This window comes from Nocardia sp. NPDC051900 (genome assembly GCF_044452545.1).
GTDB classification, from domain to species: Bacteria; Actinomycetota; Actinomycetes; order Mycobacteriales; family Mycobacteriaceae; genus Nocardia; species Nocardia sichangensis.
The window spans coordinates 169679-277173 of the sequence record NZ_JBITBU010000007.1 but is presented as its reverse complement, the minus strand read 5'-3'; the positions used below and the strand labels follow the sequence as shown (position 1 = coordinate 277173).

The following is a 107495-nucleotide window of genomic DNA, read 5'->3' as shown; positions in this document are numbered from 1 at the left end:
TACGCCCAGGCGCGGGCCTTTGTCAGCGTCGAGGTCGAGACCGACAATGTCATCACGTGGGTGACGTTGTGGGGGCAGCCTTTCAGCCTCGGCTGAGCGCGGGATACTCATACGAACGGGCCCGTCGCCGACGGGCCCGTTTCGCATGCGGCACAGTCGAACTCAGAATTCGTGCCGCCCGCCCGAGCTGGTCTGGCCTTCGGCGAGCAGGTCGCGAATCTGGATCAGCACCTCGGAATCGGTGAGTGTGGTGTCGTCGGGCCGGAAGCGCTTCTTCAATCGCGCAGCGGGCAGCACCAGCACGAAGAACAGCACCGCGGCGATGATCAGGAAATTGATCACGGCCGTGATGATGGGACCGACCTGGACAAAGGTCGCCGGCTTGTCGGCCACCAACCGGAAACCGAGGCCGATATCGCCGGGGCCGCCGATGACGGCGAGCAGCGGATTGATGATTCCGTTGCTGATCGCGGTGATGATCGCGACGAACGCCGTACCGATGACCACGGCGACCGCCAGGTCGATCACATTCCCGCGGAACAGAAAATCTCTGAACTCTTTGAGCATGGCCGGTGTCTCCTCTTTTCCGTGGAGCTGGGCAGTCCTGCTCGGCGGTACCCGCGCGCCGGTAGGCCCGATGCTAATGAGCCATCGGCGAATATTCGGCGAAGCATGATCGGCGGGTCAGTGAAAGACGACGGTGAGTGCGGTGCGCAGGGACGCGCCCGCGACGGCGGTGGCGTGCTCGGCGTCCATCGCGACCAAGACCACGCGTTCGGCGGCTCCCCTCCCCGCACCGGCGCCCGAGACGAGCACTACGGCGGCATCGGTGGCGAGCGTGCGGGCGGGACGGGCGCCTGGCCCACCCGCGTCTTCGGCGCCGATCACGTCGACGCGATCGCCCGCGCGCAAGATGTCGGCGACCGCCGTATCGGCGAGGCGGACGGGCACGATCCGCGCCTCGCGGGAACCGGCCGCCGCCGCGGCCAAGCGCGGGCCGACCACGCGCAGGTCGGTGAATACCTCGCCTCGGCGCATGGCGCCGGTCAGCGTCGCGCCGACGAGCGCGCCGAGATCGGTGACCGCGCCCGCCGGTAGCGTGCCCGCCTCGCGCGGGACGGCGCGCAGATCATCTGCCTCGAGAAGTCGTCCTGGCGCGAGGTCCCGGCCCGCGACGAGCACCGTGGTGCGTTCGGCGTCGGGATCACCACGAAGGAAGAGGAACGCCGCGAGCGCGGCGAGAACGGCGGCCAGCAATCGTCGGGCGAGGACGGCGTCGGCCCAGGGCGGGCGCTGCCACCCGGAGACATTCCAGCCGCGGCCGAGATCGGCGAGTGCGCGAGTCATGGCCGGATCCTATGGCCGGACGTGCGCTCGCCCGGCCAGGATCAAGGTCGGCTGTGGATAGGTGACCGGCTGTGGAAAACCGCCGAATCAGCTGGCTACGGCCGTGCTGGTGGACGCGGTCGACCCGCTCGCCGAGCCGGAGTCGGAAGAAGTGGAAGAGGAACTCGAGCTGCTGTCGGACTTGGCGGGCTCGCTGGCAGTGGAGGAGCCACCGCGGCTGTCGGTGCGGTAGAAGCCGCTGCCCTTGAAGACGATGCCGACCGAGTTGAACAGCTTGCGCAGCTTCCCGGAGCACTCCGAGCACACGGTCAGCGCTTCGTCCGTGAACGACTGAACGATGTCGAAGCGGTTGTCACACTGGGTGCACGCATACGAGTAAGTAGGCACAGGATCCTCCGCGGTGTTCGTCGATCTGGCACTCTACAGCCGACAGTGCCAACACCGCCAATCGGTGTTTCATTCCCCAGGGTAATCGTCGCCCAGCCGGCGCAAGCCACCGCGCGGCGTGAGCGCCCAGCCCATGCGCAGGTCGTGCGGTTCCTCCGGCAATCGGTCGACCAGTTCGTCGTCCCGGACCACCGCGACCAGGCGCGCGTCCGGCCGTGCGGCGGGTAGCGTGCGGTCGTAGTAACCGGCGCCGCGGCCGAGCCGCACGCCGCGCAGGTCCACGGCGAGAGCGGGGACGAGGATCAGTTCGGCGCGGGTGACGGTCTCCGGCGGCAGCACGGCGCCGGTGGGTTCCAGCAATCCGTAGCGGGCGCGGCGCATGGCGCTCGCTCCGGTGTATTCGGCCCAGCTCAGCGGTCCCGGTGGCCCGGTGACCGGCAGCAGTACCCGCGCACCACCGGCCAGCAGCGCGTCCAGCATCGCGGTCGATCCCGGTTCGCCCGCCACCGGTACATACGCGCAGACCCACCCGCGAGCGCTGACCGCTTCGACCGCTGCGGCCAGGGCGAACGCTTCCTTTTCGCGTTCCGTGGCAGGTATCACAGCTCGGCGGGCGAGGAGTTCGGTGCGCCATGCATGTTTGTCGCGCTCGCCGGGCATCTTCACAGTGATCACCATAGGCTCACCCCGGGACCGGTCGGCGCGACGCCGATCCGGCGGCGTGATGGATGGATAGGGTATGCGTATGACAGCAAAGGCCGGACAGCCCGGTGACGCCGCAGTGGTGTCGTGCTTCCGCACGGCCGTGGTGCCCGCTGCCGGGCTCGGAACGCGGTTCCTGCCCGCGACCAAGACGGTGCCCAAGGAACTTCTTCCTGTGGTGGACACACCCGGCATCGAGTTGGTCGCCGCCGAGGCGGCGGGTTCCGGCGCGGAGCGGCTGGTGATCGTCACGTCTCCGGGCAAGGACGGCGTCGTCGCGCACTTCGTCGAGGACCTGGTGCTGGAGAGCACGCTGGAGGAGCGCGGCAAGTTCAAGCTGCTGGAGAAGGTGCGCAAAGCGCCGGGACTGCTCGATGTCACCTCGGTGGTGCAGGAGGAGCCGCTCGGGCTCGGGCACGCCGTGGCCCAGGCCGAGCGGGCCCTCGACGACGACGAGGACGTCATCGCCGTCCTGCTGCCCGACGACCTCGTGCTGCCCCGCGGCGTGCTGGATGTGATGTGCCGGGTGCGCCGCAAGCGCGGTGGAACGGTGCTGTGCGCCATCGACGTCCCCAAGGACGAGGTCAGCGCCTACGGTGTCTTCGACGTCGCGCCCGTGCCCGACGCGGTGAACCCGAATGTGCTGCGCGTCAAGGGCATGGTGGAGAAGCCCGCGCTCGCCGACGCGCCGTCGACGTTCGCCGCCGCGGGCCGGTACCTGCTCGATCGCGCGATCTTCGACGCGCTGCGCCGCATCGAGCCCGGCGCTGGCGGCGAACTGCAACTCACCGACGCCATCGCACTGTTGATCGCCGAGGGGCATCCGGTTCATGTGGTGGTGCACCGTGGGTCGCGCCACGATTTGGGCAACCCGGGCGGTTATCTTCGTGCTGCGGTCGATTTCGCACTGGAACGAGAGGAATACGGCCCCGCTCTGCGGGAGTGGCTGCAGCACCGCCTCGGTCCGGACTGGGATCCGCAGCTGACGACCGACGACTGACGGACCCGGCCGGGGGTTTCGCCGAGAGTGGACCGTCGGGTACGAATGATGGTCACCGCGGTGCGCGCGAATGCGCTTGCGCCGCGGCGGGATCGCGCGTGCGGGCGAGATCGGATGGAGTGCGGAGAGGATCAGGAAGGGCTGGATGCGCTCGGTTGAGGATCAGCAGATCAAGGTGACCGCCGCGGCGGTCGCGCCCCGGCCGGTCCGGGTCGCGATCTCCGAGGCCCAGGGCCTGCTGTGTGCCGAGGACGTCGTCACCGAACGGCCGTTGCCGGGCTTCGACCAGGCGGCCATCGACGGTTATGCCGTGCGCAGTGTGGACGTGGCCTCCGCGGGGGCCGACATTCGGGACGAAGAAGGCGAACTCGTCGACCTGACCCTTCCGGTGGTCGGCGAGGTGGTCGCCGGTTCACGTCAGCCGATCCGCTTGCAGCCTCGCCAGACCGTCCGGGTGGACACCGGCGCGCCGATGCCGACGCTCGCCGATGCCGTGCTCCCGCTGGATTTCACCGATGGCGGGCGGGCCAGGATCAAGGTGTACGAGCCGGTGCGCTCCGGCGACTACGTGCGGCGGATCGGTGACGACGTCCAGCCGGGCGATGTGGCGGTGCGTGCGGGAACCATCATCGGTGCCGCGCAGGTCGGGCTGCTCGCCGCGGTCGGTCAAGACAAAGTGCTGGTGCACCCGCGTCCGCGACTATCGGTGCTCTCCGTGGGCGGCGAGCTGATCGATATCGACCGAACCCCGGGCCCCGGCCAGGTCTACGACGTGAACTCCTACGCGCTGGCCGCGGCCGCGCGGGATGCGGGCGCGGACGTCAACCGTGTGGGCATCGTGAGTTCCGATCCGCGCAGGCTGCGCGACGTGGTCGAGGGGCAGCTGGTGCGCTCCGAGGTGGTCGTCATCGCGGGCGCGGTCGGCGGCTGGGCTTCCGAACAGGTCCGAGAGGCGCTGGAAGGCCTCGGCGAGCTCGAAATCACCCGCGTGGCCATGCATCCCGGCTCGGTGCAGGGCTTCGGGCGGCTCGGCCGCGACGAGGTGCCGACGTTCCTGCTGCCCTCCAACCCGGTGGGCGCGCTGGTGGTGTTCGAGGTGATGGTGCGGCCTTTGATCCGAATCGCGTTGGGGCGCAGGCATCCCATGCGCCGGATCATCAGCGCGCGAACCATCACGCCGATCAGTTCCATGGAGGGGCGCAAGGGGTACCTGCGCGCGCAGCTCATGCGGGACGAAGCCACCGGCGAATACCTCGTGCAGCCGCTCGGCAACGGGAACTCGTCCTCGCACCTGCTCGCCACGCTCGCCGAAGCGAACAGCCTGATCGTGATAGACCCGGACGACACCGACATCCGCACCGGTGACGAAGTCCAGGTCGCCTTTCTCGCACAGCGCGGCTGAGACGTGGAAGCTATGAACGTTTTCCGGGCCACGCAGCATCCGGGTTGGCCCGCGCGACTCGGCCCGGTTCGGGTGGCGGCGGGGCAGGTGACCTTGCGTCCGGTGCGGCTGCGCGACGCGGCGGCCTGGAGCCGGATCCGGTTGCGGGACAGAGCGCATCTCGAGCCGTGGGAGCCCACCGGCCGCGGAGCGTGGGAGGCGCGCAACCACGCCTCCAACTGGCCGTCGCTGTGGTCGAGCCTGAAGGCGGAGGCCAGGCGCGGCGCGATGATCCCGTTGGTGATCGAAGTCGACGGCGCGTTCGGCGGGCAGCTGACCGTTGGCAATATCGTGCGCGGCGCACTGCGCTCGGCCTGGATCGGCTATTGGGTGGCCAAGGATCTCAGTGGGCAAGGCGTCGCGACGGCGGCGCTGGCGCTCGGTCTCGACCACTGCTTCGGGCCGGTCGGCCTGCATCGGGTGGAGGCGACCGTCCGACCCGAGAATCTGGCCAGTCAGGCGGTGTTGCGCAATGTCGGTTTCCGGGAAGAGGGGCTGCTGCGGCGCTACCTCGACGTGGACGGCGCCTGGCGGGATCACCTGCTGGTCGGCATGACCGTCGAGGAACTCGCCGGAACGGTCCTGGACCGGCTGGTGCGAGAGGGGCGCGTCACCCTGCTGTAGAACCGGCCACCGGATCGCGGTGACATTGGTGGGAATGTGACAGGTGTGGCGGATGTGCACGGCGCGCCTGCCGGAACTTGGTGCTACCCGGAATTAGCCTACGGACGTCGATGGTGCGTCTTGTGCCATCGGCAGTGAGCCTGCGAGGGGATCGGCGTCCGCGCCGTCGCGTCGGACGGGGGCCGGCCGAGCGCGGGGCGTGTGACGCGCCGCTGGCGGGCCGAGCCGGAGGAAATCCAGGCGGGACGGAGGTGTTGACGCGATGCCGAATTCGATCCTGTGGATCGGTCTGGTCGTGCTCTGGGTCTTCGTCCTGTTCCCGATCCTCGCCGACCGTCACCCCAGAATCCGCCGGACCACCGACGCCGCGCTGGCAACCAGGGTCCTGCACCGCGGCGGCGGCAAACGACGTCTCAAGAAAGGCCCGGCCGCCGGGCACGAAACCGATCCGAACTGGCGGCCCCGTGGGCGACACGATGGACGCCGCGTACCGAGAGAGTATCCCCACAGCGATGATGCGGAGGACCGGATGACGACACCGGCCGACGAGCCCGTCACCGAGACCGACGAGGAGAACACACCCGCGGCCGGCGAGGCCGTGGCATCCGACATCGCTGCCGCCGAAACGGACGACATCGAGATCGACGACTTCGCCTCCGCCACACCGGAGGAGGACGAAGCGGAGGACCGCGAGACGCGTTACGACGAGCCGGACGACGACGAAGCCGCCGAAGTCGCTGCGAAGATCGACGCGGGGACCGATGATGACCGCGTGGGCGCACACCACCCCGAGCCGGTCGCGGCCAGAATCCCGCCTGCGCGCTCCACCGCGCCCGCCGTCGTGGACTACGACGAGTACGACGACTACGACGACGCGGGCGCGGACGAGCCGGATTTCGTCCCCAGCCGCCGTGGTCGTGGCGGCTACGATCCCGAGGCCGACGCCATCGCCCGCGCGGCCCGCTACACCTTCCGGCAGCGCGCCGTGCTCGGCCTGCTGCTCACCGCCATCCTCTTCGGCGCCCTCGCGTTCGTGTTCACGCCCATGCTGTGGTGGGGTTGCGGACTCGCCCTCACGGTGTTGGCGACCTATCTGGCCTACCTTCGCAAGCAGGTGCGGATGGAGGAGGAGATCCGCCGTAACCGGGCTGCCCGCCTCAACCGCGGCCACCAAGACGAAGCCGATCCACGCGCGCGCCGGGGCCGCGCCGGGCGCGGCACCATGGACCGCGACACCGCCCGCGCGATCCGTCGCCGCTCCACCCTTATCGAGCCCGACGACGAAGACCCCATGTTCGCCCACCTCGACCCCTTCGACCCGGCCACCGCCCGCGCCCTGCGCACCCGCACCAGCGGCGACATCCGCCGCGCGGCGGGCGCGTAGGGCACCGCATTTCCGCAGGTCAGGCTACCGATTCGGAGTCTAGGGGGCTGGCCTGATACAGTGTCACAGCGCGGTTCCCCGGAACCGCACGGGGCTATAGCGCAGTTGGTAGCGCGTCTCGTTCGCATCGAGAAGGTCAGGGGTTCGATTCCCCTTAGCTCCACAGTTGAAAAACACCGCCCGACCTGCGCAAAGGTCGGGCGGTGTTTTCGTTAGGGCGTGAGCGCGGCTAGCTCGCTGCCCACTTTTTGCCCACACTTGCGCGCGCCGCCCTGTCCAAAGCATCCGATACGGCTTCAGATCATCCGGGAAGAGATCGGCGTAGGTGTCGAGCGTCATCGCGGCCGACTGGTGGCCGAGCATGGTCTGAACTGCCTTCACATTCGCCCCGGCACTGATCGAGAGCGACGCCGCCGTGTGGCGCAAGTCGTGCGGCATGATCGTCGAGAACTCCGGGGTCTTCAACTTCGCCCGCTGCGCTTCCTTCGTCCGCTGGCGCAGCGCCGCACCCTTGCGTCGAGTCACGGCCATAGCGAACACGCGCGGCCGATAGTTGCTCACTCGTAGTCGGCCCCGGCGGCGCAGCGGCCAAGCGCCGCGCGATCGGAGGCGTATCGCTGCGCGTCACCGTCAAGGATGCGTTTACCCCTGGTAAGGGCGGTTCGGCATGGTTGATGGTGAACAAGGACCGCCACGGCGGACTACGCCAGCACTGCCCCACCGGCGGCAAGGAGCCGCTGCGGGATTGTTTCGCCTCGAACCCGGCTCACGCGGCGATGGCGTCCTCGAGGCCGTCATCCGTGCCCCTCAAGCCGGTGACCGCCCACCAACCGACTTCTCCATCACAGGTACCGATCCCGACCGAATCGCCGCCGACACAACCGAACTCAATCGGCTCGACCCACCACCAAAGTCCAGACGTGAAGTGCAAGACCGGCTCGGCTGGGGCAGTGACCATGCGACGAGGGCGCTGCGCAGCTGGCGCGCACAACGCGAGGACTCATGACGCCGCGCATCATCCGCCCTAAGGGGGTTGAAATCTCTGCGTTATGCGCAGCGGACCACGTCGCGGTGTCGAAAGTTCTCCACGCTCAACTCGAAACACAGGGGGTATCCCACAATGACTGTTGCACAGAACCTGCAACAAGCAAAGAGACGACGGGAGTCGAGACTACCTGAGGCCAGCGCTCATTCGTCAGCGCGCAGCGCACGACGGAAACGTGCTCGGATGGGGTTGATGCGTTGGCCTGGGTCGGACTGGCCAAGTCGGTGCATCTCGGTGTTCGCCACCTGCGCAAATTGCTCGGGTAGTTTCGCCATCGTGTCCAAATAGCCATCGAGCTCACCCCACAGCTTGCCTCGGCTGCTATCTTCCGCCAGGTTTCGGGCGGTGTAGTACATGTCGATCACTATGGACTGCATCTCTTTGCATTGCTCAGCTGTTTTACGGGCATTGAGCATATTGAGCACTGCGATGTTCGCGCCGAGTTTGCGTATGTACTCATCAGTCGCCGCTACGAGTTCACCGGCTGCCGCGCTGACCTCGCCACGCCCAGCTTTGATACCGAGCAAGTACAAGTTGTGATACTCGTCATGCGCAAGTAGAGCAGTCTCGGTCGCCTCAGCGCACTGACGGAGCACCGTTTCCCGCTGCCACTTTCGGTACTCACGCTCGTCGGCAGCGGCAATTGCAGCTCGGTTCGTGCGATTGTTGATCCGGACGCCGACGAGCGTCACGGAGGCGATGACGAGCGAGCTGATCAGCGGGAGCCACGGAGTCACCCGCACAGCATCGCACCGGGAGCCGACACTCCCGCAAGAAGATCCGGATCCCTAGGGCCTGACTCGTTGGCGGCAGTCAAGAAGCATTTTTTGTACGGTCTCGAAAAGCTGGGCGTGCCTGCATCGATGAGCTCGGCAGCTATGCCCAAAGCGCTTCAGCCAGGGGAGAGGGAAGTTCCTTGGCTGCCGCCCCCGAGACAGGGTCGGGGTGCACTTTCCGGCTAAGAAGAGGTCACCAGCGCCGACCGAATGCGACGCATAGCCGCTTGCGCTTCGCTGGTCAGCTCGTGCATGCCGGACTTGACGGTCGCGCGGATGACTCGCTGGATCTGGTGCGGCAGGCGGTGGTGCTCAGCCGATCGTATGGCGTCGACGAATGCGTCTGTGGCGCTGTCGGTCTCATTGACTGCGGTAAGCACTTCGCCGGTCGTGACGCGTTCGATAATCCGCCACTGTGGAGCTGAGGGGGTGCCGACAGGAGTGCCTACGAGGCGGCCTGCTTCTGCTGTTCGGCCGGTCCCAAGTAGGCCGCGTATCTCTATTTCGTGCAGTGTGAACGGCTGGAACAACAAGCCGCTGTGTGCGTTTCGCTCTAGTAGGTGCTGGTACTGCTGTAGGGCAAGGTCGAAGTGTGCGCCGTCGCCGAGTTCTCCTATAGCGCGACATAGGAACGCAAGAGCCGCACCTCGGTCAGCCGGATCGGCCGAAAGTGCAAGCGACTGTATCAACCTCGCCACACCCGCACCGATATATCCGGCCTTACGCAACTCGTTGCCGTGCATCCGGAGCGTGTGAGCCTGGAAGGCAGGGTCGTTGAGGCGAGAGGCTATCCTGACCGCTTGTCCTGTCCAGCGTGCGGCCGATGCCAAGCGCTCCTCGGGTAGGACCGTACCCAGTGACACACCAAGTGCTACCCGCGCTTGCGCGAGCAGGATGAGGCTGTCTCGCTCCATTCGGCCTTCAGCCGCTCTGGCTTCCAGCCGTGCGACCAGTGGCCAGAGTTCGTTGACGGCCTCGACAGCATGTCCGGACTGACGCGCGATTTCGGCGAGTCTGATCGTGCTGTCGCCGAATTGGAGCATCGCACGGTATTCGGCGTCATCCACTCCGGTGACCCCGAGGACATGCGTGGGCAACGCCAGCCGAGCGGCGATATGGCGGCGCGATGCCACATCGGTTATCGCCCGGCGGCCGGTCTCGAGCATTGACACGTAGGACTTGTCGTAGCCGAGCAATTCCGCCAGTGCGATTTGGTTGAGCCCGTTTATCCGCCGGTAAGTGCGCAGGATTGTCGGTAGGTCGCGAGTCGCTATCGCCGTCGCTGCCTCCGGCGCGGCCCATAGCCAGACGGCAGAGACGATCGGTACGGCACGAACCGGCGGTGAGGGTGGACCGTTGTTCGCGGCGCAGGTGGGGCACACAGATTCGGCCGCGTAGCGGCTTATCGTGACGCCGCACGCCTGACATCTGCTGCCGTCCACAGTGTCTCCCTAGACGTTCTCCGCCGCGCGGAGCTGAGCGAACCAGGTCATGATGGACCGCTTGTAGCCATCGGGCATGTTCAATCCGGCGATTTCGTCCTCTCCGAACAACCCGACTTCCTTGTGCTCGTGCGACAGCACCGGATCGGCGTCGGTATCCGGGTAGCACCCGTACGTCACGATGAAGACGTGTTTCTCGGCCTCGTTGATGTAGTAGACCCACGAGTCGAGAATCGGCCCGGTGGTGACCGGCCACTGCGTCTCCTCGGTGATCTCACGGGCCACGCATTCCTCGGGCGTCTCGTCCGGCTCGATCCGGCCGCCCGGCAGTTCCCACTCCTCGCGCTCGTTCTTAAGCAGCAGCACCCGACCATCACGAACGACAACGCCCTTGATGGAGATCGAGTACATGTGCGGCACGTATCCGGAGGCAGTCATAGCGGCGACGCTAGCACCGGCGCAGGGCCGATACAGCCGGTTGCGCGGTGACAGTCTGTCAGTGGACGAGCCCGCGGAGCTGAGCGCACGGTTGATCCATGTTCGTGGACTTACAGCATGAGTGGGCAGCAGGGGTAGCCGCAAAGCTGGCTGCGGATGGCTTGGCCCGGTTCGACGGAATTCGCACGCGGGCGCAATTGGTCGCCCTGGGGGCGTCTCTCGGTCGCGTTGTCCCGCACAGGGATAGCGGACCCGACGGCGTGACAACGTTGACGCACCGCGGAAAGCTCGGCAGCCGTGTCGGTTTCGAGGGTTTCGGCAACGGAGCTCTCCTTCCGCACACAGACCGATCGGGGTTATCGGAACCACCGGCGCTATTGATGGTGGTGTGCGGACGCAAGGGCGAGGGCGGCAACTGCATCGTCATCGACGGGCGGAGGGTGTACCTCGACCTCGTGGCAACCAATCGAGACGCTGCACAGGTACTTTCGCAACCGAGGACGGTCCTCTTCGGAGGCGCAACGGGCTATCTGGGTTCGATATTCGAGCACGCCGTCGACGCGCGGATTCGGATTCGATATCGGCGGGACGAACTAGCCACGTTCTCCCCTGAAATCGTCCGATGGCTGCCCACTCTGAGCGATGCCGTGGAACGCCACACAATTCAGTTCGGGTTGGAGCCCGGTCAGGGATATGTGCTGCACAACCACCGCTGGTTGCACGGGCGTGCGCGGTTCACCGGCGACCGAGTCATATACCGGCTCAGTCTGAATCCACACGAAGAGTTCGCGATTCCGTCAGGCTTTGCGGCACCGAACAACGTGGGGGGGTAAGGCAATGAACGTGGATTACGACACCGTGCGGATGTCGATTCGGTTCGAGAATGGCTCGGACAATCCGAACGATTATCCCTATTACGATCATTGCGCGTTCGACCCTGGCCCGCTCACCACGGAGCAGGCGCACCGGCTGTTGCAGACCCACTTGCACAACGACTCAGTGCAGTGCAGGCAGAAGCGTGCGGCGCTGAGCACCCTGGAGGCTGCCGGACGCTTGCATCGCGCAACCCGATCGGTAGCCGGATCGTGAGCGACGCAAGGTGGCTTCCCCGGCGCGGCAAGCTCGACGCTCAGCAGCTCGCGGAGGCCGAAGCGATCCTGCGTGAGGCCAGCCGAGCGGATCTGGAGACTCTGTCGCGCGTGGCCGCCGAACTACGTGAGCAGACGGAGAAACCTCGTCTCCAAACCGAGATCGACGGAGTAGTTGCCCAGTACTGGGCAACGCATCCGGAACGCCGGAGAGGGGGTGAGAGTGCCGGAGAGTCGAACGCCGGACGGTAGTCGACTCGGATACGTCATCGAACGCCCCGCCTCGGTGCCCCTCGGCGGGGCGTTCATCTGCCCATGTGTTGCCCACAATTGCCTACGAATCAGCGCGATTCAGCGTGAATCACAGTGATGCGATTTCGCAGGTAGACAGCTACTTTCGATACTGGCCAGCGGCTCCCCGTCTCGTTCGCATCGAGAAGGTCAGGGGTTCGATTCCCCTTAGCTCCACCAAAGGCGAGTGCTCGGGTAGAGCACTCGCCTTTTTGTTTCTGTGTGGTGTCTGGCCGGGCTCGTGTCCACCACCGAGCGGCAGCGGTGCTGCGCCGACCCCGGAGATTCTGTGCGAACCCGCGGGGACCTACGCGGCGATGGTGGTGACGCGGAGGTGCGCCGCGATATCGGTGGGGGAGCCGGTGTAGTGGAGGGTGCGTAGGCCGAGGCTTGCGGCGGCTTGGCAGTTGTCGGCGCGGTCGTCGACGAACAGGACGCGACTGGGGTCGTGAACTCCGGTCGCGGCGAGGGCGTTTCGGTAGGTGTCGGGGTGGGGTTTGTTCATGCCGAGGCGGGCCGAGTAGAGGGCGTCGGTCATCAGGGTACGCCAGTCGGAGGCGTCGAGGGCATCGCCGACCGGGTGGGGTGCGTTGGAGAGCAGCACCATCGGGAGATCTGCCCGACGGGCATGGTGGAGGAGGGCTACGACGCGGTCGTCGGTCCGGGTCCACAGCGCGGTGTCGACGGCGCGCAACTGGGTGAGCAGTTCCGGGTCCGGGCGATGGCCGAGCACGGTGGTCCAGAAGTCCGCGTCGTCGAAGTCGCCGGAATCGTAGGGTTCGCGGGCGCTCCAGAAGACATTTTGGAAGAGCTCGAGCTGGTCTGCGTGCCATCCGGCGAGTTCGGCGAGCTCGCTCCACATGGGAACAGTGGGCTGCAGGCCGATGACGCCGTTGTAGTCGAAGATGACCGCGTCGAGTTCCACGGACTGGTGCGGTAGTGCAGTAATCACCGGTGCTCCAAGGCTTGATGGGACGGACGGCCACGCCTGCGAGGACAGGGTGGCAGGCATGAGGGGATGCCGTGGGTATGACGATTCCCGCCTCCTTCCATGACGGAAGAGGCGTGCGAACTGTGGATCGAAGGAAGGTTCCGCGAGTCAAAGGCTGGAGGTGGTGCGCGACGCTGCGCGAACAAGCCGAAACCTACCAAGGGGTACGTCGGGGTACCACTCGAGACGGGCCTTGGTGATCCGCTCCACAAAGTGCCGTCCGCAGGTCTCACCGGCGTCGGAATCGAGATCACTCACCGAGGTCGGCCGACAGTCTGCGCACGAATAACGTTCGGCGCTTGTCGTTCTCGGAGATGCGCAGTGCGTCGGGAGCCGCCGTCGGGCCCCATGGGCGGCAGGTCGAAACGCGATCGAACCGGGGCGGCTCGCTGACCGTCGGTCGAACGATGGATACCGGAACAACGTTGTGAGCTGCGACGATTCGTGCCGGAGTCGCCCCGGAGCGGGTGCCGTGTCGATTCGTGATGGAGGTGCTCGGGATGGCCGACGGGCAGGGGGCTGGGGACCTGGTTCCGGCAGGGCGGCGGGCGGCGGCTTGGGGGGTGGATTTCGGTCTCGTGCTGGGGTTGGCGGTGTTGTTGGGAGCGGTGACGCACTATCGGATCGCCGATTACCTTTCGGGCTGGGCGGATCTCGCTGGGACCGGCGTCTGGGATGTGATTCAGTCGAATGGGAACTGGGGTGGGGCAGGCAAGACGTTCGGTATGGAAGTCGTGCATACGGTGCTCGTCTTCATCATCGAAGCATTCGGCGCGTTGATCGCGGCGACGTTCGCATATCAGTTCGCTGGATTGGCTTGGCAAGGACGGACTTTGGGCAAAGCCCTGCTCGATCTCCGAGTGGGGTCGGTGCGCGGCGGCGAGGACCGACTGGGGCGGGGGCAGGCGGCGCGGCGCGCTTTCGTGGGCACGATGACCGACGTCGGGCTGTACTCGTGCGCGTGCATCGCGCTATTGGCGGGCCGGTTCCTTCTGTCCTTCGTGCTGTGGCTGATCGCGATCGTGGTCTTGGTGATCAACGCGGTGTGCGTCTTCGGTTCGAGTCGCCGCTCCCTGGTCGATCGCGTCGCGGGAACCGTTGTCGTGCAGGCCGGAGTGTTGCGGAAGTCGTTGGAAACGGCCAGGGACCACGTGGTTGTGCAGCGCGGAATTCAGGGCGCGCAGGATGGGATCGAGCACATCCAAACGGCGACACGGCAGATAGCACAGCTTGCCACCCCCGAGCAGATGCGGCAGCTGCGCGATTCCGAACGGGCCGCGCAACTGCGCGAACTCGGGCAAGACGTCGGGCGTCGGACCGCGGAGTCGGCTCGGCGGGCGATCGCATCGGAACGTGGTCAGCAGGCGCAGCGTGTGGCCAAGCGGGCTGGTGCGGGGCTGCGGGGAGCATACGAGCGGCGTCGTGGCACTGGGAACCGTGAGGGATGACGATGGACTACTTGTCCGAGGACGATTACTCCGCCACGATCGGCGCCGACCGCCTCACCGTTATGTTGCGCAAGGCGGAAGGGGCCGCGAAAAGCTTGCGGGCGAGCAACTGCGCGCCGGAGATCTGGAAGCTGCGCGAGTGGAATCCGGTCAACCTGTCGGCCGTGTTCACCGGATGGAAGCTGCGGACCTATCGTGGCAACGATTGGGAGGACGGTGGCGGGCGGTATCGCCACATCGTCAGCGAGTTGATCGTCAGTTTGCTCGACGAATCCGGTGCGGTCTACCGGGGTGTATTGGAGCAGCGCAAATACACCGCGGATCTACCTGCCGCTTCCGCACGCAGCTGGGAATTCACGGTGTGGAACGAAGGCATGCTGACCTCGTGCAACAGAGTCGAGTCCGTCGATCAGGTGGTGGCGATGGAACGGGGTCATCGCGGGTATGACCCGGTCGCGCCCGGCGGCTTCTGCGACTCGATCAGCGCCGACTTGGACCAGTTGGTGACCCGCCGCCCGCCGCGCGAACGACCTTCCGCCGTGAGTCGGCCGAGGGAAGCGCCCAAGAAGGCGCGCTCATGGTCGAGGTGGTTCTGATACCGGGCAGCCCGCTCGCGTAGGCGAAGGCGCCGAGGAATCCCGCGCCTGCCTGCCCTCTCAGGCGGTGGCGGTTCGCAGTGCGAACCATCCCGTGCCGGGGTCGGCGTAACCGTGGTACATCAGGCGCACTCGCTGATCGACTTCGAAGAGGCGATAGACCGCGAGCATGGCGCGGGCGGTCGCTTCCTGCTGGAAGTCGTCGATGCGGCGGTAACCGATCGGGTGCTCGGGTAGCAGCTCCAGGCGGGCGAGTTCGGTGGGATCGGTGACTTCCAGGCCCATCGGTGCGGCGTCGGTGATGTGGTGGTCGTGCAGGATGTCGTGGATCCGGTGCGGGTCGGGGCGGCCGGAGCGGAATCGGTGGACTTCGGCGCGCAGCGCTGGACCGGCGGGCTCGTTCTCGACCACGTCGATCAGCTCGGGATCGACGCTCGGTGTTCCGGTGTCCTCGGCGATCGGGGTTTGCTCGAGCAGGTGCAGCATGTTGCCGCCGGGAATCAGTGGCTCCGGGGCGAGGAACAGGGTGACCGTCGGGCAGACGCAGCCCTGGCCGAGCAGACAGACGCGCATGTGGAACGAATCGGGCATGCGGCCCTCCTCCATCGGGACGGGCCGTGGGTAGGCGGCCCTTGCTGGATCGGGACTTCGTGTTGTGCCGATCGCGGAATCGCCTTGGCGCTTCGACGGTCGACCGTGCCGCAGTTTCCCAGTCTAGGAGCCGAGCACTGCCCGCGCATCGGCATCTTCCGCCTCGGTTCGCGGAAACATGGAGCCAGGAAAAGCAGGCGCGGGATGATGATCAGCCGGGCAGCTGGCAGAGTCCGAGGGTCTTGCTGCGCAGGGCTCCGAGGCTGATCTTGTCGCCGCCCGCGCCGGTGGCGCGAAGGGATTCGATGTCGGCGAATCCCGCATGGGAGGCGTTGTCGTTCTAGGCGTAGACGGTGCCGTCCGGGGCGATGAACACGGCGACATCGCCGGGGCGGCATTCCAGGGTGCCGTGGTCGACGGTGAGCGGCCACAGATAACCCATGTTCTCGCTGCCTATCGCTTGGCTGCTGGAGGTGGGTGGCGGAAGGGGTGACGGCGTGGGGTGCGCGGGATGCTTCGGGCCTGATCCGCTGCCGCATGCCGAGGTCGCCAACGCACCGGCGATGGCGCAGGCGACCAGTATTCGCGCGCGATACCTTGCCCCTGTATCGAGAGCAGCGGTTTCCTTTGCCACGGTCATCTGTATTCCCCCCCTTTTACAGCGCGCCTTCCCCAGGCGCTCTACAAGCAGCCTACTGGCCGAATCCGCCTCGGCGCCAGCGATATCGGATGCGGCGGTGGAGGGGCGCAACCGCCGCTCAGCTGATCCGTATCTCGACCGGCGGAGCCGCTACGTGCGGATAGTCGGTGGTCACGTCGACCCGCACTCGACCCGGGCCGGTGGGCAAGGCGGCGAAGACGGTCGCGGCCGGCTGATTCCGAGCGGTCTTGTCGCTGACGGGCACGGCCACCGTGCCTGCCGCGCCGGTGTCGAGGTTGCGCCAATTGGCGAACGCCGTGAAGGTGCACGGCATGCCCATCGGCGTGTCGCTGACGAAGCTGATGCCGAAACGGGCCGCCCCGGGCATTCCGGCGGGCGAGGAGACGCCTGCTCTGCCTTCGCCGTAGCAGGTGTCGCCGAAGGTGCGGATGACTCCGATGTTCACGAATGCGGGTTCGTCCGCGGTCGCCGGACCCGCCGACGCCGCGAACCCGCCGACGCACAGCGCCGCGATCAGGGCGCTTCGCCCGACCAACTGCCTGTTTCGCACTGCCGATCACGCTCCTTCTTCGTCGAATCGAGCACTCTCGGACGGTCATTGTGCCCCGTTCGTCGCCGTTCGCGGTTCGATCGCGCGGCACGTCGTCGCGTGTCGACCCGGCACGCGAGCGGCGCACCCACGCATAGCATCGGAGTGTGGAGCGAGGATCGTTGCTGAAGGCTCGGGCCGGCGGGAAACTGCACGGCGGCAATCACGGGATCGCGCCGGAAGAGGTGGTGGCCGCGCAGCGGGCCCGCATGCTGGTGGCGATGATCGAGGCGGCCGCGGACAAGGGCTACGCGGCGGCGACGGTGGCGGACGTGCTGAAGCGGGCCGAGGTGTCCAGGATGACCTTCTACCAGCACTTCGCGAACAAGGAGGCGTGCTTCCTCGCCGCCTACGACATGGCCGTGGAGATCGTGATGACCAGGATCACGGGCGCGCTCGCCGCTGACGGCACGCCGCTCGAGCGGATCGATCGGGCACTCGACGCCTACTTCTCCACCCTCGCGCAAGAACCACAGGTGGCGAAGGTCTTCCTGGTGGAGGTGTACGCGGCGGGAAGGCCGGTGCTGGAGCGGCGGTTGGCGACCCAGGCAGCTTTGGTGGACGGTTTCGCCGAGGCGCTCGGCGCGACGCGCCCGCATCAGCAGCTGGCGGGCGAGGCGGTGATCGGCGCGGTCGTCTCGCTGGCGACCAACCGCGTCGTCGCAGGGGACTTCGCCGCGCTGGCCGGGTTGCGCGAGCCGCTGATGTCGTCGCTGATCAGGAATCTGGTGTGAGGCCGGACAGTCGTCCGGCGACCGCGGGCAGCCGATCCAGCATCGCCACGGTGAAATCGGCCAGCAGCGTGATCAGCCCGTCGCGGTCGACGTCGAGCCCCCCGTCCAGCCAGACGAGAACCAGTTCCGCCGCGCCGCCGGTGATCAGCTGGGAAGTCGCGGCGATCGCGGTGTCCTGCCCTTCGGGCAGCTCGAGCACCAGGCGGGTCTGCTCGATGATGACGTCGGCGACCTGACGCATGCCCGCGAACCGGCTGCGCATGAGCGCCTCGTCGCCGTAGGTCTGGGCGAACGCCACTTTCGCGCGTCGCGGATCGTCGGTGAGTTCGACGATGAGGGCCGCCACTCCGGCGCGGATCCGGTCGGCGGGCGTGCCCGTGGTCTCGGCGATGGCGGCCTTCGCCCGGTCCAGCGCCGCCTGCTGGATCTCCACCAGCACCCCGGAGGCCAGCGCATCGCGGTCGGGGAACGCCTCGTAGAAGAAGCGCGGGCCGACCTTGGCTTGTTCGCATACCCCGCGCACGGTCAACGCCGACAGTCCCTGTGTGCCGATGATGTCGAGGGCGGCGTCGAGCAACCGCCTGCGCCGGTCCTCGCGGCGCTCGGCCGTGGAGGCTCCGCGGTAGGTGCCGCTGACGGTACGGGTCACCACGCCAGCTTGGCACAGCCAAAATTGGGAAACAACCGTTTACGGAAACGATGGTTTCCTCTATCGTCGGACTATCGCAGTGTCGCGAAGGGAAGACGGTCATGAGTCTGCTTGTGCCCCAGTCGTTCGATGAGATCTCCGGCACGATCCGCCAGGCGCGGACCACCTGGGCGTGGCACGCGCAGCGCGCGGCCGCGCGCGCGGTCGCGCATTACCCGGCGCAGGTGCGGCCGCTGGCCGATCCGCCGCCGGGCAGCGGACTGAAACCGGTGCTCGGTGACTTCGGGCTCCCCGGAATCGGATACACCTTGCACGCGTTGGCCGACCCGATCCAATTCGCGCGGAAGCGTTTCGACCGCTTCGGCCCGGTGCAGTGGTTCGGCATGCTCGGTCGGCGCATGGTCACCTTCGGCAGTCCGGAGGGCTACGAGGCGGTGATGCTGGACCGCGACAAGGTGTTGTCGGCGCAGCGCGGCTGGGAGTGGCTGATCGGCCCGTTCTTCCGCGGAGGTCTGCTACTGCGCGATTTCGACGACCACCTCTTCCATCGGCGCGTGATGCAGCAGGCCTTCACGCGGCCGCGGTTGATCGGATACCTCGACCTGACCACGCCTCGGATCACCCGCGGCATCGCGCAGTGGGAGCCCGCCGACGATTTCCCGGTCTACCGGTCGATCAAGAAACTGCTGCTCCAGCAGGCCACCGAAGTCTTCGCGGGCGCCGAATCCGGCGCGGGCTCGGCACGATTGGAGCGCGCTTTCGAGGACGCGGTGCGCGGCGGGGCCGCCTTGATCCGGGCGAACGTGCCGGGCGGTGTGTGGGCCCGCGGCGTGCGCGGCCGCCGGGTGCTCGAGGAGCACTTCCGCCGCGAGTTGCCCGCGAAGCGCGCGGGCGGCGGCAGCGATCTGTTCAGCGTGCTGTGCCGGGCCCGCACCGCCGACGGCGATACCTTCACCGACGCCGAGGTGATCGAGCACATGATCTTCGTGATGATGGCGGCCCACGACACCAGCACCATCGCCGCGTCCATGCTGGTCTACGAACTCGGCAGGCACCCCGAATGGCAGGAGCGGCTGCGCGCCGAATCCGTCGCGCTGGGCAAACCGGCGCTGGACTACGACGATCTCGACCGCCTGCCCTCGCTCGATCTCGCGTTCAAGGAAGCGCTGCGGGTCTACTCGCCGGTGGCCCAGCAGGTCCGCGAGACCATCGCCGACGCCGACATCCTCGGCTACTACCTGCCGAAGGGGACGTTCATCCTCTGTGGCACGTACGGGCTGATGCGCAACGAGGAGTACTGGCACGATCCCGATACCTTCGACCCGGAACGTTTCGCCGAGCACCGTCGGGAGGACAGATCGCACCGCTTCGCCTGGGCGCCTTTCGGTGGCGGGGCGCACAAGTGCATCGGCCTCTACTTCGGCGGCATGACCGTGAAAGCCGTAGTGCATCAAATGCCTGTTGCGGTATCGCTGGAGCGTGCCGGACGGCTACCAGCTGCCACTGGTCGCCGGAACCGGACCGGTGCCCGCCGATGGTCTGCCCATCCGGCTGGAGCGGATCGTCCGATGAGGATCATCGCCGACCGAATCGTCTGCGCGGGGCACGGCATGTGCGAAGCGCTGGCGCCGGATCTGTTCCGGGTCGGCGCGGACGGGATCGTCGTGCCGCCCGACACCGTCACGAGCGATCGGGAGCTGCTCGAGCTCGTCGTCGACAGCTGCCCGGTCGCGGCGCTGCGGCTGAGCTGAGGTCTCCCGGCTCGTTTCGCGTCCTCGGCGCTGGGTACCGCGAACTGCGATATTCGAGCCCATCGACGCGAGAGGACCACATCTCATGGCCACCTGCGATACGTGCGGAAACGAGTACGACAAGACGTTCACCATCACCCGCGACGGCCAGTCCGCCACCTTCGACAGCTTCGAATGCGCGATCACCGCCATGGCCCCGACCTGCACGCACTGTTCCTGCCGGATCGTCGGGCACGGTGTGGAGGCGCGTGGAGACTACTTCTGCTGCGCGCATTGCGCCCACGAAGCGGGTCATCCGGCCCTGGTCGATCACGTCTGAACCCGCTGCCGAGCGGCGATGGGCGACCGATCACCCGCGCGGCGCGTGGCTTCGCCGCACCTCGAGCCCCGCGACCCGCGCCGCTTCGGCCAGCACCGCTTCGAGCATCGCCGGAGTGAGTCGTCCGGTGAAGGTGTTCTGCTGGCTGACGTGGTAGCAGCCGAACAAGTGCAGCGGACCGCGGCCCGCCTCGGCGGCGGCCAGTTCGACGTGTGTGCCGTGGCCGAATTTCGGTCGCGGTCGCGGCACGGTCCAGCCCGCTTCGGCCAGCACCGGAAGCAGCGCCTGCCAGCCGAACGCGCCGAGCACAACCACCGAGCGGACGGTGGGCGTCAGCAGCCGCAGTTCGGTCGCCAGCCAGTGTCCGCAGCGATCTCGCTCCTCCGGCGTCGGCTTGTTGTCCGGCGGCGCGCAGTGCACGGGAGCGGTGACCCGCACGCCGTGCAGCCGCAGGCCGTCGTCGACGCTGATCGCGGTCGGCTGGTTGGCCAGACCGACCGCGTGCAGCGCCGCGAAGAGCACGTCGCCGCTGCGGTCGCCGGTGAACATGCGGCCGGTCCGGTTGCCGCCGTGCGCCGCGGGCGCGAGTCCGACGAGCAGCATCCGCGCGTCCGCCGGACCGAAGCCGGGCACGGGACGGCCCCAATACGTCTGGTCGCGGAAGGCGGCGCGTTTCTGTCGCGCGACGAGCTCGCGCCAGGCGACCAGACGCGGGCAGGCGAAGCAGTCGGCGACCGCAGCGTCGAGTTCGGCGATGGTCCGGCACACGTCAGCACCGGCCGTACGAGGCGGTGGCGTAGTCCCATACCGTGCGGCGCCCGAGGGCGTAGCAGTGTCGGTCGGAGATCGGTGTCTCGTGCATCAGAACTCCCTTCGGTGGTGCAAGGGGAGGGACGAACCGGGCGATCGTGCCCACGGTGCGCCGACGCGACCGGCCGGTGCCGTCGATCGTTGATCGGTCCCGTCCGGACGGTACCGCTTCGGACATCTGTCCAGTTCAGCGGGGTGATCGAGCGGCCGCCGGGCGCGATATGTGATCGGTACCACCCGGTCGGGGTTGGTAGCATGGCGGTTCCGACCGACCGGATGCGGTGGTTCACCTCCGGCTTCTTTCGAAAGAGTCTTTCCATGCAGTTTGAGATCGTCGAGCGGGACGAGACGTGGGTTGCCGGGCTGCCGGTACGCAGCCCCAAACGTGCGCTCGGGGAACTGCGTGACCGGGATCTGGAGGCCGCCTGGGCGGCGGTGTTGCACCAGGAACTCGGCGGCCCGTTGGCCAGCGCCTACACCGACTACACCGGTGAGCTGGGCACGTACAACACCCAGATCGTCGGCTATCAGTGCGCGTCCTTCGCCGACGTCACCCGCGGTCACCTGGTCGCCCGGCTGCCGCGCGGCGCCTACGCACGGTTCTCCTCGGTCGGTAACTTCCCGCAGGTGATGACCGACCTGTGGACGCAGATCGCCTACGCCGAGGAACACAACCAGATCAAGCGGACCTACACCGGCGATTTCGAGTGCTACCCGCACGCCTACAAGATCGATCTGTACCTGGCGGTCGACGCGCGATGAGTTATGCGATCGTGGTGCGTGCCGAGGCGGTCTACGGCGGGCTGGTCGTCCCGCGCGTGCGCCCGAGCTTCAAGGTCAGCAACAGCGACCTCATCGAGTTCCTCAAGGACCGCCTGCGGGACCGGGACGGCGTGGACCGTCCGATGTACACGGTGTACGTGCCGGATCCGGCCGGAAACTACAACGCTGTGGTCTGTTTCGAGTACCCCGCGCCGGACGCGGTGCCGGTGGGTGACGTCTTGGTGCGTGTCCCGAAAGGCGTCTATGCCCGGTTCGCGCCGAACGGCGACTATCACGATCCGGTAGAGGACGTCTGGGCGCAGGTCGACGACGCGACGGCGTCCGCCGAGATCACCCGGGCCTACCGTGAAGAGATCGAGATCTGGCACGCCCCGGAATCGGTCGAGTTGTTCATTTCTATCCTCGTTTAAATTGCTAATCGGTAACTGACCTCGAACCGACTGGTCTCCATGTTATTTCCGATTTCGAATACGCCTGTTCTGACCTGCGGAAATATGGCGTGTACCACAGAGTTTTCGGAAGATTAACCGGACGGCTGGTCAATTCCTGTCCGATGACGGATACTGCCCTGGGCAACTTCGTCTCGGCTCGGGGCCGCGGAGGGCTGCATCGGGCTGGACTATCGCGCATGGCAGCGCGGCGATGGAGTAGGAACAACATGACTGTGGATCTGATTGCAGTCGTGCCGAGGAACTCCCGTGGGCGGGGAGTGCGACGGTATTACGACGCGCAATCCGAGTGTGCGTTCTTTGTCTCCGAACCGGGCGTGCAGCCGGAACTCTGGGACCGGTATCTGCACGGGGCGCGTGACGTTTACCGGCATTTCGGAGTCGAACACGCGCTCGAATACGAAACGGTCGCCGACGGTGCGTCCTCGGCGCTGTTCTTCGCCGCGCTCGACGCCGACGGCGACATGGTCGCCGGGGTGCGGATGCAAGGTCCGTACACCGACGCGCGGCAGGCGCACGCGCTGGTCGAATGGGCCGGTCAGCCGGGCGCGGACGACTTGCGGCAGATGATCGCCGACCGGATACCGCAGGGCGTGATCGAGGCCAAAGGCGCGTGGGTCGCTCGCGATGCCGCCAACCGGGGCGAACTCGGCGCGGCGATCTCGCGCACCGTGCTGCACGGCGCGCGCCTGCTCGGCGCCCGCTACGGCTTCGCGACGGTGGCCTCCTTCACCGTGGCCCGCCACGAGGCGTGCGGTGCGGTTGCGGCCGAGCGCATTCCCGCGGTGCCGTATCCGGACGAGCGCTACCGAACCGTTCCGCTGTGGTGGGATACCCGGAGCTATGCCGCCTGGGCTGAGGAAGCGCAGCGATCCCTGACCCAGCGCGAACAGGACGCGCTCGGCCTGTCGACCGCGCGTACGCCCGATGTGCGATGCGGGATCGGGCGGCCGACGGAGGGCCGGCGCGGACATGGGCGATGACCGGAGCCGAGCGGCGGACCACCGGCCGCTGATCATCGACCCCGCCGATCCGGAGGACGCGCGGATACTCGCCGCGCTGCGCGCCGACCCGCGCATCGAAATCCTCGATCTGCGTGCGTCGTTGCGCGCCGAATACGGCAGAATGGTTGCCGCGCCCGATATTCCGGAGGGGCCCGAAGCGGATCGCTGGATCTACTATCCGTGGCGCGCCGCGGTGGTCGGATTGCCGGGGCCGCGTACTTTCCGGATGATCCGGCTGGATCGTAATCGGAACAAACTGACCAGAGCCGAACAGGACCTTCTGGCCGAACGCACGATCGGGATCGTGGGACAAAGCGCCGGGCACGCGATCGCGCATCTGCTCGCCATGGAGGGCGTTTGCGGCGGATTGCGCTTGGCGGACCTGGACGATATCGAGTTGTCGAATCTCAACCGGGTCGCAGGGACGCTGTTCGACATCGGCGTCAACAAAGCGGTGGTAACCGCACGCCGTATCGCCGAGTTGGACCCTTATCTCCCGGTGCAGATCTTCGCGGCCGGGGTCGACGAGAATTCGGTGGACGAATTCCTGGACGGACTCGCGATCGTGGTCGAGGAATGCGATTCGCTCGATATGAAACTCGTGATTCGCGAGGCGGCGGCCCGGCATCGCATTCCCGTACTGATGGAAACCAGTGACCGTGGTTTGCTGGACGTCGAGCGTTTCGATCTCGAAGCCCGCCGTCCCGCGTTCCACGGATTGCTCGGCGAGGTCAGCGCCCGGGATTTGCGGGGGCTGACCTCGCGGGAGAAGGCGCCGTACGTGGTGAAGCTGCTCGGCGCCTCCGGGCTGTCGCCGCGGCTGGGCGCGAGCCTGGTCGAAGTCGGCGAGACGGTGAACAGCTGGCCGCAGCTGGCCGGTGACGTCGGCCTCGGCGCCGCGAGCGTGGCCGCCGCCGTGCGGCGCATCGGACTGGGGCTGAAGCTGGATTCCGGTCGCGTCCGGATCGATGTGGAACGGCATCTCGACGAGCTGGCCGACCCGCCGCCGAACGACGAGCCGGTGTGGGCCGATGCGCCGCCCGAGCCCGCTACCGGGCCCATCGAAAGCGTCCTCGCCTGCGCGCAACGGGCTCCATCCGGGGGAAACATGCAGCCTTGGTCGTTGCGGGCCGGCGCGGAGCACATCGCCATCGAGCTGGCGCCCGAGTGCAGCACGGCAATGGACATCGGCTATCGCGGCAGCGCCGTCGCACTCGGCGCGGCCGTCTACAACGCGCGGGTCGCCGCGGCCGCGCACGGAATCCTCGGCCCGCACGAGTTCGTCGAAGGAGCGCCGGGGTCCGGTCGTCTCGTCGCCAGCTTGCGGCTGGGGAACGATCGCAGTGCCGAGCTGGCGGCCGACTATCCCGCCGTCCTGCGACGCGAGACCAACCGCAGGGTCGGCACCGGGGCCCCGCTGGCAGACGGCGTACTCGCCGCGCTCACGGCGGCCGCCGAATCGGCCGGTGCGCATGTGCGCGCCGTCGTGGAACGGGAGGACATTGAGGAAGCTGCGAGGTTGCTGGGGGATTCCGATCGGGTCCGCTATCTCACGCCCCGCTTATACGAGGAAATGCTCGCCGAAGTCCGTTGGGCGGACGACACGCCGGAGACCGGAATCGATGCGCGCAGCCTGGAACTGACCGACGACGAATGGGCGGCATTCCAGATCACCACCCGCGCCGACGTCATGGCGCAGTTGCGGTCCTGGTCGGGTGGAGCGGCGCTGGGGAAATACACCGGTGACCGGGTGCGGTCCAGCTCCGCCATTCTGGCCGTGACATTCGACGCGGCCGACCCTCGATTGACCGACTACGCGGCGGCGGGCGCGGCGGTCGCGCGGGTTTGGGTGCGGGCCGAGCGCCTCGGATTGTGCGTGCAGCCGATTTCCCCGGTATACCTCTACGCCCGACGCCATGCGGAACTTGCAGCGATTTCCCCCGACTTCACGGATACACTAACGTCACTTCAGGGCCGTTTCCTGGACCTGCTGGAAGTGCCTGAGCATGAGACCATGGCGTTGGTGCTTCGCCTGAGCTACGCCTCCGCCGCCACCGTACGCAGCAGGCGGCGTCCGGTGCTCGGTGTGGACACCAGTAGTTAGCGCGATCGGAGACAATGTGCCACGGCGGACACTCGACTCGTTGGTGACCCAGGTCGCCTCTGAGCTCATGGGTGTGGACGCCACGACCATGGTCGCCGCCACCGAACGCGTGCTCGCGCAACTGGTCGAGTACTTCGACGTGGATTTCAGCTACGTGCGGCACACCGACCGCGAACGCCGGGCAACCGTGCTCATCGCCGAGTGGCCGCACCGGCAGAACATTCCGGATCCCGATCCGCTCGGCGTGATCTACTTCGACGGCGCCGACCCGGTGTTCCGCGCACTGGAGAACGCGACCGAGCCGATGGTCGCGCGCCCGACCCCGGAATTCGCCGACTACCAGGAGACCGTGCGCCGTGGTTCCGGCATCGTCGGGGTGACCTCGGCGGCGGTACCGCTGATGTCGCGTGGCGAGCCGACCGGTGTGCTCGGGTTCGTCAAGTCGGGCGATCGAGAGTGGAGCAATCGCGAACTCAACGTGCTCAAAGCCATCGCGGCGCTGTTCGCGCAACTGCAAGCGCGGGTGGTCGCGGAGGAACGTCTCCGATACATCGCGCTGCACGACGACTTGACCGGTCTGGCCAACCGGCGCGCGCTGCTCGAGCACATGGAGGAGCGATTACGCGCGGGAAGCCCCGGCCCGGTGGCCGCTTTCTTCCTCGACCTGGACCGCTTGAAAGCACTCAACGATTTCCTCGGTCACACCGCAGGGGACAACTTCATCCGCACCTTGTCGACGCGCCTGCGGGAGAACCTGGACCCGAACGACATGATCGCCCGACTGGGCGGCGACGAATTCGTCATCGTTCCCGCCAAGCCGATGGACGCGGTGGCCGCCGAGTACGAGGCGAACCGCATCCAGCAGTTGATCGCGCGGCGCGTCACCGTCGGCGGCGAGTCGGTCAGCCGGGGCGCCAGCGTCGGCGTCGCGCTCGGCTTCCCCGGTGAGACGACGGTCGCCGACGTGCTGCGCCGCGCCGATCACGCGTTGTTGTCGGCGAAATCGGGCGGCGGCAACGGCGTCGCGGTGTTCACCGACACCATGCGCGCGCAATTCGAACTCCAGGACGACGTGGAGCTCAACCTGCGCGGCGCGGTGTCGGACGGCTCGCTGCTGCTGCACTACCAACCCGAGGTGGATCTGCGCACCGGCCGCATCGTCGCGTTGGAGGCGCTGGTTCGCTGGCTGCACCCGACCAGGGGATTGCTGCCGCCCGCCGCGTTCGTCACCGTCGCCGAGGCCACCAACCTGGCCGGCGAACTGGGCCGCTGGGTGATCCGGTCGGCGTGCGCGCAATTCGCCGAATGGCGCAGGCGCGGTCTGGCGGGCAACGTCGTGATGCGGATCAACGTGTCGCCGGTGCAGTTGGTGAGCCTCGATTTCGTCGAGCGCATCGAGGACATCCTGCGCCTGTTCGGCATCGACGGCAGCTCGGTGTGCCTGGAGATCACCGAGCACGTCGTGGTCCAGGACCTGGCCCGGACCCAGGTCACGCTGCGCGGACTCAAGCGGATGGGCGTGCAGATCGCCATCGACGATTTCGGCACCGGCTACAGCTCGCTGTCGCATCTGAAGGCGCTGCCGGTGGACGCGGTGAAGATCGATCGGGGTTTCGTGCAGCGGCTCGGCGCCAGCACCGACGATCTGGCCATCGTGAAATCCATCATCGGCCTGGCAGGCTCGTTCGGCCTGGGCGTCGTCGGGGAAGGCGTCGAGACGGCGGTCGCCGCGCGCACCTTGGTCGGCCTCGGCTGCTACCGCGCGCAAGGCTTTCTGATCGCGAAGCCGATGCCCGCCGAGCAGGTCGAGACGCACCTCACCGCGGGCCGGATCCCGCTTGATCTCGATCTTCCGCGGGCCGGGCGCGGGCTGCCCGCGCACTGAGATCACCGCGACAGCCGCCGGTTATCCGGTTCTTTCACGGCCGTTCACGCACCGTTGGGCACGGGTAACCCGATCCGCTGCACGATCGGCCACGTGCGCATAGTTCAGCTTGCGAACTTCTACGGCCCGCGGTCGGGTGGGCTGCGCACGGCGCTGCACCATCTGGGCGAGGGTTACGTCGCCGCGGGACACGACGTGGTGCTGATCGTGCCGGGCCCGCGCCGGTCCGAGGAGATCCTGCCCACCGGCGTCGTACGGATCACACTGCCCGCGTTGGCCATTCCGTGGACCGGGGGTTACCGTGCCGCGGATCCACGCCGGGTGGCCGACGTCCTGGACGGATTGCGGCCCGACGTGCTGGAAGTCTCCGACCGGCTGACGCTGCGCGGATTCGGCCGCTGGGCGCGGCGGCGCGACGTGGCAGGCGTGATGATCTCGCACGAGCGGCTCGACCGGCTGCTGGGGCAGGTGCTGCCCGGCCCGGTGGCGCGGCGCTGCGCCGACGTGGCCAACCGGCACACCGCCACCGACTACGACATCGTCGTGTGCACCACCAGCTTCGCTCGCGAGGAGTTCCTGCGCATCGACGCGCGGAACGTGGAGCTGGTACCGCTCGGCGTCGATCTCGATCTGTTCAACCCGCACCGGCGCGATCGCAGGCTGCGCGCCGATCTGGGGGTGCCGGGTCATCCGCTGCTGGTGCACTGCGGCCGGTTGTCGGTCGAGAAGCGGGTGGATCGCAGCATCGAGGCGGTCGGCGCGTTGCGGGAGGCGGGTATCGAGGCGCGATTGGTCGTCGCCGGGGACGGCCCGCGCCGCGACGCGTTGCAGCGGCGGGCCCGCACGCTGGCCCCGCTGCCTGGCGGGGTGCCCGCCGTGCACTTCACCGGCTTCATCGCCGAGCGCGCGATGGTCGCCAAACTGCTCGCCACGGCGGATGTCTCGCTGGCGCCCGGTCCACACGAGACTTTCGGCCTCGCGGCGCTGGAAGCGCTCGCGGCGGGCACGCCCGTGGTGGCGAGTCGATCCTCCGCGCTGGCCGACATCGTGACCGCCGACTGCGGCGCGGTGGCCGCCGACCATCCGTCCGCGTTCGCGCGGGCGGTCAGCGACGTGCTGGCCATGCCGCAGGCCCGCAGGCGCAGCGCCGCGCGCAGCCGGGCCGAGCAATTCACCTGGCCGCGAGCCGTCGCGGGCATGCTCGCGGTTCTGGGTCGTTAGCGGCGTCCCGGTCGGCGGCCGCCGACTGGACTACCCTGCGGGGAACCGATTCGGCGACTCGAGATGGGATGCGCAGTGCTGGGTAGAGGTCGCGGGCGAGCGGGTCGAACGACGGTGCGCGATGCGAAGGTTCTGGTCACGGGCGCGGCGAGCGGTATCGGCCGGTCCACCGCGCTGGCCGCCGCCGCGGACGGCGCCGAACTGGTGCTCACCGACATCAATGCCAAGGGCCTGGACGCCACGGTGACGGACATCCGAGCCGCGGGCGGACGTGTGGCTCTGGCGCAAGCGCTGGACATCACCGACTACGACGCGGTGCGCGCCTTCGCCGACCGGGCGCACGCCGAACTCGGCAGCCTGGACGTCGTCATGAACATCGCGGGCACGTCGGTCTGGGGGACCGTGGAGAACCTGGAGCATCAGCACTGGCGGCGCATGGTGGAGGTCAACCTGATGGGGCCGATCCACGTCATCGAGACCTTCGTGCCGCCCATGGTGCGCGCGGGCAAGGGCGGTGCGCTGGTGAACGTGTCGTCGGCGGCGGGCCTGCTCGCGCTGCCCTGGCACGCGGCTTACAGCGCGGGCAAATTCGGCATCCGCGGCGTATCCGAGGTGTTGCGGGTGGATCTGGCGCAACACGGCATCACGGTGCATTTGGTGGCGCCCGGCGCGGTGAACACGCCGCTGGTGCGCAGCGTCGAGCTGGTCGGAGTGAACAAAGAGGACCCGAAGATCAAGCGGCTCACCGCCGCGTTCACCGAGCACGCGGTGCCGCCGGAGCGGGTGGCGAGGGCGATCCTGCGCGGGATCGAACGCAACCGGTTCCTGATCTACAGCTCGTTCGACATCCGCTTCGGTTATTGGTGGAAGCGCAAGTTCGCCTTTCCCTACGAGTTCGCGATGCGGCGCACCAGCGCCCGGTTCAGCAGGCTGCTGGCTTCGACGGGCAATTGAGCTGCACGTCGAGCACGCGCGCGCCGGGACCTTCGGCGCCGAGCCGGTCGTGCTCGTTGACCAAGCGGCAGGTGCCGAGGGACAGGCAGCCGCAGCCGATGCAGCCGGTGAGGCTGTCGCGCAATCGGATCAGCTGGGTGATCCGGTCGTCCAGGTCGGCGCGCCACGTGGTGGACAAGGTCTCCCAATCGCGCCGGGTGGGCGTGCGGCCTTCTGGTAGTTGATCGAGGGCCGCCCTGATCTCGCTCAGCGGTATGCCGACGCGCTGGGAGATGCGGATGAACGCGACGCGGCGCAAGGTCTCGCGGGCATATCTGCGCTGATTCCCGCTGGTGCGTCTGCTCGTGATGAGCCCTTCGCGTTCGTAGAAGTGCAACGCGGAGACCGCGACTCCACTACGCTCGGAGAGCTGCCCGGGGGTCAGCTCCTTTGCCCGCCAATCGGCTGCTGTCGACATGCACGCTCCTCCCAATCACCTCAACAATACTTGAGGTTAGGGTGTGCTGGGACCGGATTCGGCGATCGCGCACCGATCCGCACGCCGAAGCCGGGATTTCCGTGCTCTTCCGGCCGCGGCGCACTACGGTTCGATCATGGGAGCAGATGCTGTGTCCGCGCGGGAGGGTGCGCGTTTGGCCGTGACGTCCGAAGTCGGCACGCTGCGTACGGTGCTGCTGCACCGGCCGGGCAACGAGCTGCGCAGGCTGACCCCGCGCAACAACGATCAGCTGTTGTTCGACGGCATCCCGTGGGTGGAGCGCGCGCAGCAGGAGCACGACGCGTTCGCCGAAGTCTTGCGTGACCGCGGCACCGAGGTGCTGCTGCTGTCGGACCTGCTCGCCGAGACCATCCAGGTCAGCGGCGCCGCCCGGATCCAGGGCATCTCGGCCGCCGTCGACGCGCGCAGGCTCGGACACACGCTGGCCGACGAACTGGCCGCCTTCCTGCGCGGCGTGCCCGCCGGGGAACTGGCCGACATCCTCATGGCGGGGATGACCTTCGACGAGTTGCCGTTCGGGCCCGACGCCACCTCGCTGGTGCGCCGCATGCACCACGGCGGCGACTTCGTCATCGATCCGCTGCCCAATCTGCTGTTCACCAGGGATTCCTCGTTCTGGGTCGGTCCGCGCGTGGCGATCACCTCCCTCGCGCTGCCCGCCCGCAGCCGGGAGACCTCGCTGACCGATCTCATCTACGCGTTCCATCCGCGTTTCCTCGGGGTGCGCCGGGCGTACGAATCGCACACCGCGCCGATCGAAGGGGGCGACGTGCTGCTGCTTTCGGAGGGCGTGGTCGCGGTGGGCGTCGGCGAGCGCACCTCGCCCGCCGGCGCGGAAGCCTTGGCGCGCAGCCTGTTCGACGATGACCTCGCTCATACCGTGCTCGTTGTGCCGATCGCGCAAACCCGCGCGACGATGCACCTGGACACGGTGTGCACCATGGTCGACGCGGACGCCGTCGTGATGTATCCGGCGGTGCGCGAATCGCTGTGCGCCTTCACCATCCGCAAGGCCGACGACTACGGCGGACGGCTCGGCAGCGGCCGGGTCGGCATCAGCGGTCCCGACCCGTTCCTGCCCGCGGCCGCCGAGGCGATGGGCATCGGCAAGCTGCGGGTGATCGACACGGGACTGGACGGTGTCACCGCCGAACGAGAACAGTGGGACGACGGCAACAACACCCTCGCGCTCGCGCCCGGCGTGGTGGTCGCCTACGAGCGCAACGAGATGACCAACGCCAGGCTGGAGGACGAAGGCATCGAGGTGCTGCGCATCCCCGGCTCCGAACTCGGCTCCGGCCGCGGCGGTCCGCGTTGTCTGTCCTGCCCGTTGTCCCGCGACGAGTTGTGAGCGCGGGCATGTTCACCATCACCGTCTCGCACGACTCGACTGTGCCGCCCTACGAGCAGCTACGCCTCGGCGTCATCGCCCAGGTGCGTTCCGGCGAACTGACCGCCGGAACCAAGATTCCGACCGTCCGCGCCCTTGCGGCTCAACTCGGCCTCGCCCCCAACACGGTGGCACGCGCCTACCGCGAGCTGGAGGCGGACGGCGTGGTCGAAACCCGGGGCAGGCAGGGCTCGTTCATCGCCTCCTCGGGAGACCCGACCCGCGACGTGGCAGGCCGCGCGGCAACCGCCTACGTCGCGACGGTGCGCAGATTGGGCTTGGACGACGCCACCGCCCTGCGCTATGTGCAGGCGGCACTCGAGGCCTGACCTCTTATCTCCAGCTGGGGAGCCAGAGGTGGTCGTGCCAGTTGCCCGGGGTGATCGGTAGCGCGGTGAGAATCGGCCACAGCCAGATGAAGTTGGCGATCACCAGGCCCAGGTAGAGGCAGACCGCGAGTAGTCCGAGGCTGCGCCGTTCGTTCGGCGGGGTGGGCAGGTAGATCCCGGCGGGGCTGCGCGGGATGGTGCTGGGGTGCGCGGGGCCCAGCACGTCGCCGAGCACCAGCGCCACGCCCATCACCAGGAACGGGGCCATCGGGACGGCGTAGAAGTAGTACATCTGCCGGTCGAGGGTGGCGAACCAGGGCAGCAGCGCGGCGCCGTAGCCCACCAGCACCGCGCCGTGGCGCCAGTCGCGACGGACCACCGCGCGCCACAGCATCCAGGCCAGCACCGGAAAAGCCACCCACCAAATGGCGGGCGTGCCGATCAGCATCACGGCCTTCACGCACTGGGTCTGCCCGCAACCGGTGACGCCGCTGTCGGCGTAGTAGTACAGCATCGGGCGCAGGCCCATGGGCCAGGTCCACGGCTTGGATTCCCAAGGGTGATGGTTGCCCGCCGAATTGGTCAGTTCGGTGTGGAATTCCAGCGACCTGGCGTTGAAGTACCAGAGCGAACGCAGCGCGCCCGGCACCACATGCGACCAGAATCCTCCGGTGCCGATCGGGTCCGTCGGCGCGGACGGATTGCCGGGCATGTACCGGTACACGCCGGTCTCGCTCGCGAACCAGGCCCAGTAACTGGCCAGATAGATGCCGAGCGGCACGAGCACCAGCGCGTACAGCGCGGGCCCGATGTCCCGCAGCGCGACCCCGAGCCACGGACGGCGTACCCCGTAGAGCCGCCGCGCCGAGAGGTCGAAGTAGACGCTCATCACGCCGAAGGCGGCGATGAAATAGATGCCGGACCATTTGGTTCCGCAGGCCAGCCCGAGCAGCAGGCCCGCGCCGAAGCGCCACCAGCGCACCCCGAGGCGCGGTCCCCAGTCGGTCACGCCGATCCGGCCCTCCGCGTCGGCGCGCGCGCACCGAGCGCGCACCTCGTCGCGGTCGACGATCAGGCAGCCGAAGGCGGCGGTGACGAACAACGCCATGAAGATGTCGAGCATGCCGATGCGCGAGGAGACGAAGGTCAGCCCGTCGGCGATCAGCAGGATGCCCGCGATCGCGCCGATCAGGGTGGAGCGTGTCATCCGCCGGGTGATCCGGATCACCAGCAGCACCAGCACCGTTCCGGCGAGCGCGGCGGTGAAACGCCAGCCCCAGCCGTTGTAGCCGAACATCGCCTCGCCGATCGCGATGAACTGCTTGCCGACCGGGGGATGCACCACCAGCCCGTAGCCGGGGTTGTCCTCCACCCAGCCGCCGGTGAGCATCTGCCAAGCCTGCGGGGCGTAGTGCTTCTCGTCGAATACGGGGGTGCCCGCGTCGGTCGGGTAGTTGAGCATGGTGAAGCGCGTCACCGCCGCGATCGCGGTGAGGAACGCGGTCACCAGCCAGCCGCGCGCGCGGTCGGTCGGCCCGAAGTCGCGTGGCGGCCGCAGCGGCCCCGGGCTCGACCAGGATGGCACGGTTCCGAACCGTGCGGTCGCGCGCTGGTCGGTCACCTGGGTCACGCCCCGATCGTATGCTTTCCCGCCTCTCCGGGTCTTCAGGCCGTACTAGTTGGGTGGTTCGGGATTCGCGTTCAGGTCCTGCGTGAGTGCCGCTGTAGTTTGGGCGTACCCGGTGAGTTACCCATGTGCTCACGAGATCGGCTGTACGTGTCGAGAACGGGCCCGGCGGATTCGCGGTCGGCTCCCGGCGTGAGTGAGATTTGTCTCGAAGGCGTGCGGGATTGCTTCTGCCGGGCGGCCGAACGTGGTTGCCGCCGGTATCTGCTGGGGCCGGTGGCGTCGGTGGATAGGCTGCGGGTTGGCGGTTGTCGCCGGATACGTGATGCGGACAGGAGTGCGGTGGCTTACGAGACGGCGGGCGGGCTGGTGCTCGCGGCGACGCCGATGGGTGATGTCGGTGATGCCTCGCAGCGCCTGCGCGAAGCGCTGGCGACGGCCGATGTCGTCGCCGCCGAAGACACCCGCCGCACCAGGGCCCTGGCCAAGGCGCTCGGCGTCGAGATCTCCGGCCGGGTGGTCAGTTTCTACGATCACGTCGAGACCGCCCGGATTCCGATGCTGCTCGACGAGATCGCCGACGGCCGTACGGTGCTGCTGGTGACCGACGCGGGCATGCCGTCGGTGAGCGATCCCGGCTACCGCATGGTGGCGGCGTGCGTCGAGCGGGATCTGCCGGTGACCTGCCTGCCCGGTCCCTCGGCGGTGACCACGGCGCTGGCACTGTCGGCCCTGCCGGTGGAACGGTTCTGCTTCGACGGATTCCCGCCGCGCAAATCCGGCCAGCGCCGGGAATGGTTGCGCACCTTGGCCACCGAACCACGCGCCTGCGTCTTCTTCGAGGCCCCGCATCGGCTCGCCGACTGCCTGGCCGACGCGGTCGAGATCCTCGGCCCGGACCGCCGCGCCGCCGTCTGCCGGGAGCTGACCAAGACCTACGAGGAAGTGATCCGGGGGACCCTGGCCGAACTGGCCGAGTGGGCCGTCGATGGCGCACGCGGCGAGATCACCGTGGTGCTCGCGGGCGCCCAGCCCGCCGCCGCCGATCCAGCGGACCTGGTGGACGCCGTGGAATCCCGAACCGCGGCGGGCCTGCGCCTCAAAGACGCCTGCGCCGAGGTCGCCGCCGCCCACGCCGTGTCGCGTCGCGAGCTCTACGACGCGGTTCTCGCCGCGCGCCGCACTTCCTAGCCGACCGCGGCTTCGGCTGTGCGGTTCGCTCCGCGCGGGTGGTCGACCCGAAGCTGGGTGGCGGGCATGATCATCGGTATGACTTCTCTGGAGAGCAAGGCCACGACGTTTCTCGGGTTGCACGTGCCGGGTGACCCGGGCGTCTTCCCGACGGTGTGGGATGCCTGGTCCGCGAAAGTCGCCGTGGCGGCGGGCTTTCCGGCCTTGACGGTGGGCAGTCATCCGCTGGCCGATTCGATCGGCCGCTCGGACGGGGAAGGGATGACGTTCGACGAGTCGCTGACCCGGGTACGGCAGATCACGGCGGCGGTGGACGTCCCGGTGTCGGTCGACATCGAGTCCGGCTACGGACAGGAGCCCGCGCGGCTGGTCGAGGGCCTGCTCGAGGCAGGGGCGATCGGACTGAACATCGAGGACACCGTGCACAGCGAGGGCAAGCGCCTGCGCACGGGCCAGGAACACGCCGACCTCGTGCACGGACTGCGCAAGGCCGCCGACGCGACGGGTGTGCACCTGGTGATCAACGCGCGCACCGACCTGCTCCTGCGCCAGGACGGAGACGAGGCCGACCGGGTGGACCGCGCCATCGAGCGGCTGCGGCTGGCCGCCGAGGCGGGTGCGGACGTGCTGTTCCCGGTGGGCCGCCACGCCGACGCCGACATGCGCCGCCTGACCGGCGAGCTGCCGCTGCCGATCAGCGCGACCGTCCTCCCGGATCAGGCCGACAACGCCGCCCTCGCCGACCAGGGCGTCGCGCGGATCACCTTCGGTCCGTTCCTGCAGGCCGCGCTGACCAAGGAGATCAATACCCTGCTCGACCGCTGGAAGTGACACGGCGGAACAGCTGTGTGAGCGGTATCCGTTCGCCGCGACGACGGCGCCCGAGCCCCACCGGGTGACCGGTGGGGCGGCGGTGCGTCGGGTAGCGCGAAGACGCCATCCCGGTGACGGTCGCCGTGCCGTCAGGAGGGAACCGGAAGCCCCAGGGCGCTCATGACGAACTGGACGAACAGCGGCGCCAGATCCGGCACGCGCGCGGGTCCGTCCGAGACGATGACCCGCCGCGTGCGCTCGCCGATCGCGTCCGGGATCAGGGCGATCAGCCCGTCGGACAGTTCGGGGAGCGTCGGGTCCGCCGCCCGCGCCTGGTCGTAGAACACCCGGTACAGCTGGGCGAACCGGTCGACGGCCAAGTCGCGGTAGCCGACGGCCTCCTGGTTCACCTTGAACGACTCCACGAGCACCAATCGGGCGAAATCGGGCTCGGTGGCGACGGTCTGGCAGAAGGTGACCACGATGGACTCGATCTTCGCGTAGGCGTCGGCGTCCGGCGGCAACTGGGCGAGTTCGTCCACGATCCGGGTCGCCATGATGTCGACGCCGGTGTGCACCGCCTCGGCGAAGCACTCCTCTTTGTTCGCGAAGTGGTCGTAGAAGGTCGTCCGCGAAACCCTGGCCCTGGCAACGATGTCGGTGAGGGTGGTGGCCGGGTATCCCTTGTTGTCGACGGACTCCACCATCGCCTCGACCAGCCTGCCGCGCTGCGACGTGAGCACGGCTTCGCGTGCCGCCCGATGCCGCTCGGCGAAACCGGACCGGTGAACGGATGCCGTCGCGTGCTGCTGGCCCATGTGTGCCCTCTCTGTGCCGGAACCGATTCCGAACGGAACGTCGTCGTACCGATCGCACACGGTCCGGGGCGTCGCCAGGCCGCGAACCGGTGTTTCATTATCCGACAACGCATTCCACGGCGGGAAGGCAGGTGGATCCACTCGTGGGCATGTCGCCGTGGAACACCGCTAAAGTGTTGTGCGCCTTACCGTTACGGCAGGCCGGAGGCGGTCAGTCCTTCGGTTCGACGTACTTCGGGAACACCGGTTCCGGCGCGGGCAACGCCAACCCGGGCTCGATCGGCGTCGCGATGTCCGCGAACGTCCGGCTCCGCTGCCCCAGCTGGTCGAGGATGCGGCCCGCCGACCCCGGCAGCACCGGCTGGACCAGGATCGCGACGATGCGCAGCACCTCCAACGTCACGTACAGCACGGTGGCCTCGCGAGCGAGATCCTCCGGGGTGCCCGACTTCGCCAGCGCCCACGGCGCCTGCGCGGAGAAGTACCGGTTCGTCTCGCCCAGGGTCAGCCAGATCGCCTCCAGCGCCAGATGCATCTGCTGGGCGTCGAATTCGGCCCGGCAGCGCTCCAGCAGACCGCCCGCCAGATCCAGCAGGGCGCGGTCGTCGTCGGTGAACTCGCCGGGTGTCGGCACCACGCCGCCGCAGTCGCGCGCGACCAGTTTGGTGCTGCGCTGCACCAGGTTGCCGAACTCGTTGGCCAGGTCGCTGTTGATCCGGCTCACGATGGCCTCGTGGCTGTAGCTGCCGTCTTGGCCGTAGGAGATCTCACGCAGCAGGAAGAACCGCACCGCGTCCAAGCCGTAGTTGTCGACCAGCTCCAGCGGGTCGACCACGTTGCCGACCGACTTGGACATCTTCTCGCCCTTGTTGTACAGGAACCCGTGCACGAATACGCGTTTCGGCAGCTCCACTCCGGCCGAGAGCAGGAACGCGGGCCAGTACACGGTGTGGAAGCGCGTGATGTCCTTGCCGATGATGTGCACGTCGGCGGGCCAATACTTGCCGAAGGCGGCGGAGGAGGTGTCCGGGAAGCCGACGCCGGTGAGGTAGTTGGTGAGCGCGTCCACCCACACGTACATGACGTGGTCGGGATGGTCGGGCACCGGCACGCCCCAGTCGAAGGTGGTGCGCGAGATGGACAGGTCCTTCAGACCCGCCTTGACGTAGCTGACGATCTCGTTGCGCCGGGTCGCCGGCGCGATGAACTCCGGATGCTCGTCGTAGAGCGCCAGCAACTTGTCCTGGTAGGCCGACAGCCGGAAGAAGTAGTTCGACTCCTCGGTCCAGGTGACCGGCGTCTTGGAGTCGCTGGAGATGCGGGTGCCGTCCTCCAGCACCGTGGTCTCCTCGTCGGTGTAGAACGCCTCGTCCCGCACCGAGTACCAACCGGAGTAGTTGCCGAGGTAGATGTCGCCGTTGGCCAGCATCCGCTCCCAGATGGCGACGCTGGCGGCCTGGTGGTCGGCGTCGGTGGTGCGGATGAACCGGTCGAAGGAGATGTCGAGCGTCTTGTCCAGCGCCTCGAACACGTCGGAGTTGCGGGCCGCGAGCTCTTCCACCGGGATGCCCTCGGCGGCCGCGGCCTGCTGCATCTTCTGGCCGTGCTCGTCGGTGCCGGTCATGAAGAAGACGTCGTAGCCGTCGAGGCGCTTGAAGCGGGCGATGGCGTCGGCCGAGATGTACTCGTACGCATGCCCGATATGCGGCGCGCCGTTCGGATAGGCGATGGCCGTGGTGATGTAGAAGGCGGGGCGGTCGACTTCGCTCATGGTGTGTCTACTGTAATGCGCGTGCATTCTTCCGCTCGCGTGAATATGCCCCTCGCCGATTCGCGGGTCCCCGCGTCCGCGCCGCGGGGTGGCCGCCGATGAGCGCGAAGCGTTCCGCGCCGGAGCTGCCCGAGCCGCTGTCGCCGATCGTGGACGCGCACACCCACCTGGACGCCTGCGGCGCGACCGACGCGGCGTCGACCGTCGCGATCGTCGACCGGGCCGCCTCGGTCGGGGTCGGCCGGGTGGTCACCGTCGCCGACGATCTGGACGCCGCGCGGTGGGCGGTGCGGGCCGCGCACTGGGACGATCGTGTGTTCGCCGCCGTCGCGCTGCATCCGACCAGGGCGAACGCGCTCGACGACGAGGCGAAGGCCGAGCTGGAGCGCTTGGCCGACGACCCGAGGGTGGTCGCTGTCGGCGAGACCGGCCTGGACTACTACTGGCCGGGCAAGCTGGACGGCTGCGCCGACGTCGAGACCCAGATCGAGGGCTTCCGCTGGCACATCGACCTGGCCAAGCGGGTGCGCAAGCCGCTGATGATCCACAACCGCGAGGCCGACCACGACCTGCTGACCGTGCTGCTGGACGAGGGTCCGCCGGAGCGGGTGATCTTCCACTGCTTCTCCTCGGACACGAACATGGCCCTGTCGTGCGTGGCCGAGGGCTACATCCTGAGCTTCTCCGGGACGGTGAGCTTCAAGAACGCGCACGAACTGCGCGAGGCGGCGAAGGTGGTGCCCGACGACCAGATCCTGGTCGAGACGGACGCGCCGTATCTGACCCCGCATCCGTTCCGCGGAGCGCCGAACGAGCCGTATTGCCTGCCGTACACCGTGCGGGCACTGGCCGAGGTGCGCGAGCAGGATCCGCTGGAACTGGCCGAGATCACCACCGCCAACGCGCGTCGCGTCTACCGGATCTGAGCGGGGCGCCCGCCAAGGGGCGCGTACCCGAGGGCGTCACGGATGCCCGGAATGCATCGCCGTATGCGAAATGTGTCCTATGTCACTTTCGGCGTTCCGTTTTGTGATTTACCTGCGGGGTCGATATTCGATCGTGATATTGAAAAGGCCCTGTTCCGGAGCTTGCTGTTGTCGGCGCCCTGCCCCCTCGTTATCGTGCTGTGACCATGTCCCCCTTCATGCGGATCAACCAGTCGCGTTCGCCGCTGCTGTACATCGCGGTCGGCGCGCTGCTGCTGACGCTGATCGTCGGCGCCGGTCTCGCGATCGTGAATCGCAAGACGGTGACCGTCGTCGTGGACGGCGAGAAGCTCTTCCAGACCACGATGTCGCGTGACGTGCGCGGCGTGTTGAAGGCCGCGGGCTTCGCGGTGACCGACCGGGACAAGGTGGCGCCCGCACTGGCCGCGCACATCGCCGACGGCGCGACCATCACGCTCAACCGCGCGAAAGAGGTCGACCTGTCGGTCGACGGTATGACGCAGAAGGTCTGGACCACAGGGGTGACCGCGGGGGAGGCGCTCGAACAGCTGAAGATCCCGAAAGAGGTGTACGTCTCGCCCGCCCGCGACGAGCGGCTCCCGCTGCAGGGCGGGACGCTGACCATCGCGACTCCGCGCGTGGTCTCGTTGGTCGACGGCATCGGCAATCCGGTGGACGTGCGCGCCGCCGCGCCCACCGTCGGCAAATTCCTCGAGGTCGCCGGCATCCCGCTGCTCGAGCAGGACTCCGTCGAACCGGCCGCGGCCACGCCCCTGACGAACGGCTTGCACGTCACCGTGACGCGCAAGCGGGTCGAACAGCAGACCGAGACGATGCCGCTGGACCCGCCGGAGAACGTCATCGAAGACCCGGAGATGAACATGAGCCGCACGGTGGTTGAGTCGCCCGGCGCTCCCGGCGTGCAGAACGTCACCTTCGCGGTCACCATGGTCAACGGCCAGGAAGTGGACCGTAAACCGGTCGCTTCGACCGTCACCGTGGCGGCGAAGCCGAAGACCGTCCGCAAGGGCGCCAAGCCTGGCACCGAGGTGCCCCCGGTGCGCGACGGCGCGATCTGGGACGCGCTGGCCCGCTGTGAGTCGACCGGCAACTGGTCGATCAACACCGGCAACGGCTACTTCGGCGGTGTGCAGTTCGACCAAGGCACTTGGGAGCGGCAGGGCGGGCTGCGGTACGCCCCCCGCGCGGACCTGGCCACCAGGGAAGAACAGATCGCCATCGCGGAGATCACCCGGCAGCGGCAGGGTTGGGGCGCCTGGCCCGCTTGCACCGGTCGCCTCGGCATCAGCTGACGCGGGGGAGACGTCGCGGCCGGCCGGGTATGCCGGTTGATAGATTCTCGAGGTGTCCGAACCTGATATTTCCGCCCGCGGGAGTGCGGCGCTGCTCGGGCCCGCCGAAGTGCGGGTGCTCGCCGAGCGGTTCGGGGTGCGGCCGACCAAGCAGCTCGGACAGAACTTCGTGCACGACGCGAACACGGTGCGGCGGATCGTCGCGGCCGCCGGGGTGGGGCGCGGGGACGTGGTGCTCGAGGTCGGGCCCGGTCTCGGTTCGCTGACCCTCGCGCTGCTGGACGTGGTGGACTCGGTGGTCGCCGTCGAAATCGATCCCGTGCTGGCGCGCCATCTTCCGGTGACCGTCGCGGACCGGGCTCCGGAACTCGCGGAGCGCCTGTCGGTGGTGGAGGCGGACGCGCTGCGCGTCACCGCGGCGGACCTGCCCGCCGCGCCGACCGCGCTGGTAGCCAATCTCCCGTACAACGTGGCCGTCCCGGTGCTGTTGCATCTGCTCGCCGAACTGCCCGGCATCGCGGTCGCTCTGGTGATGGTGCAGGCCGAGGTGGCCGACCGCTTGGCCGCCGAGCCCGGCGGCCGCATCTATGGCGTGCCCAGCGTGAAAGCGGGCTTCTTCGGGACCGTCCGGCGTGCGGGGGCGGTGGGCACGCAAGTGTTCTGGCCGGTGCCGCGGGTCGAGTCGGGCCTGGTCCGGATCGACCGCTTCGCCGAGCCGCCGTGGCCGATGGACGACGAGCACCGCCGCCGCGTCTTCGAAGTCGTCGACGCCGCATTCGCGCAGCGGCGCAAAACGCTGCGCGCCGCGCTCGCCGCCTGGGCCGGTTCGCCTGCCGAAGCCGAGCGCCGTCTGCTCGCCGCGGGCATCGCTCCCGCCGCTCGCGGCGAAACCCTCGACACCGCCGCCTTCGTCCGGCTGGCGGCCCAGGCGTAGCGCGTCGCACAGAACAGTGGCTCCGCTACCGGCGTCGGCCGGTGCGCGGAGCCACTGGTGGCGACCGGTCAGACGGCGACTTCGTAGCCCGCTTCGTCCACGGCGGCGACGATGTCGGCGTCGGCGATCTGCGCGGTGCTGTCGACGCGGACGGCGCCGCTGGCGAGATCCACATCGACGCCGGTCACGCCGTCGATCTTGCCGATCTCGGTCTTGACGGAGCTGACGCAGTGCCCGCAGGTCATCCCGGTGACGGTGTAGGTGGTGGTGGGCATGTCCGACTCCTTCGCATCCATATCATTCATACGGGCGGGGGGTACCCCGACACTCGAAAGATACCCCCTCAGGGTATGAGCCCGCAAGGGGCGGCCTGGCCTCACACGCCTTCGGCCAGTTCCATCCAGCGCTCTTCGGCCGTTTCCTTCTCCGCGAGCACCTGCTTGAGCTCCGCGCCCAGGTTGACCAGCTTGTCCGGGTCGGTGGCGGCGTCGGCCAGCGCGACGTGCAAGCGCTGCTCGCGCTCGGACAGCTTGTCGATGGCGCGTTCCAACCGGGTCAGCTCCTTGCGGGCCGCGCGGTAGGCCGCGGAATCGGTGGCCGGGGCGTCGGCGGGCTTGGCATCCGGTGTGGCGGTGCGGGTCTGGTTCGCCGCGAGGGCCGCGCGCTTGGTCAGGTACTCCTCGATGCCGCCCGGAAGGTTGGTGAGCTTTCCGTCGCCGAACAACGCCCAGGTCGAGTCGCAGATCCGTTCGATGAGGTACCGGTCGTGGCTGATCACGACCAGCGTGCCGGCCCAGTTGTCGAGCAGGTCCTCCAGCTGTTGCAGGGTGTCGATATCCAGGTCGTTGGTCGGCTCGTCGAGCAGCAGCACGTTCGGTTCGGACATGAGGATGCGGGTCAGCTGTAGGCGTCGCCGCTCGCCGCCGGACAGGTCGCCGACCGGCGTGCGCTGGCGGGCGGGGGTGAAACCGAGGCGCTCGGCCAGCTGTCCCGCCGAGATCTCCTTGTCGCCCAGCATGATTCGCTGCGCCACCTGCTGCACCGCCTCCAGCACGCGTAGGTCGGTGGGCAGGTCGTCGAGTTCCTGTCGCAGCCAGCCGATCTGGACGGTCTGGCCTTGGATGCGCTTGCCCGCGGCCAAGGTCGCGTCGGTGTCGCCCGCAAGGGCGCGCAGCAGCGTCGTCTTGCCCGAGCCGTTGACGCCGACCAGGCCGACGCGCTCGCCCGGCGCCAGCCGCCAGGTCAGGTCGCGCACCAATTCCCGGTCGTCCGGCGTGGTGAGCGTGACGTCCTCCAGCTCGACGACCACGCGGCCGAGGCGTTTGCGCGCGAAGGCGGCCAGCGAGACGCTGTCGCGCGGCGGCGGCACGTCGGCGATCAGGGCTTCGGCGGCCTCGACCCGGTAGCGCGGCTTGGACGTGCGCGCCTGCGGGCCGCGCCGCAGCCACGCCAGTTCCTTGCGGGCCAGATTGCGCCGCCTGGCCTCGGAGGCATCGGCCTGGCGGGCGCGCTCGGCGCGGGCGAAGATCCAGTCGCCGTAACCGCCCTCGTAGCTTTCGACCTTGCCGCCGACCACTTCCCAGGTGTTGGTGGCGACGGTGTCGAGGAACCAGCGATCGTGGGTCACCACGACCAGCGCGCTGCGGCGGCCGAGCAGGTGCGCGGCCAGCCACTGCACACCCTCGACATCCAGGTGGTTGGTCGGCTCGTCGAGCACGAGCAGGTCGAGTTCGCGCACCAGCGCGGCGGCGAGCGCGACCCGGCGGCGCTCGCCGCCGGAGAGGTTGTCCACCGGGGTGTCCATGCCGAGGCCGGCGATGCCGATGCCGTCCATCACCGAGCGGATGCGCGGGTCGGCGGCCCATTCGTGTTCGGCGACCTCGTCGGTCATGGCGTCATCGGCCAGCCCGGCAAGCACCACCGATCCGACCGTCGCGCCCGCGGGCAGCACACCGCGCTGCGTCACCACAGCCATGCGCAGGCCGCCGAGTCTGCTGACCCGGCCGCTGTCGGGTTCCTCGATGCCGGTGAGCACCTCGAGCAGGGTGGTCTTGCCGCCGCCGTTGAGGCCGACGACTCCGATCCGTTCGCCCGCGTGCACGCCGAGCGAGACGTTGTCCAGCAGCGGCTTGATCCCGAAGCTCTTGTGGACCTGTTCGAGATTGATCAGGTTGGACATGGATCCTTCCGTGTCTTGCGGGGGCGGTCCGATGAGACCTACCTGTCGCGGCCCTGGGGCCCCGGGCCAGCGTACCGATGTGGGCGGACCGCCTGTCGTCCCGGCGAACGGCGGCGAGCTTGCGGTACGAACAATGTTCGTTTAGATTGATCGCGAACGAACGCTGTTCGTTCTCATGCAACCGAATCGGCGCTCCCCAGAAGTACAGCCGCAGAGTGGGACGCCCGCCTCCTATCCGAAGGCGTCGGCGGGCGGCACTATTCCCATTCCGCATGCTCTCTGGAGGATTCTCATGCACGTCGGCCTCGGCCTGCCCATCTCCGATCCCGCCGCGTTGCTCGACTGGGCTCGGCGCGCCGACGCGGGCCCGTTCCGCACGCTCGGCCTGCTCGACCGGCTGGTCTACGACAATCCCGAACCGCTGATCGCGCTGGCCGCGATCGCCGGCGCGACCAGCCGCGTCCGAGTGCAAACCGAAGTGCTGCTCGCGCCGTTGCGCGACCCGGTGCTGCTCGCCAAACAGGCCGCCACGCTGGACCGGATGTCCGGCGGGCGGCTGGTGCTCGGCCTCGGCGTCGGCGGCCGCGCCGACGACCACCTCGCCTCGGGCACCGACCTGCGCACCCGGGGCCGCCGCCTCGACGAGCAAGTCGCGCTCATGCGCCGCCTGTGGGCCGGTGAGCCCTACGGCGAGGAGTGCGGGCCGATCGGCCCCGCGCCACTGCGCCCGGAAGGGCCCGAGATCCTGTTCGGCGGCTTCCAGCCCGCCGCACTCGAGCGCGTCGGCCGTTGGGGCGGTGGCTTTCTCGCCGCCGCACCGCCGTCGTGGGCGGGCGGGCTGTTCGACACCGTTCGCCGTTCCTGGACCGACCACGGCCGACCGGGCGCGCCGCGGATCGTCGCCCAGGTCAACGTCGCCCTCGGTCCGGACGACGTCATCGAAGACGCACGCGCGTCGATGGGCGCCTACTACGCGTTCACCGGCCGCGCCGAAGGCATGCTCGAAGGCATGCTCACCACGCCCGCGCGGATCCGCTCCGCCATGGCGCAATTCGGCGATCTCGGCGCGGACGAGGTGATGTTCTATTGCTACGGTCGCGACGCCGATCAGGTCGATCGGCTCGCCGACCTGCTGCCCTGAGCGAGGCCGCGCATCGGTCGCACGGGATGCGGCGATGTCGAGCGTTCCCACTCGATCGGCTCGCCGACCGGCGTACCGCAACGATCGCGCGCAGGGCCGTCATGCCGAGCGTTTCCCGCACATCGGCAGGCCACATAGGGTTTCGTGCTCGCCGCAGTGTCGTCGGCATCACCACCGCGCAGTGGACACCCCGCCGGAGCTACGGACGGTTCGGCAGGGACCGTGCCTGAAGTGCCCGCTCGGCGGCTTGCGGCGTCGGCCGCAAGCCGCCGCGTCCGGTCGCGGCCAGTGGCGGTCAGTGCTTACCGGGTGCGTCGCCGCTGAGGACGCGCGCGCCCGGCACGGGTCCGCTGGCCGTCCGCACGCTGCGGCAGACGCCCGCGCCCGCGAGTTCGGCGGCCACCGAGATCGCCGACTCCTCGCTCTCGCAGAGGAACGCGCAGGTGGGCCCGGAACCGGAGACCAATCCGGCCAGCGCACCCGCGGTGATGCCCGCGCGCAACGTGCGGCGCAGTTCCGGCTTCAGCGACACCGCCGCCGCCTGGAGATCGTTGCCGAGCAGGGGTGCGAGCTGCCGCGCATCGCCGGAGGCCAACGCCTGCATCAGTTGCTGCGGCTCGCCGAGCCGGGGCGGTTCGCCGTGCTCGCGCAACCGGTCGAGTTCGGCGAACACCGCGGGAGTGGACAAGCCGCCTTTGGCGAACGCGAGCACCCAGTGAAACGTGTTGCGGGACAGCACCGGCAACAGGCGCTCGCCGCGGCCGGTGCCCAGCGCGGTGCCGCCGTGCAGGGCGAACGGCACGTCGCTGCCGAGTTCGGCCGCCACCGCGGTGAGTTCCTCTCTGGACAGTCCCAGGTCCCACAGTTCGTTCAGCCCGACCAGCGCGGCGGCGGCATCGGCGCTGCCGCCCGCCATGCCCCCTGCCACCGGAATGCCTTTGGTGATGGCGATTTCCACCAGGGGAGCGCGGCCGCCGAGGTGCGCCAGCCGGACGGCGGCTTTCCATACCAGATTCGTCCGGTCGGTCGGCACCTCCGCGGCGCCCTCACCTGTGACCCGGACGGCCAGCGAAGCCGACGGCGCGATCTCCAGATCGTCGCTCAGGGACAGTGCTTGGAACACCGTGGTCAGGTCGTGGTAGCCATCGGCCCGCAGGTCGCCCACTCCGAGATGGAGGTTCACCTTCGACGGCGCCCGCACGGTGACGGGACTCGGCACAACTGACAGCACGGTGCTAAAGCCTAATAGCTGCAGCCGGACGGAGTCCGTCCTCAGCCTGCGCATGGCCGCAGCGAAGGCGGAGGTACGCCTAATAGGTGCAGTCGGGCGGAGTCCGTCCTCAGCCTGCGCATGGCCGCAGCGAAGGCGGAGGTACGCATAATCGGCGCAGTCGGACGGAGTCCGTCCTCAGTTCGCGCATGGCCGCAGCGAAGGCGGAGGTACGCCTGATGGGAGCGGCCGGGCGATGCGGGTCCGTAGCTCGCGCGCGAGAAGGCGCTTACAGCAGCGCGCCGCCGGTGGCATCGATCCACTGCCCGGTCACCCACCGGGCGTCGTCGGAGGCGAGGAACCCGACGACGTCGGCGACGTCGTCGGCCTGCGCCACGCGGTGGAGCGGGGACATCGTCGCCACCGACGCCTGGGCTTCGGCGTTGCGCAGCCAGTTCGCGTTCATGTCGGTGTCGATGATCCCCGGCCCGACCGCGTTCACGGTGATGCCGCGCGCGCCGACCTCCTTCGCGAGCACGCTGGTGAAACTGTCGAGCGCGGCCTTGGTCATGGTGTAGGCGATCAGTTGCGGCATGTACGCGCCGTGGGTCAGTCCGGTGGAGATGTTGACGATCCGCCCGCCTGTGCGCAACCGGTCCAGGCCGAGGCGGGTGATGAAGAAGGGGGCCTTGGCGTTGATCGCGAAGACCCGGTCGAACGCCGCCTCGTCGGTTCCGGCGATCGGCTCCCTGAGCCCGTCGGTGCCCGCGTTGTTCACCAGGATGTCCAGCCCGTCGGCGTGCGCGTCGAAGGCCGCCCACAGCGTCTCGGCGTCGCCGGACACGCCCAGTTCGGCGCGGATCGCGAACGCCGCGCCGCCCGAAGCCTCGATCGCGGCCACGGTCGCCTTCGCCGCCTGTTCGTCGCGGTTGTAGTGGACCGCGACGCGTGCGCCGTCACGCGCCAGTCGTTCGGCGATCGCTCGCCCGATGCCCCGGCTGCTCCCGGTGACCAGTGCCGTCTTGCCTGTCAGTGCGCCCATGGCGCGCCCCTTTCTCTAGCGACCGCTACAGAAAGAAAGGTAGCACATTCTCTAGTGATCGCTATAAAATTGCGCCATGAGCACGACGACCCGAGGGCGGCCGCGATCCTTCGATCGGGACGCGGCGCTGGACAAGGCCATGCGGCTGTTCTGGGCCCGTGGGTACGAGGCCACCTCGATCGGGGACCTGACCGCGGCCATGGGCATCGGCGCACCCAGCCTGTACGCGGCGTTCGGGGACAAGAAGACGTTGTTCGGCGAGGTCGTCGCGAAATTCGGCGACCGCTACGGCGGATTCGTCGCGCGGGCGCTGGCCGAGGAGGACACCGCGGAGGCGGCGGTACGGCGGATTCTGCGCGAGGCGGCGACGGAATACACCCGCCCGGAATGCCCGCACGGCTGTCTGGTGATCAGCGCGGGCGTCAACACCACCAGCGCCGAGATCGCCGATCTCCTGCGCGATATGCGCAATCGGAACATCGACACGTTCGCCGCGCGCATCCAGGCCGACATCGACGCGGGCGTCCTGCCGGGCCACCTCGACGCGCGCACGCTGGCCCGCTACGTCGGCACGGTGATGCAGGGCATGTCCCAGGCGGCGCGCGACGGAGCAGGCCGGGCCGAATTGGAGCGGGTGGCCGAGATGGCGCTGCGCGGCTGGGGCCCCTAGTGGCCCGAGGCGCGTCCGTCCTGCACGACCACCGGCAGGCAGGTGCGCACGAAGTCCGCGCCGAAGTCGGTGAGCACCACGCTGCGGTAGATCACCTTGGTGCCGAAGCCGGAGCGCTTCAGCATCTCCCGCACCGGTGACTGCGCCTCCAGCAGCTGGTACCGGTTCGGATTGCCGACCGGCTCGCGCGCGTGCTCGATCAAACCGAGCCTGCGCAGGTTGGTCAGGTACTGCTGGATCCGGTTCGGAAAGCGCAGGCCCGCGTGCTCGCCGATCAGCGTGAGCATCGAGCCCAGGCGTTCGGAGCCGAGCGCGCGCGGGCGGCCGGTGCGGATGTCGATCGAGGGCTGTGGCCCGTCCAGATGCAGGAAGCGCAGGATGCGCGCTTCGTCCGGAGTCAGCTCGGCGAGCATGCCCGCGAAGGCCGGATGGTTGTCGTCCTCGCCGTGCGGGCTGGCCGACAATCGCAACAGCGCGGCTCCCTGCTCACGCAGCGTCGGCACCGCTTCCTGCGTGGACGGTTCCGTGGCGGCGGGCATCCCGAGCGCCTTGCGCATCGCGTCACGGACCTCGGACTCGGCCTCGGCCAGCACTTCTCGCGGCGGCGCTCCCTCGATGCTGCGCCGTACGACGGTCGAGGTGACGCCGACCGCGGTGCCGACGCTCCAGGACGTCACCCCGGTGACCGCGGTCCACGCGACCCGCGCGACGCCCGTCGCCGCACGCACGGTGGCGAGGGGAACCGTTACCCGTCTGGGTAATTCGTCGGTGTGCGTGATGTCCGAAGCCGGCCGCCGGGCGATCTCCTGCGATGGCTCGGCATTCGCCGCCGCCGCGTCGAGGTGCTCGACGGCCTGGATATCGCCGTCGTCCGGACCCGCTACAGCCATGATGTCGCCACTCCCGTTCCGAAGATCAGGATATGAGCGTATCCGGCGAACAGCCCCAACACGCCGCCATGGACGAAAAGGAGCCATTCATCCTGCTTGATGGCCGCGCGCAGCATGTCCACGAAGTCCGGCGGCGACAACATCGCCATCTGCCTCGCGATGTATTCGTTGATCTGCCTGCCCTGGCGGACGTTGAATTCCGGGTCGGCGAACGCGATCGGCGCGATGGCCATGGCTTCGCTGGTGAACGTCGATTGCAGCGAGTCGTATTCGCGGCTGCCGAGCACGAACTTGACCGCGGGACGCGCGGGACCGAGCGCGCGGTCGGCGGCCGGGCGCAGCGTGTCCTCCAGCATCTGCATGGTGCGGTCCGAGCGGGGGCCGTTGAGCAACTCGTCGCCGATATTCGCCACCGTGATCACCTGGCTGGAAACCAATTCCGCGTATCCGTCGGTGATTTCGGACTTGCGTTTGATCAGCAGGCCCTGCCGCCACGGGACCCACCACTTCGGATACGCGGGCGCGAAGATCATATTGATGCCGATCCAGTTGACCACCCAGCCGATGATTACGCCGCCGATCGGCAGCACGATCAGGCTGGACCAGCCGGTCAGATGCAGGATGGCGACCAGCAGCACACCCATCGGCGCGCCGAAGTAGAAACCGAAGTTCTGCATGAAACGCAGTTCCTTCGCGCCGAGCACCTGGAACAGCGTGTTGAGCAGATGCGGCCGGGCCTGGAAGTAGCGGATCACCATCTGCTTCACATCGAGCAGCTGATCGATATTCGCGCCCAATTCCTCGGTCAGCTCGCGCAGGATCTCCGGCAGTTGCTGGCGCACCCTGGCGTGCACCATGTCGCGCACCTGGGCGGGCAGGTTGTACCAGAGCTGCGGATGCTCGCGGCGCAGGATGTCCTCGACGATGTCCTTGATCTGCGCGTCGGCGATGCTCGCGAGGTGCTCGGCCAGCTTGTCCGGCTCGAGTTCCCGATAGAAGTCCGCGACGCTGCCGAGTTTGGCCAGGCCCTTGTCGACCGCGATGCTGGCCATCTTGTCCGCGCGCGACGGGACGATGCCCTGCCAGCCGAACCGGCCGTCGTAGCTCAGTAGCGGGAGAACTTGAATTCGCTTGGGAAGGAACGGATACAGCGCGCGCAGACCGGGAACTCGGATGCCGTGGAAGGCGACCGGCTTGAACAGCATGAGCACGCCGGTCCAGTTGGTGATGTAGCCGATCACGCCGGTGAAAAGCGGTATGGTCACGAGCTCGAGGAGGATCGTCGGGTGGATTCCGAAAACGCTCTCTAACACGACACCCTCCTGCCGATACACCGGTGATCGCCGCCTCACCGGCAACCAAAACTAGCACCCCCTCGGCTAAGAAACCTTATTGCGCGCCGCGTGCCGGTCGCACTGTCCGAGTCAGGCGGTGCGAATGCCCCGCGACACAAGGGGAAGTAATCTGTGGGACGGATTCGTTCCCCCCCGGCGATATCGGAGAAAACGTGGCAGACGACAGGACCGGACAGGACGTGGTAAGGCCAGGTCCCCGCGCCGTCGAGCGCAGTTCGGATGTCGAACAGCGGCAGATCAGCAATGAGGCACGGCTGATCCGCGGTGTGTTCCGCGCGGCCGGAGTGGCCGCGGGCACCGTCGTGCGCGGAAGCCAATGGGCGGTCGGCACGACCTACGAGGTCACCAGGGAGATCACCCAGGCCGCGCTGGACGGGGAGTCCTCGGCCGAGATCGCCGAGCGGACCGGAAACGCGTTGCGCTCCATCGCTCGCAGCGCGCTCGGCGTCACCGAGGGGTCGGTCCGGGAGATCGTCAGCTATGTCCCGACCTCCAACGGACCCACCTCGCAGCAAGCGCTGGCCGTCGGGCCGTACCTGCGCTCGGCGAGCACGGAGGAGTTGCGCCGCCGCGGCGACGCGCTGCTGGCCAGGTCCGCCGACGTCTACTTCACCGAGGACGTGCACCCGGCCTACGACCGCATCCTCGATGAGCTCGCTCCCGACGAGGCGCGCATCCTGCGCTTCATGGCGCTCAACGGCCCGCAGCCGTCGGTCGACGTGCGCACCAACCGTCCGCTGGGGATCGGCTCGGAACTGGTGCAGGGCGACCTCACCTCGGTGCCCGAGCAGGCCGGGGTGCGCTACCCGGACCGGTCGCGGTCCTACCTGATCAACCTCAACCGCCTCGGGCTGACGCTGACCTCGGACGATCCGGTGGTCCTGAGCCGCTACATGGTGCTGGAGGTGCAGCCCGTGGTGGAGGCGGCGCTGAAGAAGGCGGGCCGGGCGCCGAAGATCGTCCGCAAGAGTCTCCGGCTGACCGAGTTCGGTGAGGACTTCTGCCGCACCTGCTTCACGATCGGAAGCTGACACCCCGAAGTTGATCTTCGTAGGAATGTTCTCTCTCGTCGCGATAGCAATCTGATACAACTCTCCCAATCCGGCACTCGGGATGGGATTGTTGAGGGTATGGATCAGCGAACCGGCGGGCAGGGGCGCGGCGACCCAGGTTTGGGAATCGCTGGGCAAACGCGTAACGACCGGGGCAAGGGTCCCGGTAATCAGCAGCGCGACGACCCGGGTTTTCCCCCGGGCCGGCAGGAGCGCGGCGGGGTGGACATAGATTCGAGCGGACCGGAGCCCGAGGAGCGAGATATCGGCACGGCCGGTCCCGCGCCGAGCCGTGGTCAGCGGGCGGCGAGCACCGGCGAACGAGATCCCGGCGACCTGCGCGCCGACGAGCGGCTGCCCTTCGACGCGGGGCCGATCGACTTCGGGCGGGTGCGCGACGACCCACGCCAGACTCGCGGCGAGGAGCGGGAGCCGGACGACGTGTCGGCGATCTCGCGGTTGAAATACCGGTACCTGCGCACTCTCGACACCAAGTCGTGGGATGATTTCGCCGACACCATGATCCCCGAGGCGACCGCGACCTACAGCGAATATCTCCAGTTCGAATCGCGCGAGGCTTTCATCGCGTTCATGCGCAACACGCTCGGGCCGCACGTGATCACCGAACACCGCTGTGATCACCCCGAGATCGATGTCGAAGGCGACACCGCCACCGGCACCTGGTACCTCGCCGACACGGTGCTCATTCCGGGCCACAACATGCTGCTGCGCGGCGCGGCCTTCTACACCGACCGCTACGTGCGCTGCGACGACGGGCGGTGGCGGATCTCGCACACCGGCTACGAACGCACCTACGAAGTGGTGCTCTCCCTCAGCGACCTGCCCAGCCTGCGCCTGACCTCCAGCCGCTGGGGCCTGATCGCCAAGGAGGACGGCATCTCATCGATCGAACGCGACCCCGGCGCCGCGCCGCTGCGGCCGGAGTCCGAGGCCGGCTGACTCAGTCGGCCGTAGCGACCAGGGGCTCCAGGGTGAGCGCCGGGTGCTCCTTCTCGATGTATTGCAGCCGCCACTTGTCGCTGAACAACGCGAGCAGCGCACCGTCTGAGCGGGTGAACACCTCCACCCCGCGCTGCCGCCCGAGTTCGTCCGCCGACGCGGCGTCGGTGCGCCGGGCCAGCGTGTAGGCGAGGTGTTCCATCGTGGTCTCGACGTTGAACTCCGCGAGCATGCGCGCGGTCACCACTTCGAACTGCATCGGGCCGACCGCGGCCAGCACGGGAGACGCGTCGCCGCGGATGTCGTTGCGCAGCACCTGCACGACGCCCTCGGAATCGAGCTGGTCCACGGCCTTGCGGAACTGCTTGTATTTGCCCGCGCTGCGCGCCCGCAGCACCGCGAAATGTTCCGGTGCGAACGAGGGGATCGGCGGGAACTCCACCTTCTTGTCCACGAACAGCGTGTGCCCCGGTGCCAGCGCCGTCGCGTTGACCAGGCCGACGACGTCACCCGGGTACGCGGTGTCGACGGTGGCGCGCTCGCGGCCGAACACGGTCAGCGCGTACTTGGTGGCGAACGGCCGACCGGTCTGCGCGTGGGTGACCACCATGCCGCGTTCGAATTCGCCGGATACGATCCGCATGAACGCGAGGCGATCGCGGTGGGCGGCGTCCATGCCCGCCTGCACCTTGAACACCACCGCGCTGAACGGGTCGCCGGTCTCGCGCGGCTTGCCGTCGACGTCACGACGCGAACCAGGCGCAGGCGCGAGCGCGACCAAGGTCTCCAGCAGTTGCCGCACGCCGAAGTTCAACATCGCCGAGGCGTAGATGACCGGCGAGGTCTGCCCGGCGAGGAACAGTTCCTGGTCGTGGTCCTGGCCGGTGGCCGAGAGCAGTTCGCTCTCCTCCGCGGCGGTGCTCCACGGCTCGCCTTCGCGCGCCTCCGCGGCCTCCGGGGTGATCGACTCCTCGGGCGCGATGGTCGCGCCACCCGCCGTGCGCGTGAAGTGGATGTATTCGAGCGGGACGCCGTCCGGGCCGCGGCGCAGCAGGCCGCGGAAGTCCCCCGCGATGCCGACCGGAAGGAACAGCGGGGTGGGGGTGAGTCCGATCCGCTCGTTGATCTCGTCGAGCAGTTCCAGCGGCGCCCGCCCCGGCCGGTCCCACTTGTTGATCACGGTGATCACCGGGATGCCACGGTGGCGGCAGACCTGGAACAGTTTCAGCGTCTGCGGCTCCAAGCCCTTGGCCGCGTCGATCAGCATCACCGCGGCGTCGACAGCGGTGAGCACCCGGTAGGTGTCCTCGGAGAAATCGGAGTGGCCGGGGGTGTCGACCAGGTTGATGACGCTGTCCACATCGGAGTCCCTGGCCCGGTAGTTGAACTGCAGCGCGGTCGAGCTGACCGAGATGCCGCGCGCCTTCTCCATCTCCATCCAGTCCGAGACGGTCGACTTGCGCCCGGCCTTACCGTGGATCGCGCCCGCCTCGGAGATCATCCTGGCGTGCAGGGCCAGCGCCTCGGTGAGCGTGGACTTGCCCGCGTCGGGATGGGAGATCACCGCGAACGTGCGCCGGCGGGCTACCTCGGCGGATAACCCACGGGGTGCGGGCGCGACAACGCCCTCAGGGGAGGCGCTCAACGCAAGACAACCTTTCGCAGACGACCGATCGGCAACCCCGCCAGCGTACGCGACTCGCTCGAGCGCGGGCCGAACCGCCGGTGACCACCCGATTCAAAGAGCGCCTCTGCACTGGGGTATGGTGTTCGGGTTGTCTCGGCGAGGGTGACCGCAGACCAGTTTTGCGACACCGTGATCGACGCGGCGCGGCTTCCGGCCGTCCCTGTTCGGTCTTCGCCCCGACGAATAGACCATCCGTCAGGTGTGCAGCACCCCTGACGTGTAACTGACAGCCCGGAAGAGCCGTAGGAGTAGATCCAGTCATGTCCGACGTCAACCTTCTCGAAGCATCCGTACGCACCGAGTTCGGTAAGGGCGCAGCGCGCCGCACCCGTCGTGCGGGCAACGTCCCGGCCGTACTGTACGGCCACCAGGCCGACCCGCAGCATCTGTCGGTGAACGCCCAGGCCTTCGCCGCCATCCTGCGTGAGCACGGCACCAACGCGGTGCTGAACCTCGTCATCGACGGCAAGAAGCAGCTCGCGCTGACCAAGTCCGTCGTGGTGCACCCGATCCGCCGCTACATCGAGCACGCGGACCTGCTGATCATCAAGCGCGGCGAGAAGGTCACCGCCGACGTGAACGTCACCGTCACCGGCGACGCCGCCCCCGGCACCCTGGTCACCCAGGAAGCCACCACCGTCTCCGTCGAGGCCGACGCGCTGAAGCTGCCCGAGGCCATCGAGGTCGCCGTCGAGGGCGTCGAGGCCGGCACCCAGATCACCGCGGGCGAGCTGCAGCTGCCCGAGGGCGTCGACCTGGCCGCCGATGCCGAGACCCTGATCGTCAACGTCATCGCCGCCCCGGCCGCCGAGCCCGTCGAGGGCGAGGGTGCGGGCGAGGCCGAGGGCGAGAGCGCTGAGTAGTACCGAATCGTCCGCCGGGCCCGCGCTCGTCGTCGGACTGGGCAACCCAGGTCCCGAATACGAGCGCACCCGGCACAATGTCGGTTTCCTGGTCGCCGACGTGCTCGCCGAGCGCGTCGGCGGCCGTTTCGGTGTGCACAAGAAATCCGGCGCCGACCTGCTGCAGGCGCGGCTGGACGGGCGCCAGGTGCTGATCGCCAAGCCGCGTTCGTTCATGAACCTGTCCGGCAGGCCGGTGGCCGCGCTGGCGAAATTCTTCTCCGTGCCGCCGACCGAGGTGATCGTCGTGCACGACGAACTCGACCTGCCGTTCGGCTCCATCCGGCTCAAGCGCGGCGGCGGTGAGGGCGGGCACAACGGTCTTCGTTCCGTCTCCAGCGCCCTGACCACCAAGGACTACTTGCGCACCCGCATCGGCATCGGCCGTCCGCCGGGCCGCCAGGACCCGGCCGATTACGTGTTGAAGCCGTTCTCCACGCCGGAGCGCAAAGAGGTCCCGGTGATCATCGAGCAGGCCGCCGACGCGGTGGAACTGCTGCTGCGCGTCGGGCTGGAGACCGCGCAGAACCAATTGCACTGAGCCGCAAGCGCTGTCCGCCCAGAACGGGTCGGTCTTCGCCAGAACTCGGCCGCATCATCACGGCAGGGGCGCGGTCGTCCTCCGACGTCCCCGGCTCGCGGGCTTCCTTGCCGACCTCGGCGACGAAGGCCGCTAATACTTCGCGATAAATCCACTGTTCGGGACGCCGATATGACGGCGGCTTCGGTGACCGCGAGTGGCGGCTGCGCGGACCTTCCGGCTCTACCAGGGATCGCGAACGCGTCGATCGCACCCATGGCGTCCACCGCATTCGATCGGGAGACATGTATCCGCTAATGCATGTCATGTCATTAAATTATGCGACATTGAATAGCATTGGACGCATGAGGTGTGACGCTGCGCACATAGTAGATTACACGACATGTATGTCGTGTAATCTAATGGCATGAGTAACCCAACGCTTGTTTTCGTTCCTTGCTTCTCCGGCGCACCGTGGGAGCTCGAACAGCTCGTCCCGCTGGCCGACCGGCCCATGCGCACGATGCGACTGCCCGAGGCCGTGGCGGACATGGAAACCTATGCCGACGCGGTCGCCGCCGAAGTGGCGGATCTGGATGAGTACGTGCTGGTCGGCGACTCATTCGGGGCGAATGTCGCCTTGGCGCTCGCGGTGCGCCGACCCCGGGGCCTGCGGGGTCTGGTCCTGTCCGGTGGATTCGCGGCCAATCCCATTTCCTCGCCGGTGCTCAAGGCGGCCATGCGTGTGATGGGGAAGATGCGCGGCCCTCTCTATCGGCAGGTGGCGCTTCGCGCCCACGCTCACAATCTGGCCTCGCCGCATGACAACGAAGGTCAGATTCCCTGGAGTAAAAGCGATAGTCGCCAGTTCTTCCTGGAGAACACGCCCGCGGCCTCGTTCGGCGCCCGCGCGGTCGCCGCACTGAACGCCGACTACACCGCTGGTCTCGGTCGGGTCCAGGTGCCGACGCTGATTTTGACTCCTTCGCACGACGTGCTGATCGGTCCGGAAGCCGCGACAGTTCTGCGCGAAGGAATCCCGGACGCCCGCGAGGTCGTCTTGGACCGCACCGGACACATGTTCCGCTTCTCTCATCCGCGAACCTACGCGCAGACAGTCGAGAAGTTCCTCCAGGAGGTCGGCCTGACCCGGCCGAGTTTCACACCCGCATGAGTCGTAAGGATCCGGCGCCGGGTAGTGCCGCAGCCGCGGTACTACCCGGACTGTCGCTGAGGGAGGGTGTTCGTGGCTCGGCCGCTGTCCGCCGTCGCGAGGGGCCGGTCTCAGGCGGTGAGTGCCGTGTGATCCGATTACACGGCATCAATACATCGAGTCACGTGGTGAGGAGGCCTTTCGATGCGGCAGGCCGAAGAGTTGCGCTACCTTGTATTGGCTGTCCAGCGGGAAGGTAATCGAATGCTCGCGGCCGAACTGCGGCCGTTGGGGTTGACTCCCTCTCAGGCCGAGGTTCTGCGGGTGCTGGCCGACCATCAACCCCTGACTCTGGCCGGACTCGGGGAACTTCTGGTCTGCGAGACCGGTGGAAGTCCCAGCAGGCTGGTCGATCGCCTCGTCGCCATGGACCTCATCGAGCGAGAATCCGCGACGGACGATCGTCGGCGAGTCACGCTCTCGCTGACGCCTGCCGGAGAGCAGCTCTCCTCCCGTGTCGCCGAGGTCGAAGAGCGGTTGTACCGAACAATAGACGAGCTCACGGTCGGGAAACCCATGACCGGCGCACTCGAGCTACTGCGCGGTTTCGCCGAACGTTTCCCGGCGGTCCAAGCCGTCGGACGTCGTGCCGATCGGCGGGGCAACCGCTGAAAAGCCGTTCGATGTGACCGTCCCTCCGGACGTATTCAGCCGCGCGGCAGATGCATGGCGGTCGCGGCCCTGCGCAGTTTGCCGGAAGAGGTCTTCGGTAGTGCGCCGGGACCGAGCACGGTGACGGTGCGTGGCCGCGCGCCGACCTCCGCGAACACCGAGTGCACGATCTCGCGCTCGATGCGCTTGACCTCGTCGGGATCCTGGTGGCTGCCGCTCTCCACCACCACGGCGAAACTCTCCCGCTTCTGGCCCGCGTCCAGGCGCACCGCCACCGCGTTGCCCGGCCGGACGCCTGCCACCCTGGCCGCCGCGCGCTCGATGTCGGTGGGGTAGATGTTGCGGCCGCCCATGATGATGACGTCTTTGATCCGGCCGCACACCACGATCAGTCCCTCGTCGGTGAAGTAGCCGATGTCGCCGGTGTCCAGCCAGCCCTCGTCGTCCCGGGCCGATTGGAATCCGTCCACCGTCACATAGCCGGAAGTGACCGCGGGACCGCGCAATTCGATCACGCCCACCGAGCGGGCGGGCAACGGTTGACGTTCGCTGTCGACGATCCGGCCCTCCAGGTTGTCGACCAGATAGCCGAGGGTGGGCAATCGCCGGATGTTGGCCGGTTGGCCGTGCTCCACCGGCACGGGCACCGCCTTGCCGATCGCCTCGAGCAGGTCGGCGTCGATCACGTCGAGCACCTGTCCGTGCCCTGGGTCGGGGATCGACACGGCGAGCGTGGTCTCGGCCATGCCGTAGACCGGGGTGAGCGCCATCGGGTTGAGGCCGAAGCGCTTTCCGGCCGCGGCCAGGGCCTCCATGGTGTCCGGGTCCACCGGTTCGGCCCCGTTCCACATGTACCGCACGCTGCTGAGGTCGAACGCGCCTTCGTCGGCCTGCCGCAGCCGCCGGGCGAGCAGCGAGTACGCGAAATTCGGTGCGGCGGTGACAGTTCCACGGTACTTGCTGATCAGCTCGGCCCACAGCAGCGGCTTGGTGAGGAAGTCCAGCGGCGTCACGCACACCACTTCGGCGCCGAATTGCATAGGAACACTGAGGAATCCGACCATGCCCATGTCGTGGAACAGCGGCAGCCAGCTGACCATCACATCGTCGGCGAGCTGGAATTTCACCCGGTCGAACATGGCGTAGGCGTTGACGAAGAAATTCTCGTGCGTGATCCGCACCGCCTTGGGCGAGCCGGTCGAGCCGGAAGTCAACTGCTGCAACGCGATATCGCCCTCGGCGGTGGGCACCGGATCGATGTCGGGGCCGCCGGGCAGCTGGTCGATGCGCACGACGGTGATGCCGCGTTCGCGCAACAGCGGCTCGGCCGCCTCGAACGGCGCGCCGAGCACGACCGCGCGCGCCCGGATCATGGTCAGCACGGTTTCGGTGTCGCGCGCCCAGACCACCAGATCGGTGCGCGGAGTCGGCTGGTGCAGCATGGTGATCGACGCGCCGCGCATCCAGATGGCCTGGCAAGCCGGGGCGATGTCGACCGGCATGCCCGCGAGCACGCCGACCGCGTCACCGTGCCCGATACCGGCTTCGGCCAGCCCGCCCGCCATGCGCCGGGCGAGCCGGTGGATCTCCGACCACGTGCGCCGCAGCGGGGCGCCGGGCTCGCCGGTCACCAGGCCGCGCTCGGAGGTCTGTGCGGTCGCATACATCTCGTCGGTGAATCTGCTCAAAGTCCCAACTCCTCCATCACCAACCGTTGCCGGGAACCGGCCTCCCCCGACTATCACGCCATAGTGGCCCAGCGTTAACCCCATTTCCAGGGGCGCAGGTCAGGGGCGCGAAACAGCGGCCGGAAAGGTTGCGGCGTAACGATCGACGTAGCACCGGCCGGAGCGGGCGGCCAGTTCGCGCATCAACTCGTCGGTCGCGGCGCGCACCGTCTGGCGCTGCTCGGCGGGCGGATAGCGACGCGGCGCGCCGAACGCGATACGCACCTTGCCGAAACGCAGCAGACGGCTGCCGCGCGGGTTCACCCGATCGGTGCCGGAGAGGGTCACGGGAACGACCGGCGCGCCGGTGGCCATGGCGACCCGCAAGGTGCCGGTGCGTCCGCGATAGATCCGGCCGTCGGGGGAACGGGTGCCTTCGGGATGGATCGCCCAGACCCCGCCGTCCGTCAGGATGCGGGTGGCGGCGGCCAGCGCCGCGGCGGCCGCGTCACCGCCGGTCCGATCGACCGGCACCTGTCCGGAGACCGAGTAGAACCAGCGGTTGATCCGGCCGCGCACGCCTTTTCCGGTGAAGTACTCCTGCTTCGCCAGGAACGTCACGCGCCGTGGCACGACCAGTGCGAGGTAGAGGGAGTCGATCACCGCGAGATGATTGGCCGCGATGATCACCGGTCCGGTTCGCGGAATGTTGTCCAGTCCTTCGACCGTCGGCCTGCCCAGCAGCCGCAGCAGCGGACCGAGCAGGACGTACTTGAACATCGGGTACCACACGTAAACCTCCCGGGACATTGAGCGTAGACATTGTCTACCCGATCGCGTAGACACTGTCTACACCCGGTGTGCGGTCACACGGCGACAGGCGTAGACAATGTCCGCATGGCCGAGAGCGAGTCGCTACGAGATCGACTGGTCGACGCCGGTGTCGACCTGCTCGAAGAGGTCGGCGCCGCGGGACTGGGATTGCGGGTCATCACCCGGGCCGCGGGCGTCTCGCACGGCGCGCCGCGGCGGTATTTCCCGACCCACCGCGCACTGCTCGCCGCCATCGCGGCGCGCGGTTTCGCCGATCTCGCGGACCGGTTCGCCGCGGTGGACGCCGGGGCCGCGCGCGATCGTCTCACCCGGATGAGCGCCGAGTACATCGAATTCGCCGCGCGGCGGCCGGAGATGTTCACCCTGATGTTCCGGCACGACCTGCTCGAAGGCTCCGGCGAGAATCTGCGGTCGGTCAGCCTGCCGCTGTTCGCGCGGTTCGCCGAGCTGGTCGGCGCGGCGGCGGAATCGGGCGCGATCGACCCGCGCCACCGTGCGATCGCCCTGTGGACCAATGTGCACGGCATCGCCACCGCACAGGCCAATCGAAGCTTGCGCCTGGTCGACCCGGGAGCGGACGCGGCGGCTCTGGTGGCCAGGGCACTGGCCGTGCACCTGACCTGACCGTTCCGTGGCGCTCGCGGCTCAGGCGCGCAGCTGCGCCACCGCGGCGACGAAGCGATCGAGCTCGTCGAAACCGACGAAGCAGTGCGGCGAAGCGCGCACGACGGAGGCCAGGCCGCGGCCGGTCATGTCCAGCAGGGTCGAGCCCGCGTGGCTGACCGTGACGGTGATGTCCTGCGCCAGCAGCCGGTCGCGCACCTCGACGGACTCGACGCCGTCGACGGTGAACGACACGATGCCGCTGTGCCGGATGCCGAGATCGCGCACGGTGACGCCGGGAATCTCCGGCAGCGCCTTACGCAGGTGCTCGGCGCGGGCCGCGATCGCGGCGTAGACGTTCTCCGGGCCCAGTTCGAGCAGATACCGCACGGCGGCGCCCAGGCCGAGGCGGCCCGCGACGTCGTTCTCCCAGAACTCGAAACGGCCTGCGTCGGGCGCGAGCCGGTAGTCGTGCGGGCCGGTCCATTCCGCGCTGTGCAGGTCGAGCCGTCCTGGTTCCATGGAGCGCGCCAACTCGGGCCGCAGATATAGGAATCCGGTGCCGCGCGGGCCGCGCAGCCACTTGCGTCCGGTGGCCGACAAGGCGTCGACGCCGAGCTCGGCCACGTCCAAGGGCAGCTGCCCGGCGGACTGACAGGCGTCCAGCAGCACCAGCGCGCCGACCGAGTGCGCGATCCTGGTCGCCTCCGCGGCCGGGTTCACCAACCCGCCGTTGGTCGGCGCGTGCAGGATCGAAACCAGCTTGACCCGTTCGTCGACCAGCGCGGTGAGCGCGTCGAGGTCGATCTGCCCGCTGCCGTCGCTCGGAATCCGCTCCACCGTGGCGCCCGTGGCGCGGGCGCGCTGCAAGGCGGCGATGGCATTGCTGGCGTAGTCCGCCTCGGAGATCAGGATGCGGTCGCCCGCCGCGAGCGGGACCGAGTAGAAGAAGTCCGCCCAGGATCGGGTGGCGCTGTCGCTGAGCGCGATGCTCTCGGGTTCGGCGTTGATCAACGCCCCGATCGCGGTCTTGACGTCGGCGAGATCGTCGAGCCGCTCATTCGCGGCGCGATAACCTCCGATCTCCGCTTCCCGCAGCAGATGCGCGACAACGGTGTCGGTGACGACCCGCGGCGGTAGCGACGAGCCGGCGCTGTCGAGGAAAACGGGTCCGGGTTCCGGCCCGGACACGCATCCGGGAGTGTCGGCTCGTACGCGAGCGTCATCCAGCATGGAGCCGACCTTATCGGGTCGATTGTTCGGCTTCATGTCGGTTTCTTGTCGGTCCGCATGGCTACGCTGGATGGATCGCCGCACGCGAATTTCGGCCCGTGAGTGGAATACCACCGGGCCGAATGGCGATAACCGAAGAACAGCGGACAACGTCCCGACGCCCACTGGAGGTTGGCCATGGCGGTCACGCTCGAGAGTCCTGAGTCGGCCGGTTGTGCCACCGAGCAGGGAGAACTGTCCTCCCGCGCGGCGGCGGAGGCCTATATCGGCGGGGTGTGCTTCAAGCTCGGACCACCCACACTGATCGGCGCCGAACTCGAATGGCTCACGGTGCAGGGTGAGTGTTCGGCGTCCGGACCTTCGGCCGCTCCGCGCCCCCAACTGTCCGCCTTGGCGGACGCTCTCGGACCGTACGCACCACGGTCCATCGCCCCTGATTCGCCGGCGCTCGCGCTGCCGGGGGGCAGCCGGGTCACTCTCGAACCCGGTGGTCAGATCGAACTCTCCAGCGCTCCCTACGAAGCTGCCGCGCAGCTGTGTGATCGACTGCGCGATGATGCCCGCCTGTTGCGGGAACTTCTCGAATCCCGGTCCATCCGCCCCGTTTCCGTCGCCGCCGACGCGGACCGCCGCCCCAAACGCTTGCTTCAACTGCCGCGCTATCGCGCGATGGAGCGCTCCTTCGGCGGCATCGGGCCGTTCGGCAAGCTGATGATGTGCAACACCGCGGCCGCCCAGGTCAGCGTCGACGCGGGCGCCGACCGTGCGGACGTCACCGCGCGGTGGACTGCCCTGTATGCCGTCGGCCCGGCCTTGCTTGCCGCCTTCGCCTGTTCACCCGTCCTGCGTGGCGCGCCGCCCGGAGCGTGGGCCTCCCAGCGCATGCGGGCCTGGCTGCGGCTGGACAACACGCGCACCCGTCCGCCGGTGCTGGACTGGACCGATCCGGTGGCCGCCTACGGCAGATGGGCGCTGGACGTGCCGCTGCTGTGCGTGCGCCGACCCGACGGCGCGGCGGAATGCGGCGACGCCGACGGATGGTCCGCGCCGCCCGGGGCCACCTTCGCCGACTGGCTGTCCGGCGCGCTGGACGACGAGGTGGGCCGCCGCCCCGACACCGGCGATCTCGACTATCACCTCACCACGCTGTTCCCGCCGGTACGCGCGTCCGGCCACCTGGAGGTCCGCTACATCGACGCGCAGCCCGGTGACGCGTGGACCATTCCCGTGCACGTGTTCGACGCGCTCATGTCCAGCCCGTCGGTGGTCGCTGAGGCGAGCTCGATCGCGGCGCCGCTGGCGGGCCGCTGGGTCGATGCCGCCCGCTACGGATTGGCTGATCCGGACATCCGGGCGGGCGCGGTCGCCCTGCTGCGTCTCGCGGCCGAGCACACCGCGACCGACGAGGCGGCCCGCGCCGTCGAGTCCGCCGCCGAACGATGTCACCGCGGTCGCACCCCGACCGAGGACGACATCGAGCACGCCCCGAGCCCGCGGCTTCCGGGAGTCGCCACGTGAACCAGCCGCGCTGCCCTGGCGCCACGCAGGCCCACCGGGCCGCCGCCAGCCGAATCGCCGCCGCCGACCCCCATGAATCCCGGAGATGTTTTTCGTGACCACTTTCCAACCCGCCCCGACCGACAACTTCGGCACCGAACAGCTCAGGGACCGGATCGCCGACGTTCTCACGCGCGCCCGCCTGCGCACCCACACGCTCACCGACTGCGTCGACGAAGCCGAACTCGTGGCCCAGCATTCCCGGCTGATGAGCCCGCTGGTCTGGGATCTGGCGCACATCGGCAATCAGGAAGAACTCTGGCTCGTGCGCGACGTCGGCGGACGCGACCCGGTGCGCGCCGACATCGACGAACTCTACGACGCCTTCAAACACGCCCGCGCGAACCGGCCCACGCTGCCGTTGCTCGATCCCGCCCAGGCGCGCGACTATGTCGGCACCGTACGCGACAAGGTGTTGGACGTGCTGGAGCGCAGCGATCTGCGCGGCCGTCCACTGATCGACGACGGATTCGCCTTCGGCATGATCGCCCAGCACGAGCAGCAGCACGACGAGACCATGCTGGCCACCCACCAGTTGCGCACCGGCGCCGCCGTGCTCTCGGCGGCGGACGCCCCGGCCGCGACGGCGGCGGTCGGCGCGGAAGTCGTGATCCCCGCCGGGGAATTCCTCATGGGCACCTCCACCGACCCGTGGGCGCTGGACAACGAGCGCCCCGCCCATCCGGTGCGAGTGGCCGGCTTCGCGATCGACGCCGCGCCGGTCACCAATGAGCAGTACCTGGCCTTCGTCGACGACGGCGGCTACGAACGCCCCGAACTCTGGTCCGAGCGCGGCTGGGCGCATCGCGTCGAGGCGGGCCTGGTCGCGCCGCAGTTCTGGGAGCGTGATCCGTCCGGGCATTGGTGGCGGCGGGTGTTCGGCGTGATGACCCCGCTGCGGCCGCGGCAGCCGGTCGTGCACGTGTGTTGGTTCGAGGCCGAGGCCTACGCGAACTGGGCGGGCAAGCGCCTGCCCACCGAAGCGGAATGGGAGAAGGCGGCCCGGTTCGATCCGGCCACCGGCGCCTCGCGTCGATTCCCTTGGGGCGACGCCGATCCCGACGTCGCCACCGCGAACCTCGGGCAGCGGCATCTGGAACCCGCCGAGGTGGGCGCGTATCCGGCCGGCGCGTCCCCCGCGGGCGTGCACCAGTTGATCGGGGACGTGTGGGAATGGACCGCTTCGGGTTTCGAGGCGTACCCGGGGTTCCGGGCGTTCCCGTACCGGGAGTACTCCGAGGTGTTCTTCGGCGGTGATTACCGTGTGCTGCGCGGCGGTTCCTTCGGCACCGATCCGGTGGCCTGCCGCGGCACCTTCCGCAACTGGGACCATCCCATCCGTCGCCAGATCTTCGCCGGGTTCCGCCTGGCGCGGGATCTGCGGCCCGGAGAAGGGGAGTGAGCGCCGCCCGTCGTGCCGGGCGATGGTGCGGCCGCGGTCCCGCGGCGAGCGGCCCGCGCCCCGCGACGTCGGCCCCGGCGGGTGCGGATGTGTAGACACTTGGGTTACGTCGGCCCGCCGGTGCGGGTGGGCGACATGTTGACCCTCGGCTCCCATTCGCTGCGCACCCAGGCGTGGGCGCCGCGCGACATGCGTCACGGCGGCACCATCAACGCCGACGGTTTCGGCGTCGCCTGGTGGAGCGTCACGCCGGACGACACGGTCACCGCCAGCCGTTACCGCAACGCCGAGCCGATCTGGACCGACCCGGCCGTGGACGAGGTGCTGCCGCAACTGGAGTCCGCCGCGGTGCTCGGGGCGGTGCGCTCGGCGACGGTCGGCATGCCGGTCGAACGGTCCGCGTGCGCGCCGTTCACCCGCGACCGCTGGGCGTTCAGCCACAACGGCGTGGTGCCGGACTGGCGCCGCACCCTGACCGGCGTGGCGGCCGAATTCGCGGTCGTCGCGGCCGGGCTCGGCGCCGAGGACCTGTTCTCTCCGGCGCGGCTGCTGGAGGCCGAATCTGCCACCGACGCGGCGACGCTGTGGGTGCTGCTGTGCGATCTGCTGTCGACCGGCGCACCGGACGGCGAGTGGTCGGCGGCTCCGGCGGCACTGCGGCTGCTCGTCTCCGCGATCCTCGACCGGGCGCCGGAAGCACGCCTGAACCTCCTGCTCTCCGACGGTGCGCAACTGTGGGCGACCACCTGCCACCACTCGCTGTCGGTGCTGGTCACCGACGATTTCGCACTCGTGTCCTCCGAACCGTTCGACGACGACCCCCGCTGGCAGTCGATCCCGGACCGCAGCCTGGTGAGCGCCAGGCCCGGCGCGCTGTCCGTCGACCCCCTCCTCTGACCCGAAAGGCCGGTGCCATGACCGCAGTCACGCTGGACATCCACCTGACCGAAGACGACCTGAACACCGCGCTCCGCTCGGACGCCGGGCTGGGCCTGACCGCGAACCCGAAATGGTTGCCGCCCAAATGGTTCTACGACGCCAAGGGCAGCGAGCTGTTCGAGCGGATCACCGAGCTGCCCGAGTACTACCCGACACGCACCGAGCGCGCGCTGCTCGAACGGGTGGTCGACGAGATCGCCGACGCCGCCCAAGCGGAGGTACTGGTCGAACTCGGCGCCGGATCGGCGGCGAAGACGCGCCTGTTGCTCACCGCTCTGAGCGCGCGCGGGCCGTTGAAGAAGTATGTACCGCAAGATGTTTCGTCGGCAGCGCTGCGGGCGGCCGCCGACGAGGTCGCGGTCGAGTTCCCTGGGCTCGCCGTGCACGGCGTGGTCAGCGACTTCACCGACACGCTGGCCAACCTCCCCCGCGGCGGACGCCGGATGATCGCATTCCTCGGCGGCACCATCGGCAACCTCGTCCCCGCGGAACGGGCGGAGTTCCTCGCCAGGATCCACGACTTGCTCGAGCCGGGGGAGCAACTGCTGCTCGGGGCCGGGCTGGTCACCGACCCGGCGGTACTCGTTCCCGCCTACGACGACGCGGCGGGCGTCACCGCCGAGTTCAACCGGAACGTCCTCCACGTGCTGAACTCTCGCCTGCGCGCCGATTTCGCGCCGGAGAAATTCCGGCACGTCGCGGTCTGGGACGCCGAACGGGAGTGGATCGAGATGCGGCTGGAGGCGAGCGAGGACATGACCGTCGCGGTCGGCGATCTCGACCTCACCGTGCGCTTCGGCCGCGGCGAACAGATGCGCACCGAGATCTCCGCCAAGTTCCGCGTCGAGGGCCTCGAAGGCGAACTCGCCGCCGCGGGCTTCGCCACCGGACACGTGTGGACCGATCCGGACGATCGCTTCGCGCTGCTGCTCGCCGGGCGGCGCTGACCACGTGTCGATCGGCGGCGCTCACCACGACGGGGCGCCGCCGACCACCGCCCCGAGCCACTCGACCAGCGGCCGCATCGTCTCCCATGCGGCGCGGACTTCCTTCGCCGTGCGCGGCGTGTCCAGCCAGGCGGGCGCGCCGAATTCCCGGCCGCACGTGATCGACTTGTGCCGCAGCAGGTCGATGCGCGGGTGGTCGGCGTCGTAGCCCTTGGGTCGGGTCTTCAGCTTCTCGCCGCCGATGGTGAAGCCCGCGTCGGTGAGTTTCGCGAGGATCGCCACCAGTTCCGGTCCGCGCACCTCGTCATCGATGGTGGCGCGCAACTGCGCGAGTTGCTCGGACGAGCCCTGGTAGAAACCGCCACCGACGAACAGACCCCCGGCGTTGATCTGGACGTACCAGCCGACCCCCGCCGCGGCGCGCACCACGGCGCCCTGCGCGGTCTTGTACGGCGACTTGTCCTTGGCGAACCGGACGTCGCGGTAGGGCCGGAAGATCTTGGCGGTCCCGAAATCCGGCTCCAGATCGGCCACCAGGGCCTTCATGGGCGCGAGCACCGACTCGTCGTAGATCTTCTTGTGCTCGGTCCAGAACGCCTTGGAGTTGTCGGCCTCCAGGTCTTCGTAGAAGTCCAGCCCGGCGAGCGGGAAACCCGCGAATCCGGTCATGCCCGCACACCCGCCGCGCTGATGTCACCCGATAGACGCATACCGAAAATCTACGTCGTGATGTCTCCGCCGAACACGACGAACCCCACGATGAGGCCGATCACCATCCCGACGGCCGCAGCGATCGCTGCCCATTTGCCGAGCGATTCGCCCTTGTTGCGCCCGATGATGCCCAGGATTATCCCGGCCGGGCCGAACAAGATCGGGCAGAACAGCACCGCGGTTATCGCGCAGACGAAGCCGATGATCGAGTACACCTGGCTGGTCGGCTGCTTCGGCGGGGTGGCATAGGGCTCGTACCCCTGCTGCGGATAGGACGGGTAGCCGTACTGCGGCTGCTGCGATCCGGAGGGTGGATAGCCATATCCACCGCCGGGCGGGTACTGAGGCTGCCCGGTCGGCGGATACGGCTGCTGAGGCGGATACGGCTGCTGAAAGTCCCCGGGCTGCCCGCTCGGCGGATAAGGCGGTTGCCCGCCCGACCCGTACTGCGTGTGCTCGTCCGGCGTGAACCGCTGCGTCGTTTCGTCGGGAGGCTGTGGCCCGGAACCCGGCGAGGGAGCCCCCGGCGCGGCGGGTTCGGCGCCCCAGGACTGCTGCTCACCCCCGCCGTTGGCGCCCCAAGGCCGGGGTTCGGCGGGCTGACCGCTGGGCTCGGCCCCCCATTGACCGCCGAGCGGTTCGGCGGGCGGCTGGCCGCCCGACTGCCACCACTGGTCGGCCGAGCCCGGCTCATGCTCCGGTGGTCGCGCGGCGGCCGGATCGTGCTCGGTGGGTCGCTCGCCGGGTGTCTGCGCAGGGGTGGAGCCGGTCGATGGCTGGACAGGCTCGGCACCGGGAGTTTCCCCGGTCGGCTTCGATGACGGTGACTCCGGCGGCCGCTGCTCGTCGTCGGTGTGGTCCGGATCCTTCGGCGTGCTCATCGCACCCTCCTCGTGTCGTCCCGGTCACGCAACCTATGCCTACCACGGTGAGCGCGTCGTCATAGCCGATTGCTACAGGCGCGTCGGGGACGGAGCGGGTTCAGAGATCCTCGTCGTCGACGATCTCGATCGCGGCCACCTCCGCGGACCGGTCGTCCGCCTCGTCCTGGGCGCGCGAGTCGCGGGCTGTCCACTCCTGGTCCAGCTCGTCGCCGATGCCGAGCCTGCCGTCGTCCTCGTCCTCGTGGTAACGGATGCGCAGTTCGTCGGGCGGATCCTCGATGTTGCGCTGATACTCGCGGATCTCGTCCTCTTGGTCGTCGTCCCCCATCTCGGTCTCCAACGGATCACGGTCCATACCCTCAGTATCCCCATTGATCGCCGCGGCTAACGCGGACACGAAAACGGCGGCCCGGACCGTAGTCCGAGCCGCCGTTCTCGCGGTACGAGCTCTATGCGTTTCCGTTGAAAAGGCCGGTCACGGAGCCGTTTTCGAAGACCTCGCGGATCGTGCGGGCCAGCAGCGGCGCGATGGACAGCACGGTCAGCTGCGGGAACTTCTTCTCCTCGGACAGCGGCAGGGTGTTGGTCACCACGACCTCCTTGGCGCCGCAGTTGGCGAGGCGCTCGGCGGCGGGCTCGCTCAGTACGCCGTGGGTCGCGGCGATGACCACGTCACCGGCGCCCGCGTCCTTCAGCACCTTGACCGCGCCCGCGATGGTGCCGCCGGTGTCGATCATGTCGTCGATCAGGATGCAGGTGCGGCCCTCGACCTCGCCGACCACGCGGTTGGACTTGACCTGGTTGGGCACCAGCGGGTCGCGGGTCTTGTGGATGAACGCCAGCGGCGAGCCGCCCAGCGAGTCGGCCCACTTCTCGGCGACGCGCACGCGGCCGGAGTCGGGGGAGACGACGGTGATGTGCTCGAGGCTGTAGTTGGTGCGGACGTACTCCGCCAGCTGCACCTGCGCGTGCATGTGGTCGACCGGGCCGTCGAAGAAGCCCTGGATCTGGTCGGTGTGCAGGTCGACGGTGATGATCCGGTTCGCGCCCGCGGTCTTCAGCAGGTCGGCGACCAGACGGGCCGAGATGGGCTCACGGCCGCGGTGCTTCTTGTCCTGGCGGGCGTACGGGTAGAAGGGCAGCACCGCGGTGATCCGCTTGGCCGAGCCGCGCTTGAGCGCGTCGATCATGATGAGCTGCTCCATCAGCCACTGGTTCAGCGGCGCGGGGAAGCTCTGCAGGACGAAGGCGTCGGAGCCGCGCACCGACTCCTCGAACCGGACGAAGATCTCGCCGTTGGCGAAGTCCCGTGCCACCTGCGGCGTGACGTGGACGTCGAGCTCCTTGGCGACCTGCTCGGCCAGCTCAGGATGAGCGCGTCCCGAGAAGAGCATCAGGTTCTTCTGGTTGTCCATCCATGACGCGGTCACTGCTGTTTGCCATCCTTTTGCTCTATTGCCTGACCCGACATCTCCTTGGCCGCGATGGCTTCCGCCGCCGCGCGCGCCGCGTCCGTCCCTGGACGGTGTCGCTGCACCCAGCCCTCGATGTTCTTCTGCGGTCCACCGGACACCGCGAGAGCTCCGGGCGGAACGTTTCTGCGCAGTACAGTACCCGCCGCCGTATAGGCTCCGTCACCCACCGTCACCGGCGCGACGAACATGGTGTCGCTGCCGGTGCGCACGTGCGAGCCGACGACGGTGTGGTGCTTGGTCACGCCGTCGTAGTTGACGAAGACGCTCGACGCACCGATGTTGCTGTGCTCGCCGATGGTGGCGTCGCCGACGTAGGTCAGGTGCGGGACCTTCGAATGCGCGCCGATCGAGGCGTTCTTGGTCTCGACGAACGCGCCGAGCTTGCCCGTGTCGCCCACGATGGTGCCCGGCCGCAGGTAGGCGAACGGGCCGATGGTCGCCTTCGGGCCGATGGTGGCCCCCTCGCCGTGGGTGCGGATCACCTTCGCCCCGTCGCCGACGACCACGTCGGTGAGCGTGCTGTCCGGGCCGACCTCGGCGTCCTCGCCGACGACGGTGTTGCCGAGCAGTTGCACACCGGGCAGGATCACGGCGTCCCTGCTGATGCGCACGCTGGCGTCCACCCAGGTCGAGGCGGGATCCATGATGGTGACGCCCGCGCGCATGTGGCGTTCCAGGATGTAGCGGTTGAGCGTGCGCGCCGCCGAGGCCAGCTGCACGCGGTCGTTGACGCCGGTGACCTTGGCCGCGTCGACCAGGCGTGCGCCGTGCACCGGGTGTCCGGCCTCCCTGGCCAGGCGCAGCACGTCGGTCAGGTACAGCTCGTGCTGGGCGTTGGCGGTGGACAGGCGGCTGATCATGGTGCGCAGCACCGCGGCGTCGAACGCGTACACGCCGGAATTGACCTCGGTGATCGCGGCCTGTTCCGGGGTGGCGTCGGCGTGTTCGACGATCTCGGCGAGCTGGCCTTCGGCGTCGCGGACGATGCGGCCGTAACCATTCGGGTCCGGCGGCACGAAGGTCAGCACGGTGACCGCGGGGCGTTCGGCGTAGCTGCGGTGCTCATCGAGCAGCGCGGCCAGGGTGTGCCCGTCCAGCAGCGGCACGTCGGCGGAGGTGACCAGCACGTCGCCGGTGAAGCCGACCGGCAGGGCGGCAAGCGCGCACTGCACCGCGTGGCCCGTGCCGAGTTGCTCTTCCTGGATCGCCGGGGTGATCTCCCGGCCGAGATCGTCGGCCACCGCGGCCACCGCGGCGCCGACTTGTTCGCGATCGTGCCCCACCACGGTGATGAGGTACGCGGGGTCGATCTCGTTCGCCGCATGCAGCGCGTGCGCGAGCATGCTCCGACCGGCCAGCGAATGCAGGACCTTGGGGGTCTTCGACCGCATTCGTGTCCCGGCACCGGCTGCGAGAACGACGACGGCGGTCTGCTGTGGCATGGATCTCCCTCGGCTGCCTGTCCTCGTGCTGGGCGTCGTCGTGCTTGGTCAGCGATGTGCGGGCCAACGATAAGTCATCGTGCTCTCGAGCTCCGCCGCCAGGACTCGAACCTGAACTCTCTGAACCAAAATCAGATGTGCTGCCATTACACCACGGCGGATTGCCACACCGGCGGTTGGCGAAACCCCCGCCGCTGTGCCATGGCACGGGATGAATCCTCGCATACTCGCCCGCCTCCCCGCGAATTGTTCCCCGCGCGGCATCTGGTATTCGGGCCGGACCAGCGCGGGAGCTCTCCTGTCCTCGGCCGGGCAGCGCCCGGGCGGGCTACCGCTATAGGCCACCGACCACAACGGAGCCCCGCGTCCCCTCGCCCCGGAGAAGCGGACTGCCGACCGGTCTGGGACAGTGGTATCCGAATGTCGATGTCGTGCGTCGGAGCCCCGATGTGACGGCTGACCAGGCACGCACAAGGGCAGATCGCCGGGCTCGCCCGCGGTCCCGTCCTGGCATGCGACCGTCGGCTCGAAGAGAACCGTCGAGGCACTCACGACCGGCAACAACGCGGGAAGGGCGGAGGAGCAGGGGTGTCTTCGGGTGAGTCGCATCGAGTGTCCCGGCCACGGATGACCGGCACCCAGCGGCGCCAGCAGCTGATCGAGATCGGGCGCGCGCTGTTCGCCGAACGCGGTTACGACGCGACCTCCATCGAGGAGATCGCGCAACGCGCCCAGGTCTCCAAACCCGTGGTGTACGAACATTTCGGCGGCAAAGAGGGGTTGTACGCGGTCGTCGTGGACCGGGAGATGTCGATGCTGCTGGACATGATCACCTCCTCGCTCACCCAGAACCGGTCGCGCATCCGGCTCGAACAGGTCGCGCTGGCGCTGCTGACCTATATCGAAGAACGGACCGACGGGTTTCGAATTCTGGTGCGAGATCAGCCCGCCGCCGCGGCCGAGGGCAGGTACTCCAGTTTGCTCAACGAAGCGACGAATCAGGTGGCGCACATTCTGGCCGGAGATTTCGAGCGGCGCGGGTTCGACACCAGTCTGTCCACCCTCTACGCGCAGGCGCTCGTCGGTCAGGTCGCCACCGCCGCCACCTGGTGGTTGGACGAGCGCAAACCCTCGAAAGAGGTTGTGGCGGCCCACCTGGTGAACCTGTGCTGGAACGGGCTGAGCCATCTGGAAGCCGATCCGCAGCTGAGTTCGGAATGGCGCGCGGGCGCCGGTGAGTGACCCGAATTGTTAACCAGCAAATTGCGCGACGGGTCTCGCCGAATGCTCGAATTGGCTGCTGGACGCGCGCCTGGTGGTACGGTTCACCCATCCTTTGGGTGCTGTTCGGGCGGTAAGTCGGTCAACTTCGGGATGTCGGTCTACTTCAGGATGGCTGGTTTTGGGATGACAGGCGGATCTGATGGCTAGGCAAGCGCGCGCGGAGATCACCCGCGACTCCGTCCTGGCAGGCGCTGCCGATGTCTTTCTGCGCTTGGGATATGCGAATGCGAGCCTGAGCGAGATCATCGCGCAGTCCAATGTGACCAAGGGCGCCTTGTATTTTCACTTCGGCTCCAAGGAGGAGCTGGCGCGCGCGGTGGTCGACCAGGGCAACGAGCGGTTGACGAGCTCGTGTCAGGGCTTCTTCGATCCGCGAGTGCCCGCGCTGGAGGCGTGCATCGGCATCACCTACGTCGTCGCCGATCTATCGATGAACGACCCGATGGTCGGCGCCATGCTGAAGCTGACCCACCAGATCGGCGACTACCGCGGCGCTCAAGGCGACAACATCGCCAAGAACTGGGGCGACACCTACCGGCTGCTCGCCGAACGGGCCATCGCCCAGGGCGACCTGATCGCCGACCTGGACGCCGAGGTCATCGGCCTGCTGTGGCAGGAGATGGCCGCGGGCGTGCACATCATCGCCGTCGGCACCGAATCCATCGACCAGATGGCGGTCCGGATGGAGCGCGCCTGGTACTTCCTGCTCCCGGCCATCGTCCCGGCCGAGAAGCTCTCGTACTTCAGGGAATTCGCGGCAAGACGGTTGCGGCGCTACGTGCCGTAACTTTTGGCAGCGCCTGCGGCGCCGCGAACGGCGCATGCTCGGTCTCGCTTCGCTCGAAAGACGTGGTTACGGTGCGCTGGGTGCGTCGGTATCGAAGCTCGCTGCGCGGCGCACGCGTGTGGTGGCTGGCTGGCTGTCGGCTCGGGCTGCTCGAGGCTCGGTTCATTTCGCTTGAACGACGGCGTTCGGCCGGTGTGGTTGCGCTGGTGCCCGCGTCGGCCAACGTTCGCCCTGTCGAGTCATGGCTCGGGGGCCTGCGGGGGATGGATAATCTCGCGGCATGCATACGCATCGGAGCTTCCACAATCCTCCTGCCCTGCCGCATGAGGTGGTAGTCGCGGTGTTGGAGCGGGCACTCGGAGACCGCGCGTACGAGTCCGAGGCGGCGGATGCTCTGGTTGGCAGCGCCTTGAACGACGACGATCGGGAGTTCGTCGAGCACTGGTGTGTGCAGGTCGGAACGCGGGCTGTGTCCGGCAGCCCGCTGCTCGGGCTGGCCGGGCTGTGCCTGGGACATACCGCTCGGCGATTCGGGCGGCTCAGCGATGAGTCCGTTGCGTCGGCGCGCTCCTTGTCGGCGCGTGCCGAGGCGGATCCGTCGGACGTGGACGGGCGGGCACTCGACGGTTTCGATGACGTCCGGAGTTTCCTGCGCCTCTGGTGAAGGGCCCCGCAGTGTGCGTCGGGCGACATTCGCCCTGGCTATGGTAGGTGCTCGTCGGTGGTGTGCTTGTTCCGTCGGATGATGTAGCCGCGAATCGTGCTGACGGCTCCGCCGGGCCCTTCTCGCTGTGGCTCGCTTCTTGCCGGGAGGAGCCGGAGCGTGTTCGGGTGGGCGGCCGTGTCGGCGACGAAATAGATCGCGGATGGGCGCTCTGGTATCGGGCAGGGGCGGCAGTCACCTCGCGGCGGCGCGGGCGCTGCAAAAACAAGATGCCCGCTTAACTAGACTCGGTTGGCCGCTCGAAACGTGTCGCCTGCGCTCAGGAGTTGTCGATGTCCACCCACCGCCCCCCGTTGGCGGGACTGGCCGCCGCGGCCGGTGCCGATTCCTCGCTACGGACCGTCGCGGAGCTGATCGGCACATCGTCGGTCGAGCTGGTCGCGCCGTCGGCGGTGCGGCCGTTCGTCGCGTCGCGGTTGGCCGCCGAGCGGCCGTTGGTGGTGGTCACGGCCACGGGGCGGGAGGCAGACGACCTGAGTGTCGAACTCGTGGAGATGCTCGGTCCCGCGGTCGCGCAGTTCCCGTCCTGGGAGACGCTGCCGCACGAGCGGCTCTCGCCGGGCGCCGACACGGTGGGGCGCAGGCTGGAGGTGCTGCGCCGGATCGCCCACCCCGGCGACCCGCATTTCCCCGCGCCGCTGCGCGTGGTGGTGACCACGGTGCGGTCGCTGATGCAGCCGATGGCGGGTGGGCTCGGCGAGATCGAGCCGATCGTGCTGCGCGTCGGCGCCGAGCTGGACTTCGACGAATTGCTCACGCGGCTGGTGGAATTCGCTTATACCCGGGTCGACATGGTGGGCAAGCGCGGTGAGTTCGCGGTGCGCGGCGGCATCCTGGACGTCTTCCCGCCCACCGCCGACCATCCGGTGCGGGTGGAATTCTGGGGTGACGAGGTCACCGAACTGCGGCCGTTCTCCGTCGCCGACCAGCGCTCGCTGCCGGACGTCGCGGTGGACGTCGTGGTCGCGCCGCCGTGCCGGGAACTGCTGCTCACCCCCGAGGTGCGCGAGCGGGCGGCCGAGGTCGCCGCCGCCAACGCGGCCGACGCGGCGCTGGTGGAGATGCTGGAGAAACTCGCGCAGGGCATCCCGGTCGAGGGCATGGAAGCGCTGTTGCCGGTGCTGCAACCGGGGCAGTTGCGCCTGCTCACCGAGGTGCTGCCGGAGGGAACCCACGTACTGCTGTGCGATCCGGAGAAGATCCGCACCCGCGCGGCCGACCTGGTACGCACCGGCGAGGAATTCCTGGAGGCATCCTGGACCGCGGCCTCGTTCGGCGGCGCCGCGCCGCTCGGCGGACACGGACTCGACCTGGCCGCCTCCGCCTACCGCCCGCTGCCCGAGATCCAGGCCAGCGCCGAGCGACAGGGCCTGCCCTGGTGGACGCTGAGCCCGCTCGCTTCCGGGGATTCCTCCGAGGTCGTGCTGCCGGTGCTGCCCGGCCCGGCCGCGCGCGGGTCCGACGAACTGGTGGCGACCATGTTCGCCTCGTTGCGCGCCCACGTGCTCACCGGCGGCAGGGCCGTGGTGGTCGTCGCGGGCCACGGCACGGCGCAGCGCATCCTGGAACGGCTGGCCGACGCGGAGGTCCCCGCCGCAGCGCTGGAGGCGGGCGCGGAGCCGAACGAGGGCGTGGTGGGCGTGCTGTGCGGCTCGCTGCACGACGGCTTGGTCTTCGAGGGCGCCGGACTGGTGGTCGTCGCCGAATCCGACCTCACCGGCAACCGGGTCACCGCGCCGACCGAGGGCAAGCGGATGCCCGCCAAACGGCGCAACCAGGTCGACCCGCTCGCGTTGAGCGCGGGCGACATGGTGGTGCACGACCAGCACGGCATCGGCAAGTTCGTCGAGATGATCGAGCGCACCGTCGGCGGCGCGCGCCGCGAGTATCTGGTGATCGAGTACGCGCCGAGCAAACGCGGCCAGCCCGGTGACCGGCTGTTCGTGCCGATGGAGTCGCTCGACCAGCTCTCCCGCTACGTCGGCGGCGAGATGCCCAGCCTGTCCAAGCTCGGCGGCTCGGACTGGGCCAACACCAAACGCAAGGCGCGCAAAGCGGTTCGCGAGATCGCCGGCGAGCTGGTGCAGCTGTACGCCGCCCGCCAGGCAGCGCCCGGTCACGCGTTCGGACCGGACACGCCGTGGCAGAAGGAGATGGAGGACGCGTTCGCGTTCACCGAGACCGTCGACCAGATGACCGCCATCGCCGAGGTGAAGTCGGACATGGAGAAAGCCGTCCCGATGGACCGCGTGGTCTGCGGCGACGTCGGCTACGGCAAGACCGAGATCGCGGTGCGCGCGGCGTTCAAGGCGGTGCAGGACGGCAAACAGGTCGTCGTGCTGGTGCCGACCACGCTGCTCGCGCAGCAGCACCTGCAGACCTTCACCGAGCGCGTCGCGGGTTTCCCGATCACCGTGAAAGGCCTGTCCCGCTTCACCGATCCGGCCGAGGCCCGCGCGGTGCTGGAGGGAATGGCCGACGGCGGCGTCGACATCGTGGTGGGCACGCACCGGCTGTTGCAGACCGGCGTGCGCTGGAAGGACCTCGGCCTCGTGGTGGTCGACGAGGAACAGCGATTCGGTGTCGAGCACAAAGAGCACATCAAGGCGCTGCGCACGCACGTCGACGTGCTCACCATGTCGGCCACCCCGATTCCGCGCACCCTGGAGATGAGCCTGGCGGGGATTCGCGAGATGTCGACCATCCTCACCCCGCCGGAGGAACGCCACCCGGTGCTCACCTACGTGGGCGCCTACAACGACAAGCAGGTCACCGCCGCGATCCGGCGCGAGTTGCTGCGCGACGGCCAGGTGTTCTACGTGCACAACCGGGTGTCGTCGATCGACAAGGCGGCCAAGCGGATTCGCGATCTGGTGCCCGAAGCGCGAGTGGCGGTCGCGCACGGCCAGATGAACGAGGACGCGCTGGAGTCCACCGTGCAGGGCTTCTGGCAGCGCGAATACGACGTGCTGGTGTGCACCACGATCATCGAGACCGGTCTGGACATCTCCAACGCCAACACCCTGATCGTGGAACGCGCCGACGCGCTGGGCCTTTCGCAGTTGCATCAGCTGCGCGGCCGGGTCGGGCGCAGCCGGGAACGCGGCTACGCCTACTTCCTCTACCCGCCGGAGAAGCCGCTCACCGAGACGGCCTACGACCGACTGGCCACCATCTCGCAGAACTCCGATCTCGGCGCGGGCATGGCGGTCGCGATGAAGGACCTGGAGATCCGTGGCGCGGGCAACGTGCTCGGCGCCGAGCAGTCCGGCCACGTCGCAGGCGTCGGCTTCGATCTCTACGTGCGGCTGGTCGGGGAGGCCGTCGAGGCGTATCGCGCCGCCGCGGACGGCAAGCCGATCCTCACCGAGGAGGTCAAGGAGGTGCGCATCGACCTGCCCGTCGACGCGCACATCCCGCCGGACTACATCGCCAGTGACCGGCTGCGCCTGGAGGCATACCGCAAACTCGCCGCCGCGCAGGACGATTCGGCGCTCGCGCAGGTCGTGGAGGAACTCGTCGACCGGTACGGCCCGTTGCCGGTGGAAGTCGGGCGTCTGGTGTCGGTGGCCAAACTGCGCCTGCTCGCCCGCGAGTACGAGGTCACCGAGATCGCGGTCACCGGGACGACCTTGAAGATCTCGCCGCTGCACCTGCCCGATTCCAAGCAGATGCGCCTCAAGCGGCTCTACCCGAGCGCGGGGTACCGCGCCGCGTCCGGGGTGGTGCAACTTCCGCTGCCGCGCGTGCAGGACAGTGTCGGGGCCGAGCGCGTCCGCGATGTCGTGCTGCTGCAATTCGCCGCCGATCTGTTGCTGGCGTTGGACGGGAAGGCGCAGGGAGCGGTCGACCTCACCGTCGCCGCCGAGATGGCGCCGCGATGAGCTCGACACGCGACGAGTCCGTTCTGCGGGCCGCCCGCCATCGCGCGGTTCACGGCGTGGAGCGCGACGGGGAGGCGACACCGCGCACGGACACCGCGGTGGTCGCGGCGGGGCTGGCCGGGGCGGTCGCGGTCATGGACCGCCTCTGGCATTTCGGTGGGTGGGAGGTCACCCAGACCCACGACTCGCTGCGCCCCTATCTGCTCGAGGAGACCTACGAACTGCTCGACGCCATCCAGCACGAGGATGCCGAGACGATCAAGGAAGAACTCGGCGACCTGCTGCTGCAAGTGCTCTTCCACTCCAGAATCGCGGAGGCCGCAGGCGAATTCACCGTCGACGACGTCGCCGCCGCGCTGGTGGCCAAACTGGTCAACCGCAGCCCGCACCTGGTGGATTCCGCGATCGATCCCGACGCCTCGGTGGCCGAGAAGATCGCCGCCCAGGAACGCGCGTGGGAAGAACGCAAATCCGCCGAGAAGTCCCGCCGCTCCTGCCTGGACGGCATAGCCATGGCCCAGCCCGCGTTGGCCCTCGCCGAGAAGATCGTCTCCCGCGGCACCAAAGCGGGCCTGCCGTCCGACCTCGTGCCCGAAGCCCTGCGCGTCGTCCATCTCGGCGGAGCGGAGAGCGCCGAAGAACGCCTCCGCAAAGCGACACTGACCTTCGCTGCCGCCATTCGCGCGGCGGAGGATATCGCGGAAAAGGAACGCGGTGAACGTCTTCCGCTTACCGCGGGGGATTGGCACGCCTTCTGGCCGGAGGGAACCGGGTAGGGATCCCGCGCGGCCGTCCGATTCAGGGAGACTGAAAGAATGCGGTACCCCGAACTGAACGCACGACCGCGATGGCAGTCGACCGGGAACGGCAGATTCCCCGTCGCCGCCCACGTCGACGGTCAGTGGTGGGTCCTACGGATGAACGGCTTCCCCGACCACCCGCTGTGGACACTGTTCATCAATGGCGCACCCCGTTTCGACATCGACGACACGCCGCCCACTTGGGGACGACCGAGCGACCGGTCCGCACCGCCCCTCGACCCCGACACCGTCGAACGAGTCCTGGCCCCGGTCCGCCACTTGGTCGCCTACGGAAGCGAAGTCGGTGACCCCTGTGACGACCCGGTCTGCTGCGGGTGACTCCGCGATTCGTGTCGTTCCACTCGGCAGGCAGCCTGGGCTGAAATCGTCAGTCTTCATCAACCGACCACGGGGGTTTCCGATCCGGAGACGGCCTCTCGGTGGAGGCGACCGCGCGCTCGGGTGCACCCGAGGTAGCCTGTCTCGGAGGGAGGGGCCAATGCTGATCGATTTCGTTCCTGACAAGAGTCTGTACCCCTTCGAGTCGCGCTGGTTCGACTCGTCGGTGGGCCGGGTTCACTACATCGACGAGGGGGCCGGGCCGCCGCTGCTGTTCTGTCATGGCGCTCCGGCTTGGAGCTTCCTCTACCGCCACATCGTGAAGGACCTGCGCGACCGGTACCGGTGTATCGCCGTCGACTATCCGGGTTTCGGATTGTCCGAACGTCCCGAGGGTTTCGGGTACACGATCGCCGAGCACACCGCGGTCCTCGGCGAGCTGATCGATCACCTGCGGCTCGACGGCTTCGTTCTGATGGGACAGGACTGGGGCGGCCCCATCGGTCTGGGCGCGAGCGCCGCGCGCGCTGATCGGGTGCGAGGGATCGTGCTGGGCAATACCTCGTTCTGGCCGACCGAAGCGCTGGCGAATCGGGCGTTCAGCGTGATCATGGGCAGCCGTCCGATGCAGCGGCGGATACTCGAACAGAATTTCCTCGTCGAGCGCGTCCTGCTCGCGGAACTGGGGCGCAAGCTGAGCGCGGCCGAGGCCGACCACTATCGCGCGGTGCAGCCCACCGCGGAAGCCCGACGCGGACTCGCCGCCACGCCCAAGGAAATTCGTGCCGCACGCCCGCTGCTGGACCGACTCGCCCGAGATGTGCCCGTCCTGCTCGGCGACAAGCCGGCCCTGTTGGTGTGGGGAATGCGGGACATGGTGTTCCGTCCGAACGCCTGTATCCCGCGAATGCGAGCCGCCTTCACCGATCTCGACGTAGTCGAGCTGCCGCACGCGCGGCATTTCATTCAAGAGCACGCACCGGAAGCGATCGCCGCGGCGATCGCGAAGCGGTTCCCGTGAGTTCGACCGGAGCCGAAACGTGCCGCGCGGGGTCCTCCGGCTCTCGATGCCGATGGAGCACGAGGCCGAAAGACCGGCGCGGCGAACGCGAATCGAACCGTCAGACGTTGACCCCGTAGTCCCGGGCGATGCCCGCGAGCCCGGAGGCGTAGCCCTGGCCGATGGCGCGGAACTTCCACTCGTTGTTGTGGCGGTAGAGCTCGCCGAAGATCATGGCCGTTTCGGTGGAGGCGTCTTCGGTGAGGTCGTAGCGGGCCAGTTCTACGCCGGTGGCGGCGTCGACGACGCGGATGAAGGCGTTGCGGATCTGGCCGAACGACTGGCCGCGTGCGTCCGCGTCGTGGATGGACACCGGGAAGAAGATGTTGGTGATGTTCGGCGGCGTGGCGGTGAGGTCGATGTTGATCACCTCGTCGTCGCCCTCGCCCGCGCCGGTGAGGTTGTCGCCGGTGTGCTCGATGGATCCATCGGGCGAGCGCAGGTTGTTGTAGAAGACGAAATGCTGATCGGACAGCACTTTCAGATTCGGTCCGCAGGCGAGCGCACTGGCGTCGAGGTCGTAGTCGGCGCCGGTGGTGGTGCGCACGTCCCAGCCGAGCCCCACCGACACCTTGGTGAGATTCGCGGCCTGCTTCGACAGCGAGACATTGCCGCCTTTGGCCAGAGTGACGCTCATGATCCCCTTCCGCGCGGCACGGCCGGTGCCGCCTCTTTCTCTGCTCCCGGGAACGCCGGGCCGATCTAGTTCTGGTGTTCTGCCCAGGATCTCAGGGTGTCGACCCGGCCCTTCAGCGCGCGCAACTCGCTCTCGTCGTCGAGCACCGTGCGCTGGATGCCTTGCACGACCGCGAAGGCCGACTGGCGATGGTCGTCGATCACGTCGACGTCGATGCGGACGGCGACGTAGTCGGCGGCGTCGGGCATCTGCTCGGCGACCACGTGTGCGGTGCCCCTTGCGCACATCGCCACGTTGCCTCCACCGAGGATCAGCAGGGCGACCTCGGGATGTTCGCGCAACCGCGCCAGCGAACCGCGATCGTACTTGAGGCTGATCAGGATGCGCCGGTCACCGGCCCGCACCGGCCAGGACACCGGAATCGCATGCGGTGCAGGGTCGGTGGTCACCAGTACACCGATCGTCTCCAGTGGCCATTCCGGGAGCGCGTCCAGCTCGGGATGATCTGTCGAGTTGTGCTGACGTTGGGCGGGGCTCGCTCCGGCTGCCATCTTCGTCACCTCATGGATCGTCGAGCGCGGCGGGCTGTGTCGCGCTTGATAGCAGTCTAAGGCGCTGTGCGCCTTGCGCGCTGGCGCTGGGCGCTTTGTCCGGACCGCGCTTCGGTGACCAGCGGCGCGTGCCCGGCGCCGGTCAAGCCGAGATCAGCGCGGGAATGTCGAGCGCGGCGGCCCAGTCCCTGGCCATGTCGCGCACGCGGACCGCTGCCGACGCGTCGTGTCGCGCGTGCTCGCCCACCTGCACGGCGCCGCGCGCGGCGAGTTTCTCGGCGATGATCTCGCCGCCGCGGTTGAACGTGTCGCCGTACACGATGTCGCCGAGCCCGAAGACGGCGAAGCGCAGCCCGCGCAGATCCGGCGTGTCGCGGTCGAGCGCGGCGGCGAAGGGTTCGGCGCCGGTCGGCAGCTCGCCGTCGCCGTAGGTCGAGCACACGACGACGTGGAAGTCGCGGACGTCCAGATCCGCGACGTCGAAGTCCGTCATGTCGTGCACCGAGACGTCGTGCGCCCCGCGCAGCTCCGCGGCGATGGTGTCCGCCGCGGACTCCGCGGTGCCCATCTCGGATCCGAACAGAATGACGACGCGCACCGGCACAACCCTTCCTCTGGTGATATGGTGAGCCTATCCTAACTATATTGCCCAGTGTGTGCCACGGCCGTGGGCAGCGCACGGGCAGGGGCGGTTCAGCCGCACCGATTGACGGAATGTCGAGCGCGTTGCATCATTCGTAGAGGTGCCCGGAGTTTCCTGGGCAGACCACTCTTCCAGCCGGCCGATGACTGTCCGGCGTGCGGCTGCCACCCGTGCCCTTCGATCGTTCCCGCACGAGTGCAGCGCTTCCATCCATGACGCCATGCGCGTCCGGCCGTGAGTGAGGTGAAACGAAATGGTCTACCAGTCGTCTACATACCGGGTGATCAATTCGTACCCGCGCTTCGGCACCCTTCCCCACTTCTGAATGTCACCGCGCCAGGCGCGCGGTCCTCGCACGTCGATGCCCCGGCATCGACGGATCGGCGCTCGGCGCGGTGCCCCGGACGCAATCTTCAGACCGGTGGTTCGACGGAAGTGGAGGCAGTCATGACGGACAGGGGAGCAGTGGATTCGGGGGCGGTGGAAATGGTCACGCGGGCCATGGCGAGCAATCTCGCCGTGTCCGCGGCGATGATCGAGGATCTCGGCTACCTGCGCGCGGAACTGGCCGCCGCGGAGGTGTCGTTCCTGCTGGTGCGCGACAGCGGGCACCGGCTCGTGCTCGCGGCCGACGCGACGCAGCGCCTGATGGTGCGCCGGGTGACCGCCGCGGCGATGTCGGCGGGGTTCTCCTGTGTCGAATTGCGGCACAACGTCTTCCGGCTCGGGCGCGACCACGACCCGGCGCACCATGTCGAGCTGGAACTGTGGGAATACCACGGCGACACGGTGACCTGCCCGCGCCCGAACGCGCTGACCCGCCCGGTCTTCGACCTCGCCGACGTCCAGCGCACGCAGGTGCGGCTGTTCGACCGGACCTGGCCCACCCTGGCGGACATGTTCGCGCCGCAGACCGGTGACGTCGGGTTCGATATCGACCTGGTGTTCTCCTGGGTGGACGGCTCCGATCCGGAGTTCCGCGCCCGCCGCGCCGGGATGCTCGCTCAGGTCGTGGTCGGCGAGGGCGACGACGCGGACGCCAGGATCCGCCAGATCGACGAGTTGAAGTACGCCCTGCGGTCGGTGCACAAGAACGCGCCGTGGATCCGCAGGATCTTCATCGCGACCGACTCCACGCCGCCGGAGTGGCTGACCGCGCATCCGAAGGTGACCGTGGTGCCTGCGGCGGACCACTTCCGGGACGTCAGCGGCTTGCCGGTGTTCAATTCGCACGCGGTGGAATGCCAGTTGCAGCACATCGACGGGCTCAGCGAGCACTTTCTGTACTCCAACGACGACATGTTCTTCGCACGTCCGGTGCGTCCGTCGATGTTCTTCACGCCGGGCGGCGTGAGCCGATTCATCGAAGCGGACACCAGGATCGGGCCCGGACGCAACAACGAGCGGCGCAGCGGTTTCGAGAACGCCGCCCGGGTGAACCGGGCGCTGCTGGCGGAGCGCTTCGGTTATGTCATCACGCGGCACCTGGAGCACACGCCCGCGCCATTGCGACGCAGCGTGCTCATGGAGATGGAGGAGGAGTTCGCCGCGGACTTCGCGCGCACGAGCGCGAGCCGGTTCCGCGCGGCCACCGACATCTCGGTCACCAATTCGCTGTATCACTACTACGCCATGCTGACCGGGCGCGCGGTGCCCCAGGAGTCGGCGAAGATGCGGTACGTCGACACGACCAGCTACCACGGTCTGGCTTTGCTGGACGGGCTGGCGCGTCATCGCGACGTCGACTTCTTCTGCCTCAACGACGGCAGTTTCCCCGAGGTCGCCGAGTCCGACCGGGTGCGGATCGTCTCGGAGTTCCTGGCCCGCTACTACCCCGAGCCCGCGCCGTGGGAACGGCTCAGTACACCGCCTCGTCATCCGCTTCCGGAGTCGACGCAGGGCGCCGCATGACGTGCGGGATGCGCGCGGCGGGCGGGATCACGATGCCCTCCTCCGTCAGCCGTTGCCGCGCCTCCTCCGGCGTGGCGGGAGCGCCCACCGTGCGACCGCGCTCGATGGGCACCACCGAGTGCACGACGGTGTCCGGATAGATGTGCACGTAGTTGAAGGCCTGCGCGCCATCCCGGCCGCGCAGGCCACCCTGCGCCACACCGAGATCCTGGCTGTAGCAGGTGGCCGACGCCACCGAGACGGGGATGCCCGCGAACGTGGCGCTGGTGGAGAAGTGCAGGTGCCCGGCGAGGATGGCGCGCACGTCGGTGCCGTCCAGCACGTCGGCCAGTCGGCGCTGATCCCGTAGTTCCACGGTGACGGCGAGGTCGATCACGCACGGCACCGGAGGGTGGTGCATGGCCAGGATGGTGCCGAAGGGCGCGGGCTCGGCCAGGACCGAGCACAGCCACTCCAGCTGGTCGTCGGAGATCTCCCCGTAGTGGTGGCCGGGCACCGAGGTGTCCAAGGCGACGATGCGCAATCCGTCGATCAGATGCACCCGGTCCAGCGGGGAAGTGGTGGGGTACTCGTGGAGCAGGCGGGCGCGGAGGGCGGCGCGGTCGTCGTGGTTGCCGGTGACCCACACGATGGGCGCCTGCAAACTTCTGGCGAATGGTTCGACGATCGACTTCAGCTTGGCGTACGCGGCGGGCTCGCCCCGGTCGGTGAGGTCGCCGGTGAACACGATCGCGGTCGGCCGGATCCCGCTCGCCGCGGCCTGGTCCAGCAGTTGCCGTAACCGTAGGTCGGCGTCGACATCGCCGTACAGGGGGTCGTGGCCCGCGATGAGATGTGTATCGCTGAAGTGGAACAACACATGATCCGGACGCGGATACTCCGCGACTCTGGTGATGGACACCGGACCGAATCCCTCCTGGCGGGTTGCCCGCCATTGGCTTGGCTCCGTCGCCACGATAGCGTCGGTTACGGACAGGTTTCCCGGCGGTTGATGAAGACTCGCTTGCGGGAAGGTGAGGTTTCGGTGTCGGACGCTGGGTGAACGCGGGTGGATGTGGGATTGGTCACCGACCGAGGGCGTCGGCGGTGCGCAGGGCGTCCACAACCATCGCGGCATACACCGTGAAGGGTTCGTTGTGGATCGTCTCGCCCGGAGCGGTCGCACGCTGTGCGATGGCCGCCAGTGTCTCGTCGTCGGCATCGGGCAGTCCGAGGGCGGCCAGCGTGGTCGGCAAACCGACCTCGGCGCAGAAATCCAGCACCGTGCCGATCTCGGACGCGGGCGCGCCCTCGAGCACCAATTGGGTGAGGGTGCCGAACGCGACCTTCTCGCCGTGCAGGAACGGGCGCGTTCGCGCGGCGGCGGTCAGACCGTTGTGCACGGCGTGCGCGGCGGCCAGCCCGGACGATTCGAAGCCGAGTCCGGAGAGCAAGGTGTTGGCCTCGACGACGCGCTCCAGCGCCGGTGTGACGCCGCGGGTGCGGACTGCGGTCAGCGCCTGCGCGCCGTCGGCGAGCAAGGTGCGATAGCAGAGTTCGGCCAAGGCGGTGGCGCTGCGCGTGGAGGCGCCGCCGCGCATGTTGCGCACCTGGGCGGCGCTGCACGTGCGCGCCTCGAACCAGGTCGCCAGGGCATCGCCCATGCCCGCGGCGAGCAGCCGAGCCGGGGCCTGCGCGACGACCGAGGTGTCCACCAGCACCAGCGCCGGATTCCGCCGCACGAGCTGATACGCCTCGAACTCGCCCGCGTCGGTGTAGATCACCGACAGCGCGCTGCACGGTGCGTCGCTGGAGGCGGTGCTCGGGCAACTGATCATCGGCAGATCGAGGTCGTCGGCGACCGCGCGGGCCGCGTCGAGCACCTTGCCGCCGCCCGCCCCGAGGACGACCGTGCTGCCTGATTCCTCGACGGCGTGGGCGATCCGGGCGATCTCGGCCCGGCTGCATTCGCCACCGGACAGATGGATCGAATAGGCGATCTTCGCGTCCGTCAGCGAGCGCTCCCAGGTGCTTGCCAGCAGCCGGAAAGCGCTGGAGCCCGCCACGATGAGCACCGGCCCGCCGATGCCGAGGCGGGTCATCTCCGCCCCGAGCGCGGCGGTGGCCTCCCGGCCCTGCACGTAGTGCCCCGGCGAGGAGAACACGCTCAGCATCCGGCACCTCCCGATCCCGGGCCGCGCACGTCATCCCGGCCCGGCCGACGACGTTTCAACGCTACGCGACACACCCTCCGCCACGGTCGTTGTCGAGAGAACCCGCACACGTGGAGCGCCGACGGTGATGGCCGAACCGGGTCGGCGCGAGTCCAGTTGCCGTCGTCGGTGCCCACGGTCGCGATCGCACGTTCCGGCACCGGCAGGCCGGGAGTCCGCCGGACCTTCGCGATCGCACGGTCCGAGCACGGGTCCCGAGCGCCGAAGCTCCGGTCGAAGCCGCTGCGGGCGCTGCCCCGCGACGGGCCGTCGGGCGGGTACACGGCGGGTTTCGAGGCATTCCCGTCCCGGGCTGGACTAGCTGCTCCGAGGCCGCCCTTCGGCACCGCGAATGGCGTGCCGGGGCAGCCCCGGAGCGGGGTAGGCGTCCGTCGTGGACCACGTCGGACCGGTGGAGCCCAACTTGTCGTTCGTCCGGTTGCCCCGCCGATGCGGCTTCGGCGATCGCGAGAGCCGTCCGACGACACGGAGGTGCCCGGAGCGCGGTCGGGACCGATCAGCTCTGGGTCGTGAGGGTCTCCGGGAGCAGGTGCGGCCGGTCGCGGTCCTTCTCGTCCAGCAACGCGAAGTAGCGGCGCAGCATGAGGATCGCGGTGGTGGCCAGGCCCGCGGTGAGTCCCCACCAGACGCCCGCCGCGCCGAGCCCGGCCGGATAGGCCAGCAGCAGGGCGACGGGCAGGCCGACGCCCCAGTAGCCGATCAGGGAGAGCCGGAAGCCCGCGTCGGTCGCCTTCAGCCCGCGCAGCAGGCCGGTGCCGATGTTCTGAGCGGCGTCGAAGAATTGCAGCACGATGCCGATCAGCAGCAGGGTGTGCGCGACCTGGACGGTGTCGGCGTCCGAGGAGTCCAGGAAGGGGCGCAGCACCAGATCGGGGGCCATCACGTACACCGCGCCCGTCACCGCGGCGATCACCGCGGCGTGCCGCAGCGCCAGCCAGGCCAGTGCACGGGCGTGCGCGTGCTCGTCGCGCGCGACCGCGTGGCTGACCAGGATCGAGGCGCCGTGCGAGAGACCGATCGCCACCTGGAACACGATGTAGATGATCTGGTAGACGACGTTGTGCGCGGCCAGCGCCGCCGGGCCGATGCTGCCCATGACCAGCGCGAGCACCGAGAACATGCCGGCCTCGGAGCCGTAGGTCAGCGCGATCGGCGTGCCCAGTCGCAGCTCGGCGCGCACGGTGGTGAGCCGCACCGGCAGCGGCGTGCCGGGCAGGGTGCGGCCGAGTTCCTCGTCGCGCCACACCATCACCCAGAACACGCCGAAGGTGATCAGGAAGACCAGCGAGGTCGCGACACCGATACCGGTGAGCCCGAGTTCGGGCAGGCCGCCCTTGCCGTGGATGAGGCCCAGCGCCAACAGCAGATTCAGCACCACCGAGCCGAGCGTCACCAGCAGCAGCGCCTGCGGGCGCTGCATGCCGACCGTGTACTGGCGCAGCACCTGGAACCACAGGCACGGCAGCAGGCCCGGCGCGAGCGCCATCATCAGCGGGCGGGCGTCGGCGAGCACTCCCGGGTCCTGTCCGAGCCAGGGCAGCGCCCAGCCGAGCCCGATCAGCACCGCACCGCCGAGCAACCCGGCGATCGTGGCGATCGCGAAGCTCGAGCGCAGCAGGTCGCGGATCTCCGGATCCGGTGATTCGCCGCGTTTGCCCGCCGCGCTCACGGCGGTGGCGATCTGGTTGCCGCTGCCGGTGATCAAACCGACGCACATGGTGCGGATCTGGTTGAACAGCACGATCGCCAGGCCGCCCGCGGCCACCTGCCGCACGCCGAGTGTGCCCATCAGCGCGATGTTCGTGGTGGATACCGCGATCTGGGCGAGCTGGGTCAGCGCGATCGGCGTCGCGAGCGCGGTGAGCCGCCCGCCGTCGCCGCGGAAACTCGTCACGATCACCGGTTCTCCTTCACAGAGGGCGGGAGCGTCGTCCCGCGCGGGCGCAGCGTCGCACCGTACCAACGACCGGACCTCACCGCGCTTCCACCAACGTGTTCCTGGCGGCGGGCGTGTAGCGCCGCAGCAGCAGCGCGATCTCGCGTTCGGTGCCGGGGTCGAGCAGGTCGCGCTCGTTCATCCACTCGTCGTCGAACACCGTGTCCAAGTACTTCTCCCCGCCGTCGCACACGATGGTGACCACGGTGGAGCCCGGCGGGAACTCCTCCAGCCGGGTGAGCGCGGCGTACACCGAGCCGCCCGCCGACCCGCCGATCATCAGCCCCAGTTCGGCGGCGACCGCGCGGGCGGTCGCGAAGGCCGCCACGTCGGTGACCTTCACGCCCTCGTCCAGCAGCGAATAGTCAACGGCGGTGCCGATGGTGGCGCCCGGCGGGGTGCCGGTGCCCGACTGCCAGTACGGACCGCCCGGCCCGCCGAAGGCGATCGAGCCGACCGGTTCGACCCCGATGACGTGCGGCGTGCAGCCGAGCTGGCGCAGCCGGGTCGCGGTGCCGAACAGCGAACCTCCGGTTCCCACGGCGGACAGCAGGATGTCGACCCGGTCGACGTCCTCGAGCAATTCCTCGGCCACCGGGTAGTAGCCCACCGCGTTGGCGTCGTTGTTGTGCTGCTCGGTGAAGTACGCGTCCTCCCGTTCGGCCGCCATCGCCTCGGCCAGGTCCTCTCGTGCCGAGGTGGCCAGGTTGTCGTCGCCCTCGTCGGCGACGAACACCAGTTCCGCACCCATTGCCCGCATCGCGCGCAGTTTGTCCTTACATGCGTGATGGTCGACCACTGCGGTGAAGCGATACCCACGTTCCGCGGCAACTACCGCGAGGCCGAGCCCGGTGTTGCCGGATGTGGACTCGATGATATGTCCGCCACTGCGTAGCAAACCGCGACGCTCGGCGTCGAGCACCATTTCGCGCGCCATCCTGATCTTGGCCGCACCGGTCGGGTTGAACTGCTCCAGTTTGAGCAGCAGGCGGGTGCCGGACGCGGTGGCCGCGAGCTCGAACAGCGGCGTGCGGCCGATCAGATCCGTCACGCGCGTGACGAGCGGCATCGAGGTCTCCTGGTTCTGGTCGGGAAGTCGGGTCAGCTGCCGTCGCGGGTCCAGCGGAAGCGATCGCCGGGTGCGTCGTGCAGTACGACTTTCGGTGGGATGGGCAATTCGTGAAACGCGGATTCGTTCGAATCCATCTGATAACCGGCGGTATTCGGGTAGATCAGCAGATCGCCGACCTCGGCGGGGCGGGGCAGCGGCACCCGCCGCCAGCTCAGCATGTCGGAATCCAGACAGGTGGCGGCCCCGACGCTGGTCGGCGTCGCGGTGCCGGGTCGTGCGGGCCACAGCACCGGATCGGGCAGGTACTCGCTGTCGAACCATTGCTCCGAGAGACTGAGGCTGGTGCCGTCCACGGTGAGCAACCGGTAGGGCTGGCCGTGCGCGTGCCTGGTCTTGCTGCCTTGGACGCGAAAGACGGTGCAGCCCGCGTGCGCGAGCAGCGCGCGCCCCGGTTCGACGGCCAGCCGTACGGCGTTGTCGCGCAGTCGTCCGGCGAGATCCGCGTGGTCGAGGATCTGCGCGAGCATGGCCGCGCCGGGCACCGGAAAGTGGTACGGATAGTACGAATCGAAGGCCTTGCCGGAGTGGAACCACTGCCTGCCCGCCCGCGCCGTGAACTCCATCGCCGCGTCCGCCGGAACGTAGTCGACGCCGAACCCGCCGCCGATCGACACGGTGGTGGCCGGATGCCCCAGCGTGCGCGCGTGCAGACAGCGGGCGATCAGCTCGCCCGCCAGTTCCGCGCGCGCCACCGCGTCGTAGCCCGACAGATGGAAACTGAGGCCCTCCAAGCGAATCGAATCGCGTACGCCGCACAACGCGAGGGCTTCCTCGATTTCGCCGGAGGTCATGCCGAACCGGCTGGCCGAGGCCGCGGGCAGCACGCGGATCAGCACTCGCGCGGGCCCGTCGGCGGGCGCCAGCGCGGCGAGCCGTTCGAGCTCGCCGAGATCGTCCACGGCGATCAGGGCACCGTGCCGGGCGGCCAGCCACAGCAGGTCGTCCGCTTTCGCCGGTCCGGTCACCATGAGCTCGGCACCGCGCACGCCTTGTGCCAGCGCGGCGGTCAGCTCGCCGACGCTGGCGACGTCGACGCCCGCACCGTGTTCCGCGCAGGCCCGCGCGACGCACGCGGCCTTGTTCGCCTTCTTGCCGAAGTAAATGGCACCTTGCACGCCGGCGCTCTCGAAAGCGGCGCGGAACGCCCGGATGTTGTGGCCGACCCGCGCCGGGTACATCACGTGGAACGGCCCGCCCATCGTGAAAGCGAGGTCACCGAGCAGATCTGGATCGGCGAACAGGCGGCGCTCCCACGGATCGAGATGCGCGGGCATCGGTGACGCGCTGATCGAATCGCGCGTGGCCGCCTCGTCCGCGGGCTCCACGGTGACACTCGCGTGTTCTAGTCCCACCGTGCACCTCCGTGCGCTAGTCCCACAGCGGTACCTCCGTGCCACGGCCTTCCGCGATCGCCCGCTCCGCCAGCGCGTGGGCCACCGCGATGTCGGTCAGCACCAGCCCGCTGTTGTAGACGAAGAGGCGCTCGTCGTCGGAGCGGCGCGCGACCGCACGGCGATCGAGGATCTGCGGCAGCTCGGCGTCCACCGTGCGCAGCGTGCCGTCGGGTCCGGCCATGTCGGTGCCGGTCAGCGCCATCTGCTCGGCGCTGGTCGCGATCACGCGGTCGGCATCGGTCAGCGCGGACGGCGCGAGCCCGTAACCGACCAGCACCGCCACCGAACCGGGCGCCAGATCGTCGGATTCGAGCGCCACTTCGGTGGCCGGGCCCGCCGTGGCCAGCACGACATCGGCCGTGGCCGCCGCGGCGCGTGGATCGGTGACGGTCTCGAGCAGCGCGTGCGGATGGTGCTCGGCGAGCACGCGATGCACGGCTGCCAGGCCCTCGGGGTGCGTGCCGTAGACCATCAGCTTGCGCAGCTGCGGGTTCGCGGCGAGCAGATGCGGAAGGGCGTTGCGGCCCTGGGTTCCGGTGCCGATCAGCAGCACGCTCTCCGCGCCCCGCCGGATCGTCTCGCGCACCAGCAGAGCCGACACCGCGGGCGTGCGCAACGCGCCGACCCGCGCGCAGTCCATCATCGCGATCGGCGCGCCGGTGCTGTCGTCGTAGAGCGTGATGGTCGTGTAGTACCGCTTCGTGCTGCGATCGTGGCCGGGGTCGAACTTGTAGGAGGTCTTCATCGCCACCACGCGCCTGCGGCCGTCCCGGCCGAGCATGGCGTAGGCGACCGACCAGCCGTCGGGGTTGGCGACGCTGAGCTTGCGCGGATTGTCCGAATCACCCGCCGCCAGGGCGAGATACGCCTCTTCCACGGCGCGTACCACCGCGGCCGGTGTGATCGGCACGTCGGCGAGGTCGCTTCGGCTCAACACCCGCAGGGGTGTGCTTCGGTCACGCGTGCTCAAGGGGTCCTCGATCATGTCGTACTGCATCCCGCTCATGAGTGCCGCTCTGAACCGGCGGGGTGGCCGCCGTCCGGAACGGGGCTACGGTTTGTTGCCCGTAGCCATTCTCGTCGGCTTCCTCGGCCCGCCGCCGCCGTTCCGGAAGCCGGATGTTCACTCGCTTGAGCCACCGGTCGGTGCCGTCGTACCGCGCGGTGAACGGCACTCGGCCGTGCACGGCGACGTCGTTGTCCACGAGCAACAGCTCGCCGGGGGCGAGCGACGCGGTGACGCGGACGCGTTCGAGCTCGGCGGCGAGTTGTTCATAGGCCGCGCGGAATTCCGGGTCGGCGTCGTCGAGCGGCGTGTACGCCGGGTCGTAGCGCAGCGTCTGCCGGTCGGCGCCCGCGACGCTCCACAGCGTCGGAATCGGTGCGGCCGGGTAGGTTTCGTGACCGTCGCCGTAGGAGACGTCCGGCAGGATGGGCAGTGCGGGCGTGCTGAGCAGTTCGCGTTGCGCGGTGGACAGTTCGATCCGGCGCACCGACGACACGGTGGTGCCGACCAGATCCGGGTTACGTAGGCAACCGAGCATCAGCAGGTGGGCGCGCTCCGGATGGAAGGCGTCCTCGGTGTGCGGGCTGAGCAGCGCTTTGCTGCTGGCGCCGGACTGTTCGTGTTCGTGACCGGCCGCGGGAACGATATTGTTGACCAATCGGCCGTCCTGCTGGCCCTGCCAGCCGAACGGCTCGCCCGCGCTCCGCGCCAGCAGCAGCATCACCAAGTCGAGTTCGAACGAACGCGCGCGCCGCTCCGGATCTCCGCTCCAGCGCGCCGCCTCCCGCCAGCTCGGCGGAGTCGGTCCGAATTCGTTGTCCACCAGCGGAAGACGACCGACGACCGTGGCGCCCGCCGGGGTGGCGGGCGGGCGCATGGCGTGGCGCACTTCGGCGGGGAGCCGTGCGGCGCCCGCATCGATCCGTTCGATGAGCGCGGGGTCCGAGAGGGTGCGCGCCGCGGCCGCCGGATCGGCGAGTGCGAGATCGAGCGTGACCGATATCTCTCTGGCGAGAGCGCGCACCGCGCGGCCCGCTTCCGGGGAAAGCTCGCGTCGTTCGAGGTCTAGGGGGTGAAGCGGCTTACGTTCGGAGAGAACGCTTTTCACCGGGTATCCCTTCTTCGCAGCAGTGGGAAAAGCAGGGTTCACGATTAGTATGGGAAGGTAGCCCTTTGTAGGAAGTGAAGCAAGGCTTACCTAAGCGAGTCGGCAAAAAATAGCCGAATCGCATAACTTCGGCTCGGGTGAAGTCGGCCCTGTGGACGTGCCGGGGCTCGGTCGGGGGTTTGCGGGAGATGCGCCCTTGCACTGCCGTTTTGATGCCGGTATCGGCGAGTCGCGCCGTGCATTAGGCTAGCCTGTCCTGATCGAGGCACTGTGTGCGGTACCGCCGTGGGTTCGGTTCAGGAAGAGGGGCAGCACAATGGTTTTGAATCGAAGGGACCTGCTGCGGTCGAGTCTCGGCGTGGGGGCTGTGCTGCTGGTGGCCGCTTGTTCCGATGACGCCGACGTGTCCGGGCCCGCTCGGCCTGGCGGCACGCTGCGAGTCGGCGCGCTCGGCACCGCGGCGCGCATCGAACGCGATCCGCACGCCAACCTCAGCAACGACAGCGACTTCCTCGTCACCTCCCTGGTCTACGACGCCCTCACTGTGCCGGGCGGCAACCCGAACGTCGTTCCCCGTCTGGCGAATCGGTGGGAGCCGGACGCCGACCGGCGGCGCTGGAGCTTCACCCTGGCCGAGAACGCGACCTTCCACGACGGGACACCGGTGACGTCCGAAGATGTCGTGTGGTCGCTGCGCAGGCTGCGCACGGTCGGTGGCGCGTCGAAGATGCCGGTGGCCGTGGAGGACATCTCCGCCGACGGGCCGAACCGGGTGGTGCTGGCCGTGCCCGAACCGAATACCCAACTGCCGCTGCTGGTGCGGCTGATGACGTTCACGGTCAAGAAGGACACCACCGATTTCACCAAGGCCGTGGGCAGCGGACCGTTCCGGTTGGAGTCCTATCAGGGCGGCAACGCCCGGCTGGTGCGCAACGAGCGGTGGCACGGCGGGCCGCCGCCGCTGGACGCCATCGAGGTAACCATGTTCGAAAGCGTGACCGCGCTGGGCAACGCGGTGCTCGGCGGGCAGATCGACCTGGCCTCCAACGTCGGCGCCATCGCGGGCCGCACCGTCGAGGGACGCGGCGATCTGGCCGTCGTGCGCCGACCGAACGACACGGTGGTCGGTGTCGCCATGCGCAGCTCCGACGGCCCGTTCGCCGACGCACGGGTGCGCACCGCCCTACGGCTCGGCGTCGACCGCAAAGCCTTGGTCAACCAGGTGCATTCCGGATACGGCACGGTGGCCAACGACATTCTCGGCACGGCCGATCCGCTCTACGACACCTCCCTCGCCCAGCGCACCCGCGACCTCGATCGCGCGAAAGCGCTGTTGCGCGAGTCGCAATTCGACACCGGGCGCAGCTACCCCTTCGTCACCAAGGCCGAGGCGCCCGGTGAGGTGGAATCGGCGAAGGTGATCGCCACCCAGCTCGCCGAGATCGGCGTCCGGCTGGACGTGGTCACCCAGGAGCCGAACGCCTTCTACGACCAGACCTGGTTGAAGGCGCCGCTGTACACGATCTCCTGGGGCACCAACGACTCCACCCTCTTCTTCGCGAGCAAACTGCTGTCGAGCGGATCGAACCGCAACGAAACCGGTTTCAAGGACGCCGAATTCGACGCCGCGACCGCGAAAGCGCTCGCCGCGCGCACCGACGCGGAGTACCGGCAGGCGAATCAGGAATTGCAGCGCATCCAGTACGAGCGCGGCGGCTACCTGGTCTGGGGCATGGCCGACGGCATCGACATCGCCGCCTCCCGGGTGCGCGACCTGCCCACGCTCGGCGGGTTCGCCAGGGTGCAGTTGGAGAAGGCCTGGCTGGCCGGGTGATGCTGTTCGCGCGACTGCTGCTCCGGCGCGTCATCCTGCTGGTGACGCTGCTGGCTTGCGTCTTCGTCGCCGTGGACCTGCTGCCGGGCGACACCGCCCGCGCCGTCCTCGGCCGGGAGGCCACGCCCGAGCAGATCGCCGCCAAAGAACACGAACTCGGACTGGACCGTCCCCTGGCGGTGCGGTTCTGGAACTGGATCGCGGGCGTCGTGACCGGCGATTTCGGACGTACCGCGCGCGGACGGCCGGTCGATGACCTGCTCGTCGACAAGTTCCCGCCGACGCTGCTGCTCGGCGGTATCGCCCTCGCGGTGACCGTGCTCGCGTCGCTCGCGCTCGGCGCGTGGTGGGCGACGCGTCCGGGCAGCGTGGCCGCGCGCGTCTTGCAGCCGACGACGACCACCGCGGTGGCCGTTCCCGAATTCGTGATCGCCACGGTGCTGATCCTGGTGTTCGCGCTGGCGCTGGGCTGGCTGCCCGCCGTGACCATCACCGGCCGGTCGGGGATGCCGGCCGGACCGGAGATGCTGGTGTTGCCGGTGCTCGCGCTCGCGTTGCCCCAGATCGGATGGAACACCAGGGTGGTGCGCGCCGCCTTGTCCGACGCCGCGCTGGCTCCGCACGTGGAAAGCGCTGTGCTGGACGGCATTTCGGGCCGTGCGGTGCTGGCGCGGCACGTGCTGCCGTTCGCGTTGCCGACGATCGTCGCCAGCTTCGCCACCACGGTCGGGATGCTGCTCGGCGGTGCTCTGGTGGTGGAGACCGTGTTCAACTATCCCGGTCTAGGGGCGGTCCTGGCCGGTTCGGTGGCCGATCGGGACACTTCGGTGGTGGCCGCGGTGGTCGCGTTGTCCGGGGTGCTCATCATGGTCGTGCTCGCCGCCGCCGACGGCATCCGCGCCTGGTCGTTGCGGGGGCGGCGATGACGGCTCCCGCGAAGATCGCGAGCCCGGCGCGGCGGCGGCTCGGGCGGCTGGCCGTCGCGCCCGCTCTGCTGGTCACGCTGGCGGCGGCGCTGGGACCGACGCTGGCGCCGCACCCGGCGGAGGAAGCGATCGGCATCCCGTTCGGCGATCCCGCTGCAGGCGCGCCGTTCGGCACCGACCGGCTCGGCCGCGACGTGCTCAGCCAGTTGCTCTATGGCGGTTGGGGATTGCTGCTGGTGGCCGCGGTGATCGCGGTGTCGGTGACCGGACTGTCGTGTGTCCTCGGCGCGGTCGCGGCGCTGCGCCCGCGGATCGGCCAGTGGATCGAACTCGGCACCGACTTGTTCATCCTGCTACCCGCGGTGCTGGGGATTATGCTCGTGCTGACCTCGTGGCCCGACGCGGGAACCCTGGGACTGATCGTCCTGGCGCTGCTGTTCGGCGTTCCCTATTGCGCGCGGATCTTCACGGCCGCCGCCGCTGGGGTCGCGGCGTCCGGATATGTCGAGAGCGCGCGAGCCGCCGGTGAGTCGCTCGGGCACCTGGTATTCCGGGAAGTGATCCCGAACCTGCGCGCGGTGTCGACGACTCAGCTCGGGCTGCGTTTCGTGGCGGCGGTCTATCTGGTGAGCACGGCGTCCTTCCTCCAGTTGCCCACGACGCTCGGTGCGAGCAACTGGGCGGTCATGGTGCGCGAGAACGCCTCCGGCATGCTGCTCAATCCCTGGGCCGTGCTCGCTCCGAGCCTCGCGATCGCGATCGTCGCGGTGAGCGTGAACCTGGCGGTGTCGGCGTTCGGGCGAGGGGAGCGGGAATGAACGTGAACGTCACGACGAGCGCGCGTCGGACGGCCGAGGCGGATGGCGCCGGGCAGGTGCGCGCCGATCTCGTCGCGGTCGACGGCCTGACCGTGCTGGGTCCGGACGGGCGAGAATTGGCCGGACCCGCGACTTTCCGGATACCGGCGGGCACGGTCACGGCGCTCACCGGCCCGTCCGGGTCGGGCAAGACCACGGTGATGCGCGCATTGCTCGGGCAACTCCCGTCCGCGGCGGCGCGCACGACGGGCTCGGCATCGGTTGCCGGACACGATGTGCTGGCGCTCGATCGCGTTGCGCTGCAACGCTTCCGACGTCAGCATATCGCTTACGTCGGGCAGGATCCCGGGTCGGCGCTGAACCCGCTGCTGCGCGTGCGCGCCCTGTTACGCGAGGTCGCGCCGCGCGCGCCCGAGTCCACCCTGATCGACACGCTCGCGCTGGTCGGTCTGTCGCCGGACTACCTTCGCCGCCGCCCCGGTGAATTGTCCGGCGGTCAGCAGCGTCGCGTCGCCCTCGCCAGGGCGCTGATCCGCCGGACCGGCGTGCTGGTGCTCGACGAGCCGCTGGCCGGGCTGCACGGCGCACTGCGCACCGATATCGCCGGGCAGCTGGCGGCACTCGCCCGCGAGCGTTCGGCGGCGATCCTGCTGTCCGGGCACGACACCGCTCTCGTGCACTCGATCGCCGACGACATCATCGAACTCGGCGCGGTCCGTCCGGCGTCCCCGCCTCCGTCTCCGGCGGGCAGTACACAGGTGTGTGCCGGTGAACGGCGAAGTGCTCTCCCTCCGCCGGACGTCGCCTCGACCGGAGAGCGAGCGCGCAACGGTCACAAGCCTTCGGCCGTCTCGACGGACAACCGACCGCCCGACGTCGTGCTGCGCGCCGAGAACATCGGCGCCTCGATCGACGGACACCGAGTGCTCGCCGACATCGACCTCGCGCTGGAGGCGGGCTCGGCGCTCGCGGTGGTGGGCGCGTCGGGCGCGGGCAAGACCACCTTGGCTCGCGTGCTCGCGGGGCTGCACCATTCGGCGACCGGATCGCTCGAACTGCGTGGTGACCCGATCACCGTTGGGGCGAACCGGCGAAATCACCCCGGCGCGGGCGGCATTCAATTGGTCACTCAAAACCCCCGGTCCGCGCTCAACCCGCGCCGCACCGTGGCGCAAACGCTCGGCCGCCCTTTGCGGCGGATCGGGCGGGTCGCACGCCGGGATCTTTCTCCCCGAATCGCCGAACTGCTCGCCGCGGTCGAGCTGTCCGCCGACCTGGCCGCCCGCTATCCGCACGAACTGTCCGGCGGCCAGCGGCAACGGGTGGCGCTGGCCCGGGCCCTCGCCGCCGAACCGGCCGTGCTCCTGTGCGACGAGATCACTTCGGCGCTGGACCACACCACCGCGGCGGCGATCATGGCGCTGCTGGATCGGATCCGGTCCGAACGTGACACCGCCTTGCTGGTCATCACACACGACATGGCCTTGGTCGCCGGATACTGTCCCCGGCTGATCGTCCTCGACCAGGGTTGCGTCGTCGAATCCGGGGACACCGGAACGGTGCTCACCGCGCCGACGCACAGCGCGACCAGCGAACTGCTGGTCTGACACGGCGACCGTGCGGGTCATACGCGCTTTCGACACGCAGTGCGCTCGGTCACCGGCTTGCCGCGGACCCGCGCCGGCATCTGGATGATGGAAGGGTGTTGCGAAAGACCGGCGTCTCGGCCGCCATCGTGGTGCTCCTCGGGCTCGCCGGTTGCGGGACCGACCGCACCCCGATCCCGGAGGGCATCCCGCCCGGCCCGGGCGCCCCGCTGCCCGTGATCGACCTGGACGCTCCCGGTCGTACCGCCGTCCAGTTGCGCGGCTGGGCCGATGAGCAGGCCGATGGGCTCGGCATACCGCCGATCGCGCTGGAGGCGTACGGCTACGCGGCGGCCGTGATGACCAGGGCCCGTCCCGACTGCGGCATCGCGTGGACGACGCTCGCGGGCATCGCGAGCGTGGAGAGCAAGCACGGCACCCATCGCGGGGCGCAGCTCGGCGCGGACGGCTCGGTCCGCCCGCCGATCATCGGAGTCCCGCTGGACGGCTCGCCGGGCGTCGCGTTGGTGCGGGACACCGACGGCGGCGTGCTCGACGGCGATCCGGAGCACGATCGCGCCGTCGGCCCGCTGCAGTTCATCCCGGAGACCTGGAAGCGCTGGGGCGTCGACGCCAACGGAGACGGCGTCGCGGATCCGCAGAACATCGATGACGCCGCGCTCACCGCAGCCAGGTATCTGTGCGCCAGCGGCGGCGACCTCACCTCCGAGCACGGCTGGCAGCGGGCGTTGCTCACCTACAACCAGTCGCACAGCTACCTGTTGACCGTGCGCGACCGGGCCGCGAGCTACAGCATCGGCCGCCGGGTGTGATCTCCCGGTCGCCGGAGTGCCGGTTACCCGCCTCGCCGCCGGGACGATAGGCTCGCAGCGCACGGCCCATCCCGTGAGACATACCGTGTCAGCAGCCGAAGGAGTGTCTTTTTCGTGGCCATCATCGAACAGGTCGGAGCTCGCGAGATCCTCGATTCGCGCGGTAACCCCACCGTCGAGGTCGAGATCGCTCTCGACGACGGCACCCTGACCCGGGCGGCTGTGCCCTCCGGCGCGTCCACCGGCGAGCACGAGGCCGTCGAACTGCGCGACGGCGGCGAGCGCTACGGCGGCAAGGGCGTGCGCAAGGCGGTCGAGGGCGTGCTCGACGAGATCGCGCCCGCCGTCATCGGCCTGGACGCCGTGGAGCAGCGCACCGTCGACCAGGTGTTGCTCGACCTCGACGGCACCCAGGACAAGTCCCGGCTCGGCGCCAACGCCCTGCTCGGTGTCTCGCTGGCGGTGGCCCGCGCCGCCGCCGAGTCCTCCGGCCTCGAACTGTTCCGCTACCTCGGCGGCCCGAACGCGCACGTGCTGCCCGTCCCGATGATGAACATCCTCAACGGCGGCGCGCACGCCGACACGGGCGTCGACGTGCAGGAATTCATGGTCGCCCCGATCGGCGCGCCCACCTTCAAGGAGTCGCTGCGCTGGGGCGCGGAGGTCTACCACGCGCTGAAGTCGGTGCTGAAGGCCAAGGGCCTGTCCACCGGTCTCGGTGACGAAGGCGGTTTCGCGCCCGACGTGGCGGGCACCAAGGCGGCGCTCGACCTGATCAGCGAGGCCATCGCCAAGACCGGCCTGAAGCTGGGCAGCGACGTGGCGCTGGCGCTGGACGTGGCCGCCACCGAGTTCTTCACCTCCGGCAGCGGCTACAAGTTCGAAGGTGTGGTGCGTTCGGCCGAGGAGATGGCGCAGTTCTACGCCGAGTTGATCGCCGCCTACCCGCTGGTGTCCATCGAGGACCCGCTGTCGGAGGACGACTGGAACGGCTGGGTGACCCTGACCGACCAGATCGGCGAGAAGATCCAGCTCGTCGGCGACGACCTGTTCGTCACCAACCCGGAGCGCCTGGAGGAGGGCATCGCCAAGGGCGCCGCCAACGCGCTGCTGGTCAAGGTGAACCAGATCGGCACCCTCACCGAGACCCTGGACGCGGTGGAGCTGGCGCATCGCAACGGCTACAAGACGATGATGTCGCACCGTTCCGGCGAGACCGAGGACACCACCATCGCCGACCTCGCCGTCGCGGTGGGCAGCGGCCAGATCAAAACCGGCGCCCCGGCGCGCAGTGAGCGGGTCGCCAAGTACAACCAGCTGCTGCGCATCGAGGACGCGCTCGGTGATTCGGCGCGCTACGCGGGTGACGTCGCGTTCCCCCGCTTCGCGTTCGAAGGCTGAGCTGGGGCACGAACCCCGGGAGTACCGCGAAGTAGAGACCGAGGCGTGAGATGACGGAGCGACGTGCGCGTGGGACCAGTCCGGCCGGACGCGGGGACCGCCGCACGTCGCGTGCCGCCGGATCGCGCCCGGCCGACTCCGCCGCCAAGCGCGGTCGCAGGCGATCGGAGCCCGCGGAGAAGCCGAAACCGCGCAAGACGGGTTCGGTCGGCGACAGGCACGACCACACGTTCCTGGGCCTCTCCACCGGCAAGGCGGTGATCCTCGCGATGGTGGTGTGCGGGCTCGCGCTCACCCTCGCCGTGCCGATGCGCACGTATTTCACCCAGCGCGCGGAGGCAGCGCAGCTGGCGCAGCAGCGCGAGGAACTCGAGACGGATCTGGCCCGGTTGCGCGATCGTCGTGCGCAGCAACAGGATCCGGCCTACATCCGCAGCGAGGCGCGGGACCGCCTGCGTCTGGTGATGCCCGGCGAGACGCCGTATATCGTGCAGGTGCCCGGCATCGAGGCGCCCGCGCCGCCGCCCGCGCCCACCAGAGCCAGGGACCCCCAGCCTTGGTACACCGATTTGTGGCGCAGCATCTCCGAGCCGCAGCCGACGCCCTAGGCCGCCGCGCCACCACCTCGAGCACCGGAAGGACATAGGTGACCGCACCCACCGACCAGGATCTCGCGATCATCGCCGAGCAGCTGGGCCGTGCGCCGCGCGGCGTGCTCGCCATCGCCTACCGCACCCCGGACGGGATCCCGGCCGTTGTGAAGACCGCGCCCCGATTGCCGGACGGCACCCCCTTCCCGACCCTCTACTACCTCACCGATCCCCGGCTCACCGCGGAGGCGAGCAGGCAGGAATCGGCCGGCGTGATGCGGGAGATGACCGAGCGGCTCGCCGCGGACGAGGAGCTGGCCGCCGCCTACCGCGCCGCGCACGAGAGCTATCTGGCCGAACGCGACGAAATCGAATCGCTCGGCACGGATTTCACCGGCGGCGGGATGCCCGAGCGGGTCAAGTGCCTGCACGTGCTGATCGCCCACGCATTGGCCAAGGGGCCGGGCGTGAATCCGCTCGGCGACGAGTCAGTGGCGCTGGCCGCCGAACACGGCCTGCGCGGCACCGCTATTCCGGCCGACTGGCCCGCGTCCCGGCCGAGTAGCGCGCGAGAGACTGGAGCACAGTGATGAGTGACCGGGTAGCCGCCGTGGATTGCGGCACGAACTCCATCCGACTGCTGATCGCCGACGTGCTCGAGGACGGGCGCTTGGCCGACGTGCACCGCGAGATGCGCATCGTCCGCCTCGGTCAAGGCGTCGACGCGACCGGCTCGCTGGCGCCGGAGGCGATCGAACGCACCCGCGCCGCCCTGGCCGACTACGTCGCGCTGATGCGCGAGGCGGGCGTCGGCCGGGTGCGGATGGTGGCGACGTCCGCCACCCGGGACGCCGCCAACCGGGAGGATTTCTTCGCCATGGCGCGTGCCGAACTCGGCGCGGTGGTCGCGGGCGCGGAAGCCGAGGTGATCACCGGCGACGAGGAGGCGCGCCTGTCGTTCGCCGGCGCAATCGGCGAATTGTCCAGCGCGGCGGGTCCGTTCGTCGTCGTCGACCTGGGCGGCGGTTCCACCGAGCTGGTGTTCGGGGACAGCGCGGGGGTGCGCGCCGCGTTCTCCGCCGACATCGGCTGCGTCCGGATCACCGAACGGTGTCTGGCGGGCAACCCGCCGACCGCCGAGGAGATCGCCGCCGCCCGCGCCTTCGCCACCGAGCGGTTGACCGAAGCGTTCACGCACGTCCCGGTGGAAGGGGCGCACACATGGGTCGGCGTGGCGGGCACGATGACCACGCTCGCCGCGGTCGCGCTCGATCTCCCCGAATACGACTCGGAGCGGGTGCATCTCACTCGTTTGACCTCGGAGCAGGTGCATCAGGTCTGCGACCGGCTGATCGCCATGGACCACGATGAGCGCGCAGCGCTGGGGCCGATGCACCCCGGCCGGGTCGACGTGATCGGCGGCGGCGCGGTCATCACCGAAGTACTGGCGGAGGAGTTGTCCCGGCGCGCGGGTATTTCCGAGCTGATCGTCAGTGAGCACGACATCCTCGACGGCATCGCACTGTCGATCGCCTGATCCGGCTCGGTCGCGTGGCCGCGGTCAGGTCTGTGGGAGGTGTCCGTTCAGCTTCACCTCGGCGTGCGTCTCGGTTCCGGCGCGGACTCCGATTCCGGCGTGACCCGCACGGCGCGCCTTGCCGATGGCGATATCGGCGAGCCGGGAGAGCGATTCCATGTTCCGCGGCACCAGCAGGAGTTCTTGCAGCGCGTTGGGCATGAGCCGGCCCAACCCGCGTTCGGCGTGCTCGTACATCCGGATCTGGGTCTCGTCGGTCGCGGTCTCGACGAGTTCCAGCCGGATCCACGCGGCGCCGAACGGCGAGAGCTTGGCCTCTAACTCGAGCATGTGCGGCGGATCCACCGACACGACCTCCGTGGTGTCGCTCACGGTGAACGGCCATACGCCCGCGCTGTAGTGCAGCGCCGCGCCGACGCCGGGCCATTCGTCGTCGACGTCGCGAATGTGCGTGGCGCCGACGACCCAGGCGGCGAACAGCCATCCGTCGGCCAGGACGGAGAAAACCTGCTCCGGTGTAGTCGGCACGGTGATTTCCACGTGGACCATCAGCTCAACGCTTTCTGGGTGCGGGCCGGTTTGCCTGTCGATTGCGGGGTGCCCGATAGGTGCGGGGGCAAACCACCGGCCGCGTCCAGGTTCCGCGGCCCGCCTGAACAGAACAAACGAATCCTCCCCGGAGCGCTTCGAGATGCGATCTTCGGAGCATGGTCGAAGCGAAAACATCGCGGGAACCAGTGGAGACACGAACTTGGTTCGGCCACCCGATCGGGCTGGCCAACTTGTTCGGCGTCGAACTCTGGGAGCGCTTCTCGTTCTACGGGATGGTCACCATCCTCGGGTACTACCTGTACTACTCGGCGACCGACGGCGGTCTGGGCCTGAGCAAGGACACGGCCGTGGGCATCGTCGGCGCCTACGGCGGCCTGGTCTATCTGTCCACCGTCCTAGGCGGCTGGATCGCCGACCGTTTGCCCGGGATGGCACGCACCCTCTTCTACGGCGGCTTCGTGGTCATGGCCGGGCACATCGCGCTGGCCGTGCACTCGACTCGCCCCGGAGGCTTTCCGGGCTCAGACAATGGCATTGTATTTTTTTCTCGGTTGGTCTCGGCACGTCGGTGTCGGGTAGTTTGGCTCGGTTCTATGACCCAGGTCACGAGTTCGCCTATTTCGGTATCACCGGGACGGTCATGGTGTGTGCGGGGCTGATCGTCGCCGCCATCGCACCATGGATCAGCAAATTCATGGCAGGCGTGCATTGACTCGCCGTCTGGGTACAGAACACAAGCAATTGGCACGAATTAAGGAGAACGCGTGACGAAACCCGGGCCACAAGCCGATTCGGCGGGTGATGTCTCGTCTCGGTGGGGCGGTCTGTTCCGCACCAAGTCCGTCGAACAGTCGATCCGCGACACCGACGAACCCGACTCGAAGCTACGCAAGGATTTGACCGCCTGGGACCTCACCGTCTTCGGCGTGGCCGTCGTGGTCGGCGCGGGCATCTTCACCCTCACCGCGCGCACCGCGGGCACCGTCGCGGGTCCGTCCGTCTCGCTGGCCTTCGTGTTCGCCGCGATCGCCTGCGGACTGACCGCGCTCTGCTACGCCGAGTTCGCCTCCACGGTGCCGGTGGCGGGCAGTGCCTACACCTACTCCTACGCCACCTTCGGCGAGCTCGTCGCCTGGATCATCGGCTGGGACCTGATCCTGGAGTTCGCGCTCGCCGTGGCGGTGGTGGCCAAGGGTTGGTCGCAATACCTCGGCGAGGTGCTCGGCACCACGTCTCCGATCGCGCACTTCGGCCCGGTGAACTTCGACTGGGGCGCGGTGCTGCTCATCACGGTGCTCGGCGTGCTGCTCGCGACCGGGACCAAGGTGTCCTCGCGGGTGTCGGCGGTCGCCGTCGCCATCAAGCTGGGCGTGATCGCGCTGGTGCTGGTCGTCGGCCTCACGTACTTCAAGTCCTCGAACCTCTCGCCCTACATCCCGCCGTCGCAGCCCGGTGAGCGGGGCGAGGGGCTGCGGCAGTCGCTGTTCTCCTTCCTTACCGGCGCCGGGCACAGCAACTTCGGCTGGTACGGCCTGCTCGCCGCGGCCAGCCTGGTGTTCTTCGCGTTCATCGGCTTCGACGTCGTCGCCACGACGGCGGAGGAGACCCGCAACCCGCAGAAGGCGGTGCCCCGCGGCATCCTGGGCTCGCTGCTCATCGTGACGATCCTGTACGTCGCGGTATCGCTCGTGCTCACCGGCATGGTGCCCTACACCGAGTTGTCCCATGGCGACGCGACACTGGCCACGGCGTTCGGCATCCACGGGGTGACCTGGGCGAAGAACATCATCTCGATCGGCGCCCTCGCCGGGCTCACCACGGTGGTCATGGTGATGTATCTCGGGCAGACCCGGGTGCTGTTCGCGATGTCGCGCGACGGGCTGATGCCGCGCAAACTCTCGCACACCGGTAAGAACGGCACGCCGGTGCGGGTCACCGTCATCGTCGGCGTGGCGTGCGCGCTGCTGGCCGGGTTCGTGGATTTCGGCACGCTGGAGGAGATGGTCAACATCGGGACGCTGTTCGCGTTCGTGCTGGTGTCGGTCGGCGTGCTCATCCTGCGGCGCACGCGTCCGGATCTGCCGCGTGGATTCCGGGTTCCGCTGGTGCCGCTGATCCCCGTCCTGGCGGTGCTGGCGTGCGTGTGGCTGATGCTGAATCTCTCGGTGGAGACCTGGCTGCGGTTCCTGGTGTGGATGGTGATCGGGTTCGTCGTCTACTTCGCCTACTCCCGGCACAACTCCGTGCTCCGGAAGGCATCCGTCACCTAGGACGCGGCCGGAGTTCGGGTGTGGGGTGGCGGCGGATAGCCTGACGCCGTGTCGCAGCGTGAGTTGGTTGTTCTCGGGACCGCTAGTCAGGTGCCGACGAAACAGCGAAACCACAACGGGTACCTGCTCCGGTGGGACGACGAGGCGATCCTGTTCGATCCCGGTGAGGGCACGCAACGGCAGATGACCTATGCCGGTGTGAGCGTCACCGGGCTCACCCGGATCGCGATCACCCATTTCCACGGCGACCACAGTCTCGGGCTGGCCGGAGTGGTGCAGCGGATCAACCTCGACCGGGTGCCGCATCCGGTCGACGTCTGCTTCCCGGCGTCCGGCGCGGCGTACTACGAGCGCCTGGTCAACGCGACGTCGTACTATCACCGCGCCGAGCTGCGGCCTCGCCCGATCCTCGCCCCAGGTCCCGTCGACCTGCCCGAGGCGGCGTTCACGGTGACGGCGGTGCGGCTCTCCCATCCGGTGGACACCTTCGGCTATCGGCTCAGCGAGCCGCCCGGCCGGCGGATTCTGCCGGACCGCTTGCGCGCCCTGGGATTGCGCGGCCCGATCATCTCCGAACTGCAACAGCGCGGCAGTGTCGAATTCGAGGGGCGCACGATCACTTTGGCGGAGATCAGCGAACCGCGCTCCGGTCAGAGCTTCGCCTTCGTGATGGACACCCGGCTGTGCCCCGGAATCGGGGAGCTGGCCGCCGACGTCGACATGCTCGTCATCGAAGCCACGTTCCTGGACGCCGACGAACACCTGGCCCTCGAATACGGCCATCTCACGGCGGGCCAAGCCGCCCGGGTGGCCGCCGACGCGGGCGTTCGCACCCTGGTGCTCACCCACTTCTCCCAGCGCTACCGCGACCTCGACGAGCACTTGGCCGAAGCGGCGAAGTACTTCTCCGGCGAGATCCACATAGCCACCGACCTCGCCAGGATCCCGCTGCCACCCCGGCGCTGACACCCCGGCGCGAACATCCGACACGCCGAGATGACGCGCGGACGCTAACACCAGCCCGCCGCCACCGATCTAGTTCTCTGGGACGCCTGCCAACCCGGGCTGCGAACAACCGCCACCGGCACCGGTCACCCGACCGCGCCGTCCGGCACCCGGCCACGGCCGACGCCCCGCCACCCCGACAAATTGTCGGAATTCCGGTACAGCCGTACGACTCGGTACGCTGTCCCGGACGCCCCTATAGCCCAATTGGCAGAGGCAGCGGACTTAAAATCCGCCAAGTGTCGGTTCGAGTCCGACTGGGGGCACTTACTGAGCCGAAGGTCGATCGCTTTCCTCGCTGCCCTTCGCACCCATGCAGACGCCCTCCGTCTGCAGTCCTCGGGTCGAGCTACTGTGCCGACCTGTACCAGGGAGCTGGCAGTGCGAGCGCTAGGACATCGGTCCATTCCACGAGAATTCGGTCGACCAGGTGAGTCCTGCCGTGTGGTCGGTAAGGGTCAGCTCGAAGTCCCAGGGCGTGTCTGCGATGTCGTCCGGGATCGGGGCCTGGAAGGTTCTGATCGTTCGTGTCGCCGAGGTCGATTCGCCGGCCACCACCTCCGAGGTTCCGAAGTTGGCGCGCAGGACGGCATCGACCTCGTAGTCCCAGATGGATGGTGCGCGTTCGTCGAGCGCGGTCGCGGTGTAGAGGAACTCGATGCCGTTGGGATCGAGCGTGATCGGTCCGATCCAGGCCTCGATCGGACCATCCTCGTCGGTTACGAAAGCTGGATTCGTCAGCATGGCCAATCGGCCCCGTGGATCGCCCAGCGGCGCTGAGTAGACGATGTCGTTCGGCCGAGACAGTCGCCTTACCCAGGGACCGTCGGTGGTGACGTCGTCGATGGTCAGCTCGATATCGACCGGTGTCGTATCCGGGCCGAGGTCGGGCAATGTGAAGGTCGTGCCGGCGTGGGTGTCGGACGAGCTGCTTCCCCAGCCCACGTCGGTGGCCACACCGTTGGCCAGTGCCGACACCCCGACCTGGTAACTCCGCAACGACGGCGCGGCATCGCCGACCACTTCCGCCGCGAGGGACAGCCGCAACCCGGTGGGCGTACGCAACGCTGGTCCGACCCAACTCAGAATTCCGTTGCTGCCGTCGGACACGAATTCCGGGGGCGCCCACACGGCCAGTACACGATCGGTAGTGCGCTCGCTCGGTGACATCGTCGGCTGTGCTCCTCTGGATCGCGTTGGCGGAGGCGGAACGATCTGTTCGGGCCCTGCGATCGCCCCTAGATCAACGTAACAGTGCCGCGCAGGCTGCTTCTGCTGTGCGTCGGCTTCCCCGGCAATTGCGGCGACCGGCTGACCGAACGGCGATCACCCGGTCGCGTCGCACTAGCCGCGTTATCACCCATCCTCAACATCGCCGCAGGGCAGCGAGGCCACCTCTGAGGTCCCGGAAGTTGCGTGCTTACCGGCGCTGATCCAGCCCTTCGCCCGGTATCTGCTGGTGGTGTTCGTCCGGCACCGATCGTTGTGATACTGCAGGACAACCACCTGCTTCCCTTCATCGAATGCGGGGTTGCTCCTGCGTAACACCTGCACCCACGAGTCGCCGACCTGCGTCTCGAGCTGGACGGTGACCTTGTGAGGGTGCCAGTCATCGCCGGTGCACTGGGACGTCACTCCCCATTCGATGTACCCGTTCACGGCCCTGATCACATGGAAGTTCCCGGCACACGCCCCCGACCCGGCGGCCGCTGCGGCCGGGTTCGTGATCATTCCCGCCACCGCAAACGCGCCTACGGTGAGTGTCGCCACAATAGACTTATGAATCTTCATAGTTTTCCACCCCGAGAAATATATTGAGACGTCGCCACTTTCGGCGTTCGCTGCGCGCTGTGCACTGCGGAGAAACGTGGTGACACTGGATATGACGCATCGCAACGCCGACCGGTTCCACTAATTCGCAGACTCTTAGTGCCCGAGCCGCGCCTCCTGCCCTGCGTCGTCGGCGTCGTGTGGCGGGCCGGACGCACGTTGCCACTAGCCCGTTCGACACGCAGGCGGATCAGAGCTCGTTCTGCGAGTGGTTCTCCCCTTCGATGCGCTGGCGTATTGCGTCCACCGTGCGGTCCTGGGGAATGTGCTCGGGCCACAGTATGACGAGTGCCAGTACGACCAGCGGCAGACCGATAGCGACGATGAAACCCAGCGCGATCAGGGTGCCCACCCCACTACTGTGCGCAGCGCCGAACCCAGCGGGTATTCCCGCGTGCCGGTGATCAGGTCGGCCATCTCGGTGACGGCCCACCAAGGCGTATCGGGTCTCAGTATGCCGAGGTGAGGGACAACCACCGCGTCGGCCATGTGCTCCAGCGCGTACTGGACTGCGATCAGCGCCGCCAACGCGGCTTGCGCGTCTGTGTGCACGGTGTAGACGATTCTCAGCCTGTGCCGCTGCACCAGCGCTTCGAACTCGGTTGGATCGTGGTCACTGTGGAGCAGAGCTACAGCCTGCC

105 protein-coding genes, 3 tRNA genes and 3 pseudogenes are annotated in these 107495 nt (G+C 68.6%); 63 read left to right on the top strand and 48 right to left on the bottom strand.

Translation table 11 applies throughout. The features are described 5' to 3' along the window. Positions 1-96 (top strand): MspA family porin (locus ACIA5H_RS14285; RefSeq protein ID WP_397076491.1); only part of this gene is annotated, 96 nt, incomplete at its 5' end. Positions 97-162: 66 nt separating this feature from the next. Here the strand turns inward: ACIA5H_RS14285 and mscL are convergent. The 4 genes from mscL to ACIA5H_RS14265 all read right to left on the bottom strand — a co-directional run bounded on the left by mscL (position 163) and on the right by ACIA5H_RS14265 (position 2412). Beyond that, on the bottom strand, positions 163-567 hold the full coding sequence (gene mscL / locus ACIA5H_RS14280) for a large conductance mechanosensitive channel protein MscL (protein ID WP_355074604.1): 405 nt from the start codon (positions 565-567) through the stop codon (positions 163-165). A gap of 117 nt (positions 568-684) precedes the next feature. Further along, positions 685-1347 carry an SAF domain-containing protein gene (locus tag ACIA5H_RS14275; RefSeq protein ID WP_397076339.1) on the bottom strand — a complete coding sequence of 221 codons (663 nt, stop codon included), beginning with the start codon at positions 1345-1347 and terminating at the stop codon, positions 685-687. An 87-nt stretch (positions 1348-1434) separates the two neighbouring features. Further along, positions 1435-1734: an FmdB family zinc ribbon protein gene (locus ACIA5H_RS14270; protein ID WP_397076337.1), complete on the bottom strand. Its 300-nt coding sequence runs from the start codon at positions 1732-1734 to the stop codon at positions 1435-1437. Positions 1735-1803: 69 nt separating this feature from the next. Next, positions 1804-2412: a 5-formyltetrahydrofolate cyclo-ligase gene (locus ACIA5H_RS14265; protein WP_364428823.1), complete on the bottom strand. Its 609-nt coding sequence runs from the start codon at positions 2410-2412 to the stop codon at positions 1804-1806. A 67-nt stretch (positions 2413-2479) separates the two neighbouring features. Between ACIA5H_RS14265 and ACIA5H_RS14260 the strand changes: the two genes are divergently transcribed. From ACIA5H_RS14260 to ACIA5H_RS14240, 5 genes are all read left to right on the top strand, one after another. After that, on the top strand, positions 2480-3436 hold the full coding sequence (locus tag ACIA5H_RS14260) for a UTP--glucose-1-phosphate uridylyltransferase (protein WP_356963843.1): 957 nt from the start codon (positions 2480-2482) through the stop codon (positions 3434-3436). A gap of 145 nt (positions 3437-3581) precedes the next feature. Continuing rightward, a complete protein-coding gene (gene glp, locus ACIA5H_RS14255; RefSeq protein WP_356963844.1) occupies positions 3582-4838 on the top strand; it encodes a gephyrin-like molybdotransferase Glp in 1257 nt (418 codons plus the stop codon). Between the two features lie 12 nt (positions 4839-4850). Beyond that, positions 4851-5501, top strand: coding sequence for a GNAT family protein (locus ACIA5H_RS14250; protein WP_355074593.1), 651 nt, complete (start codon positions 4851-4853; stop codon positions 5499-5501). A gap of 262 nt (positions 5502-5763) precedes the next feature. Continuing rightward, positions 5764-6885, top strand: coding sequence for a gephyrin-like molybdotransferase receptor GlpR (gene glpR, locus ACIA5H_RS14245; protein WP_397076333.1), 1122 nt, complete (start codon positions 5764-5766; stop codon positions 6883-6885). A 90-nt stretch (positions 6886-6975) separates the two neighbouring features. Further along, positions 6976-7048, top strand: a tRNA-Ala gene (locus ACIA5H_RS14240). 161 nt (positions 7049-7209) lie between these two features. Here the strand turns inward: ACIA5H_RS14240 and ACIA5H_RS14235 are convergent. The 4 genes and pseudogenes from ACIA5H_RS14235 to ACIA5H_RS14220 form a co-directional block, all read right to left on the bottom strand. Then, a pseudogene (locus ACIA5H_RS14235) lies at positions 7210-7416 on the bottom strand (tyrosine-type recombinase/integrase); the annotation flags it as partial. Positions 7417-8073: 657 nt separating this feature from the next. Next, positions 8074-8667, bottom strand: a complete 594-nt coding sequence (locus tag ACIA5H_RS14230) for a hypothetical protein (RefSeq protein ID WP_397076331.1) — start codon at positions 8665-8667, stop codon at positions 8074-8076. A 221-nt stretch (positions 8668-8888) separates the two neighbouring features. Beyond that, positions 8889-10148 (bottom strand): helix-turn-helix domain-containing protein, encoded by a 1260-nt coding sequence (locus ACIA5H_RS14225; protein ID WP_397076328.1) that lies wholly within the window; start codon positions 10146-10148, stop codon positions 8889-8891. Between the two features lie 9 nt (positions 10149-10157). Continuing rightward, on the bottom strand, positions 10158-10586 hold the full coding sequence (locus ACIA5H_RS14220) for an NUDIX domain-containing protein (protein WP_397076326.1): 429 nt from the start codon (positions 10584-10586) through the stop codon (positions 10158-10160). 98 nt (positions 10587-10684) lie between these two features. Between ACIA5H_RS14220 and ACIA5H_RS14215 the strand changes: the two genes are divergently transcribed. The 3 genes from ACIA5H_RS14215 to ACIA5H_RS14205 are packed head-to-tail and all read left to right on the top strand — an operon-like array spanning position 10685 to position 11926. Next, on the top strand, positions 10685-11419 hold the full coding sequence (locus tag ACIA5H_RS14215; protein ID WP_397076324.1) for a TauD/TfdA family dioxygenase: 735 nt from the start codon (positions 10685-10687) through the stop codon (positions 11417-11419). A gap of 10 nt (positions 11420-11429) precedes the next feature. Beyond that, positions 11430-11675 carry a hypothetical protein gene (locus tag ACIA5H_RS14210; protein WP_397076322.1) on the top strand — a complete coding sequence of 82 codons (246 nt, stop codon included), beginning with the start codon at positions 11430-11432 and terminating at the stop codon, positions 11673-11675. Then, the gene (locus ACIA5H_RS14205; protein ID WP_397076320.1) at positions 11672-11926 is read left to right on the top strand and encodes a hypothetical protein; all 255 of its coding nucleotides are present in this window, start codon (positions 11672-11674) and stop codon (positions 11924-11926) included. The genes ACIA5H_RS14210 and ACIA5H_RS14205 overlap by 4 nt, the downstream gene beginning before the upstream one ends. Before the next feature lie 346 nt (positions 11927-12272). On the opposite strand, the gene ACIA5H_RS14200 is transcribed toward ACIA5H_RS14205, so the two are convergent. Then, positions 12273-12917 (bottom strand): HAD family hydrolase, encoded by a 645-nt coding sequence (locus ACIA5H_RS14200; RefSeq protein ID WP_379250773.1) that lies wholly within the window; start codon positions 12915-12917, stop codon positions 12273-12275. Between the two features lie 539 nt (positions 12918-13456). Between ACIA5H_RS14200 and ACIA5H_RS14195 the strand changes: the two genes are divergently transcribed. Beyond that, positions 13457-14404 (top strand): RDD family protein, encoded by a 948-nt coding sequence (locus ACIA5H_RS14195; RefSeq protein WP_379250775.1) that lies wholly within the window; start codon positions 13457-13459, stop codon positions 14402-14404. 2 nt (positions 14405-14406) lie between these two features. Further along, complete coding sequence (locus tag ACIA5H_RS14190) at positions 14407-15000, top strand: hypothetical protein (RefSeq protein WP_397076317.1); 594 nt, start codon at positions 14407-14409, stop codon at positions 14998-15000. A 60-nt stretch (positions 15001-15060) separates the two neighbouring features. Here ACIA5H_RS14190 and ACIA5H_RS14185 read toward each other — a convergent pair whose 3' ends face one another. After that, a complete protein-coding gene (locus ACIA5H_RS14185; RefSeq protein ID WP_397076315.1) occupies positions 15061-15591 on the bottom strand; it encodes a hypothetical protein in 531 nt (176 codons plus the stop codon). 758 nt (positions 15592-16349) lie between these two features. Further along, a complete protein-coding gene (locus tag ACIA5H_RS14180; RefSeq protein WP_355074583.1) occupies positions 16350-16802 on the bottom strand; it encodes a hypothetical protein in 453 nt (150 codons plus the stop codon). Positions 16803-16948: 146 nt separating this feature from the next. On the opposite strand from ACIA5H_RS14180, the gene ACIA5H_RS14175 reads away from it, so the two are divergent. Next, entirely contained in the window at positions 16949-17575 is a 627-nt protein-coding gene (locus ACIA5H_RS14175) for a TetR/AcrR family transcriptional regulator (RefSeq protein ID WP_379250783.1), read from the top strand. Here ACIA5H_RS14175 and ACIA5H_RS14170 read toward each other — a convergent pair. Beyond that, positions 17559-18224, bottom strand: a complete 666-nt coding sequence (locus ACIA5H_RS14170) for a TetR/AcrR family transcriptional regulator (RefSeq protein WP_397076312.1) — start codon at positions 18222-18224, stop codon at positions 17559-17561. The genes ACIA5H_RS14175 and ACIA5H_RS14170 overlap by 17 nt on opposite strands. Before the next feature lie 101 nt (positions 18225-18325). Here ACIA5H_RS14170 and ACIA5H_RS14165 point away from each other — a divergent pair. From ACIA5H_RS14165 to ACIA5H_RS14155, 3 genes and pseudogenes are all read left to right on the top strand, one after another. Continuing rightward, positions 18326-19796, top strand: a pseudogene (locus ACIA5H_RS14165) (cytochrome P450). Beyond that, a complete protein-coding gene (locus tag ACIA5H_RS14160) occupies positions 19793-19975 on the top strand; it encodes a ferredoxin (protein WP_355074575.1) in 183 nt (60 codons plus the stop codon). Before ACIA5H_RS14165 ends, ACIA5H_RS14160 begins: the two are co-directional and overlap by 4 nt. 85 nt (positions 19976-20060) lie before the next feature. After that, the gene (locus tag ACIA5H_RS14155) at positions 20061-20294 is read left to right on the top strand and encodes a hypothetical protein (protein WP_039801014.1); all 234 of its coding nucleotides are present in this window, start codon (positions 20061-20063) and stop codon (positions 20292-20294) included. 30 nt (positions 20295-20324) lie between these two features. Here ACIA5H_RS14155 and ACIA5H_RS14150 read toward each other — a convergent pair whose 3' ends face one another. Continuing rightward, a complete protein-coding gene (locus tag ACIA5H_RS14150; protein ID WP_397076309.1) occupies positions 20325-21062 on the bottom strand; it encodes a uracil-DNA glycosylase in 738 nt (245 codons plus the stop codon). A 360-nt stretch (positions 21063-21422) separates the two neighbouring features. On the opposite strand from ACIA5H_RS14150, the gene ACIA5H_RS14145 reads away from it, so the two are divergent. From ACIA5H_RS14145 to ACIA5H_RS14115, 7 genes are all read left to right on the top strand, one after another. Continuing rightward, a complete protein-coding gene (locus tag ACIA5H_RS14145) occupies positions 21423-21866 on the top strand; it encodes a GyrI-like domain-containing protein (protein WP_355074571.1) in 444 nt (147 codons plus the stop codon). Next, positions 21863-22297, top strand: coding sequence for an effector binding domain-containing protein (locus ACIA5H_RS14140; protein ID WP_379250790.1), 435 nt, complete (start codon positions 21863-21865; stop codon positions 22295-22297). The genes ACIA5H_RS14145 and ACIA5H_RS14140 overlap by 4 nt, the downstream gene beginning before the upstream one ends. 248 nt (positions 22298-22545) lie before the next feature. Then, positions 22546-23319, top strand: a complete 774-nt coding sequence (locus tag ACIA5H_RS14135; RefSeq protein WP_397076307.1) for a hypothetical protein — start codon at positions 22546-22548, stop codon at positions 23317-23319. Further along, complete coding sequence (locus tag ACIA5H_RS14130) at positions 23309-25444, top strand: Rv1355c family protein (protein ID WP_397076305.1); 2136 nt, start codon at positions 23309-23311, stop codon at positions 25442-25444. The genes ACIA5H_RS14135 and ACIA5H_RS14130 overlap by 11 nt, the downstream gene beginning before the upstream one ends. A gap of 67 nt (positions 25445-25511) precedes the next feature. Further along, positions 25512-27329 carry an EAL domain-containing protein gene (locus tag ACIA5H_RS14125; protein WP_355075033.1) on the top strand — a complete coding sequence of 606 codons (1818 nt, stop codon included), beginning with the start codon at positions 25512-25514 and terminating at the stop codon, positions 27327-27329. A 93-nt stretch (positions 27330-27422) separates the two neighbouring features. Further along, positions 27423-28550: a glycosyltransferase gene (locus tag ACIA5H_RS14120; protein WP_356963854.1), complete on the top strand. Its 1128-nt coding sequence runs from the start codon at positions 27423-27425 to the stop codon at positions 28548-28550. Between the two features lie 63 nt (positions 28551-28613). Then, positions 28614-29504: an SDR family oxidoreductase gene (locus tag ACIA5H_RS14115; RefSeq protein ID WP_397076302.1), complete on the top strand. Its 891-nt coding sequence runs from the start codon at positions 28614-28616 to the stop codon at positions 29502-29504. Here the strand turns inward: ACIA5H_RS14115 and soxR are convergent. Beyond that, entirely contained in the window at positions 29473-29961 is a 489-nt protein-coding gene (gene soxR / locus ACIA5H_RS14110) for a redox-sensitive transcriptional activator SoxR (protein WP_067795363.1), read from the bottom strand. The two genes, ACIA5H_RS14115 and soxR, sit on opposite strands and share 32 nt — an antisense overlap. 136 nt (positions 29962-30097) lie before the next feature. On the opposite strand from soxR, the gene arcA reads away from it, so the two are divergent. Both arcA and ACIA5H_RS14100 read left to right on the top strand, forming a co-directional pair. After that, positions 30098-31354 carry an arginine deiminase gene (gene arcA / locus ACIA5H_RS14105; protein WP_379250800.1) on the top strand — a complete coding sequence of 419 codons (1257 nt, stop codon included), beginning with the start codon at positions 30098-30100 and terminating at the stop codon, positions 31352-31354. A gap of 8 nt (positions 31355-31362) precedes the next feature. Further along, positions 31363-31722 (top strand): GntR family transcriptional regulator, encoded by a 360-nt coding sequence (locus ACIA5H_RS14100; protein WP_379250802.1) that lies wholly within the window; start codon positions 31363-31365, stop codon positions 31720-31722. A gap of 4 nt (positions 31723-31726) precedes the next feature. Here the strand turns inward: ACIA5H_RS14100 and ACIA5H_RS14095 are convergent, their stop codons facing one another. Next, positions 31727-33352, bottom strand: a complete 1626-nt coding sequence (locus ACIA5H_RS14095) for a dolichyl-phosphate-mannose--protein mannosyltransferase (protein WP_397076299.1) — start codon at positions 33350-33352, stop codon at positions 31727-31729. A gap of 339 nt (positions 33353-33691) precedes the next feature. Between ACIA5H_RS14095 and rsmI the strand changes: the two genes are divergently transcribed. Continuing rightward, positions 33692-34540 carry a 16S rRNA (cytidine(1402)-2'-O)-methyltransferase gene (gene rsmI, locus ACIA5H_RS14090; protein ID WP_379250804.1) on the top strand — a complete coding sequence of 283 codons (849 nt, stop codon included), beginning with the start codon at positions 33692-33694 and terminating at the stop codon, positions 34538-34540. Between the two features lie 78 nt (positions 34541-34618). Further along, on the top strand, positions 34619-35371 hold the full coding sequence (locus tag ACIA5H_RS14085; protein WP_397076297.1) for an isocitrate lyase/phosphoenolpyruvate mutase family protein: 753 nt from the start codon (positions 34619-34621) through the stop codon (positions 35369-35371). Positions 35372-35502: 131 nt separating this feature from the next. Here ACIA5H_RS14085 and ACIA5H_RS14080 read toward each other — a convergent pair whose 3' ends face one another. Together ACIA5H_RS14080 and metG are read right to left on the bottom strand one after the other, a co-directional pair. Then, positions 35503-36171 carry a TetR/AcrR family transcriptional regulator gene (locus ACIA5H_RS14080; RefSeq protein WP_355074553.1) on the bottom strand — a complete coding sequence of 223 codons (669 nt, stop codon included), beginning with the start codon at positions 36169-36171 and terminating at the stop codon, positions 35503-35505. Between the two features lie 211 nt (positions 36172-36382). Then, the gene (metG, locus tag ACIA5H_RS14075) at positions 36383-37969 is read right to left on the bottom strand and encodes a methionine--tRNA ligase (protein ID WP_379250808.1); all 1587 of its coding nucleotides are present in this window, start codon (positions 37967-37969) and stop codon (positions 36383-36385) included. A gap of 71 nt (positions 37970-38040) precedes the next feature. Here metG and ACIA5H_RS14070 point away from each other — a divergent pair, with 71 nt between their 5' ends. The 3 genes from ACIA5H_RS14070 (at position 38041) to rsmA (ending at position 41136) form a co-directional block, all read left to right on the top strand. Continuing rightward, entirely contained in the window at positions 38041-38868 is an 828-nt protein-coding gene (locus ACIA5H_RS14070; RefSeq protein ID WP_364428885.1) for a TatD family hydrolase, read from the top strand. A 206-nt stretch (positions 38869-39074) separates the two neighbouring features. Then, positions 39075-40202, top strand: a complete 1128-nt coding sequence (locus ACIA5H_RS14065) for a transglycosylase family protein (protein WP_379250810.1) — start codon at positions 39075-39077, stop codon at positions 40200-40202. Positions 40203-40254: 52 nt separating this feature from the next. After that, positions 40255-41136, top strand: a complete 882-nt coding sequence (rsmA, locus tag ACIA5H_RS14060; protein ID WP_397076293.1) for a 16S rRNA (adenine(1518)-N(6)/adenine(1519)-N(6))-dimethyltransferase RsmA — start codon at positions 40255-40257, stop codon at positions 41134-41136. A gap of 68 nt (positions 41137-41204) precedes the next feature. On the opposite strand, the gene ACIA5H_RS14055 is transcribed toward rsmA, so the two are convergent. Continuing rightward, positions 41205-41411, bottom strand: a complete 207-nt coding sequence (locus ACIA5H_RS14055) for a cation transporter (RefSeq protein WP_364428892.1) — start codon at positions 41409-41411, stop codon at positions 41205-41207. A gap of 101 nt (positions 41412-41512) precedes the next feature. Then, complete coding sequence (locus ACIA5H_RS14050) at positions 41513-43315, bottom strand: ABC-F family ATP-binding cassette domain-containing protein (protein WP_379255406.1); 1803 nt, start codon at positions 43313-43315, stop codon at positions 41513-41515. Between the two features lie 292 nt (positions 43316-43607). Here ACIA5H_RS14050 and ACIA5H_RS14045 point away from each other — a divergent pair, with 292 nt between their 5' ends. Then, positions 43608-44456, top strand: coding sequence for an LLM class flavin-dependent oxidoreductase (locus tag ACIA5H_RS14045; protein ID WP_355074540.1), 849 nt, complete (start codon positions 43608-43610; stop codon positions 44454-44456). Between the two features lie 295 nt (positions 44457-44751). On the opposite strand, the gene ACIA5H_RS14040 is transcribed toward ACIA5H_RS14045, so the two are convergent. Both ACIA5H_RS14040 and ACIA5H_RS14035 read right to left on the bottom strand, forming a co-directional pair. Beyond that, positions 44752-45687, bottom strand: coding sequence for a 4-(cytidine 5'-diphospho)-2-C-methyl-D-erythritol kinase (locus ACIA5H_RS14040; protein WP_355074538.1), 936 nt, complete (start codon positions 45685-45687; stop codon positions 44752-44754). Between the two features lie 268 nt (positions 45688-45955). After that, positions 45956-46708 carry an SDR family oxidoreductase gene (locus ACIA5H_RS14035; RefSeq protein ID WP_379255402.1) on the bottom strand — a complete coding sequence of 251 codons (753 nt, stop codon included), beginning with the start codon at positions 46706-46708 and terminating at the stop codon, positions 45956-45958. Between the two features lie 76 nt (positions 46709-46784). Between ACIA5H_RS14035 and ACIA5H_RS14030 the strand changes: the two genes are divergently transcribed. Beyond that, complete coding sequence (locus ACIA5H_RS14030; protein WP_379255400.1) at positions 46785-47378, top strand: TetR/AcrR family transcriptional regulator; 594 nt, start codon at positions 46785-46787, stop codon at positions 47376-47378. On the opposite strand, the gene ACIA5H_RS14025 is transcribed toward ACIA5H_RS14030, so the two are convergent. Then, positions 47375-48268: an Abi-alpha family protein gene (locus tag ACIA5H_RS14025; protein WP_379255399.1), complete on the bottom strand. Its 894-nt coding sequence runs from the start codon at positions 48266-48268 to the stop codon at positions 47375-47377. The genes ACIA5H_RS14030 and ACIA5H_RS14025 overlap by 4 nt on opposite strands. Further along, positions 48259-49533, bottom strand: coding sequence for a hypothetical protein (locus ACIA5H_RS14020; RefSeq protein WP_379255398.1), 1275 nt, complete (start codon positions 49531-49533; stop codon positions 48259-48261). Before ACIA5H_RS14020 ends, ACIA5H_RS14025 begins: the two co-directional genes overlap by 10 nt. A 242-nt stretch (positions 49534-49775) precedes the next feature. Here ACIA5H_RS14020 and ACIA5H_RS14015 point away from each other — a divergent pair, with 242 nt between their 5' ends. Beyond that, positions 49776-50654: an Abi-alpha family protein gene (locus ACIA5H_RS14015; protein WP_355074531.1), complete on the top strand. Its 879-nt coding sequence runs from the start codon at positions 49776-49778 to the stop codon at positions 50652-50654. 462 nt (positions 50655-51116) lie between these two features. Further along, positions 51117-51635 (top strand): nuclear transport factor 2 family protein, encoded by a 519-nt coding sequence (locus ACIA5H_RS14010; RefSeq protein WP_379255424.1) that lies wholly within the window; start codon positions 51117-51119, stop codon positions 51633-51635. A gap of 1 nt (position 51636) precedes the next feature. Here the strand turns inward: ACIA5H_RS14010 and ACIA5H_RS14005 are convergent, their stop codons facing one another. Then, positions 51637-53280: a peptide chain release factor 3 gene (locus ACIA5H_RS14005; protein ID WP_379255396.1), complete on the bottom strand. Its 1644-nt coding sequence runs from the start codon at positions 53278-53280 to the stop codon at positions 51637-51639. A gap of 302 nt (positions 53281-53582) precedes the next feature. Here ACIA5H_RS14005 and ACIA5H_RS14000 point away from each other — a divergent pair, with 302 nt between their 5' ends. The 4 genes from ACIA5H_RS14000 (at position 53583) to ACIA5H_RS13985 (ending at position 56569) form a co-directional block, all read left to right on the top strand. Further along, the gene (locus ACIA5H_RS14000; RefSeq protein ID WP_397076286.1) at positions 53583-54185 is read left to right on the top strand and encodes a 50S ribosomal protein L25/general stress protein Ctc; all 603 of its coding nucleotides are present in this window, start codon (positions 53583-53585) and stop codon (positions 54183-54185) included. Next, on the top strand, positions 54151-54765 hold the full coding sequence (gene pth / locus ACIA5H_RS13995) for an aminoacyl-tRNA hydrolase (RefSeq protein ID WP_355074526.1): 615 nt from the start codon (positions 54151-54153) through the stop codon (positions 54763-54765). Before ACIA5H_RS14000 ends, pth begins: the two co-directional genes overlap by 35 nt. Positions 54766-55171: 406 nt before the next feature. After that, positions 55172-55918 (top strand): alpha/beta fold hydrolase, encoded by a 747-nt coding sequence (locus tag ACIA5H_RS13990; protein ID WP_397076283.1) that lies wholly within the window; start codon positions 55172-55174, stop codon positions 55916-55918. A 183-nt stretch (positions 55919-56101) separates the two neighbouring features. Further along, complete coding sequence (locus ACIA5H_RS13985; protein ID WP_397076281.1) at positions 56102-56569, top strand: MarR family winged helix-turn-helix transcriptional regulator; 468 nt, start codon at positions 56102-56104, stop codon at positions 56567-56569. 35 nt (positions 56570-56604) lie between these two features. Here the strand turns inward: ACIA5H_RS13985 and ACIA5H_RS13980 are convergent, their stop codons facing one another. Together ACIA5H_RS13980 and ACIA5H_RS13975 are read right to left on the bottom strand one after the other, a co-directional pair. Continuing rightward, positions 56605-58257: a fatty acyl-AMP ligase gene (locus tag ACIA5H_RS13980; RefSeq protein ID WP_355074525.1), complete on the bottom strand. Its 1653-nt coding sequence runs from the start codon at positions 58255-58257 to the stop codon at positions 56605-56607. A 99-nt stretch (positions 58258-58356) separates the two neighbouring features. Continuing rightward, complete coding sequence (locus ACIA5H_RS13975) at positions 58357-59028, bottom strand: lysophospholipid acyltransferase family protein (protein ID WP_397076488.1); 672 nt, start codon at positions 59026-59028, stop codon at positions 58357-58359. A gap of 105 nt (positions 59029-59133) precedes the next feature. Here ACIA5H_RS13975 and ACIA5H_RS13970 point away from each other — a divergent pair, with 105 nt between their 5' ends. After that, a complete protein-coding gene (locus ACIA5H_RS13970; RefSeq protein ID WP_397076278.1) occupies positions 59134-59694 on the top strand; it encodes a TetR/AcrR family transcriptional regulator in 561 nt (186 codons plus the stop codon). Between the two features lie 21 nt (positions 59695-59715). Here the strand turns inward: ACIA5H_RS13970 and ACIA5H_RS13965 are convergent, their stop codons facing one another. After that, positions 59716-60906 (bottom strand): aminotransferase class V-fold PLP-dependent enzyme, encoded by a 1191-nt coding sequence (locus ACIA5H_RS13965; protein WP_397076276.1) that lies wholly within the window; start codon positions 60904-60906, stop codon positions 59716-59718. 177 nt (positions 60907-61083) lie between these two features. On the opposite strand from ACIA5H_RS13965, the gene egtA reads away from it, so the two are divergent. The 4 genes from egtA (at position 61084) to egtD (ending at position 65751) form a co-directional block, all read left to right on the top strand. Next, positions 61084-62424: an ergothioneine biosynthesis glutamate--cysteine ligase EgtA gene (gene egtA, locus ACIA5H_RS13960; RefSeq protein ID WP_379255387.1), complete on the top strand. Its 1341-nt coding sequence runs from the start codon at positions 61084-61086 to the stop codon at positions 62422-62424. A 94-nt stretch (positions 62425-62518) separates the two neighbouring features. Beyond that, complete coding sequence (egtB, locus tag ACIA5H_RS13955; protein ID WP_355074517.1) at positions 62519-63865, top strand: ergothioneine biosynthesis protein EgtB; 1347 nt, start codon at positions 62519-62521, stop codon at positions 63863-63865. A gap of 87 nt (positions 63866-63952) precedes the next feature. Next, the gene (gene egtC, locus ACIA5H_RS13950) at positions 63953-64762 is read left to right on the top strand and encodes an ergothioneine biosynthesis protein EgtC (RefSeq protein ID WP_355074515.1); all 810 of its coding nucleotides are present in this window, start codon (positions 63953-63955) and stop codon (positions 64760-64762) included. A gap of 17 nt (positions 64763-64779) precedes the next feature. Continuing rightward, complete coding sequence (gene egtD / locus ACIA5H_RS13945; protein WP_379255382.1) at positions 64780-65751, top strand: L-histidine N(alpha)-methyltransferase; 972 nt, start codon at positions 64780-64782, stop codon at positions 65749-65751. 21 nt (positions 65752-65772) lie between these two features. On the opposite strand, the gene ACIA5H_RS13940 is transcribed toward egtD, so the two are convergent. The 6 genes from ACIA5H_RS13940 to ACIA5H_RS13915 all read right to left on the bottom strand — a co-directional run bounded on the left by ACIA5H_RS13940 (position 65773) and on the right by ACIA5H_RS13915 (position 70424). Next, positions 65773-66420 (bottom strand): DUF2461 domain-containing protein, encoded by a 648-nt coding sequence (locus ACIA5H_RS13940; protein ID WP_397076272.1) that lies wholly within the window; start codon positions 66418-66420, stop codon positions 65773-65775. A 50-nt stretch (positions 66421-66470) separates the two neighbouring features. Beyond that, positions 66471-67343, bottom strand: coding sequence for a hypothetical protein (locus tag ACIA5H_RS13935; RefSeq protein WP_379255381.1), 873 nt, complete (start codon positions 67341-67343; stop codon positions 66471-66473). Positions 67344-67443: 100 nt separating this feature from the next. Then, complete coding sequence (locus ACIA5H_RS13930; RefSeq protein ID WP_379255380.1) at positions 67444-67701, bottom strand: hypothetical protein; 258 nt, start codon at positions 67699-67701, stop codon at positions 67444-67446. Between the two features lie 94 nt (positions 67702-67795). Beyond that, on the bottom strand, positions 67796-68761 hold the full coding sequence (locus ACIA5H_RS13925; RefSeq protein ID WP_379255422.1) for a ribose-phosphate diphosphokinase: 966 nt from the start codon (positions 68759-68761) through the stop codon (positions 67796-67798). A gap of 11 nt (positions 68762-68772) precedes the next feature. Continuing rightward, a complete protein-coding gene (gene glmU / locus ACIA5H_RS13920) occupies positions 68773-70263 on the bottom strand; it encodes a bifunctional UDP-N-acetylglucosamine diphosphorylase/glucosamine-1-phosphate N-acetyltransferase GlmU (RefSeq protein WP_355074505.1) in 1491 nt (496 codons plus the stop codon). 90 nt (positions 70264-70353) lie between these two features. Further along, positions 70354-70424: transfer RNA gene (locus tag ACIA5H_RS13915), tRNA-Gln, on the bottom strand. A gap of 466 nt (positions 70425-70890) precedes the next feature. Here ACIA5H_RS13915 and ACIA5H_RS13910 point away from each other — a divergent pair. The 7 genes from ACIA5H_RS13910 to ACIA5H_RS13880 all read left to right on the top strand — a co-directional run bounded on the left by ACIA5H_RS13910 (position 70891) and on the right by ACIA5H_RS13880 (position 79102). After that, complete coding sequence (locus ACIA5H_RS13910; protein WP_043731867.1) at positions 70891-71505, top strand: TetR/AcrR family transcriptional regulator; 615 nt, start codon at positions 70891-70893, stop codon at positions 71503-71505. Between the two features lie 181 nt (positions 71506-71686). Further along, positions 71687-72334 (top strand): TetR/AcrR family transcriptional regulator, encoded by a 648-nt coding sequence (locus ACIA5H_RS13905; RefSeq protein ID WP_159843027.1) that lies wholly within the window; start codon positions 71687-71689, stop codon positions 72332-72334. Positions 72335-72614: 280 nt separating this feature from the next. Next, complete coding sequence (locus ACIA5H_RS13900; RefSeq protein ID WP_397076268.1) at positions 72615-72998, top strand: hypothetical protein; 384 nt, start codon at positions 72615-72617, stop codon at positions 72996-72998. A gap of 332 nt (positions 72999-73330) precedes the next feature. Continuing rightward, the gene (gene mfd / locus ACIA5H_RS13895; protein WP_397076266.1) at positions 73331-76942 is read left to right on the top strand and encodes a transcription-repair coupling factor; all 3612 of its coding nucleotides are present in this window, start codon (positions 73331-73333) and stop codon (positions 76940-76942) included. A gap of 134 nt (positions 76943-77076) precedes the next feature. Beyond that, positions 77077-77718 (top strand): MazG family protein, encoded by a 642-nt coding sequence (locus ACIA5H_RS13890; RefSeq protein ID WP_397076485.1) that lies wholly within the window; start codon positions 77077-77079, stop codon positions 77716-77718. Positions 77719-77757: 39 nt separating this feature from the next. Beyond that, positions 77758-78081, top strand: a complete 324-nt coding sequence (locus ACIA5H_RS13885) for a hypothetical protein (protein ID WP_397076264.1) — start codon at positions 77758-77760, stop codon at positions 78079-78081. 160 nt (positions 78082-78241) lie between these two features. Continuing rightward, complete coding sequence (locus tag ACIA5H_RS13880) at positions 78242-79102, top strand: haloalkane dehalogenase (RefSeq protein ID WP_397076262.1); 861 nt, start codon at positions 78242-78244, stop codon at positions 79100-79102. A gap of 100 nt (positions 79103-79202) precedes the next feature. Here the strand turns inward: ACIA5H_RS13880 and ACIA5H_RS13875 are convergent, their stop codons facing one another. The 3 genes from ACIA5H_RS13875 to ACIA5H_RS13865 form a co-directional block, all read right to left on the bottom strand. After that, positions 79203-79778, bottom strand: a complete 576-nt coding sequence (locus ACIA5H_RS13875) for a TerD family protein (protein WP_355074495.1) — start codon at positions 79776-79778, stop codon at positions 79203-79205. 65 nt (positions 79779-79843) lie between these two features. Beyond that, positions 79844-80329, bottom strand: a complete 486-nt coding sequence (locus tag ACIA5H_RS13870) for a pyridoxamine 5'-phosphate oxidase family protein (RefSeq protein ID WP_355074493.1) — start codon at positions 80327-80329, stop codon at positions 79844-79846. Positions 80330-80471: 142 nt separating this feature from the next. Continuing rightward, entirely contained in the window at positions 80472-80927 is a 456-nt protein-coding gene (locus tag ACIA5H_RS13865) for a flavodoxin domain-containing protein (RefSeq protein WP_397076259.1), read from the bottom strand. 492 nt (positions 80928-81419) lie between these two features. Here ACIA5H_RS13865 and ACIA5H_RS13860 point away from each other — a divergent pair, with 492 nt between their 5' ends. Then, positions 81420-82883, top strand: a complete 1464-nt coding sequence (locus ACIA5H_RS13860; RefSeq protein WP_397076257.1) for a stealth family protein — start codon at positions 81420-81422, stop codon at positions 82881-82883. On the opposite strand, the gene ACIA5H_RS13855 is transcribed toward ACIA5H_RS13860, so the two are convergent. The 7 genes from ACIA5H_RS13855 to ACIA5H_RS13825 all read right to left on the bottom strand — a co-directional run bounded on the left by ACIA5H_RS13855 (position 82831) and on the right by ACIA5H_RS13825 (position 91672). Then, positions 82831-83784, bottom strand: coding sequence for a phosphodiesterase (locus ACIA5H_RS13855; RefSeq protein ID WP_397076255.1), 954 nt, complete (start codon positions 83782-83784; stop codon positions 82831-82833). The two genes, ACIA5H_RS13860 and ACIA5H_RS13855, sit on opposite strands and share 53 nt — an antisense overlap. A gap of 163 nt (positions 83785-83947) precedes the next feature. After that, the gene (locus tag ACIA5H_RS13850) at positions 83948-85036 is read right to left on the bottom strand and encodes a glycerol dehydrogenase (protein ID WP_397076253.1); all 1089 of its coding nucleotides are present in this window, start codon (positions 85034-85036) and stop codon (positions 83948-83950) included. Between the two features lie 556 nt (positions 85037-85592). Beyond that, complete coding sequence (locus tag ACIA5H_RS13845) at positions 85593-86996, bottom strand: MATE family efflux transporter (RefSeq protein ID WP_397076251.1); 1404 nt, start codon at positions 86994-86996, stop codon at positions 85593-85595. A gap of 73 nt (positions 86997-87069) precedes the next feature. Continuing rightward, a complete protein-coding gene (locus ACIA5H_RS13840; RefSeq protein WP_379255361.1) occupies positions 87070-88101 on the bottom strand; it encodes a PLP-dependent cysteine synthase family protein in 1032 nt (343 codons plus the stop codon). A 32-nt stretch (positions 88102-88133) separates the two neighbouring features. Next, positions 88134-89438 (bottom strand): alanine racemase, encoded by a 1305-nt coding sequence (locus tag ACIA5H_RS13835; protein WP_397076483.1) that lies wholly within the window; start codon positions 89436-89438, stop codon positions 88134-88136. 94 nt (positions 89439-89532) lie between these two features. Next, a complete protein-coding gene (locus ACIA5H_RS13830; RefSeq protein WP_379255416.1) occupies positions 89533-90543 on the bottom strand; it encodes an ornithine cyclodeaminase family protein in 1011 nt (336 codons plus the stop codon). Then, a complete protein-coding gene (locus ACIA5H_RS13825) occupies positions 90515-91672 on the bottom strand; it encodes a TauD/TfdA family dioxygenase (RefSeq protein ID WP_379255360.1) in 1158 nt (385 codons plus the stop codon). Before ACIA5H_RS13825 ends, ACIA5H_RS13830 begins: the two co-directional genes overlap by 29 nt. Positions 91673-91988: 316 nt before the next feature. Here ACIA5H_RS13825 and ACIA5H_RS13820 point away from each other — a divergent pair, with 316 nt between their 5' ends. The 9 genes from ACIA5H_RS13820 (at position 91989) to ACIA5H_RS13780 (ending at position 101197) form a co-directional block, all read left to right on the top strand. After that, positions 91989-93506, top strand: coding sequence for an ABC transporter substrate-binding protein (locus ACIA5H_RS13820; protein ID WP_397076248.1), 1518 nt, complete (start codon positions 91989-91991; stop codon positions 93504-93506). Beyond that, positions 93506-94432, top strand: a complete 927-nt coding sequence (locus ACIA5H_RS13815; RefSeq protein ID WP_397076480.1) for an ABC transporter permease — start codon at positions 93506-93508, stop codon at positions 94430-94432. The genes ACIA5H_RS13820 and ACIA5H_RS13815 overlap by 1 nt, the downstream gene beginning before the upstream one ends. Continuing rightward, positions 94429-95250 (top strand): ABC transporter permease, encoded by an 822-nt coding sequence (locus tag ACIA5H_RS13810; RefSeq protein ID WP_397076246.1) that lies wholly within the window; start codon positions 94429-94431, stop codon positions 95248-95250. Before ACIA5H_RS13815 ends, ACIA5H_RS13810 begins: the two co-directional genes overlap by 4 nt. Beyond that, the gene (locus tag ACIA5H_RS13805) at positions 95247-96857 is read left to right on the top strand and encodes an ABC transporter ATP-binding protein (protein ID WP_397076244.1); all 1611 of its coding nucleotides are present in this window, start codon (positions 95247-95249) and stop codon (positions 96855-96857) included. The genes ACIA5H_RS13810 and ACIA5H_RS13805 overlap by 4 nt, the downstream gene beginning before the upstream one ends. A 95-nt stretch (positions 96858-96952) precedes the next feature. Next, a complete protein-coding gene (locus tag ACIA5H_RS13800; protein WP_364428982.1) occupies positions 96953-97669 on the top strand; it encodes a lytic murein transglycosylase in 717 nt (238 codons plus the stop codon). Between the two features lie 114 nt (positions 97670-97783). Continuing rightward, positions 97784-99070, top strand: a complete 1287-nt coding sequence (gene eno / locus ACIA5H_RS13795) for a phosphopyruvate hydratase (protein ID WP_355074472.1) — start codon at positions 97784-97786, stop codon at positions 99068-99070. Positions 99071-99120: 50 nt separating this feature from the next. Beyond that, positions 99121-99678, top strand: a complete 558-nt coding sequence (locus ACIA5H_RS13790) for a septum formation initiator family protein (RefSeq protein WP_379255352.1) — start codon at positions 99121-99123, stop codon at positions 99676-99678. A gap of 38 nt (positions 99679-99716) precedes the next feature. Continuing rightward, positions 99717-100250: a DUF501 domain-containing protein gene (locus tag ACIA5H_RS13785; RefSeq protein ID WP_355074468.1), complete on the top strand. Its 534-nt coding sequence runs from the start codon at positions 99717-99719 to the stop codon at positions 100248-100250. Further along, entirely contained in the window at positions 100250-101197 is a 948-nt protein-coding gene (locus tag ACIA5H_RS13780) for an exopolyphosphatase (RefSeq protein ID WP_397076240.1), read from the top strand. The genes ACIA5H_RS13785 and ACIA5H_RS13780 overlap by 1 nt, the downstream gene beginning before the upstream one ends. A 24-nt stretch (positions 101198-101221) precedes the next feature. On the opposite strand, the gene ACIA5H_RS13775 is transcribed toward ACIA5H_RS13780, so the two are convergent. Next, on the bottom strand, positions 101222-101746 hold the full coding sequence (locus ACIA5H_RS13775; RefSeq protein ID WP_379255350.1) for an SRPBCC family protein: 525 nt from the start codon (positions 101744-101746) through the stop codon (positions 101222-101224). Between the two features lie 158 nt (positions 101747-101904). On the opposite strand from ACIA5H_RS13775, the pseudogene ACIA5H_RS13770 reads away from it, so the two are divergent. From ACIA5H_RS13770 to ACIA5H_RS13755, 4 genes and pseudogenes are all read left to right on the top strand, one after another. Continuing rightward, positions 101905-102240: pseudogene (locus ACIA5H_RS13770) on the top strand (MFS transporter); the annotation flags it as partial. 273 nt (positions 102241-102513) lie between these two features. Continuing rightward, positions 102514-104019 carry an amino acid permease gene (locus tag ACIA5H_RS13765; protein WP_356966811.1) on the top strand — a complete coding sequence of 502 codons (1506 nt, stop codon included), beginning with the start codon at positions 102514-102516 and terminating at the stop codon, positions 104017-104019. 48 nt (positions 104020-104067) lie between these two features. Next, a complete protein-coding gene (locus ACIA5H_RS13760; protein WP_379255348.1) occupies positions 104068-104985 on the top strand; it encodes a ribonuclease Z in 918 nt (305 codons plus the stop codon). Between the two features lie 231 nt (positions 104986-105216). Next, positions 105217-105290: transfer RNA gene (locus tag ACIA5H_RS13755), tRNA-Leu, on the top strand. 124 nt (positions 105291-105414) lie between these two features. Here the strand turns inward: ACIA5H_RS13755 and ACIA5H_RS13750 are convergent. The 4 genes from ACIA5H_RS13750 to ACIA5H_RS13735 form a co-directional block, all read right to left on the bottom strand. Next, positions 105415-106194, bottom strand: a complete 780-nt coding sequence (locus tag ACIA5H_RS13750) for a hypothetical protein (RefSeq protein ID WP_379255347.1) — start codon at positions 106192-106194, stop codon at positions 105415-105417. 186 nt (positions 106195-106380) lie between these two features. After that, positions 106381-106815, bottom strand: a complete 435-nt coding sequence (locus tag ACIA5H_RS13745) for a hypothetical protein (protein ID WP_397076236.1) — start codon at positions 106813-106815, stop codon at positions 106381-106383. A 229-nt stretch (positions 106816-107044) separates the two neighbouring features. After that, the gene (locus ACIA5H_RS13740; RefSeq protein ID WP_379255343.1) at positions 107045-107206 is read right to left on the bottom strand and encodes a hypothetical protein; all 162 of its coding nucleotides are present in this window, start codon (positions 107204-107206) and stop codon (positions 107045-107047) included. Next, entirely contained in the window at positions 107194-107406 is a 213-nt protein-coding gene (locus ACIA5H_RS13735) for a hypothetical protein (RefSeq protein ID WP_397076234.1), read from the bottom strand. The genes ACIA5H_RS13740 and ACIA5H_RS13735 overlap by 13 nt, the downstream gene beginning before the upstream one ends. Positions 107407-107495 lie beyond the last annotated feature (89 nt).

What these genes read in the sequence shown, in the direction of transcription:
- mscL (WP_355074604.1), bottom strand. Translation starts at nt 567, where the DNA reads ATGCTCAAAGAGTTCAGAGATTTTCTGTTCCGCGGGAATGTGATCGAC.
- ACIA5H_RS14275 (WP_397076339.1), bottom strand. Translation starts at nt 1,347, where the DNA reads ATGACTCGCGCACTCGCCGATCTCGGCCGCGGCTGGAATGTCTCCGGG.
- ACIA5H_RS14265 (WP_364428823.1), bottom strand. Translation starts at nt 2,412, where the DNA reads ATGGTGATCACTGTGAAGATGCCCGGCGAGCGCGACAAACATGCATGG.
- ACIA5H_RS14260 (WP_356963843.1), top strand. Translation starts at nt 2,480, where the DNA reads ATGACAGCAAAGGCCGGACAGCCCGGTGACGCCGCAGTGGTGTCGTGC.
- glp (WP_356963844.1), top strand. Translation starts at nt 3,582, where the DNA reads ATGCGCTCGGTTGAGGATCAGCAGATCAAGGTGACCGCCGCGGCGGTC.
- ACIA5H_RS14250 (WP_355074593.1), top strand. Translation starts at nt 4,851, where the DNA reads ATGAACGTTTTCCGGGCCACGCAGCATCCGGGTTGGCCCGCGCGACTC.
- glpR (WP_397076333.1), top strand. Translation starts at nt 5,764, where the DNA reads ATGCCGAATTCGATCCTGTGGATCGGTCTGGTCGTGCTCTGGGTCTTC.
- ACIA5H_RS14220 (WP_397076326.1), bottom strand. Translation starts at nt 10,586, where the DNA reads ATGACTGCCTCCGGATACGTGCCGCACATGTACTCGATCTCCATCAAG.
- ACIA5H_RS14215 (WP_397076324.1), top strand. Translation starts at nt 10,685, where the DNA reads ATGTTCGTGGACTTACAGCATGAGTGGGCAGCAGGGGTAGCCGCAAAG.
- ACIA5H_RS14195 (WP_379250775.1), top strand. Translation starts at nt 13,457, where the DNA reads ATGGCCGACGGGCAGGGGGCTGGGGACCTGGTTCCGGCAGGGCGGCGG.
- ACIA5H_RS14190 (WP_397076317.1), top strand. Translation starts at nt 14,407, where the DNA reads ATGGACTACTTGTCCGAGGACGATTACTCCGCCACGATCGGCGCCGAC.
- ACIA5H_RS14185 (WP_397076315.1), bottom strand. Translation starts at nt 15,591, where the DNA reads ATGCCCGATTCGTTCCACATGCGCGTCTGTCTGCTCGGCCAGGGCTGC.
- ACIA5H_RS14160 (WP_355074575.1), top strand. Translation starts at nt 19,793, where the DNA reads ATGAGGATCATCGCCGACCGAATCGTCTGCGCGGGGCACGGCATGTGC.
- ACIA5H_RS14155 (WP_039801014.1), top strand. Translation starts at nt 20,061, where the DNA reads ATGGCCACCTGCGATACGTGCGGAAACGAGTACGACAAGACGTTCACC.
- ACIA5H_RS14145 (WP_355074571.1), top strand. Translation starts at nt 21,423, where the DNA reads ATGCAGTTTGAGATCGTCGAGCGGGACGAGACGTGGGTTGCCGGGCTG.
- ACIA5H_RS14140 (WP_379250790.1), top strand. Translation starts at nt 21,863, where the DNA reads ATGAGTTATGCGATCGTGGTGCGTGCCGAGGCGGTCTACGGCGGGCTG.
- ACIA5H_RS14135 (WP_397076307.1), top strand. Translation starts at nt 22,546, where the DNA reads ATGACTGTGGATCTGATTGCAGTCGTGCCGAGGAACTCCCGTGGGCGG.
- ACIA5H_RS14130 (WP_397076305.1), top strand. Translation starts at nt 23,309, where the DNA reads ATGGGCGATGACCGGAGCCGAGCGGCGGACCACCGGCCGCTGATCATC.
- ACIA5H_RS14125 (WP_355075033.1), top strand. Translation starts at nt 25,512, where the DNA reads ATGGGTGTGGACGCCACGACCATGGTCGCCGCCACCGAACGCGTGCTC.
- ACIA5H_RS14115 (WP_397076302.1), top strand. Translation starts at nt 28,614, where the DNA reads ATGGGATGCGCAGTGCTGGGTAGAGGTCGCGGGCGAGCGGGTCGAACG.
- soxR (WP_067795363.1), bottom strand. Translation starts at nt 29,961, where the DNA reads ATGTCGACAGCAGCCGATTGGCGGGCAAAGGAGCTGACCCCCGGGCAG.
- arcA (WP_379250800.1), top strand. Translation starts at nt 30,098, where the DNA reads ATGGGAGCAGATGCTGTGTCCGCGCGGGAGGGTGCGCGTTTGGCCGTG.
- ACIA5H_RS14100 (WP_379250802.1), top strand. Translation starts at nt 31,363, where the DNA reads ATGTTCACCATCACCGTCTCGCACGACTCGACTGTGCCGCCCTACGAG.
- ACIA5H_RS14085 (WP_397076297.1), top strand. Translation starts at nt 34,619, where the DNA reads ATGACTTCTCTGGAGAGCAAGGCCACGACGTTTCTCGGGTTGCACGTG.
- ACIA5H_RS14080 (WP_355074553.1), bottom strand. Translation starts at nt 36,171, where the DNA reads ATGGGCCAGCAGCACGCGACGGCATCCGTTCACCGGTCCGGTTTCGCC.
- metG (WP_379250808.1), bottom strand. Translation starts at nt 37,969, where the DNA reads ATGCACGCGCATTACAGTAGACACACCATGAGCGAAGTCGACCGCCCC.
- ACIA5H_RS14070 (WP_364428885.1), top strand. Translation starts at nt 38,041, where the DNA reads ATGAGCGCGAAGCGTTCCGCGCCGGAGCTGCCCGAGCCGCTGTCGCCG.
- ACIA5H_RS14065 (WP_379250810.1), top strand. Translation starts at nt 39,075, where the DNA reads ATGTCCCCCTTCATGCGGATCAACCAGTCGCGTTCGCCGCTGCTGTAC.
- ACIA5H_RS14055 (WP_364428892.1), bottom strand. Translation starts at nt 41,411, where the DNA reads ATGCCCACCACCACCTACACCGTCACCGGGATGACCTGCGGGCACTGC.
- ACIA5H_RS14050 (WP_379255406.1), bottom strand. Translation starts at nt 43,315, where the DNA reads ATGTCCAACCTGATCAATCTCGAACAGGTCCACAAGAGCTTCGGGATC.
- ACIA5H_RS14045 (WP_355074540.1), top strand. Translation starts at nt 43,608, where the DNA reads ATGCACGTCGGCCTCGGCCTGCCCATCTCCGATCCCGCCGCGTTGCTC.
- ACIA5H_RS14035 (WP_379255402.1), bottom strand. Translation starts at nt 46,708, where the DNA reads ATGGGCGCACTGACAGGCAAGACGGCACTGGTCACCGGGAGCAGCCGG.
- ACIA5H_RS14030 (WP_379255400.1), top strand. Translation starts at nt 46,785, where the DNA reads ATGAGCACGACGACCCGAGGGCGGCCGCGATCCTTCGATCGGGACGCG.
- ACIA5H_RS14025 (WP_379255399.1), bottom strand. Translation starts at nt 48,268, where the DNA reads ATGGCTGTAGCGGGTCCGGACGACGGCGATATCCAGGCCGTCGAGCAC.
- ACIA5H_RS14000 (WP_397076286.1), top strand. Translation starts at nt 53,583, where the DNA reads ATGTCCGACGTCAACCTTCTCGAAGCATCCGTACGCACCGAGTTCGGT.
- ACIA5H_RS13990 (WP_397076283.1), top strand. Translation starts at nt 55,172, where the DNA reads ATGAGTAACCCAACGCTTGTTTTCGTTCCTTGCTTCTCCGGCGCACCG.
- ACIA5H_RS13985 (WP_397076281.1), top strand. Translation starts at nt 56,102, where the DNA reads ATGCGGCAGGCCGAAGAGTTGCGCTACCTTGTATTGGCTGTCCAGCGG.
- ACIA5H_RS13970 (WP_397076278.1), top strand. Translation starts at nt 59,134, where the DNA reads ATGGCCGAGAGCGAGTCGCTACGAGATCGACTGGTCGACGCCGGTGTC.
- ACIA5H_RS13965 (WP_397076276.1), bottom strand. Translation starts at nt 60,906, where the DNA reads ATGCTGGATGACGCTCGCGTACGAGCCGACACTCCCGGATGCGTGTCC.
- egtA (WP_379255387.1), top strand. Translation starts at nt 61,084, where the DNA reads ATGGCGGTCACGCTCGAGAGTCCTGAGTCGGCCGGTTGTGCCACCGAG.
- egtC (WP_355074515.1), top strand. Translation starts at nt 63,953, where the DNA reads ATGTGTAGACACTTGGGTTACGTCGGCCCGCCGGTGCGGGTGGGCGAC.
- egtD (WP_379255382.1), top strand. Translation starts at nt 64,780, where the DNA reads ATGACCGCAGTCACGCTGGACATCCACCTGACCGAAGACGACCTGAAC.
- ACIA5H_RS13940 (WP_397076272.1), bottom strand. Translation starts at nt 66,420, where the DNA reads ATGACCGGATTCGCGGGTTTCCCGCTCGCCGGGCTGGACTTCTACGAA.
- ACIA5H_RS13935 (WP_379255381.1), bottom strand. Translation starts at nt 67,343, where the DNA reads ATGAGCACGCCGAAGGATCCGGACCACACCGACGACGAGCAGCGGCCG.
- ACIA5H_RS13930 (WP_379255380.1), bottom strand. Translation starts at nt 67,701, where the DNA reads ATGGACCGTGATCCGTTGGAGACCGAGATGGGGGACGACGACCAAGAG.
- ACIA5H_RS13925 (WP_379255422.1), bottom strand. Translation starts at nt 68,761, where the DNA reads ATGGACAACCAGAAGAACCTGATGCTCTTCTCGGGACGCGCTCATCCT.
- glmU (WP_355074505.1), bottom strand. Translation starts at nt 70,263, where the DNA reads ATGCCACAGCAGACCGCCGTCGTCGTTCTCGCAGCCGGTGCCGGGACA.
- ACIA5H_RS13910 (WP_043731867.1), top strand. Translation starts at nt 70,891, where the DNA reads ATGACCGGCACCCAGCGGCGCCAGCAGCTGATCGAGATCGGGCGCGCG.
- ACIA5H_RS13905 (WP_159843027.1), top strand. Translation starts at nt 71,687, where the DNA reads ATGGCTAGGCAAGCGCGCGCGGAGATCACCCGCGACTCCGTCCTGGCA.
- ACIA5H_RS13900 (WP_397076268.1), top strand. Translation starts at nt 72,615, where the DNA reads ATGCATACGCATCGGAGCTTCCACAATCCTCCTGCCCTGCCGCATGAG.
- mfd (WP_397076266.1), top strand. Translation starts at nt 73,331, where the DNA reads ATGTCCACCCACCGCCCCCCGTTGGCGGGACTGGCCGCCGCGGCCGGT.
- ACIA5H_RS13890 (WP_397076485.1), top strand. Translation starts at nt 77,077, where the DNA reads ATGGACCGCCTCTGGCATTTCGGTGGGTGGGAGGTCACCCAGACCCAC.
- ACIA5H_RS13885 (WP_397076264.1), top strand. Translation starts at nt 77,758, where the DNA reads ATGCGGTACCCCGAACTGAACGCACGACCGCGATGGCAGTCGACCGGG.
- ACIA5H_RS13880 (WP_397076262.1), top strand. Translation starts at nt 78,242, where the DNA reads ATGCTGATCGATTTCGTTCCTGACAAGAGTCTGTACCCCTTCGAGTCG.
- ACIA5H_RS13875 (WP_355074495.1), bottom strand. Translation starts at nt 79,778, where the DNA reads ATGAGCGTCACTCTGGCCAAAGGCGGCAATGTCTCGCTGTCGAAGCAG.
- ACIA5H_RS13870 (WP_355074493.1), bottom strand. Translation starts at nt 80,329, where the DNA reads ATGGCAGCCGGAGCGAGCCCCGCCCAACGTCAGCACAACTCGACAGAT.
- ACIA5H_RS13860 (WP_397076257.1), top strand. Translation starts at nt 81,420, where the DNA reads ATGACGGACAGGGGAGCAGTGGATTCGGGGGCGGTGGAAATGGTCACG.
- ACIA5H_RS13850 (WP_397076253.1), bottom strand. Translation starts at nt 85,036, where the DNA reads ATGCTGAGCGTGTTCTCCTCGCCGGGGCACTACGTGCAGGGCCGGGAG.
- ACIA5H_RS13840 (WP_379255361.1), bottom strand. Translation starts at nt 88,101, where the DNA reads ATGCCGCTCGTCACGCGCGTGACGGATCTGATCGGCCGCACGCCGCTG.
- ACIA5H_RS13835 (WP_397076483.1), bottom strand. Translation starts at nt 89,438, where the DNA reads ATGCCCGCGCATCTCGATCCGTGGGAGCGCCGCCTGTTCGCCGATCCA.
- ACIA5H_RS13830 (WP_379255416.1), bottom strand. Translation starts at nt 90,543, where the DNA reads ATGATCGAGGACCCCTTGAGCACGCGTGACCGAAGCACACCCCTGCGG.
- ACIA5H_RS13820 (WP_397076248.1), top strand. Translation starts at nt 91,989, where the DNA reads ATGGTTTTGAATCGAAGGGACCTGCTGCGGTCGAGTCTCGGCGTGGGG.
- ACIA5H_RS13815 (WP_397076480.1), top strand. Translation starts at nt 93,506, where the DNA reads ATGCTGTTCGCGCGACTGCTGCTCCGGCGCGTCATCCTGCTGGTGACG.
- ACIA5H_RS13810 (WP_397076246.1), top strand. Translation starts at nt 94,429, where the DNA reads ATGACGGCTCCCGCGAAGATCGCGAGCCCGGCGCGGCGGCGGCTCGGG.
- ACIA5H_RS13805 (WP_397076244.1), top strand. Translation starts at nt 95,247, where the DNA reads ATGAACGTGAACGTCACGACGAGCGCGCGTCGGACGGCCGAGGCGGAT.
- ACIA5H_RS13790 (WP_379255352.1), top strand. Translation starts at nt 99,121, where the DNA reads ATGACGGAGCGACGTGCGCGTGGGACCAGTCCGGCCGGACGCGGGGAC.
- ACIA5H_RS13780 (WP_397076240.1), top strand. Translation starts at nt 100,250, where the DNA reads ATGAGTGACCGGGTAGCCGCCGTGGATTGCGGCACGAACTCCATCCGA.
- ACIA5H_RS13775 (WP_379255350.1), bottom strand. Translation starts at nt 101,746, where the DNA reads ATGGTCCACGTGGAAATCACCGTGCCGACTACACCGGAGCAGGTTTTC.
- ACIA5H_RS13750 (WP_379255347.1), bottom strand. Translation starts at nt 106,194, where the DNA reads ATGTCACCGAGCGAGCGCACTACCGATCGTGTACTGGCCGTGTGGGCG.
- ACIA5H_RS13745 (WP_397076236.1), bottom strand. Translation starts at nt 106,815, where the DNA reads ATGAAGATTCATAAGTCTATTGTGGCGACACTCACCGTAGGCGCGTTT.